Genomic DNA, 115343 nt, shown 5'->3' on the forward strand with positions numbered 1-115343 from the left:
TCATTTACATTTCGAATTAAAATAAACACTGCTGCCTTTCTTGGCCTGGTTAGCCCTGGCTTTGGTGTTGTCGGTTAGTTGCTTGCAGGTGCCAGTGGTTTTATTTGAAGTCTTCTTTGTGAAAAATAGGTTTTCTGATCGCGCTGAATCTTTTAGGTTCTGAGGCTTGATCATTAAAACCTATTTTTCTTGGGCGCAGACTGGAGGGTGTGCAGACCGTGGGGGGAGAATTTTTTTTTAGGTGTTCTTTAGTTTTGCGTATACCAAATTTAACATCTCTTATATGTATACGCTTCCCAGTTACCTTTTTATTTTTCGAATTAAAGTAAATATCCAAACCTTTTCTGCGGCTTGGTTAGCCTTGGTTTGGGTATTGTCGGTTAGTTGCTTTTGCAAAATTTTGATTTTTTTAACAAAATTTTATACTGTTTAGTTTGGTTATTTTCTTGTTTTTTGGAATTTTATATGTTTTTTGGTGAGGTATACTTTAAAAATTATTGATTTTAGATGGGGGGCTTTTTTACTGATTTCTTTAGGCTGAGATTTACAAAAAATAAACTCTCAACTATGTCTTTACCTAAGAATGAAAAACAGCCAAGCAGCATTGTTCCCATGAACGCGAAAGCTTTTAAATGGCTTATTGAAACACTACAGGCGGTTAAAAATCCTTTGCCTGATCATCTGGAGGATTATCTTGAAAGTGTAATGCAGGCGAGGTATTGTAGGTTAACGCATAATCTCCATGAGCAGGATACGATTATTGATAAGGCTTATTTTATTTCTAGCGGATATATTATTGTGTACTACTTTAATGCTGAAGGTAAGTTGAGTGTTTTGCGGATCTATGGTCCGGGGCAAATTGTTGCTGGAAATAGTTTTATGAACTGCATTAAAGCGGGGTACTGTATTAAGGTTTATGAGGATGCTTATTTGTTGGAAATCACTCATAGCCAAATGGAAACGGGGTATAAGACTATTCCCGGGATGGATGAGCTGGCACGGTTAACGCTTGCTTCTTTTGAAGACAAGGAGATGTTTCGTGATGAAATGATCCGCAAAGGGGGTGAGGATAGTGTGCTGCATTTTTATAGAATGTTTCCTGGGTTATTGCATATCAGGATCATTCGGGATGAATATATTGCCAGTTATCTGTTGATGTCTGCTGATTATTTACAGCGTTGCAGGATGAGGTTAATTGAGCAGGGGATTTTGCCTAAGGAATAAGTGGAACTGATTTTTACCTAATTAATATTTAAACTATGTTTGCTGAATCAACTGTCTCTATGACCTGGTTTTCTTCGAGGAAACCTTACAAGAATAATCCTTCATATGATTTGCCTTATTTGAAGATATGTCGGGATGTGTTCCTTATTCTTTCTGATCATTCTCTGTTTAATCAGAGCCCTTTAAATATGTTCCAATGTCGGGAACTGGCCTATGTGTTGACTTCATATTTTGAGGATGTGGTAAATGGAATAGGTTTTTGGGCTGCGGTAGTTAAGGAGCATGAAGTTTTGTACGGGCAGCGTGTTCCATTTTTTTCTAAGGAACAGCTGGGGGAATGGAAAGATTGCAAGGATATTCATCCGGCTGATATCCATTATCTAGCCTTTGTTTATTTGGTGTTTTTGCAGAAAACTGGCCAGACGGAGTCTTTTCCTTCTGAAGATTTTTTTATTGTATTGAGGGAAAGGGTATTTGATCATTTAGATCAGATTGAAGAAATACCGTTCACAGATTTTTATAAGCAATATTTAATGTCTGATGCAGAGCCGATAGATTTTAAGCGTATTTTGACTTGGTTTGCTTATGATGGCTATTTGTTTGGATATGAGTTTAAGCATAAACGCGAGGCCCAGGAGAAATTACTTAGAGAACACGGTGGCGCAACATTGCCTAAGGAGTATTTTGATATGAATCTTTTTTCTGAGCTGGAAAAGAAGATGTATGGCTTGAATAGTTGTTTGTCTGGTCTGTTTCCTGTTGATATTCTGGCGAGCAGTCTTGGATGTGGGGAGGAAAAAACAATTGGATTTAGAAATACTAAGTATTTGATATCTGGGATCTTTGAATTTTTTGATGCAGATGAGAAGCATTTCTTTTTTAGACATAGTTTGACGGATGAGGTATTTCCAATTATAAAAGAAGGTGTGGGTAATTTGGGTCATAGACTTGGAAAAGAGAAGTTTTGGGGAACAACCTTGTACCGGTGGCAAAATAGTTATATGATTGTTGGTGTTTGTGGTCATGAGCGGGATAAGGATGAGATTTTCTGGATGAATAAGCAAAATGAGTATGAGTATAAAAAACATTCTGTAACGTATCAGCAAGAATTGAAGAGCTATACTAAAATTGAAGCGGAAGGGAATTTGGCTTTCTTTGGGGAAGGGATTTTGGTTTACAAGACTATAGTGGAATTTAGAGAGGCGATGAATAAATTTCATCAATGGCAGTTTGATGTAGCGGTAAAGGAGGGCCGTGCAGATGCGAATAAGGATAGGCCTGTGCCTCTTAGGGCTGATCATTTACCGGTTATGTCTGATATTGGTGTGTTTGTTTTGCCTGACGAGCCATTAACGATAATTCCGTCTTATTATGATAATCTGGCTGCTATGTCTACACTGGAAAGTGTGTATGATTGTTGTGAAAGGCGGTTGTTTTTAAATCAGTTATTTCCTGAGCATGTATGGCGTTCTTTAAGGTCTGAAGCTGTTTTGTTAACTGGAGGAAATTCTTCGGAATGGACTATGCAACGGGATAAGGATTTGGAGGCTTTATTGAGGATATATGCGCCTTCGGAGTATAGACCTCTTAAGCAGCCAAGGGTTATGCCTTCTAAACTGGGTTTTAATTAGAGATCTGGTTTGTTGTGAAAAATAGGTTTTCTGATCTAGCTGAATCTTACAGATTCTGAGGCTTGATCATGAAAACCTATTTTTCTTGGGTGCAGACTGGAGGGGGGGCGTGATATTAACTTTTACTGTTCTTTCTGCAAAGCGATGAGGATGTGTAAAAGATATATTTTATCACAATTGTGATATTTGTAATTGGCTCTTGCTATATTTGAATATTTAAAGATGGTTATCTTATTCACAATTGAATAATCATGATGAGTAGAATAGATAACTTAATAGAATTCGTCCAAGTAAATTAAATGTTATGGGAGCTTCTTCAACTGTAGATCGTCTTTTAAAGAACATGGGAAATATGCATGAGTTAGGGCGCCAACGTACATTTGAATTAGGAAATCCATTCAATTTCTTTTCAATTCTATTCAAAACCATTCACTGTATGCTGGGTGGTAGGTTCTTGTTTTTTAGGTGTTTACATTTGGTTTGTGGGGTTTGTTTTACACTTTAAAATTTGAATTATGGGGACGTATAAAAAAGGAATCTTTGGCTTTTTTCCGGCCTACAGCAGATGGCTACCAGCTAGGTATTGGATAGGGGTTAGATTCGTATTGTATTCGATGAAATGGCTATTGATCCTTAAGGAAATGCCTATAAGGGCTTATTGCCGCAGTAACCTGGCTATAGAAACGCTATAAAGGCCGTTTTAAAACTAAATCTATTACTAACAAATAAAAATATCATGGCAAAAATATCTAAAGGAAAATTGCTGGACGAGGAATTTAGTTAGGGGTGAAAAATAGGTTTTCATGATCAAGCCTCAGAACCTGTAAGGTTCAGCTAGATCAGAAAACCTATTTTTCTTGGGTGCAGACTGGAAAGGGTGCAGACCTGGTATGGTGTGGGTACTTAGTTTAATTATAAGGATTCTAAAAATGCAATTAAAGAAGCCCGGTCACTTCTGGACAGTTGAACAACATTGTTTTTAGCGGCTAAGGCTTCACCACCATGCCACATAACTGCTTCCATTAAATTCCTTGCTCTTCCATCATGTAAAAAATTGGTATGTCCGTTTACTTTTTGGGTAAGCCCTATGCCCCACAATGGTGCTGTTCTCCACTGTTTACCCGAGGCCAGAAAATCAGGACGGTTATCGGCAAGTCCATCACCCATATCATGAAGTAGTAAATCGGTGAAAGGATGAATGAGCTGATTGCTCACCTGTGGAAAGGCCACATTCACCTTGGTTCTTAAATCCGCGGCATGGCACTTGATACAACCGGTTTGGGTAAAAAGGGCCTTACCTCTCACTACTGCCGGATTAGTAATGTCTCTTCGTACAGGTACAGCAAGTGATTTTACGTAAAATTCTACGCTATAGAGTAAACTGTCTGCCAGTTCGTAGGTTTTGGAGCCTGGCTGACTGCTGAATTGTGTTTGCCCTTCACTGCTTTCTTTTGGAAACAGGTAATTTGTAATGCCCATATCTCCGTTGTACGCGGCAGCGACCTGTTGTAAGATGGAGGGCTGATTCGCTTTCCATCCAAAACGACCCAGTACTTTTTTCTGGTTCAGTACATCCCATACATAGTTTGCCTGGCCCTTTATGCCGTCTTTATTGGCATCATTGGGATCGGCCATTTTAAGAATATCTTCTTCACTCACGGCTTCCAGTAAACCTAAGCCAAACACCGGTGCGGCAACTCTTGGTGAGAGCAGGGCATTGGATGGCATGGGCATATAAAGGTTAATAAAAGTGTAATGTGGTGTTCTTAAACTGTAGGTATCACCGTCTGCAAAGTTGTAACTCTGTTCTGTATAATTAATAGATACATCGCCTTCTGGTACCGCGGTAAGTACGCTTCGGCTTTGCAGCTGATCTCCAAAACCGGGAATCGGAACCGGGTTGCCATGTTCACCAATCCCGGGCAGACTGATCCTGAACAGCATGTTTGCTGCAGATTCACCCGTACCGGGAACTTTACCACGTCCATCGGATACATGACAGGAAACACAGGCTACGTTGTTGTAGATTGGTCCTAGTCCTGGATTTAAAGGGGCAGGGGCAGCTACAAACGTTGCGGAGAATTGTCCGTCTCCAACTTCGTGTACGCGGTTTTGAAGAGCGGACATTCCACTGAACATGTGTGAGAAAGAACTGCTGCCCTGGTCAAATGCGGTTTGACTTCCTCCGTTTAACCATTCGGATTCCAGGTTGTCAATAATCGTGTCTGCTTTTTTGCAGGCAATCTGCAGAAAAATGACGATACACAAAATGACCAGGACTGCCTGTGTTGCTCTTTTCATTATTTAACTTGCTGAAGTATAAATGGCTTTAGTTTTTCGTCCAATGTGCTTGCAAAATCATTGATTTTTGTCATGGCGTTCTGTACTTTAGTTGGCTCTGATACGATGGCCTGCCCAAATGGAACGGAAAAAGTACCCAGGGCGGCAATCGCAGCTGCATATTTGCTTTTTATTTCGGCATCTAAGGAAAGGTTGTTTGCACGAACCAGATCTTCAATTCCTTTTCCATCTACAGAAAAATTACCCTGGTACATGATCATGATTCCTTTGATGTTATTGGTGAAATCGATAATGGAGTTCTTTGCAAACGGACTTTCTTCTTTAGAAGCATCCTGGCTATCAAAAGGCTCTTTCATTTTACTGTTGGCTACTTCTTCGCAAATGTCGTGCATGGCATCTACCAGCTGAACGTAAGCTGCCTGTTGTGTGGTGAATTCTGTAGATCCGGCACCTGCGGTGGCCAGTTGTTTGTTGTAACCATTAGACCAGGTATTTCTAACACTGGTGGTCAGTTTTACCAGGTTTTGAGTCAGACTGGTCAGATAAGCTTTTTCTCTGGCGGTAAAAGATGCAGCGGTTTTGGTTCCGTTTTGTCCCCACAGGAGGTACTCAATTGGGTGGAATCCTTTTAATGCATCGTCAAGATTATCTACGTAAGCTTCTGTAAGTTCATCGTTGCTCTTCAGGATTTGGTCAAGCTGCGTAAAGTCTACCGGCCAGGTATCAATTCTCGGATCGATCTTATCGGCTTCTACCGGACCAAACAGCCAGGCTTCGGTTTCTTCCCAGGTTACCCGCATGTTTTTCCATGCCGTGCGTGCAGAGGTCAGGTTGGCGTCTGTAGGTGTAGTGGTTAAAGCAGTAACTGCACTTTGCAGTACATTGGCTTTATCCAGCATGTCCTGGTAAGAGGAGGTGCATACATTTGCAGAGACGTCGGCCAGAATCTGAGCTTTTAAGGTGCTGGTTTGCTGGGTGTCGTCTGAGTTGCTTTTTTTACAGGAAGAGGCTGCAAGGACCATTGGGATCGTTAAAAATAACGATGCTTTGAACGTGTTCTTCATATTTTTTGATTGAGATATATGTTGATGGAATTGTTTATGACTTCTGTTTTAAACTGTTTGAGGGGTTTGAGTGCGGGTTCTTTGGTTACGTTGCCTGCAAAATCGAACTGGCTGCCATGTGCATTGCAGTAAATTTTACTGTCGGTTGCTGTTAAGGCTACACCTTCATGTGTACACATCATGAGTAGTGCGCGGTAGCTTTCTCCATTTTTAACCAGCAGGATATCGTCATCTACGGCTGCGCTTCTAACCAGGACCATTTTGATCGGATCGGTAAATTTGCTGAGGGGTACAGTGAGCAGGTTGGAGCCAGATGGGTTTGTTAATTTAACAACTTGCAAAGGGGCAGAGCAAGCCTCCAGTAAACTGGCCATGCCGGTTAGGCCCATGCATGCAATGCAGCCTGTTTTAATAAAATCCCGTCTGCTTTTCATGGTAATGGCGTTTTTCATAGCTTAGAAGTTATAGGCGATACCCAGGTTGATGAAGCCGTCGTTTTTGTAATAGAAAACTTGTCTTGGGAAGGGGGTAACAATGAGTGCCTGATTGAAATCTCCGGTTATAACGCGGGTATAATCTCCTTTAATGGCTACACCACGTATAGGTTTATAGGTTAATCCGGCTACAATATATTGTTTGCGGTTCGCGTCATTTGAAATTCCGTTGTCCGGAACTTTTCCGTCGAGGTTTACATATTCATAACGGCCAAAAACGATCAGGGCTTTTTCGTTGTGATACCTGTTGTATAACAGATCATAACCTAATTCTCCGTAACCGCCATACATCAGTTCTGGTGTATTATTGGCGTAGGCACGATTTATTTCTTTGGCATTTTTGATGGAAACTACTGTTCCAATGGCTCTGACAGAGACACCGTTTTTTGAATAAGATACGTTGGCTTCTCCTAACATGACCGGATTTCCAAAGGCGCCTGAGCTTAATTGTAAACTATCTGCTACGCGTTTTTCTTCTGAGGTGGAGCCTCCAATATAACCTGACATTTGAATTCTAAAATCTTTAATGTAATACAAAAGGGAAGCATTGACGCCCAGGTTAAGCCCCTGAACAGCTTGTCCAAGCTGACGTCCTTCTACAATACCTCCCGCACTGCTGAATTTGGAAGAGTTCAACCCGTTGGTTAGGGATAGACTGTAGTTAAGGCCTTGTACATTTTTTACCTGTCCGTATAGTCCAACACCAACTTCGCGCCAGGTGGAAGGGATAATCTGTTCTTCGAGGTAAGGTCTGTCTACACCATTAAAGGTGGTAGGGAGGTGGTTTTCGTTGATATAGCCTACACGTGGAATAAAAAGTCCGGCAACGATATAGGTGTTTGGATTGAGGTTGAATTTTAAGAAGGCCTGTTCCATTGAAATGCTTCCTTTACCAGATATTCCTTCGTCAGAATTGGGCCCGGAAACCAAGGCGTTTTCCATTTCAAGTTCGCTGAAAAAGGAAATGTTTTTACTGAATTTGTGGCCCACAAAGAGTACGACACGTGTTAAGCTGGCCTGCGCACTTTGACGTTTGGTGTCGATGCTGTATTTGGCTTCACCATATCCTGAAAGAATGGTGGTTTGCTGTTTTCTAATTAGTCCTACAGCTAAAGAGTCTTCAGGCGTAAGAACCTGGCCAAAAGCTTGTGAGCTGAAAATAGATAATGATACAATAAAGATCGAGGAGTAGAATTTTATGCCCATATAATATTTAAAGCGCCAAATGTAATCTCTATTATTCATAATTGGTATAAATAAGAATAAAAAAATTAAAATTTAACTAAATAGGATTAAAATGCTTACTCCCCGATATTTATAGATGTGTTTAAGAAATTAATTTTGCTTATAGAGTGATGTTGTAGAAAGTATTTAGAATTTATATTCTAAAAATAATAGGGTATATAGACTGGTGCAGGGCCCGTTTATACCCGGTTTCACCTCTCCGGTACCGTATCCCCCGGGACTGCCACAGGTCTTTTAATTTACTTCTCTTTGTATCGTCATGACGAATTAACAGAATTTTTAATCATTTAAATTTTAAAATCATGGGACTATTAAGACAAGGGATCCTTGGTGGATTTCGCAAGAAAACTGGCAGTGTTGTAGGTGCGTATTGGAGAACGCTTGATGTGATCAGGGGCTTACCTAGAAGCAGTGGCAAAGCGCCTACTCAGGCTCAAAAAGATCAGCAGTTGAAATTTGGTTTAACGACCGGCTTTCTAAGTTGGATCAGTGATCTGGTGTTTACGGGCTACAAGTCGATGAGTAAAATCGCTACGCCGATGAACGTGGCGGTATCGTACAACATTAGCGCTGCGATTACGGGTGTTTCGCCCAATTTTACTTTGGACTATGCTAAGATCAGGTTCAGTAATGGGAAACTGGCTTTGCCAGATGGAATGGATGTGGAATCTCTTCCGGCGGCTAAGCTGAAGTTTTCCTGGTTGCATGCGGATCCGGATGATAAATTGCTGGATGCGACAGATATGGCTACCATATTGGTGTACAATCCTGTGAAAGCTAAGTTTGTTAAAGTAGTGAATGTGGTGCCGAGATCTGCTGGTACGTATACCTTACAGGTACCGGCTAGCTTCGCTGACGATGATGTGCATTGCTACATCAGTTTCAATTCTTTAAAAAAGAAAGAATTGGTATCTGTGAGTGCGCATGTTGGATTGGTGGGCGTGATCGCCTAATCTTTAGCCCCCACGGCACCAATTAAATGGGGCGTGGGGGCTATTTGGGATACCTGGACTAGGTTTATTAATAGATTCATACTTTATAAATGAATAAAAAAGATAACTTAGGTATTAAATTAAGGCGATAAAATGAAACCATCATGAGCAAACGCTCGCAAACAGCAATGAATATGCTCATGATAGCTTCATCTCCATTAAAAAACAAATTATATACTGATGAAAATAATAATCCTTGCATTTCTGGTGTTTCTATCTCAAAAAAGCTTTTCTCAACAGAATACATATACCTTCAATAATCGTAAATTTTTTAATGAAATTGATATACAGAAATCCTTTGAAGCGGTTAAAAGATCATTAGGGCCAACTTATTCAGTAACAACAGTAATCTATCATAAAGTGGTTAAACATGATACAATCGTTAATTATGTTAGCTTTCAGATAAACAAGAAAAGTTCGGAACAAGAAACATCTGATTTCAAATTAGTGTACAAACAAGATTCTACTTTTTTACTCTTAAATAAAAAGCTCCCTAATTTCAAATTAAAGGAATTGTCTGGAAGAGAAATTTCGCTAGACCAGCTTTTAGGAAAACCTACCCTTATCAATTTTTGGGCGACTTATTGCGGGCCCTGCATAGCAGAAATGCCCCAGTTAAGTAGGCTCAAAGAAAAATATAAGGATCAAATGAACTTCATTTCCATTACTGAAAACAATGCCGTAACGGACAATTTGAAGGACTTTTTAAAGGATAAAGATTTTAATTTCGTGGTTTTGGAAAATGCTGAAGCATATAGGAGAGAACTTAAAATAGATGCAATTCCCAAAAATCTTTTTCTTGATAAGAATGGAGTGCTAAAATATATTGAAGGAAATTATCCACTAGAGAGTGGTGGAACTCCTATAAATATTGATGATGAAAAGAATCTTTTTACTAAAATAATTAAGGAGCTTCTTGAGAAGTAGCAATCTTAAGCTTCATTATGTTCTCAGGTCATAAGAATAGGCGATTTCTACTTATTGTAGATGAGTTTAAAGCAGCTGAGGCTGTTTTACCTGGGCAGGCGGAAGGGGTTCAGTAAGCTGTTTCTTTCGGAAGAGGTCAAATATTCCCATATGGTCGATGTATAGATTAAAAATAAGTTGATGAGATCATCAGACAAATTTCAAATTAGGTATTTTAAACTTTAAATTATAGATTTAGATATTTAGAAATACCATTAGAAACTATCTTGATTATTAATGGGCACATACATTCTGGTCATATCATCTTTCTTATTCCCGTTTGCTATTTTTCTCCTGTTACCTTTCTGGGGTAATAAGAGAGGAAAAGCCGTATTGTTTTTGTTCATGTTTTCTGCTTTCTTTTGGGGAGTAGCCATTGGCTCTACAGTGATATTCTTCGTAGCTAAATACCTATTCGTGCCCCTGGACTTTTGGAAATGTTATTTGTTGTCAATATCACTAGGACTAATGCTTCTGCTTATTTGGGTCCTTTTTAAACGATATTGGAACTTAAAATAGCTTTTATTGAAATTGATTTGGTATTGGTGATAGATGTTATATCCACAATGCCATAATCGATAAGAACTGCCGGATTGGAGACGATGTGAAGATCGACGGCGGATTTCATTTGGAAGATGGCGATTTCGAATTATATACGGTAAAGGACGGCATTGTGGTGGTTAAAAAAAAAGGGTGAAAGAAAAATGGTTTTATTTTCTTTCACCCTTTTTTTAATGCCGCTCGCCTTAATGGTTAATGGTTTGCATCTCTTCACTAAAATTTATTTTATATTATTGTTTTTTATATCAAAATTTTTTATATCATTGTTTTACGGACGCTGGGCCTGGTGTAGACCTATAAAAATAATTTTTCCATAAAGATTCAAAACAAATGACGCCGTCATTTAGAAAAAACGAAATTCAGGTATTGTTTGAACAATACTATGTGTCACTTGTAGAGTTCTCGTGGAGAATTCTAAAGTGTGATGAGGCGGCGCGTGATATTGTACAGGATGCATTCGTCAAACTATTAGAAAGAAGTGGTCAGCTTCAGGATAATGGGAATGCTCAAAAAAGCTATCTGTATACAACAGTTAAAAATGCTTCCTTAAATTACCTTCGCAGAGAAAAAGTCGCAAACAGTTACATGGAGTTTAGTAATTATAAAGATTATGAAGATCAGTCCTTATTAGATGCACTGATCTATGCTGAACTTGTGGGCGATTTACATAAAGCTGTTGATTCCCTTCCAAAGGTTTGTCAGGATGTTTGCAGATTATCTTATATTGATGAGAAGTCGAATATGGAAATTGCAGAAAATTTTAATGTATCGGTCAATACAGTCAAAACACATAAGCAAAGGGCTCTTAAGCTGTTAAGGGAACGGTTGTCTCCTGTCTATAAAACAGCAAAAGTTATTTTTCCATTCTTTTTTTAAAATCTTTTCATCCTTTTTACAGCCTTGAGTGTCTTAGTAATAAGATGAGGAATATAAATTAATAGTACTACATGGATTCGACACATTTTAGAGCAGCAGAACTTATTTCCCTTTTTGTACAAATGCAGATATCTGAAGCTGAACTTCAGGAATTGAAGAATATGATAACCGATTTTCCAGAGCTGGAAAACTGGCTGAATGATCGTGGACTGAAAATGGACGAGGTTGAAGAGCGGTTAAATTACTATCATAATCTGGATAAGGAGGTAGAATGGAAGCTTGTTTTAAATAAACTGGAACGAAGGGAATCCAAAAGAAATAACTTAAAAAATTGGTGGGCAGTGGCGGCTTCTATTTTATTGGCTGTTATTTTCGGAGGTCTTATATTCAGATATGGAACGGAAAGAAAATCCATTGCACATACGGCTCTGGCTGCACAAAAAATCTCCCCGGGAAAGAATATGGCTGTGTTGACCCTGTCTGATGGAAGCAAGGTCTTATTGGATGAAAATTCTTCTCAGACCATCGCTGATGGAAAGACCTCTCTCCATATCCATAATAATGATATTGCTTATTCAACCGGCCCTGACCAGGAAGTACATATCCATAAGCTTGAAGTCCCCAGAGGAGGAACTTATCATATCCAGCTGGCCGATGGGACTAAAGTTTGGTTGAATGCGGAATCGGAACTGGAATTCCCATCTGCCTTTACTGGTAAGGAAAGAATTGTAAGTATGAAAGGGGAGGTGTACTTTGAAGTTGCAAAGGATCATATTCATCCCTTTAAAGTTAGGGTGAACGGTACGGAAGTAGAAGCAGTGGGAACGGCCTTTAATATCAATACACATCTGGCTGGAAAAAGGATAAAAACCATATTAACAGAAGGCCGTATTAAAGTGAGGGAAAGCGGACAGTCTAAAATAATCGATGCAGGATATGAAATCACCAGCGGACAGGGTGATCTCCAGGTCAAGTTAGCAGATCTGGAAGAAGCTTTATCGTGGAAGGACGGGTATTTTTATTTTGACCGTAAGAATTTGACAGATATCCTTGGTGAAGTATCGAGGTGGTATAAAGTTGATATAGATGTGCAGGTCAAGTCTGGTAATGACCGTTACCGGGGAGGAATTCGGAGAAGCGAATCTATTGAAGCTGTCTGTAAGGTACTGTCAGACCTGACTGGATATCGGTGCGTCATTGAAAAGAATAAGCTAATTGTGAAATAAAACCAACCAACCAACTATAAACCACAAACCAATCCAAAGATATGGATAGAATTCTTAGTGCCCAAAATTTAGGTTTCATGCGATATCGTTATCGCTTGCACAGAACCTTATTTACGATGAGATTGACGGTCTTTCTTACATTGCTGACCTTGGTGAGCATTTCCTCAAAAAGCTTTGGTCAGACAGTAACGCTGGAATTGAAAAATGCGACACTTGAAACGGCCTTTGCAGCTATACAGAAGGCCACTAGTTATCGATTTATTTATAAGGAAACAATACTGAAAAATACAACCCCGGTCAGTATTTCTTTTAAGGATGAATCTTTGTCTTCTGCCTTGGATAAATTGCTCGCAAAGCAGGGGCTTATTTATCAGATCTATGACGGTACTATTGTCATAAAGCCAGAACAAGCGCCTTCTAAGCCTGTAAAAGCAGCATCAAAAGCGGGACGGGTGGGACAGATTTCAGGTAAAGTAACCGATGAAAAAGGAGAACCACTTTCTAATATTTCAGTAAGGGTAAAAGCAAATGCTTTATTTGGTACGATAACCGATGCAGAAGGTTTATTTAGCATGAGTAATGTCCCTGAAAAATCTATCCTTGTTTTTTCTTCGGTAGGCTACCAGGAGGTAAGCATAGATATAGCGACCAAAACGGAGTATGATCTTACCCAGCTAAAGGTGGTGATGAAAAAGGGTGACAGCGATCTGGATGAGGTTGTTGTAGTTGCACTCGGTGTACAAAAGAAAGTTAGCGTAGTAGGGGCCATCAGCACGGTAGACCCGAAAGAGCTTATTGCACCGACACGTTCGCTGACCAATCAACTGGCTGGAAGGGTTGCCGGGGTTTCTTTTAGCCAAAGTTCAGGTCAGCCGGGTAAAGACGGTGCTAATTTTATTATACGCGGAATTAATTCTGTAAGGGGAAGTTCTGATCCGTTGGTTCTTATTGATGGGTTGAAACGAAATATTGACGATGTAGATCCAAATGATATCGAGAGTTTCTCCATTCTTAAGGATGCATCGGCTACGGCTGTCTATGGACTTGAGGGGGCTAATGGTATTATTGTAATTACAACCAAGACTGGGAAGATATCTCAAAAGCCCAGTGTGAATATGTCTTTATCCACCTCTGTCAACAATGCAACTTACAAACCCGATTGGATCGATGCTGTAAAATATGCCAAAATGAAGAATGAAGCATATGTGGTCCGTGGAAAGCAAAAGCCATATTCGGATGACATCATTGCTAAATTCGGAGACAATGATATGGATTTTTATCCCAATGTTGATTGGTACAATGCGCTGATCAAACCTAATAATCTTTCGCATAAAGGCAATTTTAATATCGGTGGAGGGGGTAATGTCGTGACCTATTATATGTCTGGAGGCTACTATTTAGAAGACGGGATGTTCCGGGGGAACCTCGAGAAGTACAACTCGAATGCCAAGTATAGTCAGTTCAATTTCAGATCCAATTTAAAGGCAGATATCAGTCCAACCACTACATTAGGGCTGGGTTTTGACGGGAGGTACAATACCACAACCGAGCCTGGTCAGGGAACATCTAATATTCTGAACATCATTAACGAAATCAATCCTACGCTTTTTCCAACACAGTATTCCAATGGTACTGCGCCGGAAGAATCGGATGGGGCAGTTAATCCCTTCTCTTTGTTGAATAAAACGGGGTTCATCCGCAACTATTCAAACGTCATGTCCACCAATCTGAACATTACCCAAAAGCTTGATTTTGCTCTCAAAGGTTTGTTTTTTAACGGAATAGCTGCCTTTTCAAAAATAAATGATTATACCCATCAGTACATCAAGGATTATCAAAGGCACCGGCCAGATTTTGTCAATAGCTATATGGGAACTGGAAGAGATGAGCAAGGCAATCTGGTCACCATTAATACTACACCAGACCTGGACGACAAAATGAGATTTGTAGCGACGCCGCCTTCGGGAAGCCGGACGGTCGAAGTTCAGGGAAGCCTTAATTACGCCCATAATTTTGGTAACGATTTCGCGGTAACAGGTCTTGCCCTATACAAACAGCGGGAATATATGGCAGATGTGCCGGGTGGAACAGGGGGGGAGCTTCTGATTAATGCACTTCCATTACGTGAACAGTCTATCGCAGGCCGGATGACACTGGGTTATAAAAACAGGTATTTTACCGATATCAATTTCGGAGCTTCCGGATCACAGATGTTTACACCTGATAAACGCTGGTCTACATTTCCCTCTGTGGGAGCCGGATGGTTAATTTCGGAAGAGAAATTCTGGAGTGGAATCAAAAATGTAGTCAATATGTTCAAGCTGAGAGGGTCGTATGGTATTGTTGGTTCTACAGGAGGCGCCTCCCGATTTGGATATCTAGCTTCTACAGGACCAACTGATGGATATACTTTTGGTTTTGGAGGTACAGCTTATAGTGGCCAGAATATTCCGGGAGTTGGAGAATCGAGACTTGAACAACTTGGACTGACCTGGGATAAAAACAAGAAATTGAATTTTGGAGTGGAGATTGGCTTGTTCAATCAATTCAAGGCAGTACTCGATATTTTTAGGAATACGCGGGAGGATCAGTTGATCGACCTGAACCGTCTTCCGGCTACACTTGGCCTGCCAGCTGTACCTCAGGCAAACCTAGGAAAAATGTATTCTGATGGTTTTGACCTGGATGTACTGTACACCAAAAATTATGGCGATTTTAGAATTAATTATATCCGGGGAATTCTTACGTATAATAAAAATACCATTGTGGAGAATGGACAGTTAGATCCAAAAATGCCTTATCAAAGTGGTATAGGCCTGGATTATGGACGGGATCTTGATTATATAGCTTTGGGATTATTTAAAGATAAGGCAGATATAGACAATAGCCCTGTGCAAACCTGGAATACGGTCCTTCCCGGAGATATCAAATATAAGGACATTAACGGTGATGGGGTTATTACGCCAGAAGACAGGGTGTGGCTGGGAAGTTCAATACCTAAATGGACTTATTCATTGGCTATAGATATCAGCTATAAAAACTGGACATTTGCAACACGCTTTATTGGTAAAGCTGATCTATTCCGAATGCTTCGCGACGGCCGCATTCCTTTTAACGCGAATGGTAGCAAAGGCGCAATATATGAAGTTACTTATAATGATCACTGGACGCCGGCTTCTTATTCTGGTACAACAGCAACTGAAAACCCTAATGCAACTTATCCTCGTTTGGCTGTGGGGTCAGACAATACAAATAACGCACAGCAATCTACTTTCTGGACCAGGGAAGCCACATATGTACGTCTTGCTGATATGGAAATAGGTTATACCTGGACTCCATCTGATTCAAAACTACCTTTTAAGAGTATCTATTTTTACGGAAGAGGCGATAACCTGGCTACTTTTTCCAAGTTTAAGGATTGGAATCCGGAACAGACATCTTCCTATGCCTATCCCCTCAAGCGTACCTATTCTGTGGGGCTTGATGTTAAGTTTAAACTGTAAATCAGAGGTCGATACATGAATATAAACATTAAACAAAGCGTAATGAAATACTTAGCGATAAAAATATTTGGTTTTATGACCGCACTGCTTCTGGTGGCTAATTTGCTTTCCTGTAAGAAGTACCTGGATGCAGAAGAATATCTACATGAAGTGAATAACTTGAACGATATCTGGAATTCAAGAAAGGATATACGTCAAGCCTGGGCGGCATGCTATGGTGATCTTCCAAATTTTACGGAACTCCATTCAAGCTGGCCATTCAGTGGTGCAGGAGATGAGGGACATGCAGGACTTGATACTTACGCTCCCTTGCTGTTATCGCAGAATAAGTATAATTCGGATAATTTACCCGGGGAATTGAATTACTGGACCAAATTCTATAAGGCCATTCGTACCTGTAACCTTTTTCTGGAAAACTCCCATCTGGCTAATGATAAGTTGCTAAAGACAGGAGAGGTATTGGGCTATCAGGCAGATGTCAGGTTTTTGAGGGCTTATTATTATTCACTCCTATTGGAGATATATGGGCCGTTTGTCATTGTAGATAAAACCGTCGACTATGCCTCAGGAAATTATCCGACCAAGAGGGCCTCTCTTCAGCAATGTGTAGATTTTCTAGTGGCTGAGTTGGATAAAGCTGGACAGGATTTACCCCGTCAGGCTGATATCCTGTCATCAGATTTGGGTCGTCCATCTAAGGCAGTTGCTATGGCTACAAAGGCAAGGATACTCCTTTGGGCTGCGAGCCCTTTGGTAAATGGTAATCCGGAATATAACTCATTTGTAGACTCTGAGGGAAAACCTTTCTTTGGAATTGGGTATGACCAGGGCAAATGGGCAAAAGCGGCAGCGGCTTATAAAGAAATCATTAATCTGAACCAATATCAGCTTTTCACGCTCCCTGCTAATAATGGCTACCAGACCGTGCCATTAGGAGACTTTCCGGGCAATAATGTGCCTTGGCCAAATGGCCCTGCCAATATAGATCCTTACCGTTCGTTTAAAGCATTGTTCAGTGGGGGAAATGACTATTGGAATTCTGAAGTGATCTGGCAGGTGTCCAGGCCAAACCAGAATTATAATTTGACGGCTTTGGGCTGGCCAAGAGGGCACAAAGCTTCTAACGCTTTGTATACGGGACGCATATCTGTCACTCAAAAGATTGTTGATGGGTTTTTTATGAACAATGGGAGGACGATCGAGGAGGAGAACCAAAAGTTGTACAAGGATGTTTCAACATCCAGGGAAGCAGATGGATTGTATATACTGGGAGACGGAAGTAATACCAGTTCGCCTGTCCATACTAATTTTCTAAATGGGAATGTCTATCCGGCTGTTCCTAACCGGGTTTTGAACAGGGAAGCGCGCTTTTACGCAACGATTGGTTTCCATGGCCGTGGATTTAAGCAGGATGATAAGACCGATCCTTATTATTATGTTGATTACCGGGCGGAGACTGCTGATGGATACATTCAAACGGACAGACCTTCGGTAAGAACGGGATATTCGATTGTTAAATACATCAACGATGGTGATATGCGGATTGAAGGGTCTTTTGAAAAACAGTATCCGGTCTATAGATTGGCCGAGGTGTATCTTTCTTATGCCGAAGCGTTGAATGAAACGGAGCCGGGGAACCCAGATATTTTGAAATACCTTAATCTGGTACGGTATCGGGCCGGTCTTCCAGGTTATTCGCAGGGATCGAAGGAGGACGTTCGTAAATGGATTAAGCGGGAGCGTTTGGTGGAGCTGGCATTTGAAGGTAAACGGTACTTTGATATGCGTCGATGGAAAGATGCGGAGGATACGCAAAGGGATGTCTGGGGTAATTCTGCCGGCGTTGGTGGATCTGTATATGGGATGAACTATAAGGTCACGGACATCAGCTTTTACGATCGTACAATTATTGACGGATATTCCTTTAAGAAGAAGAATTATTTCTTTCCCCTACCATATGTAGAAGTTTCCAACCACTGGGGGGAACTGATTCAAAATCCAGGCTGGTAGTGTTAAATCTTTGTTCAATATTAATGATGAAATAAATTATTTAGATGAAAATATTAACGAATAAATGTCTTATCCTTTTCTCCATATTGACGCTGCTATGTTGCTTGTCGTGTGGTAAATTAGACTTTGAAAACAAAGAGTTTTACAAAAAAGAACTCTATATCATTAGTGGCGAATCCACTTCAGCAACTGAGCGGATAATCACTAACCTGAAGGCTTATACGTTTAACGATACGTTGAAAATCCTTAATGATAATTATGATGTAAAACTGATTGAGGACTTAAAAGATGGTCAGGTGGATATAAAATTTAAGGTGGGTATTGGCGGCTCATTGTCTGCAGATAAGGATATCCTTGTAAAAGTAGTTTTCGACAATGAGGCGCTATCAGACTTTAATGTGGAAAATAATACGGCCTATTATATCCCGGACCCATCTCTTTATAGGGTCAATGTACCTTATGATCCGGTTTCAAAAAGTTTTATGGTGACGATCAAAAAGGGGACTTCATCGAGTGCATTGATCTTTTCTGTTCCCATACAACGCAGTAAGATAGATACTTACAATAATTTTGCTTTTCCATTAAATATTGTGAAATCTGGTGAGACTGATCTCAGCCGTTTGTATCATAATTTTATGGTAGCAAATATGATTGTAGATAAGAATAAGATTGTGAATTGGTCTGGGTTCCCGATTCCGCAACTTCCGGAGGGACGCTATCATTCTGCACGTCTGCAAGGCAATGCTGCAGAGAACAATGTCAATGGGGTGCTTTACAGTTATAAATATGTTACCCGTTTGAGTAATGATCCCAAGGATAAGGGTCAATTTATGATCTGGGGAACAGGTGTATGGAGCTTTGAGGTGTTTGGGCTACATAGTGCGGGCTGGATGTATAACAAGCTCTATTTGAACAATGAAGTTTACGGTACTTATACCATGGAACCTTTGCCTGCGAATGACCCTAAGTTTCCGGCGGCAACTTTCCGCTATTCTACCATTCAGAATAGCAGTTTCGATAATTCCTATGACCCTAAAACGAAAACCCTGACAGTGCATTATAAAAATGTAATCGGATCTGATTATACAGATGTTTTGACTTATATTGATGATAATCTGAATATCCGGGATGTTGGTAACTGGCCTGCACCTCATAACTGGCAGTTTGTAAGACAATCTGGTTATAATTATTGGTTGCCTATTGATGGAAAATAACGCTAAAATGAATAGAAGAAATTTTTTGAAGAATTCAAGTCTTTTAGGATTTGGTGTATTAGCTGCGCAGTTCCCTGCATGGTCACAAAGTATTTTTGCATGGGACCAGCCTTTACACAATATTCCTGTAGACAAAGGGATTGATCCAAAATGGTTGTCTTCTCTGTATGAAAGAGGGAAAAAAATCAGCTATTGCAAGAGCAGAAATGAGCTGAAGTACATTGGTATGCCTGTTGGTGGCCTGCATGCGGGCACTGTATATATAGGGGGAGACGGCAGATTATGGCTGTGGCAGATCTATAATGATGTCTACGACTGGATAAAGGAGGGGATTGAACCTAAAACTGTGCTTTGGAACAATGGAAAGGTGCAGGTGCAGATCAAACCTCGGGATGGCTCTGCTTATATAGAGCCTGCGATTGCAGATAATTTGAGGGTATTGGAGCAGGGTTTTGCCATTTCGGTAAATTATAAGGGCAAACAATGGGTGAAAGAACTTCGCGAAAGCCATTGGGATGAAGTTATTTTTGAACCTTCCTATCCGACCTGTAAGGTGACTTATAGCAGTGCAGATCTTCCGATTGGGGTTGTACTGACGGCTTATTCTCCATTTATTCCCTTGGATGCAGACAACTCATCTTTACCCTTGACCTCTCTGCATCTGGAAATCATTAACAAAAGTGATCAGCAGTTGGATGTACTGATCAGCGGATGGATGGAAAATGGGGTACATAAAAACAGAAAGGAGTTTGATGCGGTTAAAAAGAGGGCTTCAACAAAGGCGCTGGATGGTGCGAAGTCTATTTTCTTCGAATGCCGGCAGGTTCCTGAAAAGGACGTCGTGGCAGGTGATCATGGGTCTATGGCTATATCTTGTCAGGATAGCAAGGCCGTAGCTTGTTTACAGGTGAAATCCTGGCCTATTGATCCTGTTGCGCTGATGGCAGAGGATGCAGAAAGTGAGGTAGCCTTTGGGGAATTACAGGTAGGGAGTCTAACCGTTAGGAGAATGATCAGAGCAGGATCCAGTGTACAGGTTTCTTATGCGATAAGCTGGTTCTTTAATAATCCACATGTTAAATTAAAGGAGAAAATAAAGGATGCACAGAATGGTTACTGGTATGGGACTAGGTTTGCTGATGCATATGAAGTATTACGGTATTATAATGAACATGCAGATGATCTAAATAAGACGACACGGCGATGGTCAGAAACCTGGAATGATTCAACTTTGCCCCACTGGTTCCTTGATCGGACCTTTGTCAATATTGGGACGCTGGCTACCGCCAACACCTACCGTTTTGCAACGGGGCGCTTCTGGGCCTGGGAAGGTGTGGGCTCATGTGCCGGTACCTGTACCCATGTGTGGCAATACGGACAGGCGATGGGACGTATATTCCCGGAGCTGGAGCGTAACTTACGTGAAGTCACGGATCTGGGTATTGCTTTCCAACCAGACACGGGTGGAATAATATTTAGGGCAGAGTATGAGAACAGACCGGCAATTGATGGCCAGGCAGGAATTATACTCCGATTTTATAGGGATCATCAGATGTCCAAGGACAAGACATTTTTAATACTGAACTGGAACAAACTGAAAAAAGCCATACAGTTTATCATCGATCAGGATAAGAATGGAGATGGTATGACAGATACACCTATGGAAAATACCCTTGATGCAGTGTGGGAGGGGGAAATTGCCTGGATCGTTGGGCTTTGCCTGGCTGCTGTCCAGGCTGGGGGAGCAATGGCAAAGGAAGCAGGGGATAAGGCTTTTGAAAAATTATGTGCTGCATATGTAGAGAAAGGAAGGGTGAACATGGATAAGGAACTGTTTAATGGTGAATTTTATATTCATAAGCCTGATAAGAAATCAGGGAGGCAGAAGCTTGGATCTTATAATACCTGTCATATTGATCAGGTATATGGCCAGGCCTGGACTTTCCAGGTAGGGATGCCGCGGATCAATGACCGGGCGCAGACATTATCTGCGTTAAAGGCGTTATGGAAATATAATTTTACGATGGATGTAGGGCCTTATATCAAGACTCACCTGAACGGCAGACCATATGCGCTGGCTGGCGAAGGAGGGATGGTCATGAACACTAATCCGGGAAATGAAAAAAAACCTTATGGGGAGAATGCGAGCTGGCAACTGGGGTATTTCAATGAGTGCATGAGTGGATTTGAGCATCAGGTGGCTGCACATATGATGGCTGAGGGAATGGTTGCTGAAAGCCTGGTACTGACCAGGGTAATCAATGACCGCTATCATGGGGCGAAACGCAATCCATTTAATGAAATAGAATGCAGTGACCATTATGCCCGTGCAATGGCCAGCTACGGTACTTTTCTGAATGCATGTGGATATGAATACCACGGCCCTAAAAAATACCTGGCCTTTTCTCCGAAAGTTCTTTCGGAACGATTTAAAGCAGCGTATACGACTGCTGAAGGCTGGGGTAGCTATGAACAAGTTCAAGGTGTGGATGGACTGAAAAGTAAGCTTTCTATTGCTCATGGCAAGTTACAACTGCTTACTTTTGCAGTTGGCTGGAGCCAGAACGTTTCCATTCAAAAGGGGGCTGTTACGGCATCTTTAAATGGCAATCCCATGCGTGTGTCTGTGACACAAGAAGTATCTGGAAAAATCGCTATATCGTTCCGAAGGGAACTTAATATGAAACAGGGTGATATATTAACAATTGCATGGTCATGAGAAAAATAATACAGGGAATATTGGCAATCCTCCTGCTGATGGTAGCAGGAGCATGCCAACAAGCCGGTACAACTATAAACAAATCCGGGGAGTCTTCCCAATGGGAAGTGTTAATGAAGCAGCAGCTTCCCTTATTGGGGCACCGTAACTGGATACTGATTGTTGATAAAGCTTATCCTGCCCCTAATAATAAGGATATTACGGTGATCAATACCGGAGAGACTATGATCAATGTTGTCAAAACCGTAGACAGTATGTTGGGTCGGCAGCCACATATCAGGCCGATCATCTATCAGGATGAAGAGTTCAAGCATCTGGATGAAGAACTGGCTCGGGGAATTAGTGGATATAGAAAGGAAATTGAACAAGTATGGGGCAAACGCCAGGTGCTGCAGATACCGCATGGGGAAGTCTTTAAGAAAATAGATGAGGCTTCCCGTTTGTTTAAGGTAGTTGTTTTGAAAACGGAGTCATTATTACCTTATACCTCGGTGTTTATGGAATTGGATTGCCGGTACTGGAATGCAGAAAAAGAAGAGATCTTACGTTCCCGGATCTAAAATAATCAGAAAATGGAAAAGATAATCACAATCAAGGATATTGCTAAACGGCTAAATATCAATCCATCAACTGTGTCCAGGGCACTTAGGGGACATCCCAGTATAGGTCTGGTCACGACAATGAGGATCAATAAAGTAGCTAAAGAATTAAACTACCATCCCAATCAAAACGCAGTGCTCCTTAAGCACGGAAAGACCTTTACTATAGGTGTTGTTTTGCCCGATATTGCAGAAGCTTTTTATTGTTCAATCCTACGCGAAATAGAGCGCTATGCTTACAATATGAACTACAATGTAATTTTCGGGCAATCATTTGAGAAACCAGAGCAGGAAAAACAGATTCTGGAAAATATGAAGAATCTTAGGGTCGAGGGCATTCTGATTGCCGTTACCCAATCTACATTTGATCAAGAACCGTTTGAACAACTTAGAAAATACAATATTCCTGTTGTTATCTTAGATAAAAAAACCAGGTTACATGAACATTACTCTCAGGCTATTGAGCGCTTGTTTTTAATGTTGTGATTTTATTGAATTATTTAAAAATTTATAAATGAAATTAGTAAATCTAGTATACGTGCGGTCAATTTGTATAATATTATTTTCGATTCTTATAAATGCTACTCTAGTTAAGGCGAATGTATTTCAGGATAGCCTTAAAGGGGCGCCGGTTCCCACGGAAATTGAAAACCCCGAATGTATTGGTATTAATAAAGAGCCCGCACATGCCACTCTAATGCCTTATGCAAGCCTAAAAGAAGCATTGGTGGCTAACAGAAGAGCCTCTTCCTATGCGAAAAGCTTAAATGGAAACTGGAAATTCAATTGGGTTGACTGGCCGCAAAAAAGGCCAGTTGATTTCTATAAACCGGCCTATAATGTATCTTCCTGGAAAGACATTGCTGTTCCTTCAAACTGGCAGGTTCTGGGCTATGGAACACCGATATATAGTAATTCCACTTATACTTTCAAACCGGATTTTCCACATGTAATGGGTGAGCCGCCTAAAGAATATACTTCTTTTAAAGAGCGGAACCCGGTTGGTAGTTATCGCAGGGACTTTGATCTACCTTTAAAATGGAAAGGAAACCGCATCTTTATAACCTTTGATGGTGTAGATGCGGGTTTTTTTCTATTCGTTAATGGCAGTAAAGTTGGTTATAGTATAAACAGCCGGAATGCGGCTGAATTTGATATTACTAAATATGTAAAGCCCGGAAAAAATATGGTGGCTGCTGAAGTTTACCAATATACAAGCGGCAGCTATCTGGAGGACCAGGACATGTGGCGACTGAGCGGGATCTTTAGAAATGTTACCCTCTGGGCCGCCCCTAAACAGCATATCCGTGATTTTTTTATTAAAACAGATCTTGATGAAAATTACCGGGATGCAACACTGTATGTAAAGGCAAAGCTCAGAAATTATGAGTTTAAAACGGTCGCGGGACAAAAAATAAAAGCAACGCTATATGACGGTGGGAGCCTTATTACCAGTACTGAAACCATTTTGACTGGTATTAAAGGAAATGGGGAAATGAATGCGCAACTTCGTATGCAGGTAAAAAATCCTTTAAAATGGACTGCTGAAACACCAAAGCTATACACCCTGGTCATCCAGCTTTTATCAAAAAAAGGACAGGTGATAGAAACCATTTCTTCCCGTACAGGGTTTAGAGAAATTGAAATCAGGGGCAGGGAATTTCTGGTTAATGGAAAGGCCATTAAACTTAAAGGGGTTAACCGTCATGAACACTGGTCTGAGGTGGGCCATGCCATTACGGAAGCCCAGATGCGCCGGGACCTGGAGGTCATCAAGCAGGGGAATTGCAATCATATCCGTACCTGTCATTACTCCGATGACCCCAGATGGTATGAACTCTGTGATGAATATGGAATTTATCTTGTAGCTGAGGCCAATCTGGAATGTCACGGATATTGGAACAGGTTCAACGAAGAACCAAGGATCAAGGCAGCTATTATTGATCGTAACATTGCCAACGTAGAAAATTTTAAGAACCATCCATCTGTAACCATTTGGTCACTGGGCAATGAGTGTGGTTCTGGTGGCAGCAATTTCCGGTCTGCGCTAAATGCAGTAAAAGCAATAGACAATACCAGGCCAACTCATTATGAAGGTTTTGGAATTGGTGAAGATAATCCTGCCGATCTGGACAGCAGAATGTATTCCAGCCTGGAATCAGTAGCAGAAAGTGCAAAAGATGATAAACTTAAAAAGCCATACTATTTATGTGAATATGCACACGCCATGTTCAATTCTATGGGGTCTATAGGTGATTATAATGACCTTTTCGATCAATATCCTTCCCTGATGGGGGGAGCAATATGGGAGTACCAGGATCAAGGGTTATGGAACAGGCGCAATCCCGAACATCCAATACTTGCCTTTGGTGGTGGTTTTGGGGATTATCCTAACGATCATTATTTTATCCATAAAGGCGTGGTAGCCGCAGATCGTTCACCGAAACCACATTATCCTGAGATGAAACATGTTTATCAATGGATCAGTATAAAAGATAGTGAAACTGAAGCTGGCACATTCAAAATCAGGAACAGGTATCAGTTTATCAATTTGAATCAGTTCAAAGGCCTATGGTCTATTACCGAAAACGGGATAGAGATTCTGAAAGGAAATCTTGAAAAACTTGATGTCCTCCCCGGTGAAGAAACTAAGATTCATATTCCATACGAAATTGTGGCTAAGTCAGGTGCAGAGTATCACATCCGGATTTCTTTTGCTCTCCATAAAGACCAGCTATGGGCAAGCAGAGGCTATGAAATTGCAGCACAGCAGTTGCTGTTGCCTATACACCTTCCGGCGGCAGAGAGCCTTAGTGTTATCAATGCATTGAGTTTTGACCAGCAAGCCGATCTGGTGAAAATAAAGGGAAAAAACTTTGAAATCATCTATAATAAACAGGAAGGAACATTGACCAGTGTCAATAAAGATGGAAGAGAGCTCCTTTCCGGGAAGGCTGGACCAAAATTACATCTATGGAGGGCACCACACCAAATAGATGATATGTGGGCAAACGATGGTTGGGAAAAAGCGGGTATTAAAAACCTTAAATGGCATGCTGGACCATCAGATATTTCCAGGGTCTCGGCATCAGAAATTAACATTACAACGCTGTTGAAAGGAGAAGGGAAGAATGGATTTATAGCAAATCATAAGGTCAGCTATTGCATTAAAGGCGACGGAACGATAAAGGTAGATAACGCCGTTTCCTTTAGTGACCCGAAACTGGTATTGGCCAGGATAGGTGTAAGGCTGTTCCTTAAACCCGAATATAAGGACTTGCAGTACTTCGGAAGAGGTCCCATGGAAAACTATTCTGACAGAAAGAGAGGTTCTGATATCGGTTTGTATTCTTCCACAGTTGCCAAAGAACTTACACCTTACGAAAAGCCTATGGAAGGGGGTAATCACGAAGATGTGAGATGGTTGAGCCTGTCAAACGGGGCGGGACCTGCTATTACAATCTCGGGAAACGGTAATCTCTTTCAGTTTTCAAGTGTTCCCTATAGCGACGAAGATATGGACAAAACTGAATACCGTATTGATCTGCCGAAAAGTGACCATACGGTATTGTGTATAAGTTCAAAAACCTTGGGAGCAGGGTCAAATGGATGTGGCCCAAAACCACTTGAACCGTATATGCTTTATGCAAAACCGGAAAACTTTAGTTATGAAATTAAGCTTTTTTAAATGACTGCTATTGGTGGTAAAAGTGGATATACCAAGGGTGAAAGAAAAATAATTTTATTTTTCTTTCACCCTTTTTTTAATTCCGATCGCCTTAGTGGTTATTGATAGACCTTTAAACTATTTATGAAACCACATCACCACTCCAATTCCATACGGATGCTGGCGCTTGCTGTCCTTCTTTTTTCGGGTACGGAGCAAGCCGTTCAGGCGCAATCTATAGACACAAATATTACGGCCATTGAAAAAATGACAATAAAGGCTGTAGTTAGAAAGCTTGAAAATGACCATGTAAAGCCCAAAGCAATAGATGATAATTTTTCAAGATCTATATGGAAGAAATATCTGGAGGGTTTAGACCCAAATAAAGATGTATTGCTGCAGAGCGATTTTCAGGATTTAAAAAAATATGAGTTGAACATTGATGATGAACTTCATGAAGGAAGTGTTGATTTCTTTGCTGCAGCTTATCAAATTTTTCATAAAAGACTCCTGGAAGCTCAGGCAGGTTATAAAAAGATCCTGGAGCGACCAATGGACTTTAGTAAAAATGAAATGGTCCAGCTTAATGGAAGTTTGCTGGAATATCCTGTAAGTAAAGCAGCGCTGGAAAAAGTATGGCAAAAAAGAGCTAAATATTTTGTGCTGAAAAAAATGATAGATCTGGACAGCAGTAAGGTCAATCATCCTGCACTGGAAAAACAAGCACGTTTAAAGGTAGATAAATGGTTGGGAAATGTTTTTAAGAATCTGACCGGGGCGTCTGCTTTAAATGAACGGTTTAGCCAATATGTAAATACCATTACTTTGGAGGTAGATCCTCATACTTCCTACTTTGCTCCGGTTAAAGTGAGAAGTGTAAATAATGATATGGCCAAACGTTATTTTGGTATTGGGCTGGAGTTACAGGATAAGGAGGGCGATGTCTTCGTTAAATCGCTCAAACCAGGTGGTGTAGCCATCAAAAGTGGTCTGATAGATATTAACGATCGAATTTTACGGATCAGCGATCCCAAAGGAGTAATGGTTGATATTGCCGGGCTTCCCCTCACAGACGTTGCCGATTTGATTAAGGGAGACAAAGACACAGAGGTCTCTTTAGGTTTATTGAAAAGCAGTGGTCAGGAAAAAATGATCTCCTTAAAACGGGCCGAGATTAAAGATGAAGAAGGAAGGGCCAGAAGTGCTGTTATTGAAAAGAATGGTCTGAAAATAGGGTATATTTATTTGCAGGAATTTTATGTGGATGTGACCAATCCTGCAGGATTTCGCTGTGCCGACGATGTAGGTAGGGAGCTGCTGAAATTGAAAGCGCAAAATGTCAATGGGGTTATTGTAGACTTGAGAAATAACGGTGGAGGTTCTTTGGACGAGGTGGTGAAGATGAGTGGTTATTTTCTGGGAAGTGGACCAAAAGTTCAAACCAAGGCAGGAAACGGGATAAAAATTTACACAAGCAATGATGCTTCTATATATGATGGGCCTCTTGCAGTGATGATCAATGAACAAAGTGCTTCGGCTTCAGAAATATTTGCAGCGGTTATTCAGGATTATAAAAGAGGGATCATTATTGGTAGTCAATCCAGCTATGGAAAAGGAACAGCCCAGGGTACATTACCTATGGGTAAGTTGGGAGACCAGACAAAGGGAATACCAGACTTGAGTTTTGGCTCACTTCGTCTTACCCAATACCAGTTTTACCGGGTTAATGGAGCCTCTACTCAACTAAAGGGTGTAAAAGCTGATGTGGTATTGCCAGGAAGGCTTGCTTATTTAAAAATTAAAGAAATAGACAATCCTACAGCTCTGCACTGGGACAGTATTCCTGCTGCTAAATATTCTGAGTTTAATAAGCCATTAATTTGGAATAATATTATAAATTTAGCTAATGAAGCTATTGGTCACGACGAGCAATTTAAAACAATAGATGAAAATAGCAGACTCTTGGCACAACACCAGCTGGACCCGGTGAATTTAATTAGCAATAAATTTATACGGCAACAGGATCAACTTTTGGCTTATTCGAAAATGATTGATCAAACGGCTCAGTTGACCGGCAACAGAAAATTAAAAATAATTGGCACAATGGATAACAGTGGCGCTGCTGAAAATGAATGGTACGGGAAATGGTTAAATACGCTCTCAACAGATCTTTACCTTGACAAAGGTTTGGATGTAATACGTGTAATGAATCAAAAAATGTAAAAGATAAGGCTGATGGCAGAACTTTCAAAGATAGAACCCTTGTTTCGTGAACATTATTCTTTTTTATGTTCGGTTGCTTATGAAGTAGTGGAAGATGAAGAGACTGCCAAAGATATTGTCCAGAATTTCTTTCTGTATTGTCTGGATAGGATCGCCTCACTGGATATCCACGGGAGTTTCAAAAGTTATGCATTCAGGGCGGTAAGAAATGCTTCGCTGAGCTATAGAAAGAAGTCTAAAAAAATAGATTATAACGATGATCTGCTGATGCAGACCGGGGCGAATTTAGCTTGCATACTGGAAGATGATAGAGAAGAAAACGAAATTGCCCGCGATCTGGTACTGTGGCAGATTATAGGCCAGATGCCGGAGAAAAGAAGGCATATCTTCTTGCTGAGCAACAAAGATGGATTAAAGTATGCCGAAATTGCAGCACAACTGGATATTTCTGTAAATACGGTAAAAACACATATCAAATTATCGTATGAGTTTTTAAGACGCGAATGCAGGTCGCTGATCAGGATAGTGATTTTAATTTATATGTGGATAGGATTATATTAACAGAGCTATGGATCAGGAAGAAAAAATGAATTGGGAAAAGCTGTTAAAGCACCTTGATGGCCATCAGGATGATGGACAAGCAGATGAAGAATTGAATCAGGAGGAGCTCGACATGCTGCTGCTGGCAGAAGAAACAAATATGAGTTTAAAGAGAACAGACCCAGAAACGAAATTTCCGGTGGAAGCTGGCTGGGAAGAGTTAGAGGCAAGATATAAAGAGAAAAACAGGGAAGCCAACCTTACAATTGGCTGTAGTAAACGCAATTGGTTTATGGCAGCAGCGGCTGTTCTTGCTTGTGTGATCGGATCGGTTTGGTGGCTGTCTACTCGGCCCGTAGATCCAGTTAAAGATGTATCTATTGCAGTAACAGGCATTAAATTGACCCTTGAGAATGGAAAGACCGTTACACTAGAGGAGAAAGAAGCTCCGGTTTTAAAATCTGCTGGAGCTGCTTTGAATGGTGGTACGCTGGTTTATAAAAAAGAAACAGACTTGTCAAAAGAAGAAGGCCGGGTTAGCATGAATGTACTGGAGGTGCCTTATGGTAAACAAACCAAGGTGGAATTGGGCGATGGCACAGCGATATGGTTAAACTCGGGGTCAAAATTGATTTATCCAAGTCATTTTTCGGCATCCAAAAGGGAGGTGACCTTAGAAGGGGAGGCCTTTTTTGAAGTAAGCCATAATCCTCAAAGACCTTTTATTGTACATGTAAAGGATTTGAATGTACAGGTACTGGGTACTGCATTTAACATCAATTCTTTTGGCCCGGCGGTGCAGACTGCGTTGGTAAGGGGCAAGGTTGGTTTGGAAGCAGGAAACCAGTCTATTCTTTTGATGCCGGGTGAATTGGGTTCTTATACCAGGGCAGGAGAAACATTATCTAAAACTGATGCAGATTTGAAATTGTATACAGCATGGAAAGATGGTGAAATTTATTTTGACAATAGTAGCTTGGCCGAGATAGCTTTCCGTCTGGAAAGGGAATATAACCTTCGTTTTAGTTTTGCAGATCCAGCACTTAAGAATCTGCATTTTATGGTGGATATGCCTAAAACAGGAGATGATATTCAACAAGTGCTTAAGAACATCAGGTTAAGTACCAACGAGGTGGACTTTGTAATAAAAGGAAATGTAGTTGAAGTAAAACGACGACATTAAGTTTTTGTACTTTATTTAAAAAGGGTGAAAATAATTTTAAATTGTTTTCACCCTTTTTGATAGTTACGATGCCTATATATAAAACCAACCAACCACCTAAACCAATGAGCGGAATAAAACTACTCTTATCGCGTGTAGATGCCTTTTGTCTTCATTCAAAACTATAAGTATGACCAGGTTCCTTAGAAAGTTTATACTTCTCGTTTTTATGTTGTTGTGTATTGGGTATGCCCATGCACAACAGAAATCTGTATTCGATCCGCTGGAAAGCTTTAAACAGGTCAATTACCCGGCAGGAAATCTTGTCAGGACCGCATCAGGAAAACCAGGAACATCGTATTGGCAGAACCGCGCAGATTACCAGATTTCTGCTCGTTTTGATACTTTGTCCCGGCAACTGCAGGCTACAGAGGAATTAATCTATTTTAATGATAGCCCAGATGTTTTACCGGAGGTATGGTTGCTGTTAGGGCAGAACCGCTTTCGTAAAGATTCCAGGAGTACTTCCACAACGCCATTGGAAGATAGCCGCTTTGGAATTAAAGAGTTTACTGATGGTTTTGTACTGGAAAAAGTGATGGTCAAAAATAAAAAGACAGGGGTATGGTATAAAGCAGACGCTAAGATTATGAATGATCAGCTTAAGATCATGCTGCCTGAAGCTTTAAGGGCAAAGGATAAAATTACTTTAAGAATAGACTATCATTTTACACTACCCAAAAACGGCTCTGATTTTATGGGCGTTTTACCAACTGCAAATGGTACAATCTATCAGTTTTCTGCCTGGTTCCCCAGAGTGGCTGTTTATGACGATATAGAGGATTGGAATACGGCAAATTCCGGATATTATATAGAACCTGGAAAACTAGATTATAAAATTACGGTACCTTCAGAGTGTATTGTTCAGGGTACCGGACAACTCCTTAACCCGGAGCAGGTTTTAACCAAAGTACAGCTGCTCCGCTTGCGTGCTGCAGAAAAAAGTAATGAAACCGTTCAGATACGTACAGCGAAAGAAGTGATGATGGCTTCTTCAAGATCAGGTCCAGGCCTGCTGACCTGGCATTTTAGCGCGGATCATTCCGGAGATGGATTGTTTGCAGTTTCCAGGTCTTTTATCTGGGATGCGGTGAAAGTTGACTTGCCTGATAAAGAAACTGCATTGGCCATGTCTTTATATCCTGTTGAAAGTAATTATGCAGCCTGGCAGAAATCAGTACAGACCATGAAACAAGTACTGGAAAGTTATTCCAGATTATGGTGCCCGTATCCTTATAAAACTGCTGTGAATATTGCAGGTTCTGTTACAGGAATAGGGGGGCCAGGAACAAGTTTTATTCAATATCAGTCAAATGGTATGGCCAATGGAGTATGGTCTAAGCTTAACCATGAACTGGGGCATAACTGGTTTAATATGATGATTGCCGGTAATGGAAGACAGGTTTGGATGGTTGAGGGATTAAACTCTTTCATCAACCATATTAATGGAAAGGTACTTCAAGGTGAAACCGCTTTTACCATACCGGATGCAATTAACTGGCTTGGGAAAGCTAGTCCAAACCAGTGTGCTACAACACCTTATGAACTGATGCTTTATAAAAATTTCGCTCTGCTTGCTTATGTAAAGCCAACTGTTGCGCTCAATTTGCTGAGAACGGAAGTTTTGGGAACCAGACGTTTTGATGCGGCGCTCCGGACTTTCGTTCAGGCATGGAAATTTAAACATCCCAGTCCATCCGATTTCTTCAGGTGTATGGAGAAGGAAAGTGGCGAAAATCTCAGCTGGTTTTGGCAAAGCTGGTTTCTGAACGACTGGACCTTAGATCAATCCATTGAAAGCGTGCAGTATGTAAATGGACTGCCAGAGAAAGGGGTTAATATTAAGCTGGTTAATAAGGGTAAGATGGTGATGCCGGCGGTAGTGGAGGTTGCGGAGTCTAACGGCCGGGTGAACCGTGCAAATTTACCTGCTGAGATCTGGCAAAAGGACGGCGACTGGACTTTTCATTATCCGTCAACCAGTACGGTGATTTCAGTAAAAATTGATCCCGATCATAACCTTCCAGACCGTGATCTAACTAACAATACATGGCATGAAAAAGCCAATAACATAACTCAACCGACTACTAAATAAATCTAAAAAACCAACCGACAATGAAAAAATAATATTAACTAAACTGCACAACTAAATTACCCATCAACTAAACCAAACCAATGAATTATAGAACTATCCGTACTGTAATTTACAGTACCTTACTTCTGCTGGTTTTTTTGCTGCCAGCTTCGGCCCAGCAAAAAAATAGCAGGAAAGTGACACTAAATGTGCGTAATGGCACAATGGAGAGTATTATCCAGTCTATTATGAAACAGACTTCGGTTAAGATTGTGTATAACCAGGAACTGGTGCAAAAAGCAGCTCGCATGGATTTCACAGCAAATAACGAAGAACTGAAACCCGTGATCAGACGTCTGTTAAAAGGATCGAAACTTACTTTTGTGCAGCAGGACGATGTGATGGTCATTGGACCAAAAGATGAACCCGAAGAGGTAAAAAAAAAGACAGGCGTTATAAAAGGCCAGGTAACTGATAATACAGGTAAACCCCTGGTTCTTGTTACTGTTAGCATTCCAGGATCGCAGTTAAATACGATTACTAACGAGGTTGGTGAGTTTACCATTGATCTTTCAGAAGGATCCTCATTGGCCTTCTCTTCTGTGGGTTTTATTAAACAAACCATAAAAGTCCATGTAAACGACAAAGTAAATGTTCAGATGGAGCCTTCGGTGAGTAATATGGATGAGGTGGTGGTAACGGGTTATCAGACGGTGAATAAGCGTTTGTCTGCCAGTTCTACATTTACCTTAAAGGGTTCGGAACTTAATCAGCCTGGAGTAACCAACGTATTGTCTATGTTGCAGGGGAAGGTACCAGGCCTGTCGGTTGTAAATAATTCAGGCAGTGTAAATGCCGTTCCTTCTATGCGGATACGGGGTACTTCAACCCTGGTTGGAAATGCAAACCCCCTTATTGTGGTTGACGGGGTTGTTCGCGAAAATCCAAATGACCTAAACCCAGACAATTTGCTTGGCGCTGACCCCAATACAAGGGATGTATACCTCCTCAAGGATGTAATTGAATCCAGAGGAACCCTGACCGGGAATTCCATCAGTGGTTTAAACGCTAAGGATGTGGAGAGCATCACCTTTTTAAAAGATGCTTCTGCAACGGCTATTTATGGTACCCGGGCAGCCAATGGCGTTATCGTGATCACCACCAAATCTGGCAAGGCTGGTAAGATGGCGATTGATTATAGCTTATCACTTGGTACAGCCCTTAAGCCAAGATACGACATGCTGCAATTAATGAATTCACAGCAACGTATTCGTTTTTCCAGGGAGATGTATGAGGATGGGTATCTCTATCCAAGTACCCCCTTTCATTTAGGTTATGAGGGTGCATTACAGGATCTGCTCAGTAAAAAAATTACTGAAAGTCAATTTCAAAATGATGTGGCGGGTTTGGAAAAAATAAATACAGATTGGCTTGGTCTGCTTTTTCAAAGTCCATTGAATATGGGACATCATTTGAGTTTTAGCGGAGGTAGTGATAAAACCACCTATTATACCTCTGTTTCTTATCAGGACAACAGGAGTGCGGCTAAAGAAGACCGGTTAAGGAATTTTTCAGCTGACGCATCTCTTAAAACAGAAATTACCAGGAAACTGAAGCTGAATTTTAATTTAAGTGCCAGTCAGCGTATTTCCAATGGTTATTTTTCTACGATAAATCCACTTGACTATGCTTTGAAAACCAGTAGGGCAATTCCCTCAGATCTTGTTTATAAAGTATCTGCCATCGGTACATATGGTTCGGGTCCTCCCTTAGATTACAATTTTCTTAACGAAATTAAACAGACTGGCAACAATCTTAAAAACACAGACTTATCGGCTACATTAACTCTTAATTATTTAGCGTTTAGAGGCCTTACCTTGAGCTCCACTTCGAGTGGAACTGCCAATACCCAATATAGCGAGCAATATGCAACAGAACTTAGTAACTATATAGCCAATGCCCGTGGTTACGACTATGGAACGGTAGCGCCCGGCAGCGCTGCTGAACAGGCTTCAGTTTTACCTTTTGGGGGTATCTTAATAGCTGGAAATTCTTCTTCTTATTCTTATTCAATTCGTAATTCGGCAACTTTTGCCAGGAGCCTTTTCTCAGAAAAGGATCAGTTTAGTATAGTCGCAGGCGAGGAAATCAATTCGGTGCGAAGAGAAAGCCTGAACAATTATGTGCCCGGATACCTGCGTGACCGGGGAGAAAGTATTTCAATAAGTCCAAATTCATTAGCAATGCTCGATGTCAGGAAAAAAGACGCACTCAATAATTCCCTGTCCATGTATGGCATTTTTACTTATAGTTATGCAGACCGGTATGTGTTCAATGCCAATATCAGAACAGATGCTTCAAATCGCTTCGGCCAGTTTGTTAACCAACGTTTTCTGCCAGCATGGAGTATTGCCGGAATGTGGAACATCAGTTCTGAAAAATGGTTAGAAGGAAACAAGACGATAAACTATCTTGGTTTAAAAGCATCTTATGGTTTTCAAGGGAATGTAATCACGGAGGTGGGGCCGGAACTGATCTTAACTCTGCCGGATAATGGCCAGGGCGTTGATCCAAGGTCAAATGAATTCTCACTGGGCATTAGGTCTTTACCTTATCCCGGACTAAGGTGGGAGAAAACCAAAAATATGAATTTGTCCATCAATGGAGTTTTATTTAATTCATTTTTAAATTTCGAGTTGTCTTATTATCAGAAGCTGACAACGGATGCGATTATAAGAAAGTACATCCCTATAGAATATGGTGTGCAAACGATGTTGATTAACGGAGGTAATATTAAAAATTACGGATATGATATGGATGTAAACATGAATCTAATCCGTTCTAAAGATTTTAACTGGAGTATTTCTGTTAGGGGAGGCAAGAATTTTAATGTTTTGCAGAAAGGCACTGTTGAATTGACCAGTCAGGTTATACAAGACTATTTTTCTGGTTCTGTGCTTACGGAAGATCAGCCTGTTAATACATTTTATGTATTTTCTTTTAAAGGTCTGGATCCCAAAACTGGAGTTCCTTTATTTTATGGAGTAGACGAGGGTGATCCGGCATCCAGGAAATCATCATTTATAGACTATTTAAAACCAGCCGGGAGCACCCAGCCTAAAATTAGTGGGGGATTCTCTACCAATGTAGGGTACAAGGCATTTAACTTGGGTATGTCTTTTGCTTTTAACCTGGGGTCCAAAAGGCTAAGAAATTCTGTTTACCAGGCCCTTGGCTTGTCTAATCCTATGCCAGATTTAAATTTGCCGGTAAGTCTTGAAGACCGCTGGCGCAAGCCCGGTGATGAGGCTTTTACCAATATTCCAGCCTATCCTAAAGATAATGATCCTGTTGGTTCCGGGTTTATCTACCTGCCAAATTTTTCAAATATGAGCCGGTATGATATGTACAACCATTCTGATATTAATGTGGTTTCCGGAAGTTTTTTGAGATGTACCAATCTGAACTTTTCTTATCGTATTGGAGACCGTGTGTTGAAGCGTATAAAACTGAAAGGGGCAACGATTACAGGGGCAGTTTCTAATTTATTTGTTATTGCAGATAAAAATCTAAGAGGTGAGGACCCTGAAACTATGGGGGCCGGCACAACCGCCTTACCTATAACAAAAGCTCTTAACCTAGGTTTATCCATCACTTTTTAAGAAATATTAAAATGAAAAGAGTTACATTTTTTTTACTACTTCTTTTAGTCGTTTTACAAGTTTCTTCTTGTAAAAAATTTCTTGAAGAACAATCTCAAACTGATATTATACCTCGTTCTGCCTCGGCACTTAATGAGCTATTAATGGGCGCTGCCTATACCGGCAATAATGGTTCAGGCACAAATCCTGCTATCCGTTTTCTGGATGATGATGCAACCCATGACCATTTCTTTTTTAAAAAGGGGGATATCTATTATGCTTATACCTGGCAACCCGCAAGCACCTCACAGTCGCGTGATGCCGGTGCTGTGCAATGGTCAGTTTTATATCCTCGTATCCTGACTTGTAATGTTGTATTGGATTATGCTCCTAAGGTAACAGGCACAACTGCAGAGATAGAAAATGTTACCGGACAGGCTTATCTGCTACGGGCATTTTATTATTTTAGGCTTATCAATTTCTATGCAAAGCCTTATTCGGACAAATTATCCAACCCAAACCTGGACCTTGGCGTTCCACTTATTTTAAGCTCAGGTTTGTCTATGGAAGGACAACCACGTAATACAGTGGCAGAGGTCTATAAACAAATTATAGATGACCTGACCAAGGGAATTGAACAGTTGCAAAGGAATGGAAAAAACAACAATATATTTCGAATCAATCATGTCGCAGGGTCCTTATTGGCTTCCAGAGTGTATATGCAAATGGGCGAATGGCAAAAGGCAATCGACGCAGCTACTTTTGTATTAAGTAACAAATCGGACTTAATGGACCTGAATACCTGGGGGACGCCAGATGCAAATACCAAGGCCATCGTGGATAGTAAAAATCCGGAAACTTTATGGGCATTCGGATCGCCGAATGAGGTAATCTATCAGGGGGGCGATGATGCTTTTCTGTATAGACTTTCTGCTGAACTCCTAAACAGTTTTGAGGATGGGGATCTGAGGACAAGTATTTATATTAAAAACAGCAAATCAAATAAATCTCCTTCATTTCCAGGAACTTATACGATAGGGCAATCATTTAGGGTTTCGGAAGCATTATTGAACAGGGCAGAGGCTTATGCGCAGTTGAATAAATTGGGACAAACGGCAAATGCTCAGCTGGCCCTAAATGATCTGAATACTTTGAGAAAGAAAAGGTTTACTCCCGCGGCTTATCATGACCTTGCCAGTACGGGTGCAGATGATCTTTTGAAGAAGTGCTACGATGAAAAGCGAAGGGAACTTTTTGGAGAAGAATATCACCGCTGGTTTGACCTTCGCCGACATGGCATGCCTTCCATTACACATGTTTTTCATGAAAATGAATCACAGGTGCTCAGTTATGTGCTTAAGGATCATGATCCGGGATATATATTTCAAATCCCAAAGGCAGCGATGGATAAGAATTCAAAATTAATCGGTAATCCTGAACCGGAAATGCGTATAGGCCATTAAATAAGATCATCATGAAACTAAAAATATTATTACACCTATTATTGGTGAGCACGGTTGTGCTAAGCTGTAAGAAGGACGCAGTTATACAGCCGGACACTTTAGTCCCTGAATATACTTTGCCTCAGGGCAATCATGATTATGATGCCAGGATTGTAAATTTTCAGCACAAATATGGTTGTTATATCCTCTATAAGTTTACCGATAAGGACTTTCAATGGAACATCACTAATCTCATTCCATATGTGGCAGACCAAGGAGATGAAAATTACATTACTCCGGCGCTCAATGCCCTGGATACGTATTTATTTCATTATTACAGCGATGGCTTTTTAAAGCTTGCGTTGCCATATAAGATTATTTTATCTGCCAGGATCAGAAAAGTTGATCCCAGTTCGAATGATACATTGGAAACCCCATTGTCCAGTGCCAGTTCATTCAGCCACTTTGCGTTTGGGCATGCCAGCAGTCGTTTGGCAACCTTATCTGCCGATGAACTGAAACAGATGAAAGCAGATCTTCACACGGAATTCTGGAGACAGGCGGTCGGTACAGGCAAGGTGGGGATTTCTCCGATTTTTGCTAAATCGACTGATTACAGCGTGGTTAATCAGTATAATGTGAAATATTATGGCGTGCTTGGTGAACAAGAAGGAGATTATACCGTATATAGTGATCTGGCAGGTTATATCCAACTTATCACTTCTACTACGGCCGATCAATTGGAGCAAACTTTGTTCTTGCCTAAAAATGATCCGAACGGGAAATACAGGTTAAAGTATAACGCAATTGTAAATTATTATAAAACGATCTATGGCGTAGACTTACAAGCCATAGGTGCCAATTAATCACCCTCCTTATGAAAAGAATAATTTTAGGTATAATGCTGGCAGCCCCTATTGTAGGGGTGTGCCAGCAACAAGAGTTTGATAAAGAAGGAAAGACAGTAGAAATGACCAGTCCTGTTGATAATGGGATCTATATGAGTGTTGATATGCGGTCGGTGATGCAGTTCTTTTCAAAAGATAGTATTAATAAAGCAGATGCATTAAGGGATTGTAACGCTTTAAATTCAATCCTGAAAAAAGACATTGGGGAGCTTGCATTTAGCCAGGAGCTTGGTAAGCTGGATATGGTTAAAGACAGCTCGGCTTTTTACGGCTTAATTGAAACCAAAGGGGTAGCACTTACACGGGAAAAATTAAAACTGGAACAGCAGTTTGTACAGGAGCATCCTGATTCTTTTGTGAGCCTGTACTTGTTGATGGACAACAGTATCATGTATGATGCGGATGGTTATGCTGCTGCCTATGATCAGCTGAGTTTCAGTTTGAAGAATACCCAGGCTGCAGAGGTCATCAGAAAGAAGATTGAGCATCTGAAAATTACCACTGCCGGAACCAGGGCAATGGATTTTGAAAGAAAAAACCAGTATGGAAAGACAGTTAAACTGAGCGATTACAAGGGGAAATTGGTGCTGCTTGATTTTTGGGGAAGCTGGTGTGCTGTTTGCCGTCGGGGACATCCTCATTTGAAAGAATTGTATAAGAAGTATAAGGATAAGGGGCTGGAAATTGTTGCTGTCGCCCATGAAGAAAATAAAGATTTATCCAAGAATAAAGCGGCCTGGCTTGCGGCAATTAAGAAAGATGAGGTGAACTGGGTGCACGTTCTGGAGGATGAGGGCAGCGGAGCGCCAAGCATTACAAAGGCCTATGGAATTGACGGTTATCCTACAAAATTGCTTATTGATCAGGACGGCAAAATCCTGATGAGGGTGATTGGAAGTATGAATGAAGAAATGGACGAAAGAATCAAGTCAATCTTAGAGAAATAAGCCTGCTTGAAAATAAAAACAGTTTTTTAGTTGCGAATGCAAATTGCCCCGGTTTTTCCGGGGCTTTTGTATAACTACAGTATTTAAATAATGGTTTTCTTAATAAATTTAAGGATATGTAAAAAACACACAATATTTCGCCAATATTATGATTGCTTTTTGTAAAAATGCGGTTATATTTCCCGTAATAAACGACTTGATTTCTTTTTATGAGAAGTATATTCTTGGCGAACTCTAAATGATTTTATTATTCAATATTAACTAGGAACGATGAAAACTGAATTTTGTGATTTCGAATCGCTTTGGTCAAGATTAAGGAATGGAGAAGAGGAAGCATTGTTTTGCTTATTTAAAGATTTATATAATCCTCTTTTTAATTACGGTTTTTCCTTATATGGAGCAAAGGAAAATGTGGAAGATGCAATTAGTCAGGTTTTTCTGGAATTATGGGAAAAGAGATTTGTTCTTAAATCTGTAGCAAATGTTAAAAGTTATCTTTTTACCTATTTGCGTCGTAAAATTACTAGAGAATACGAAAAAGAGATTAAAAATATTTTACCTGATCGGGAATTGTATGAAGTATCTGTCATGGATTATATGGTACAATTACAAACAGAAGATGAAATCCGAGAACGGGTACGGAATGCAATTGAGAAATTGCCTCCTCGACAAAAGCAATTGATTATGTTTAAGTTCTATGAGAACTTAGGCTATGACGAAATTTCAGATATAACGGGACTCGCTACGCAGAGCATTTATAATAATATTCATCGATCTCTAAAGTGTCTTCATGATGAATTAAAACTACCTATTGCATTATTACTTCTGATCCTTAAGAGTTAATTTTTATTGTTGATAATCAATTTGTTATGATTTTTTTAAAAATCTAATGAGTAGAAATATTCTTTCTGTTGCACTATCCTATATACAACCAGATAGACCAATGAATAAATCTAATTTAACTGTTGAGGACTTATTAGCTGATCCTTCGTTTATTGATTATTGCCTGACAAATAATTCGGCCGAAATAAATCTATGGGATTTACATTTCCAAAGATATCCCGGCGACAGAATAACCTGTCTGGAAGCAAAGAAAATCCTTTTGCTTTTGACCGCTGAAATACCAGAGGAAATCATTGCAGATAAATTAGAGTCGTTTAAAAAACTATTTTATCAAACAAATTTTAGTTCTGACGCCAGCACGAAAAGGGGGCCAAAGAAACTCCGGCTTTTTATAGCCACTGGTATTGCAGCTTCTTTGATGTTTATCGCCATAAGTGTTTTATTCTTTTTTAAGACTGGTCAAACATCGGCAGCCTCTTTTAGCAAAATAAAAGGCCAGTGTATAGCGACCAGCCCTACCGATCGGAATACGATCACTCTAAGCGATGGTACAGTTGCAATTCTGTATCCGGACAGTAAGCTGATTATCTCGGATGATTATAATAAAGATGATCGAAAAGTCGCAATCACGGGCCAGGTATATCTAAAGATATTTAAAAACAAACAAAAGCCCTTCGTCGTATACAGCCGTCATTCTACAACTACTGCTATTGGAACTGTTTTTTATGTCCGTGATTTTCAAGGTAGCAAAGAATCCTCAGTATTGCTGATCAATGGAAAAGTAAAAGTGAATACACCAGCACGTCATACCGCAGAGTTTCTGGAGCCGGGAACCTCACTGGTTATTGATAATCATACCTTAAAATCTGAGAAAAAGACAATTGATAAGATGGAACTTGAGGAATTGGCAGATCAAAGATTGGTATTCCGGAATGCAGTGATGGAAAATATTGTTGATAAGCTTGAACTTTTCTATGGTGTAGAGATTGATTTAAGCACCTGTAAATGCCAGTTTAAAAATATTACAGGTGATTATTCTGAACAATCTCTCACCACAATTTTAAATACCATAAGTTTCATCAATAGGGTAACCTGGACAATTCGTAACCATAGGATTGTATTTGTACCCGCTGATCGTCCAAATAACCAAGTAACCAAATAACAACCAATCCCTATAAACACAAAATTATCATAACTATGAGAGGAAGAAACTTACTTTGTCCACATGGGGTCTTTTATTTTCTGGTCTTAGTTTTCGTGCTGATGTTTCAATCATTAATAATGAGTGCAGCAGCTCAGGCGATTACTAGGGGAATAGAAAAGACTTATTCCATTGGCTTTAAAAATGAGCCTATATTAAGGGTTTTTATTAAAATCGAGAATATTTCAGGGTTGAAATTTTCCTACAATCAAAATGATCTTAAAGCAGTACGTCCAATTAGAATTGCGGAGAAAGAAAGGAGCATCATTCAGTTATTAAAAGAACTGAGTGCCAAATCCGGACTGAATTTTAGCATTTCCAGGGGCATTGTTGCTGTAAGCCAGGAGACCGGTTTTTCATACCCCGAAGAGAAAGCCAATATTATACAAAAGAAAACTACTGATACTGTTATTCATGGATTAGTAATAGATACTTTAAAGAAACCTTTGATTGGTGTATCTGTTTACGTAAAGGGCAAACCAAGTATTGGAACAAGTACTGATGCAAACGGGCAATATTCAATAAAGGTTCCTGCCAACTCCGTTCTGGTTTTTAGAATGATAGGTTTTGTGGTATCGGAAGAACCAGCTAATAGATCTGTCATCAATATAATGCTTAGAGAGGAACAGGGTGCCCTTGATGAGGTTGTTGTTACCGCTTTTGGTAAAAAGCAGCGAAAGGAAGCTGTTGTTGGTTCCGTTACTTCTATAAGTGCTAAAGATTTAAAAATACCATCCAGTAACCTAACCACTGCGCTTGCAGGGCGTTTGGCTGGTGTTATTGCTTATCAACGCAGTGGCGAACCCGGAGCAGATAATGCCAATTTCTTTGTTAGGGGCGTAACTACTTTTGGCAATGGTAGCGGAAACCCGCTGGTATTAATCGATAACATTGAATTAACGACTACCGACCTGGCCAGATTATCGCCTGATGATATTGAAAGTTTCTCCGTTTTAAAAGATGCCAGTGCTACCGCTTTATACGGTGCCAGAGGTGCTAATGGGGTGATTTTTGTAACCACGAAGCAAGGAAAGACAGGAAAAGCCCAATTTAGCTTTCGTGCTGAAAATTCGGTTTCTGCACCCACAAGAAAATTAGAAATTGCCGATGCGATAACCCATATGGAGCTTTATACCGAAGCACAATTAACCAGAGATCCATTAGCCAAACTGATATATTCACAGAATAAAATCGATCATACAAAGGCAGGTGATAACCCGGCCATTTATCCCTCAACCAATTGGACTGATTTGTTATTTAAAGACCGTACAACCAATCAACGTGGTAATTTAAGTGTTAAAGGTGGCGGTGATGTAGCACAGTATTATGTGGCAGGCGGCTATAATTTAGATAACGGAACTTTAAAAGTAGATGAACGAAATAATTTCAATACCAATGTAAAGTTAAGTACCTTTCAGTTGCGCTCTAATGTAAACATTCAAATTAGCCCGAAAACAGAGTTGGTTGTAAGGCTCTCAGGTTATTTTGACGAATATACCGGACCGGCTGACGGAGGTTCTGGTGTATATAAAAAGGCATTAAGAACAAGCCCAACATTATTTGCGCCTTATTATGCGCCCGATGCCGCAAATGTTGCTTCTCAGCATATTTTATTTGGTAACTATCGTGAAGGAAATTCATTTTATATCAATCCTTATGCAGATTTACTTCGTGGCTATAAAGATTATTCGCAAAGCAGAATGCTGGCTCAGGTAGAGTTGAATCAAAAACTATCGGTCATAACCGAGGGGCTTAATTTAAAAGGAATATTTAGCACCAACAGGTATTCTTATTTTGATGCGGTGAGGGCCTACGGTCCCTATTTATATAATATAGGAACTTATGATAAGCAGAGCAATACCTATGTTTTAAACTGGCTAAATGAGGATAGGACAAATGAATGGGATACGAATTATCCTCATGAAGACATCAAAGCTTTTGGAAGTAATAAAGATGCAAATACCAATCTCTACGCACAGGCAACGCTTGACTATGACAGGCTATTTGGCCAGAAGCATAATGTTGGTGCCACATTAATTTTTACCATGCAGCAAAGCTTGTTTCCGGCTGCCGAGGTGCAGGCTTCACTACCACATAGAAATGTTGGCGTATCAGGAAGAGCGTCTTACGCTTACGATAACCGGTATTTTGCGGAGTTTAACTTTGGTTATAACGGCTCAGAGCGATTTAGCAAGGATCAGCAGTTCGGCTTTTTTCCAACTATTGGTTTTGGATGGGTTGTTTCCAATGAGAAATTCTGGAATAATTCATTGATCAATAAACTAAAAATAAGGGGTTCATATGGCCTTGTTGGAAACGATAGGATTGGGAGAGATGAAGACAGGTTCTTTTATTTGAGTAGTGTAAACCTAACCAATAATGGTCGTGGGGCTTCATTTGGTTTTGATAACAATCGATTTAGGCCAGGAGTTTCTATTGACAGATACCCCAACCCATCGATCACTTGGGAAAAGTCATACCAAAAAAATCTGGCCATGGAGTTGAGCCTTTTTAATAAAATTAATCTGGTGGCAGAGATCTATGAGAAAAAAACGACTAATATATTGCAGGCTAGAGCATCTATACCCACCACCATGGGCTTAAGTGTAACCACGCTTGCCAATGTGGGTGAGGCAAAATCAAGAGGGTTAGATTTAAATCTTGATTATACTGAGAATTTTAGTGGAGATGCCTGGTTTGCGATTAAAGGCAGTTTTACATTTGCCAGGGGGGAGTATTATAAATACGAAGAACCAGAATATAAGGAGAAGTATAAGCTTCATCCGGGGCAATCTATTTCTCAAACATGGGGCTATATAGCAGAGCGCTTATTTATAGATGAAAATGATGTGCGAAACTCTCCTAAACAAAACTTTGGCCTATATCAGGCGGGAGATATTAAATATAGAGACATCAATAATGATGGACAAATTACACCGCTGGACCAGGTGCCTATCGGAAATCCAACTACACCTGAAATAACTTATGGTGGTGGTATTTCTGCAGGATATAAAAATTTCGATTTTTCTGTTTTCGTCCAAGGATTAGGCAGAGAGTCATTTTTTCTAGACCCCTGGAGAACTGCACCCTTTGTAAATTACGACCCTGACGGATTAAACTTTGGCCGTATTGGAGAAAATGCCTTGTTAAAAGCTTACGCAGACGATCACTGGTCTGAAGAAAATAGAAATATCTATGCGCTTTGGCCAAGGCTTTCGGTAACTCCAATTGAGAATAATAACCAAACGAGTACCTGGTTTATGCGAAGTGGTAATTTTTTGCGTGTAAAATCGCTTGAAGTGGGCTATACTTTGCCAAAGAAGCTTACCGAAAGACTCAAGATGAGAACATTCCGGGTTTACTTTAGTGGTACAAACCTGCTTACTTTCAGTAAGTTCAAACTTTGGGATCCCGAATTGGGTGGAAATGGGTTTGGTTATCCGCTCCAAAAGGTATTTAATCTGGGCTTAAACATAAACTTTTAATATTTTTAAGATGAAAAGAAATATAAACATATTTGCTACAGCTCTTATTTTATTATGCGCAGTTACAGGCTGTAAAAAATACCTTGACGTAGTACCCGATAATATCGGTACTATTGATTATGCCTTTAGAATGCGAACTGAGGCCGAAAAATATTTGTACACCTGCTACAATAATTTACCGTATTTTGGAGATACAAGTACCGATCCTGGATTTATGACCGGCGATGAGCTTGCGGCACAATATCCAAGTTCAATTTACTTTGACATTGGATTGTACAGAATAGCACGGGGCGAACAAAATATTGTAAATCCTATTGGTAATTATTGGGATGGAGATAGGGGAGGGAAATCTTATTATCAGGCTATACGGGAGTGTAATCTATTTTTGGAGAATGTAAATAAAGTACCCGATTTGTCTGATTCGGAAAGACGAAGGTGGATTGCCGAAGTTAAACTACTAAAGGCCTATTACCATTTTTTCCTGTTCCGAATGTACGGCCCAATCCCGGTTATCCGCAAAAATTTGCCGGTTTCAGCTTCAATTGAAGAAGTAAGAATACCAAGAATGCCAGTAGATTCTGTAGTAAATTATGTGGTTAGTTTAATTGATGAAGCTGCTCCGGATCTTCCTGCCCAAATTATGAACCAAACATCCGAGTTGGGTAGACTAACAAAGCCAATTGCATTATCAATAAAAGCACAAGTATTGATCACAGCTGCCAGCCCTTTATTTAATGGAAATCCAGGCTATGCTAATTTTAGAGATAAAACCGGCGTTCAGTTATTTAATCCGGCTTATTCTGTGGAGAAATGGAGAAAAGCTGTCGATGCATGTAAGGATGCAATAACTGCGGCTGAAGCTGCCGGAGCAACATTATATTATTACGTACCTGAATCTGGCGAAAAAGTTACCGATTCTACTAAATTAACCATGAACATCCGGGCAGCTATTACTGATAAATGGAATTCGGAAACCATCTGGGGTGCATCAAATGCCTATGCCAGTTGGGTTCAGTCGCTATCTCAGGCAAGGATTACCTCCTCAGATCCGGATGCTATAAAAACGCCGCCGGCAGATAATGAATCTATTCGGTCTACACTATCTCCGCCAATACATATTGCAGAGATGTTTTATAGCAATAATGGTGTACCTATTGAGGAAGATGTTAATTATGATTATGCAAACAGGTTAACTAAACTAAGAACGGTTACAGATAAAGACAGGTTTTACCTGAAAAAAGACTACGAAACCATTCAGTTAAATTTTGATAGAGAGCCAAGATTTTATGCGGATTTAGGCTTTGATGGTGGAATTTGGTATGGGCAGGGATTGTATAACGATTCTAAAACCTGGTTTTTACAGGCAAAGGCCGGACAATTTGGAGCCAGACTAGGCGCCGCATTATTTTCTGTGACCGGTTATTGGCCAAAAAAACTGGTCAACTATAAAAACGATTTTGGAAGTGATTCAAAGGGTTATAACACAAAAGGCTATCCATGGCCGGTCATCAGGCTTTCAGAAATGTATTTGCTATATGCCGAAGCTTTAAATGAATTAAACGGGCCAAGCGCAGAAGCGTATAAATGGATTGATCTGGTTAGAAAAAGAGCCGGACTGAAAGGAGTAATAGAAAGCTGGGCAAGTTTCTCTAAAAATCCGGCAAAGCCAACTACAAAAGATGGATTTAGGGAGATTATTCAGAGAGAGCAGATGATTGAATTGGTGTTTGAGGGTAAAAGAGTCTGGAGCATCAGGCGCTGGAAAAAAGCCGATGAATATTTTAATAAACCCATTAGAGGCTGGGATTTAGAGCAGGAAGATGCGGTTAACTATTATCGGGTAAGGCAAATTGTGGCCCCTGTGTTCACTTTCAAAGATTATTTGTGGCCACTTTCAGAAAATTCGCTTGTGATCAACCCTAAGCTGGTGCAAAACCCTGGGTGGTAATTTTTATTTAAAAAGACAGTTATGAAAAAAATATTCTATTACTTGCTTGTTCTGTTGGCCGTAACGGGTGTGTATGCCTGTTCCAAAACAGATTTTAACATTCAGAAACCGATTGAAAATGATGGAATAAAACCGGGCGTTGTTACCAATGTTAAGGTGCAAAATAACCCTGGAGGCGCAATTATTACTTATTCGCTGCCAACTGATGCTGATTTGCAATATGTGCTGGCAGAGTATAACATCAATAGTACGACGGTAAGACAAGCCAAAACATCGCGCTTTAGCGATACCATTAAAGTAGATGGTTTTAATAAGGCGGGCACTTATGATGTCAGGTTATACGCTGTTGACAAAAGCGAAAACAGGTCTGAAGTAGTGGTGGCGAAGGTAAACCCGGAAACACCTCCTTACCGTTCCATTAGAAGTACCCTGACATTGAAAGAAGATTTTGGAGGCGTGAGCATCACTTTCGCCAATCCGGACGAGGCCAAAATTGCTGCGGTTATCATCACTAAAGATGAGAATGGAGAACTTGTTCCAATTGAAACCTTTTACACTGGGGTAAAAAATGGTGTTTTCTCTGCAAGAGGTTATGATCCGGTTCCGAGGGTATTTGGGGTTTATATAAAAGACAGGTGGAATAATAATTCGGATACGCTGTTTAAAACGGTTACCCCATTATTTGAGGCAAAGTTGGATAAAACCAAATTCAAGCCTTATAAATTGCCTGACGATCAGCCATCGGCATATGGTTGGGAAATGCCCAATTTGTGGGATGGAAAATTGGATGGGGATGGTTTTCACACCCTTCAGGGTGCTTTACCCCGCCCGCATAGATTTACATTTGATCTTGGCGTAGTGGCCAAATTAAGCCGTTTCAAAATATTACAGCGTTTTGGCGGTTACGAATATAATCACGGTAATCCACGGTCATGGCGCATGTGGGGTACGGCTACACTGCCTGATGCTTCCGGAAGTTGGGATGGATGGACAAAGCTAATGGACTGTGAATCATTTAAACCATCGGGATTACCTTTTGGGCAAACGACCAATGAAGATATTGCATATGCCAAGGGGACCGATGGTTTAGGCGAGGAGTTTAAGTTTCCTAGTTCAGCACCTGCTGTGAGATACATTAGAATGGAAATATTGAAAAACTGGGGCGGTACCGACTTTTTCCATGCAATAGAGATTACTTTTTGGGGAGATACACAATAAAAAATTACAATCATGTTTAAAAAGAACATAAGTTACATCGGTTTAATATTGGGCATTGCCATTTTTGTATCCTGCCAAAAAGCTGATGATTATAAAAAATATCTGGTTGGTGGAGAAAAGGTCTATCCAGATGGACCAACAAAACTTAATGTTTCGCCCGGTAACGGAAGGATATTGCTGACCTGGGCCAGAGGGGTTGATGCCAGAATTAAGAAGTATAGAATTATTTGGAATAATAAAACAGACTCTATTGAGTTTGATGCTACGGCATTTAAACCAGATGATACGGTTAAACATCTTTTGGTAAACATGCCCGAAGCTAATTATACTTTTTCCATTTTTTCAATTGATGATCAGGGGCATAAATCCATCCCTGTTTTGGTGCCATCTGCAAATGTATATGGGCTTAAATACCAGGCTACCTTATTAAACCGGACAATCAAGACTGCTGTATATTCAGAAAGTGATAATGGTTTAGCCATTGTTTGGAAAAAACCAGATACGGTTAATGTTTCAACAAGTATATGGTATACAAATATTATAGGCGCGCAAAAGAAAGTTATGCTTTCTCCTAATGTGGATACCGCAAAAATAGCCGATTGGAAGATTGGAACGAAGATCTATTATCAGTCTTCTTATAAACCTAGCACAATGGCTATTGATTCGTTTTTGGTTCTTACTAAAGATTCTTTACGCCTTCAGAATTTGCCTGTTGGCAAAGCCCTTTGGAAAAAGGTTAATCTGCCGAATGATGTGGATGGAAACGCCTATGGATCCAATTTTGCCTCTATTTGGGATGGCCAGGCCGGCGGATACCCTAATATTTATCATACACAGGGAGGCAGTTTGCCACATCATTTTACAATTGATCTTGGAGGGTTATATCAGTTAACACGTTTTGAAGAAATAGGTAGAACAGATTGCGCCTGTCACAACCCTGTTAAATTTGAAATATGGGGAATTGCTGACATCACAAATGCGGCAACTACACTTCCTGGAAATGATAGTGGCTGGAAGGCCGAATCCATTGCAAAAGGATGGACACTTCTTAAAGAAGTGGAAAGGTCAGATGATGGAACAGCTCCATTTAAAGTAAATCTTCTGGATGGAATTCCTCCTGTAAGATATATTAGAATCCGGGTTACAAAAACACTTGATAATAGTGTAGAAAGCCATATGAGCGAAATCTCCTTCTGGTATAACCCTTAATTTAACTGAATTATGCTTACTCACACAATTTAAAAATATGATACGAAGACTATTATTATTGTTACTGCTTGCATCCTTAACAACAGCGTCGGTTACTGCTCAAAAAAGGATTGGTAATGAAAGCCCGGAACAAAAAGAGAAAAGAATGGAATGGTGGACACAAGACCGTTTCGGTATGTTTATTCATTGGGGATTATATGCCCAGCCCGCAAGGCACGAATGGGTAAAGCATAATGAACGCATTACCTCAGTTAATTATCAAAAGTATTTTGACAATTTCAACCCTGATGAGTTTGATCCCAAAAAATGGGCGAAAGAAGCAAAGGCTGCAGGAATGAAATATGCTGTACTCACTACCAAACACCATGAAGGGTTTTGTTTGTTTGACTCTCAATATACCGATTATAAAGCGACTAAAACTGCAGCTAAGCGTGATCTTGTTAGAGAGTTTGTAAATGCATTTCGTGCAGAGGGGATCAAAGTTGGGTTTTACTATTCCCTGATCGACTGGCATCATCCTGATTTTACAATAGATGCCCTGCATCCACAACGTCTTGATGGTGAGAACGCGGATTATACTGCTGTAAATAAAGGAAAAGATTGGAATAAGTATAAGCAGTATATGCACAACCAAATAAAGGAACTGCTTACTAAATATGGCAAAATCGATATACTTTGGCTTGACTTTTCCTACCCCGGCAAAAACGGTAAAGGAAAGGATGATTGGGGCAGTGTCGAATTGTTAAAGATGATCCGTAAACTGCAACCCGGAATCATAGTAGACAACCGTCTTAATCTTGATGAATATACAGATGGAGAGGATTTTGTGACACCAGAACAAGTAAGCCCTAAAGAACTGGCGCAGTTCCGGGGTAAAACATGGGAAACCTGTCAAACTTTTTCAGGCTCATGGGGCTATTTTCGTGATGAAAATACCTGGAAAACACATCGTCAATTACTCGACTTGCTCATTACTTCTGTAGCCAATGGAGGAAATCTAATTCTCAATGTTGGTCCAACTGCCCGTGGTGAATTTGATTATAGGGCAACCAATGCGCTCGATAGTATGTCATACTGGATGCATGGAAATAGTAAGTCGGTATATAACTGTACTTATGCGCCTTTAGATTTTAAAGTTCCGGAAAATGCTAAACTAACCTATAACCCGAAAACAAAACGGTTATATGTGCATTTGTTTGATTATCCGGCAGATGGTAAACTGATCCTCCCGGCTTATCATGGTAAAATTAAATACGCCCAGTTTTTAAATGACAGTTCAGAATTGATGTATAAGGAGGCTGTAAATGGCGTTGATGTGGAATTAACATTGCCGAAAAATAAGCCAAAGTATGAGATACCTGTTGTTGAATTAATACTTCAGTAAATATTGTGCATGAAAAAAATTATAATCTTCCTGTGTATAGCCTCTATTTCATTAAGAGGCTATACACAGGAATTTAAAGGCTTGAAAGAATTGATTGGCAGAAGAGTTCCCTGGCTGTCATCTTCGGTTTTTTTTAGGGCCATTCCTGATGAGGCTGGAAGGGATGTTTTTGAACTTTCGAGCCAGGCAAACGGGATACATATTGCCGCATCTACACCAAGTGCTGCTGCTATGGGCGTTAATTGGTATTTAAAATATTACTGCCATCGAAGCATGTCCCATTTGGGAGATAATCTATCACCTGTAGCTCATTTACCCAAAATAAAAGGCTCAATAAGAATCGTTTCTCCGTATAAATACAGGTATGCTTTAAACTATTGCACGCTTAATTATACAATGAGTTTTTATAAATGGAAAGACTGGGAGCGCGAACTGGACTGGATGGCTTTAAATGGATTTAATTTAGTCCTGGCACCGGTTGGTACGGAACTGATATGGCAGAATACTTTAAAGCAAATGGAGTTTACTGAAAAGGAAATAGCTGATTTTATACCGGGGCCGGCATTCACTGGTTGGTGGCTCATGGGCAATTTAGAAGGGTGGGGAGGTGTGATGTCCCAAACCATGATCCATCAGCAGGCAGCCTTAGGAAAGAAAATTATTGAAAGAATGGCGTTAATGGGCATAGAACCGGTAACGCAAGGGTTCTATGGTATGGTACCGACTACATTGCAATATAAATTTCCCGATGCCAGAATAAAAAAGCAAGGAAAATGGGCCGGCAACTTCACAAGGCCAGATGTTTTATTGCCAGATGACGAAATTTTCACAAAAATGGCAAATATTTATTATCTGGAAACCAGGAAATTATACGGTAAAAATATTAAGTATTTCGGCGGAGATCTGTTTCATGAAGGTGGTTCAAGTGAAGGCGTCGATCTGACGAAGACAGCCGGACTGATTCAACAAAATATGCAACAGAATTTTCCGGGTAGTACCTGGGTATTTCAAGCCTGGGGGAGTAATCCATCTAAAGAATTGTTAAAAGGCCTGGATAAGAATCATACCTTAGTTATGGAGTTGGTTGGGGAACACCCTGCTCAATGGAAAAAAAGGGAGGGCTTTGAAGGAACGCCGTTTGTATTGAGTCCGGTTAGTAATTTTGGTGAAAAGGTGGGTTTGTTTGGCAGGCTGGAATACTTCAACTCAGTCATTAACAGCGCAAAAAACAGCCCATACAATAAGCTGTTTACGGGAATTGGAATTATGCCCGAAGGTATTAACAATAACCCTGTCGTATTTGATCTCTTATCAGATCTTGGCTGGCAAAAAGACAGTTTGGTGGTAAAAGACTGGATTGAAAATTATGTTTGGTATCGCTATGGTTATACCAATGATGAATTGAGGCTTGCCTGGCAATTACTATTACACACTGTCTATAGTAGCCCTACTGTCCATCCGGATGGCCCGCCCGAGTCTATATTTTGTGCCCGCCCGGGTTTAGACCTGAAGTCGGCATCTGCTTACGGTACTTCAAAGCTATACTATGATACTGCTTTATTTAATAAAGCGGTAGTAATGTTTAAGAAAGCCGTATTAAGCACCCCGGAGTTAAATAGGGTAGAGACTTACAGAGCTGATAAAGTCGATTTTATGAGACAGGTTAATGCAAATAAAGGACAGCGAATTTATCAGCAAATGATATCTGCGATAAAAATAAAAGATTTGCGAAAATTCAGAGCCGCATATGCCCGGTTTGAAAAGGCCTTGTTAAGTCAAGATGCTTTGTTAAACACCAATAAGCATTTCACTTTATCTCGCTGGCTGCAACAGGCTAATGATTTTGGAAGTAATGTTGAGGACAAAAAATTGGCTATTCACAATGCGAAAACACAAATTAGTTACTGGGGGCCGGATAACAATCCCGGTACCGATTTACATGAATATGCAAATAAAGAATGGGGAGGCATGTTATCTTCCTTGTATTTACAAAGATGGCGGAAATTTGCCAATGATGTGATTGGGAAAATGAAAGGGGAGGTTACCTATCCAATTGATTACTATGGTATGGAATTAGAATGGTCAAATAAATGATTAGAAAATGGAAAAGATACCCACACTCAAAGATATAGCTAAACGGCTAAATATCGATACATCTACTGTATCCCGGGCACTCCGGGGACATCCAAGTATAGGTCTTGTCACAACAATGAGGGTTAATAAAATAGCTAAGGAATTAAACTATCAGCCCAACCAGAATGCAGTATTCCTCAAGCAGGGAAAGACCTTTACTATAGGTGTTGTTTTACCGGATATTGCTGAAGCTATTTATTGCTCAACTCTGCGTGAGATAGAGCGTTATACGCACAGTAAGAATTATAATGTAATTTTCGGTCAGTCATTTGAGAAGCCAGACCGGGAAAGACAGATTGTGGAAAATATGAAAAACCTTAGGGTTGACGGTATTCTGATTGCTGTTACCAAATACACGGAAGATCAGGAGCAGTTTGAACAACTCAGAAAATATAATATTCCCGTTGTCACTCTAGGTAACCGGAATGGGAAACAAGATGAATCGGCTTTAGCTATTGAACGCTTGTTTTCGATGTTAGAATTTCAATAACTACCCCGTCTAACTTGGAAGACGCATTCATCTGTGGATTAGAAAGTTGAGAAAAAAATTAAAATCACATTCACCCTTTTTTAGGGTTCGGATGCCTTGATAATATAAATAACAACCACATAACTAATCCTAATTGACCAATAATGAAACCAAGTTTAAAGATTACATTCCTTTTGGCGGGAATGATTTGCTCCTGTTCCATATTATCAGCGCAGAACAAGTTAAAGGTATCGGCCAATCTCCCAATGCTTCCTGATGGGAAGAAGGTGTATTTAATCGATATTGTTACCAAAGCAACAGATTCAACCATTGTTAAAGACCACAAATTTGAGTTAACCACTAAAACAGATTCCAGTAGTTTTTATATCGTTCAGGTCGGCTCAGAGTTTAATAAAGACCTTGGTTTTTATATGCATATGGGGCCGGGCGAAGTGAACGTTTCGGGAAATGCAAAGGGCTTTAATGAAGCCAGCTTTAGCGGAAGTGAGTTTGTTAGCAGCTGGAAGGAAATGATCAGTTACATGGATAAATCATGTGGCATGAGCATGGACCAGGCACAGGATCTGGCCGAACAAATAGTGAAGGCCCAGAAGATTGGTGATACGGAAGCGTCTCAAAATCTCCAGAAGAAATATGTGGACTATATAGAGAAAGGTAAAGTAGCTGCCAAGGAATGGTTAAAAAAATATCCGAATGATCCGGTTTCTGTGTATGTAATCAATGGATTTCTATTCAACAAGATACCTCTTAATGAAATGCAGGATTTGATTAAGCAACTTGGGCCGCAAGCCCGGATGTCGAGGCTGGCCACTTTAATGCTAAATCTAAAGATGCCTGCTGTAGTAGAAAATGCTTTATTAAATAAACAAGCTCCTGATTTTACACTTACAGATGCTAACGGGAAATCTGTTAAACTATCTGATTATAAGGGTAAATATGTTTTGCTGGACTTTTGGGCCAGTTGGTGCGCACCCTGCCGTAAGGAAATGCCATTTCTGAAAAAAGCACATGAACAGTTTGGACAAAAGAATTTTACGCTGCTCAGCTTATCGGTTGACCAGGACCAGGGTAAATGGCGTAAAGCATTAGAGGATGAAAAACTGGCTTGGCCACAGTTGGTTGATGACTCGGCCAAACAGGCCCAGACACTCTATGGCATTACCTATATCCCGACAAATTTTCTGATTGATCCGCAAGGAAAGGTCATTGCGGTGGGGCTCTATGGAGATGGTGTGAACAGTAAGTTGAATGGTGTAATTAATTAGCTATGAGTATATTAAAATTAAGTAACCTATCTCATCGATATTCGCTGACATGGGCTATCCGGGATATTAACCTGGAGATTAACCAAACCGGTATCATTGGCCTTCTGGGTTCCAATGGCGCGGGTAAATCGACCACAATGAATATTATATGCGGTGCCTTGAAACAGAGCGAGGGACGTATTGAGATCAACGGGATAGACTTACAAAAGGAGCCCGAACGGGCTAAGAGAGAGATTGGATTTCTTCCGCAAATCTTACCCTTGTATACTGATCTTACTGTTGATGAATATTTGCACTATTGTGCTGAGCTCCGCCTTATGGAACGATCCGTTATCCGTGCGGCCGTAGAAGAAGTTAAAGAAAAATGTCAGATCAGCCATTTCAGTAACCGGCTGATCAAAAATCTTTCGGGAGGGTACAGGCAACGTGTTGGAATAGCGCAGTCTATTATTCATAAACCACAATTGGTGATTATGGACGAACCAACTAATGGTTTAGACCCCAACCAATTGATTGAAGTGCGAAAACTCATTCAGGAAATTGGTAAAGAGAGAACCGTATTGCTTTCTTCCCATGTCATGAGTGAAATTCATCTGCTGTGCCGGGAGATTATTATGATTGAAGCAGGTCGCGTAGTCTTTTCTGATACGATTGATGCCTTTAACAATTATCTACGGCCCAATAGCTTGTTGGTCTATCTGGAGAATCCACCTGCAGAGGCCGAGCTTCGCCAGATTAATGGCATAACCGGGGTGGAATATATGAGTGAGCGAAAGCTCCGGATCTTTTTTGATAACGGACAGAATGTTGAAGAACGTATTATAGAAACCAGTGTGCACAATGGATGGAGGTTAAAAGAGATTAGTCTGGAGAAAGGTGTATTGGAGGATGTATTTAAGCAACTCTCTTCTCAGACACTTAAGAACTAATCATCCAAAAATTAGATCACGTATAAACCTAAACCATTAAATAAACCAAATGAAACTTATATATAAGATTGCACTGAATGAAATTCGGAACCTCTTCTTTTCGCCGGTAGCCTGGTTCCTGGGGGTCGCCTTTTTGTTACAGTGTGCCTATTTTTACACCAATCAGCTGACTATAATGGCCGGCTATCAGGATGTTGCTATGAGTGATAATCCGCACTTTGAGGGATTTGGTGTATCACTTACCAATATTATCCTCTTGAAAGGCGGGCTATTTCAAAGTGTTGTAAGTAATTTATATCTTTTTGTTCCGTTGTTGACCATGAGCCTGATCAATCGGGAAATCAATAGTGGTAGCATTAAATTACTCTATTCTTCTCCAGTTAAGCCCCACCAGATCGTATTAGGGAAATATTTAGCCATCATACTTTATAATTTAATGTTATTGGGAATCATAGCGATATTTCTGATTAGCAGCGTGTTTTCAATTGTTCATATGGATGCCGGTCTGATATTTTCTTCCATGCTGGCACTTTTTCTTCTCATATGCTGTTATACCGCACTTGGTCTTTTTATGAGTAGCCTGAGTACCTATCCGATTGTGTCGGCAATATCTACCTTTCTAATCATTTTTTTATTAGCGGCAATTGGTACGATTGGGCAGCAATATGATTTTGTACGGGATTTGACTTATTTTCTTTCTGCCAACGGCCGTACCGATAAAATGATTGCAGGTCTCATTACATCGGGTGATGTCATTTACTACCTTTTAATTATCGGTATGTTCTTGTGTTTTACCTTATTCCGGGTGAAGGGGGCAATGGAGTCAAAGCCCTGGTCAACTAGAGCTTTGCAATATTTATTTGTTTTTGTTGGAGTATTGGCAATAGGATATATTACCTCCAGGCCCGCTTTTATGGGCTATTGGGATGTTACACATGATAAAGTCAATACCATACATCCAAATAGCCAGAAGGTGATCAAAGACTTTGAAAAGGGAGAACCTCTGGAGGTTACGCTTTACGTGAACTTATTGGGCGGTGGTATAGATTACGGCGGGTTACCAGAACACCGAAAAAGTTATGAGATTTTGTTTTGGGAAAGATACATTCGTTTTAAACCGGAGATCAAATTAAAGTATGTCAATTACTACGATGTAGCAGACAATGATAGCATGTTCTTTAAAACGTATCCGAAGAAAACTATAAAAGAAGTTGCAGAAACGCAGGCTAAATTAAAAAAGGTTGATCTTTCTAACTATAAAACTCCTAAGCAAATCCGCAAGGAAATTGATTTAAGACCGGAAGGTTTGAGGGTAGTCATGCAACTCAAATATAAGGGACGTTCGACCTTTCTCCGTACCTATGATGATCCTGATTTCTGGCCAAACGAAATGAACGTTTCAGCTGCTTTTAAACGGCTTCAGCAGCCCGTCAGGCCAAAGTTTATTTTTACCTCCGGTAACCTGGAAAGAAGTGTCTATAAAACAGGTGAACGGGAATATCACTACCAGTTGAACGATATTTCTAACCGTTTTTCAATGACGAACCTTGGGTTTGACAGCGACAGTATAAATTTAGATCAGCAGGAGATTCCCAAAGGAATTGCCGCCCTGGTGATCGCAGATCCTAAGACCGATCTGAGTGCTATAAAACAAGATAAAATAAAACGTTATATCGCAGAAGGTGGAAATACCTTGATTTTAGGTGAGCCCGGAAAACAGGCCATGCTGAACCCCGTGCTTACAGAATTGGGCCTGCAACTGAATCCAGGAACTTTAATCGAATTAACGGCTAATGAAACACCAGAGATGGTGAAACCGGAATTGACAAAAGAGGGATTAAGGCTGTCTGATCAATTTATATTGGAAAGAGGAAGACTGGCACGTGGTAAGAAAATGCCCGAGTTGAATATCCTTATGCCCGGCGTTTCTGAAGTTGCAGTGGTTAATTCTGGTACCGGATTTAAAGCTCAGCCTATCCTGAAAACGAATCCTTCTCGTAATGCCTTCAATAAAATAGGTAAGGTTGTAGTCGATTCTGTTCCTCCGGTATATAATCCTTCCGGGGGAGATACGAAAGAAAAAAGCTATTCGACACTACTGAGCCTGTCACGAGAGATCAAACAAAAAGAACAGCGGGTTGCGGTATCTGGTGATGCAGACTTTATGTCCAAATTGAGAAGAGGTGGAGGCTTATTTTCTGTTGCTCTTTTTAGCTGGCTAGATCACAATCGTTTGCCCATTTACATTGTTCCTAAAACACCTGTGGACGTACTATTAACTATTTCTCTAAGAACAGCAGAAATCATCAAAATTGTGTTTGTCTGGATTTTGCCATTCGTAATAGCTTGCATGGGTGCAATTCTACTACTTCGCCGTAAACGTAAATAGCCTTGATATGAAACTTGAAACTGACGCGCAGACGCTCGAAGATCTTCGGATTTTTGGCAAGAGGGAACAAACAGGGATATTTGACCTGTATAATGACACCCATACCCGGGGTGGCGAGAAATTGCTAAGGGAAATGTTCAGGAATCCATTATCGGATATTGAATCCATTGGCTACCGCCGTAATATTTTTGCTTATTTTTCAGAACATCAGCTGGAATTTCCTTTTGAGGGATCCTTATTGGATATGGCCGAAAAATATACGGCCAGCACCAAAGATGCCGGAGCTTCACGGCAACAAATATTAAATGATAAGGATATTGAAAACGGAGTGGTCTCTATCATCCAGCTCACGCAGAAACTTAAAATATTCGTCGATATCGATGTTGTGAAAGCATCAGTTCCTTTTGCCGGAGAAAGAGATGCCATTATCGCAATTCTGGAATCGGATGTTTTACAGCCTGTTTTGCGAGAGAAGAACAGTGGTAAAGTATCCTATTCTGCAATAACGGCTTTTGATGCACTTTTTAGAAGTAAAGGACAAATAAAAATTGAAGGGTTGCTCCATCTGATTTACCTATTGGATGTATACTTGAGTATTGCCAATGTAGCGCTGAAATATGGGTTTACTTATCCCAAAGCGCACGAAAAGGGAAGCCGTATTTTGCGTGTGGAGGGATTATTTCACCCGGAACTGAAAAAACCGGTAGCCAATGATATGGCGATGGAAGGTCATTCTAGCCTGGTTTTTCTAACCGGGGCAAATATGGCAGGAAAAAGTACGTTTCTAAGATCGATGGGTACGGCGACCTTCCTTGCTCACATGGGATTTCCTGTAGCGGCCCGGGCTATGGAATTCTCCATAATGGATGGACTGTATACCACCATTAATTTGCCAGACGATCTGGGTATGGGGGCTAGTCATTTCTATGCCGAGGTATTGCGTGTAAAGAAGATGGCTACCGAGCTTCATAAAGGAAAAAAGCTGTTTGTCATTTTCGATGAATTGTTTCGTGGAACAAATGTTAAAGATGCGCATGAAGCAACGGTTGCTATTGCCATGGGCTTTGCCCGCAATTCCGAAAGCCGTTTTATTATTTCATCTCATATTGTAGAAGCCGCAGAGCAATTGGGGGTAGAACCTGGAATAGACTTTTTATTCCTGCCAACACGGATGAACGGTACCACTCCAGAATATACTTATACATTGGAGCGTGGGGTTACAGATGATCGGCATGGTATGTTAATTATACGCAGCGAAGGAATTCTGGACATATTGAAGAATGGAAAAAAGGGAAGGATTTACTGTAATGAAACCCTATAAATATTGGAAAAAATGAGCAAATTTAAGATAGACAGGCAAACTTTAGATGAGTTGAATTTGCTTGGGAAATTCAGGGCGGGTTCGGTATATCACTTATTCAATCAGGTTAGAACGCGAGGAGGGGAACACTTGTTGGATGAGATGTTCAATAATCCTTTATCAAGTACTGCGTTGATCAATGAAAGAAGTGAAACTTTTAAATGTTTTCAAGAACATGATTTCAGGTTTGATTACGATGTTCAGGTGATTTCTGTTTTCAGGGAATATCTGGATACCAAAACTTACGACCATAAAATACGTGTTTATTTCAGTCTGCTTTCCAGGAGTGTACTGGCGCGGCTAACCCGCGACGAACGTTATAAAAAGAGTATTCAGGGCTTTCAGGCGATCGTTCAGGTCTTAAAGAAAACTGCAGCTCTTGTTCCTCTGTTGTCCTGGGCCCCTGAACCTTTCCAATCGCGGGTACGGGAAATACAGGCGTTGCTCAAAAGGCCTGAAATGGACCAGCTCCTTCAAATGGATATTTATTCGGAAATTGCTTTAGGTACGCTCGTGTTTTACGAACATTTGCTTAAAGGGAAGTTCCTTGCAGACATGGGGAATGTTCTCTCTTTCATCTATGAATTGGACGTTTATCAGGCTGTCGGCATGGTTGCAAAAGAAAAAGGCTTTCGGTACGCTACCGCACTTGAGCCCGAAGAGAACATTTTTCGTTGTCAGAACCTGCGCCATCCTTGCATTGAAAAGGCCATTGGAAATGATTTACTATTAGAGGAAGATAGTAATGTTTTGTTCCTCACCGGTGCTAATATGGCGGGAAAATCCACCTGGATGAAATCTCTTGGGATTGGAATTTATCTGGCTCATATGGGGTTCCCGGTGGCTGCGGATTCTTTTGAATTCTCCCTGAGGGAAGGACTTTATTCATCCATTAATGTGGCGGATAATATCAACCTGGGCTACAGTCATTTTTACGCAGAGGTGGTTAGGGTAAAACAAGCGGCCGAGGCGGCGGCGAGCGGAGCAAGGTTGATGTTAATGTTCGACGAGCTTTTTAAAGGAACTAATGTAAAGGATGCTTTTGATGGTACATTAGCGGTAACTGAGGGTTTTGCTGAGTACACAAATTGTTTGTTTGTTGTTTCTACGCACATTATTGAGGTGGGCGAAGAGCTTAGACGTTTCCCTAATATTCAGTTTCGGTATATGCCGACTATACTTGAAGCGGGAGTACCGCGGTATACTTATAGGCTTAAAGAGGGTATAACTGAGGATAGACAGGGAATGATGATTATTCAGAGTGAAAAAATACTGGAACTTCTTGAGCGATAAGAAATAAGGTGTGAAAATATGTTTTCTGATCTCTCTGGACCTTTCGCGAAGAGCTTCAGGCCCTGATGTTCGATCATGAAAACATATTTTCTTGGGTGCAGACCGGGAAGGGTGCAGACCCGGATTGGTGCATAGGGGATTAGATCGCCTTTAATATCCCTTTGATCCATATTTTTGCGAGTTCTTTTGATCCCTCCGCATTTGGATGTAGATAAAATGTACCCTTTTTACCTTGTTCTGGTTTATACAAAGTAATATGGTTCTTTTCGAAAAAATCAAAACCAGATTTATCTCCTGCAAATACTCGTTTGGGGGTTAACTGATTATACTTTTTAACCAGGTTATCTATTTTTGGGAGGTAGTTCTTTAATCGGTTTAAGCCTTCTTCTAAATAAGAAGCGTTATTCTGGGTATTAGTACTATACCAAAGGGGGTATTGAATTACAAATTTTGCTTTTGGAAACTGAGTTGATAAAACATCGATTATTTTGGAAAGATTTTGATCGTATTGCTCTGGAGAGATGGGTGATCCATTAGGCCCGGATATGGCGCTGTCATTAGTTCCCAGCATAATAGAAAACAACAGTGTAGCAGAGGTGTCTTTGTTTAGTGCATTTGCAGCTTCAAGAACCTTCGGGAAATCTTTATTAGTGGTGGGTAAAAAGTCAAAGCTGGTATGTCCACTAAAGCCCAAATTTGCAACATTAACAGATGTAAATTGCTTCTTTGAGGTCAGGGTTTGTTTAATTACAATTGAGGGTGCTTCCAGGGATGGCTGCGGTAATGCGCTCCCTTCAGTAATACTGTCGCCTATAAAAATAATATTCAGTTTCGTTCTTTTTCCTGAAGAAAAAGATGTTAGCAAAACTATAGAAACGAGCATCAGCAATCCTTGAATAACTTTGGCTAAAGGGGAATTTTTCATGAATCTTTTTTTGATGAAGGTAGGAGTTTGGTCTGATTTTGCATTTACAAATTTTAAAATAGTTGTTTAAACCCTTGTGGAGCAGGAGATGGGGTAAAATATGTTTTCTGAGCTCTCAGAACCTTCCGCGAAGAGCTTCAGGTTCTGAGGTTCGCTCATAAAAACATATTTTATTGGGTGCAGACCGGATTGGGTGCAGACTGGATTGGGTGCAGAGTGGTGAGGGTGTAGAGTGGATTCCTGAGTTAGGGGGCTATGATAGTGAAGAGGTATACGGCGAATATTACGAGCAAGACAACGCCCTGCAGGATATTGGTGCGACCGGTGGCAAACGAAAGCATAATGGTGAATTGTGCCAGCAGCAGCAATACAGTAGCTTTCATATCTATTCCGAGTGTAATGGTCATTCCGGTAATAATCGAAACAATGGCTACTGCGGGAATAGTTAAACCAATACTGGCCAATGCGGAACCCAGGGCAAGGTTTAAGCTTGTTTGCAGTCTGTTTTTTCTAACGGCGTGGTAGGCTGCGAGTCCTTCGGGTAGTAAAACTACAGCAGCAATGATTACGCCCACCAGCGATTTAGGTGCTCCAAAACTGATCACTGCATTTTCTATATCTGGTGCGATGGCTTTGGCTAGTAATACTACTATACCCAAACATAAAAGAAGTAAAAATGCACTTAGCAGGGCTACTTTGGTTGTTGGAGGATCTGCATGTACTTCTTCGTTCCCGTCTGCATCGGGCGGTAAAAAGAAATCTCTGTGCCTGATGGTTTGTACCAGTACAAAAGATCCATATAAAACAAGGCATATGATGGCTACAAAGAAGAGTTGTGTGAAGGAGTATTCCGGGCCTGCCTTACTGGTTGTATAGTTTGGAAGAATAAGGGTGAGTACCAGGATCGCGGTCAGCGTAATCAGTGCGGCGCTTACTCCGGACAAATTGAAGATTTGCTCTTTGAACTTTGCGCCTCCAACCAGCAGGCAGAGGCCAATAATGCCGGTTAAAATGATCATTACAGCAGCAAGTACAGTGTCGCGTGCAAGGGTGGCCGTATCCGGCCCGCCCGCAAGCATTAATGAAACGATTAGTGCTACTTCTATGATTGTAATGGCCAGGGCGAGTAATAGGGTGCCAAATGGCTCACCAACGCGGTGGGCGACAACTTCTGCGTGGTGCACTGCGGCCAGTACAGCAGCGATGAGTACGGCGGCCAGGACGAAAATGTACATTCCGCCCAGATTCAAAGAGGATGCGAAGTAAGCAAGCCAGGCAATGAGGGGAGAAATAATGGTCCATAAGGGAAGTGGGAGCTTTTTGATCATACTGAAACAATGCAATTATTGTGCTAGAAAATATGTTTTCTGAGCTCTCTGAACATTACATGTTCTGATGTTCGCTCATGAAAACATATTTTCTTGGGTGCAGACCGGATTGGGTGCAGACGGGATTGGGTTCAGGCTTGATTGGGTGCAGAAATGTAAAATGCTTGGTCTGGGTTCTCTTGTTTTGGTAACTATAATTTAACTGGAATTTGTTTTATTAGTAATAAACAAAGTTTAGTTTTGCTAAACAAATAAAAAGTTTTAATTTTAATCCCAAACCAAATAGGATTTCTTTAGAGCGTAGTATGTTTTTAGCCGATAATGCCATCTCACGAGATTGCTTGAATTAAAATAATTTTTAAATGTCTAGCTTTTAGTTTTAATGAAAAATTGTGATCAATTCTCTGACGCTGATTTAATTATCCAACTTAAGCTGGGAAATGAGAATGCATTTACTGAAATCTACAATCGGTACTGGGAAGTCTTATTAAATGCGGCTTATCAGCGTTTGCGTTCGAGAGAAGATGCTGAGGAGGTTGTTCAGGAAGTCCTTGTCAGTTTGTATTTTCGTCGTAAAGACATAGATCCAAAATCTACTCTGAAGGCTTATCTTAAAACAGCGCTTAAGTTTAAAGTGATTGATACCTATCGTTTGCAGCAGCTGCACTATAGGCATATAGATCATTTGATTGCGGAAACAAAGCTTTCTCCTGTAACTCCGGATGATCAGTTAGAAATTAAAGAATTTAAATCACTTATATTATCCAGATGCGAAAAGTTGCCTGAAAAATGCAGGGAAGTATTTATGATGTTCCGATTTGAAGAGCTATCCCATCAGGAAATTGCCGAACGCTCGGCAATTTCGATTAGTACAGTTAAAAAACATCTTCATAAAGCAATGGTACTGCTGAGAGAAGAATTTAAAGGCAGTACTATAAAGTTGCTGATTGCTTGTCTGCTCTTCTTACTTAAATAGATTTTTAAAATATTTCTTGCTTATAATCAGTTGGTTACCGTTGTTTTAAAGATTATTTTACTTTAGAGTAGAACCTTTTGGTTTTTGTTTCGAATACCTTATATGAGCAATAACCAAAAGGAATTTGAGAAGCATCTACTGGAGATCATGACCAAGTTTAAAAATGGAGAAGCCACAGATGCCGAAATTGAAGAAATTAATCTTTGGTATGAGCATCAGGCTTCTAATGAGGGGTATACTGATGGCATGTCATCTGCCAAGCGTGTAGAAACCAAACAGAAAATATTATTCAGGATTTATGATCGTGTACACCAGGCAGCGACTCCTGTTGCTAAGATTAGCTTATATAAAAAAATTAAAATATTTACAGCTGCAGCTTCAATATTCCTGGCTATTGGAGTAGCGCTTTATTTTCAGTTTGCTGAGCAAAAGAAATATCTCAAGGATTCTACTGCTGCTAATGATGTTGCGCCTGGAAACAATAAAGCCGTTTTAATACTTGCTAATGGTAAAAAAATTAGCTTAGAGGATTTAAGTGAAGGTCAGATTGCCAGCCAGCCTGGCATCCGGATTTCTAAAACAGCCAATGGTCAACTGGTTTATGAGACTACCGAAAGTACAGCTTCTGCTGCGCTCAAACCAGAATTTAATACCATTGAGGTGCCCGTGGGGGGGCAGTGGCAAGTCATTCTTCCTGATCATTCTAAGGTATGGTTAAATGCATTGTCAAGTATTACTTATCCGCTACATTTTACGGGGAATGAAAGAAATGTGAAAATTTCTGGAGAAGCTTATTTCGAGGTGGCGCACAATGCCAGGATGCCATTTAAGGTTCAAGCGGGTCATCAAACGGTTGAGGTGCTGGGTACACATTTCAATATTATGGCTTATACCGATGAAAAACTCATCAAGACCACACTGATAGAAGGTTCGGTAAAAGTTTCGCAAGGCAAAGCAACAAAGCTGCTGGTTCCCGGCGAGCAGGCACAGGTAGGCAAAGAGGGAATTACGGTTACAAATGGTGTAGATGTGGAAGATGTTGTGGCCTGGAAAAATGGTTATTTCAAATTTGATGAGAACCTGGAAGCCATTATGGCAAAAGTGGCCAAGTGGTATAATGTAGATGTGGTGTATCAGTTTAAACCCGATCCCAATAGCATGTACGAAGGCAAAATTTCACGTTCGAAAAATATATCCTCCCTATTGAAAATCATAGAATTTAACGGCGATGTACATTTTAAAATAGAAGGAAGGAGGGTTATCGTGACAAAATAGCTATAGCAATCATGGTAAGCCAAAAAATGGTCAAAGGTGTTAGAGCACCCTTGACCGGATGTTGAGTTTACCCATTCCGATAAGTCGGAATAAAAATTTAACGAAGAATCAAATCGAAACCCAACATTCAAATTTATGAATTTAAACTTACATAACAGGTATGGAGAGAACCGCCATGCTTTTTACAAATTTCTGCTGGTGATGAAGATTACTACATTTTTTCTGATAATGGCCATAATGCAGGTAAGTGCGGGTACGTTCGCACAAAAGATAACCCTCAATAAAGTAAATGCACCGTTGTCGTTAATTATTAATGAAATCAGAGCGCAGAGCAATTACGATTTTTTTTATAATAAGAAGGTCTTAAAAGAAGCTAAATCGCTTAGTATACATGTAAAGGATGCAACTCTTGAAGAGGTGTTGAAAATCTGTCTCAAAGATCAATCTCTTGAATATCAGATCACGGATAAAACCGTGCTGATCAAAGAAAAAGAAAAGAAATTTGACTTACTCAATCCCTTTGGTCTGCTTTCTGAAAGAATAACAGGTAAAGTAGTGGATGAAAAGGGTTTGCCTGTGCCAGGGGCAAGTGTGGTTGAAAAAGGCACGAAGAATGTAACCCACACCGATGGTGATGGTGGGTTTGTTATTCATGTAAAAGATCGTGCTTCTATTTTAGTGATTTCTTTTGTAGGTTTTCAAAACAGGGAAATATCAGCAGGAGACGTTAAAAATGGCTCTATAATGCTTACTGTTTCTCAGGAAAGCTTAAACGAAGTAGTGGTTACAGCTTATGGTAAAGTTAAAAAAAGCAGTCTTACCGATGCTGTGCAGACCATCAGTGGAGAGAATCTTGAAAACAGACCAATCCGAACCGTTACAGATGGATTGATCGGACTGGCGCCTGGATTAAATATCAGGATGTCAAGTGGTGCGCCAGAAACTACCCCGTCGATCAATATCCGTGGTTTTACTTCTATCAATAGCAGTGCCGCGCCGCTTATATTGGTTGATGGAGTAGAAAGACCTATTCAGGATGTTAATCCTAATGATGTGGAGAGTATTTCGTTGTTAAAGGATGGTGCATCAACGGCCATTTACGGTTCGCGCGCGCCGTATGGGGTAATCCTCATTATAACTAAAAGTGGCAAATCAGGCAAAGCATCGGTCAACTATTCTGAGAACACAAAAATTGGCGTTATGGTACTTGCGCCAACCCAGCCAAATTCTCCGGATTGGGCACGCTATATCAATATCGCTCAACGGAACGGACAACCCAATGGAACGGGAACAGACGGTGTAGATCCAATTACAATAGCCAGGATGCAGGCTTGGTTAAACAAAGACTGGAGCAATCCTGCTTTTGACGATCTAAGAACTCAATTCGGAGATAAAGCACAATCATATATTGAAAACGGACAGTTTCCAACCACCAATGCCGGCTTTAAGAACTGGACAAGAGAGCAGTCTTTTGCGACTACAAAGCTTTATGATACCTATTTTAACAATTACGATGTCAGTCAGCAGCATAACCTGAATATTAGTGGCGGCAGCGACAAGATCCGTTATTTTTCGAGCTTTGGTTATAATAATACTAAAGGTCTTTTAAAGGGTGATTTAAATTATGCCAGACGATATAATTTTCAAACCAAGTTAGACTACACAGCTACAGATTGGTTGAGTTTCAGAACGGATGTTAATTATGTAAGACAGGTTAATCAAGGCCCGAATTATCTATCTGGAGGCGGTTCGATTGCGAATTATGATACCATCTTTGGCAGTATGATGCAGTACTTTGCTACGCCGCTTAAAGTACCTTCAGGCAATCAATATTCCTGGATATTGGGTGCTGCAGGTATTCTGGGCGATGGGGGATTGATCACCAACTCCAGAAATGAAATTGTATTGAACGGTGGAGCTACCTTAAAGCCTTTTAAAGACTTTGAGATCAATGCAGACTATTCAAGAAGACAAAGCTATACGGAGTATACAAAAACAGATAAAATTGTTTATACGGAACTACCTGACGGTACCAAAATCCAAAACAATCGTTCGGCCAATGTAAGCAGCATCACAAAAACAGATGGCATACAGGAGTACCAGATGGCAAAAATTAGTGCGCAATATAAGCGGACATTTGGGGAGAAGCATAATTTATTTGCTCAATTTGGGGCACAGTCTGAGGAAAATAACTATAGGTCTCTAACAGGCAGCAAAACAGACCTGTTTGCACAGGATTTGATTCCTGCGCTTAGTGCTGCAGCGAACAACCCGCAGGCAAGTGATCAATTATACTCCTGGAGTACTTTGGGTTACTATGGAGTTATTACCTATGATTATATGGAGAAATATATGGTCAAGTTTGCCGGTCGAGGAGATGCGAGTTCACGCTTTGCACCAGAATCCCGCTGGAGTTTCTTCCCTTCGGTATCCGGTGCCTGGAATGCGGCCAAAGAAAATTTCTGGCCATTGAAAAATCTGATCTCAGAATTTAAACCCCGGGTTTCCTGGTCAACCTCTGGTGATTTAGCTTCGAATGGTGCTAGCAACTATTACACTTACATCTCTACACTTGCAATGTCGGTGAATAAAAATCTGCTGTTAGGAGGAGGTTATTCTAATGTGGCCACAGCACCCGGTTTGGTTAGTTCAGACCTCACCTGGGCGAAACCCACCGTTTTAAATATAGGTATAGATGTTTCTGCATTTAAAAGAAGGCTAAATCTGTCTTATGAATGGTACCAACGTACCGTAAAGGATCAGGTAGGTCCTGTTGATCCGCTTCCGCTGGTATTGGGAACTACAGCGCCGCCAAGAAACAATTCTGTTTCTGAAACACGGGGATGGGAGCTTTCAGTTGGTTGGAATGACAAGGTTCAGGTCGCAAGGAAACCACTGAATTATTCCTTAAAAATTAACATGAGCGATTACATTGGATACGTTACAGAGTATTATGCGAACAAATTAGGTTCGGTATCTGGAACCTGGACACCAGGTGAGCAATTTGGTCAAAATTATGTGTATGATGTAGCAAGAATTGCTCAAAATACGGCTGACCTTAAAAAAGGAACATTACCATCAGGCTATAACTATCCAGGGTATATCATGTATAAGGACCTCAATGGTGATGGTTATATCAATTCAGGAACTGGTGATTTTTGGTATAGCCGTGGTGATCTGGATAAAGCCGGGTTTAGTTATCCCCGCAAATCTTATTCAATCATGCCATCGGTTTCCTGGAACAATTTTTCCTTCTCGGCAGTGCTGGAAGGTGTGCTGCAATGGCGTGTCTATAACAGTACAGAGTGGGTGTGGGGAACCAAAGCAGGTAGCGACCTTGCGTATTTTTACACACCAGCATTTGAAGAAAGTACTAAATTGGGTTATTGGAGTCCAGACAATACAAATGCTTTTTTTCCAGCTTTTAATACAGGACGTGGATCGGCAACGGATAGGTATATGTTAAATCTGGCTAATCTGAGGATCAGAAATGTTACGGTGGGTTATGACTTACCTCAATCGTGGTTAAAGAAAGCTAGAATTAAAAGAGCCAATGTGTATTTAAGCGGAGAAAACTTAGGGTTTATCTATTCGAAATCTTTTATTAAATACGATCCGGAACTATTAAGCAGCGGTGTTAACGGTTATCCTCCATTGCGTTACTACTCCCTTGGATTGAATATCAACTTATAAACTCATTGATCACTTTATACAATAATATAAACGAGATGAAAGCTTACATCAGTAAATCGAGCAAGGTTATATTGGCACTTTTTGTGTTGATGAACCTGGCTGCTTGTAAAAAGGATTTTTTGGATAAAAACCCCCTAGATGCGGTAAACCCGGAAAATTTCTTTAAAAAGGCATCCGATCTTCAAATATTTGTCAATGGATTCTATGGCCGTTTGGCTCCTCAATACAATACACAAAATGGAACGGGTACAACATCTGGCGGAAACAGTAATGTGGCTTTAGATGCCAATACGGATATGATGATTATACAGACAACTGTAACGAGTAGTTTGTACAGATGGGATGCTGTTTCAGTTGCGGGCTCATCAAATGACAGTTGGACTGGAGGCTATTCCAACATCAGATCAGATAACTATTTTCTGCACTATGCTAACCTGAACGCCGAAAAAACAGATGCAGCCACCCATTACATTGGAGAAGGATATTTCTTCAGGGCATGGGACTACTTCAGCATGCTGAAAACTTTCGGGGGAGTACCCATTATAACTGAGGCACTTGATGATAGTGATCTGTCAAAACTTTTAATGCCCAGAGCATCAAGGTATGAGGTTGCTAAACAAATTATAGCAGATCTGGACCTGGCCATAGCAAAGTTAAACTGGAAAGGTGAAGGTCAGGGTGCTATTGCTGGTAGAGTGAATAAAGAAGCTGCCCTTACTCTGAAAGCGAGAGTAGCACTGTACGAAGGCTCCTGGGAATATTACCACGGTAAAAAAGGGACTCCTTATGCGATGCCAGGTAAAGATGGTATGGAATTTCTGGCAATGATAGAACCAACAGTATCACAGCTGATCAGCAGGTATGGTGCAAAAATATATACCGCTGGTGGCGACAAAACGATGGCCTATAATCAATTATTTGCCCAAAAGAATGCATCAAATGTTGATGGTGTATTTCTTTATAAAGTGTACGATGCCTCTTTGCTGACACTCAGCAATAACTTCTTTTTCAAAATCCTTGATTCCGGCCCATCTATTACCGATCACTTGATAGATGTCTATCTAAATAACGACGGTACGCCACAAGTATCTTCCGGATCTTATATTAGTACGCTGAATCAACTCAGCACGACTTTAGATCCCCGGTTCAGGCAAACGGTGTGGACTCCAGACAGAGGTCCGCTGAATCAATTGCCTGGACGTGGTGGCGATGGCGATCCATTTAGATATCCAATTATCGCCTCTCAGGCTCCTTATACGAGTATTGGTTTTACTTCTACTGGATACAGGAACTTTAAAGGGGCTGTTTTTGCACAAGAAGCAACAAAAGGGGAGACTGATGACGTTTTGATGCGGTATGAAGAAAGCCTGCTGGCACTTGCAGAGGCTAAGGCCATATTGGGAACAATCAACCAGGCCGATATTGACAAGACGGTAAATGTAATCAGAAGCCGTGTAGGGATGACGCCTTTGAATATGAACGCTATCCCGGCTGGAACGTATCGGGAAGATCTTGGATTTGATCCAGGTTCAACCCCTGTTCTGAATGAAGTAAGAAGGGAGAGAACCGTAGAGTTTGCCCTGGAAGGCTTTCGTTTGGATGATTTGAAAAGATGGGCTGTATATGAAAAAGTAATCAATGGCTATCAGCCAAAAGGTGCACTATTACAAGAATCCCTTGATTATTTCAATCGCTCAGCTAGTCAGGTTGCTCTGGACAAGGGCTCTGACCCAACCTTATATAGTCAAATCAGAAAAGATGGCTATGTGAAGAACGAATTTAATCTGGTTACAGGCAATAACGTAGACAGATTTGTAAATGGAAGAATAAACCCCTGGTTTAAAATAGCTGATTTCAAAGCAGGGGGCAGAGGTCTCTATATCAATCCGGGAAGAGACTATTTAAGTTTCGTTCCATTACAGCAAATCAAGCTTTATCAAGCCAACAATGCGACACTAAGCCAAAATCCCGGATGGAATTAATCCTATCAAATTTTATTCATTAAATTATAAATTATGAAACATAAAAAGATATTATATGCGCTGACCTTATTTGTCCTGGTGGCATTCTCTTCTTGTATGAAACCCAGGGTAGAGTTGAATGATGGTGCATGGGGTGATAACGCTTATATTACTGGTGTAAATTTGTTTACTTTAGTAGAAGTCAAAAATCAGCTGGGCTACAATGAACCTGTAACAGGCTATCAAGACGTTGGCGTAACGCTAACTTCAAATGTTCTTGACAAAAGCAAGGCCTCTGTAACGATTGTTGCCGTAAAGGGAACAGATCTGACAAAAATGGGTATCCGATTTACCCACTCGGCAAAGAAAATAGAACCCCTGAACGGCGCACCTACTGCTGGTATTGTTTCCGATTTCTCGAAAGGTCCGTTTGTGTATAGGGCATACTCTGCAGATGGTACTACAAGAGATTGGACTATTTATATTTCGGTAGCACCTTAAACAGGTATACCTAACCTAACAAAGAGGTGTTTACAAAATGTGATCACCTCTTTGTTGTCGTTTTATCTGTTTCCCCTCAATGGTCAATTTTATTTTTATAAACAATGAAGACATTCAATAGAAGAGAATTTATAAGCGGCATGCTTGCCACAGGTATTGTTTTACAAATTCCAGGTACGGTTATGGCCATGTTTCCCGAAAAGGCCAAGGCGATAAAAGCTGGCCTGATTACCGATTTACACCAGGATGTGATTCATAATGGTGCTGAAAGATTACAGATTTTTTTAAGTCATATGAAAAAAGTCAATCCTGATTTTATCATGCAAATGGGTGATTTTGCTTACCCTAATGATAAAAATAAAGCACTCATTGATGAATTCAATAACGCGCATCCTGTTGCGCTTCATGTAATTGGTAATCACGATACGGATTCTGGACATACCAAGGAGCAGTGTCTGCGTTACTGGAAAATGCCGGCAAGATATTATACCAAAGAAATAAACGGTGTGTGTTTCATCATTTTAGATGGGAACGATAAAGGTTCGCCTACTCACAAAGGTGGGTACCCGTCTTATATTAATGATGAGCAAAAAATATGGTTGCAACAGCAACTGAAGCAAATAAATAAGCCTATTGTTATTGTTTGTCATCAGCCGCTTGCTGGTGCTCTTGCAGTAGATAATGCTGCGGAAATACAGGATATTCTAAGTGCTGCTTCTGATAAAATATTACTGGCTATAAATGGTCATACGCATATTGATTGCCAGTTGCTGATTAAGGGGATCAATTATGTTCACATTAACTCGGCTTCTTATTTTTGGGTTGGAAGTAAGTATAAGCATGATAGCTATTCGGAGGAAATTCATACTTCCCACCCATGGATATCTAGCACTTGCCCATATCAGGATGCTTTGTTTACTACTTTAACTATTGATCCTTCGTTCGGCACTATCCATATTGAAGGCCGAAAAAGTAATTGGGTAGGGCAATCGCCTGAACAGTTGAATTATGTTGATGCAACGGGAATATCTGCTGGTAAAGAAATTGTACCGTTTATAAGTAAGCGGAAGATTGTTGTTAAATCGTAAAAATAGGTTTGTGAAAATATGTTTTACCGGGCTCTCTGATCCTTACAGGTTCTGAGGTTCGCCCGGTAAAACATATTTCTTGGGTGCAGACTGGATTTGGTGGAGACTGGGTTTTTTATTGCTATAATATAGTGTCATCATTAGACAATATAGTTGTAATTACTTGGTGCTTTATCCTATAAATTGGCCTTACAAATATAACCCGAAAATTACAACCATGCTTGACGAAAAAGCCGTTGCACTAGCGGATAGCACGTAAAGTGCCGATTGGCAATGATAGGTCTTTGAACAGCGTTCGCTGCAAAGCAGAAGCTAAAATCTAATCGTCAATTATCAGGAAATATAGCATGTTATTATATCAGAAACTTTCAGATAAAGAATTGATTACCGCCCTGAAAAATGGTGAGCAAATGGCTTTGAAACAAATTATAGAACGTTATTGGCAGCGCTTGATCGCGGTAGCAATGAATCGTCTTAATGTGTTGGAAGAAGCCGAAGAATGTGTACAGGATGTATTTTATAACTTATGGAAAAAAAGAGAGACAATTGAACTGAAATATACGCTTGGTACCTATCTTTCCGTAGCTATAAAATACCAGGTACTTAACCTCCTTGATAAGAAATACCGCAGGATCAAAACAACGGACGTAAGTGAAGATACCATCGAGAATGCGGTTGGCTATATGGATGATCATCTGCTGGAAAAGGAATTGTTCAGACAGCTGGAAAGTACTATTAAGCAACTGCCTGAAAAATGTCAGATTGTTTATAGACTGAGCCGTGAAGGAGGTAAAACAAATAAACAGATTGCAACTGAACTTCATATTTCGGAAAAAACAGTAGAAGCGCATCTAACAAAGGCACTGAAAGACATTAGAGGTCAGTTGACCTTGAATAACTTGCTCTTTCTTATTCTATTGCTGAACCATCTCCAGCGTAAATTATAAAATATCTAAAAAAATATTAGTCACGACTAAGGGTAACTGAATTATTTTCTGGCTATGCAGAAAATAAGAGGTAAAAATGGAAAATAAAAACCCGGTAGACTATATCAAAACACTTGCGCATAAATGGCGCAGTGGTCAGATCAGTCAACAGGAAATGCAGGAACTGAATACCTGGTATGAGCAGCACCGGGATGAGTTCGTTGAATTGTCAGGAGAATATAAAGATCAGCCTGATCTGATAAAAGCGAGGATCGAAAAACAAGTATTTGACAGAATTAATAGGGAAAAACCAGAATCTGGAAAAAAAAATAATCTGTGGTCAAAAATAGCAGTTGCTGCATCGATAATTTTGATAGCCGGTGCAGGGCTATTTTACAATAAGTATAACAGAAGGCAGGAGGTTGCTAAAGTTAATTCCAGTAACACTATTGTTCCCGGCAAGCATGGGGCAACGTTAATGCTGGCAAATGGAAAGAAAATCCGTTTATCTGATGCGGTTAACGGAGAACTCGCTAAAGAATCCGGAGTAACCATTTCGAAAACGGCAAACGGCCAGATTACTTATGAAATCAAACAGCCTCTGGATGCAGCCGACAGAGAAGGGCAAGTAAATACTTTGTCGACCGCAAAGGGAGAAACCTACGGAATAAAACTTCCGGATGGTTCTGTAGTGATCTTAAACGCAGCCTCAAGCATCACTTACGCAACCAATATTACTGCACTTAAAGAACGTAGAGTCAAACTCCGGGGGGAGGCATATTTTGAAGTAGCAAAAGATAAAATACATCCATTTATTGTCGAAACAGAACAACAACAAGTGGCGGTTTTAGGTACACATTTTAATGTTATGGCCTATGAAGATGAGGAAGCCATCAAAACAACCTTGCTTGAAGGCGCAGTAAAAATATCTGCCCATGGAGAATATCAAATCATGAAGCCTGGTCAACAAGCACAAGTTAACCCGTCTGGAATAAAACTATTGGATAATGTAGACCTGGAAGAGATCATAGCATGGAAAAATGGTGATTTCAAATTCAATGACAATTTGGAAAATATTATGGCCAAAATTGCCCGTTGGTACAATGTAGAAATTATCTATCAAAATAAATTTGCGCCCGACCTGACCTTTTCCGGAAAAATTTCAAGGTCGAGGCACATTTCATGCATTTTGAAAATGCTGGAGTATAATGGAGATGTACACTTTAAAATAGAAGGGAGGAAGATTATTGTAACAAAATAGACCTGCACAACCTACAAACGGTAATCTGAAAAATGGTTAAAGATGCGCTAACATCTTTAACCTGATATTGAGTTTACCCTTCCGGAAATCCGGAATAAAAAATGACTTGAACCATTTAGACCTAAACCCAACAATTCAAATTTATGGATTTAAACTTACAATTAAGGTATGCCCGTTATCGTCATACCTGGAATAAAATTTTGCTGGCTATGAAATTAACTGTTTTATTGCTAACTGCAGTAATTATGCAGGTAAGTGCAAATAGTTTTGCGCAAAAAATTACCATTAACAAAACCGAAGTTTCCTTGCATCAAATCATAGAAGAGATAAGAATGCAAAGCGGATATGATTTTTTATACAATAACAAACTTCTAAAACACGCTAAACCAGTAACTATTAATGTTAGAGATGCCAGTATAGAAGAGGTTCTGGAAATCTCCTTTGCAAACCAGCCCATCACTTATAAACTAGAAGCTAAAGCCGTTTGGCTGAAGGAAAAATTGCAAAAGTTGCAGCCGGCCACTTTAGTTAATGCTGTTAAATGTGAAGTATTAGATAAAGACGGTAATCCATTGCCAGGCGTTAATATAAAGGTGGAAAGTACAAATAATGGAGGCTTGACGGATAATAAAGGTAACTTTTTATTGAAAAATGTTAAAGCTGGTGATGTCATCATCATCTCTATGATGGGCTATGTGCCGCAAAGAATTACGTTAAATTCTCAGACAGAACTGAGCATCACTTTACTGGAAGATACACAGGGATTAAACGAGGTTGTTGTTGTGGGGTTAGGTACTCAGAAGAAAGCGAGTGTAATTGGAGCAATTTCTTCCATTTCTACTAAAGAATTAAAACAAAGTCCTGTTGCCAATATCTCAAATGCACTGGCCGGAAGGTTACCAGGTCTGGTTGCCATACAAAGAAGTGGAGCACCGGGCGTAAATGGTAACGATGCTGCCCAACTTTACATCAGGGGTATTGCCTCTCTAAACAATTCGAGCCCTTTAATTGTGGTCGATGGCGTTGAGGGTCGAACGATAAATGATATAGATGCAAACGATGTGGAAAGTGTTAGTATTCTAAAGGATGCTACAGCTACGGCCATCTACGGGATGCGTGGTGCTAATGGTGTTGTATTAATTACCAGCAGAAGGGGATCATCAGCAAAAGCACCTAGTATTAACTTTACATCGCAATTCGGTTTTCAAACCCCTACGCGGATACCGGAGACGGTCAACTCTTATGAATATGCCTTGTTGTACAATCAGGCAAATAAAAATAATGGAACGCCCTTAACCTATACCCAACAACAACTTGACGGTTATAAGAACCACACGGATCCCTATTTATACCCGGATAATAATTTTGCAGACCTTTTATTAAAAAAGAGGTCATTGATGAACAGGCAAAATCTGACTATTACCGGAGGATCAAATTTTGCACGCTTTTTTGTTTCGGCAGGATACCTTTCACAACAGGGTATTTATAAAAAATTCGATACGCCTTATCCATCCGATCAAGTGTTTAGGCGTTATAATTTCAGGGCTAATGTAGATATTGATGTTACAAAAACAACCCTGGTGCGTTTGGATTTATCCGGCAGTTTTGGCTCTCTTAACAGACCTGCCTATCCAAATGAACCATTTTTTTCGATAGTTAGATTTGCACCAAATGCATTTCCTATAAAAAACCCTAACGGAACCTGGGGTGGTTACCCAACAGTAAAGAATAATCCGGTTGCTGAGCTGGCAGATGTGGGTTATGTGATTAATTATGCGGGCAGACAACAAGGGACATTTATGCTTACACAGAAACTGGATGCACTAACTAAAGGCTTATCGGCTACCATGTCCCTTTCGTACGATGCCAATTATGCACAGGATCAAACCCGGTCCAAAAGTTATGATGCATTCCAATACAATGCAAATGGCTCCTATACACGTATCAATACTGCAACTAAATTAGGTGCGGTGAGCGGTGCTTACGGCCTGAGCCGATTTTCAACTTACCGGGCAAATTTAGGCTATGACAGGTCATTTGGAGACCACAATGTAACCAGCACGATTTTTTACAGCCAGCAAAAATCATTTAGTAACGTAGCAATAGCCTCTGGTTTACAAGGATTGCAAGGTCGTACCACCTATAATTACAAGAATAAGTATTTTGCCGAAGCTACTTACGCTTACAATGGTTCTGAAAATTTTGCTCCCGGCAAGCGCTTTGGATTCTTTCCTGCAGGTGCAATTGGCTGGATCGTGAGCAGCGAGGATTTTTTTACAGACAGAGTTAAATTCATCTCCTTCTTAAAACTTAGGGGTTCGTTTGGTATTGTCGGTAATGACAGCTACAGCAGCAGATTTTTATATAACGGTTATTACTCTGACGGTACCGGAACCACTTTCGGAAACCCTCCGGCGGGCGTAGGCGGATTGCAGGAAACATTTATTGGCAATAGTGACATTACCTGGGAGAAAGGATACAAAAGGAATATTGGTATTGAATCAAAATGGTTTAATAACATGTTTAGTTTTAATCTCGATTTGTTTCAGGAAAACAGAAAAAATATCTTAGTAGCACCTTTGGCACCTGGCTTAGCCGGTTTCCCTACAACTGCTCCAATCAACAAAGGCGAAGTTGTAAATAAAGGTATTGAAGCAGAACTTGGTATACGTGAGAATTTTGGGGGAGTACAAGTTAATGTATTGGCCAATATTGGTTTTAACAGAAATAAAGTACTGGACAACAACCAGGCTGTACCCAAATATGCCTATCAATCGGGTATAGGACAAAGGGTAGGGCAAACCTTTGGTTTGATTGCCGAAGGCTTTTTCCAGAATCAGCAGGAAATTAACACTAGCCCCGTTCAAACATTTACCAACCGTGTAATTCCGGGAGATTTAAAATATAAAGATATAAATGGCGATGGACGGATCGATGATTTTGACAGGGTTCCTATTGGCTATAGTTCTGTGCCGGAAATACAATATGGAACTACGCTAAACTTATCTTATAAAAATTTCGATATAAGCGTACTGTTTCAAGGTTCTGCCAACTCATCTGCTTATTTTGATTCATTTGGTTATACGCCATTTTTTAGCCAGGGTACCGTTTTAAAAGCATTTTTAGGAAGCTGGACTCCGGAAACGGCTTCTACAGCCACTTATCCAAGAATTGATATTGGTTCTAATCCTAATAACAGCCGGATCTCCACTTTCACTTTGCAAAATGGAAACTACCTGAGGTTAAAGAATGTTGAAATAGGCTATTCTTTTTCTCAGGCTTTTCTTAAAAGAATTGGCTTACAAAGTGTGCGGGTGTTTGCGAATGGTCAAAATCTTCATACATGGTCTAAAATTACTCTTACAGATCCTGAATATGGAAGCGGAAGCATTGGCAGTACTTATCCACAACAAAAGGTGTACAATTTTGGGTTATCTCTTAATTTTTAATATAAAAGAATTTAGTTCAAATGAAGAATTATATAATTATAGCTTTATTGCTATCGACAATAAGTTTCAGCTCCTGTAAAAAATACCTGGATCTTGCTCCAAATGAAAATATTACCGAAGATCAGGTGTTTAGTACCGTGATACAATCTGAAAGCTTTGTAAACAATATTTATAGTGTATTGCCCACCGTTCAAACCAGGGGTGGGGATGGTTTTACCTCAATTGACTGTCTAAGTGATGAGGCCGCCCCTACATTCTGGAATAACGGGATGGCTTTTAACAGAGGTGGCTATTCGCAGTCTTCCAATCCAATAGGTAATATCTGGGCCAATAGTTATTGGGGTATTAGAAAGGCAAACATTTTACTGGAAAGACTTCCGGGCGTACCGACAACAAGTAATGATGAAATACAAACTAAAACAAGACTAAGAGGTGAAGCATTATTTTGCAGGGCATTTCTTTATTTTGATATACTGAAATTTTACGGTGCATTTCCAATTGTGGATAAGCGTGTACCAATAAATGACCCATTTCAGCAAAAACGAAATGCCTATGACGAGTGTGTGGCATTTATGGTCAAAGATTTGGACGAGGCCGCAGGTATTTTACCTTTATCCTATTCTGCAGGTCTGCTTGGACGAGCGACAAAAGGCATGTGCCTGGCGTTAAAATCCAGACTATTATTATATGCTGCCAGCCCGCTGAATACCGCCGATAATTCAGCCAAGTGGCAACAGGCAGCCAATGCTGCAAAAGCAGTGATTGATCTCAATCAATATACGTTATATAACGTTAAATCAAATAAGAGCGATAATTATAAAGATGTATTTACTGTATATGCCAATTCTGAGATTATTTGGTTTAGAGATCTTGGAAATAATAAAAACTTTGAACAAGCCTTTTATCCTCCCGGCATGTCGGGATGGGCAAATGCTGTTCCAACACAAAATTTAGTAGACGAATACCAGATGGCCAACGGGAAAGATATATCAGACCCAAGCTCTGGTTACGATCCTGCGCATCCTTACCTTAACAGAGAGCCTAGATTTTATGCAACAATTTGGTATAATGGAAGTGTGATCAGAGATTACACCGTAGCGGCAAAAACAGGAGGACTTGATGGGATTAATGGCGCCAATGTGAATACGACTACAGGGTATTACACTGCAAAGTTTTGTGACGGGTCAGTTAGTCTTACTTCTGGGGCCGGAAGACAAATCATGAGCATCTGGTTTAGGATAGGGGAGATGTATTTAAACTATGCTGAAGCTGCAAATGAAGCGAATAGCTCTCCTGCAGCAGATCCAAGAATTTATACGTATATGAATTTAATAAGAAACCGGGCCGGGCTCCCGAACTTAACTGAGGGGCTTACAAAAGACCAGATGCGTGTTGCGATCAGAAGAGAGCGGAGGGTTGAGTTATGCTTTGAAGAACATCGCTTTTTTGACGACAGAAGATGGAAATTAAGATCAAGTTCGCCTATTTTTGCTTTTAGATGGGATGCTGCCGGGGCAACTTATACGAGGGAACAGGTAGAGAACAGGCCTTTTGATCAAAAAATGTGGTATATGCCGATCCCTCAGACAGAACTTGATATTTTGCGTAGTGTGACGCAAAGTCCGGGTTGGTAATTCATTAAGTCTGTTTGTGAAAATATGTTTTACCGGGCTCTCTGAACCTTGCAGGTTCTGAGGTTCGCCGGGTAAAACATATTTTCTTGGGCGCAGACCGGGTTCAGAGTCGCTATAATATACTGTCATCATTAGACAATATGATTGCAGTTAATTGATGCTTTATCGTATAAATTGGTTGCGAATATAACATGAACGTACACACACATTAATGAAAATCATATATAACGCATTAGCGATACTCACGCTTGCATCTGGCACCGTGAAAGCCCAGGTCCAAAAGATAAACTTTACTACGGCTGATCATCAAACTTTGAAGATCAACCGCATTTCACCATCCGCCTCCAAACAGCCCAATAAAATTTCTTTGGATGGAACATGGCAATTTTCACCAGATATCAACTCCTTACCAGCCAATAAAAATATACAGGTACCCGGAGAATGGGCAATGCAGGGTTTCGAAGTTAAGAAGGAGACTTTTGCAGGATACCAAAGAACTTTTAATATTCCGGAAAACTGGAAAAATACCAGGGTTAAGCTTCGTTTCGATGCTGTTTATAGCGAGGCAGAAATTTGGGTAAATGGTAAAAAGGCCGCCGAACATTTGGGTGGATTTACACCCTTTGAAGTAGACATCAACAATTTTATTAAATGGGATGGGGCCAATGAATTGCTGGTCAAAGTAAAATCTGAGAGTAAGGCTGACTCTTTGGCCAGTGCCTCAGTTTATGCAGCCCACAATCTTGGCGGTATTCCACGTAAAGTATATTTAATGGGTATAGCTCCTGTAAATTTTGCTTATGCTGATGTCAAAACCTTTTTTGACAAGAGCTATGAAAATGCCAGCTTAAGCGCTGATGTTATTGTTGCCAATGAGCAGGACAGAAAAGCAGGTAGCCTTAATGTAATGGCTCAGCTCTTTAAGGCCGATGGTACGACTAAAGTAGGCGAAAAGACAGTCCATATCGATAAAGACCTTGGCAAAGGGGAGTTGTTTCAGCAAAATATTAGTTTTGATGTGGTTAAGCCAGCAAAGTGGGACCCTGAGCACCCTAATTTGTACGTGGTTAAGCTGAGTATAAAGCAAGGCGACAAGTTAGAAGATGTGGTCACTAAAAGCATAGGTTTCCGTCAGGTAGAAGTAAGGGGGAATCAGGTTTTTGTTAACAATATGCCCATTAAGTTACGTGGAGTTTGCCGTCATGAGGTGATGCCTTTGCGTGGACGTTCGGTAAACGATAACATGTGGGAAAAAGATGTGAAACTGTTTATCGAAGGCAATGTAAATTACATTCGTACCTCACATTATCCACCGGGTGAAGAACTGATTGATGCTTGTAACCGTTTGGGAATGTTTTTAGAAGTTGAAGCCCCTTTCTGCTGGGCACATAATACACCGGTAAACCTCGGTACCGAAATTGCACAAACCGTACTGGTTGACCAAACGATAGATATGATCACCTATTTCAGATCTAATCCATCGGTCATTATCTGGTCGGTAGGTAACGAAAGCCTAAAATATAAGGAGTATTTTAAGGAGACGGCCAAGTTGGTCAAAATTTACGATCCAACCCGCCCTCGTAATTTTAGTCAATGGGGTCCTGATGCTGATGAGGGCGATCTTGAAATTACGAACCACCACTATCCAGGCCCAACCGGACCAGCAAAGTATGCCAATTATAAACGTCCCATCGTTTTTGATGAGTATGTACATTTAAATGCCTATAACCGGCAGGAACTGGTCACCGATCCTGGTGTCCGCGATGCCTGGGGAATTGGTTTTGCTGCGATGTGGGAAGACATGTATAAAACTGATGCTGTTCTGGGCGGTGCTATATGGGCAGGCATCGATGATACTTTTTTCTTGCCGAATGGGAAAACTGTAGGATATGGAACCTGGGGGCCAATTGATGGCTGGCGAAGAGAAAAACCAGAGTATTGGCATATGAAAAAAGCCTATTCGCCAGTTAAAATCAAGTTGATCAGCAACTGGAATAATGGAAAGGTAGCTCTTGAAATGGAAAATAGGTTACTCTTCAGTAACCTAAACGAATGCCGGATAGAGTGGAGTATTGCGGGTGAAAGTGGCCGTATCCTTACTGATCTGAAACGAAATGGGAAAAGCACAACTACGATCGCCATAGGTAAACAACCCCTGGCATCAGATCAACTGATGGTTAAAGTTTACGATCCTCGTGGCGTGTTAATTGATATTTACCAGTTTACCGTTGTGCCAACTATCGATCAAATACAACCTGAGCCTAAAACAATAGAGCAGTTGTGGAGCTACACAAAGAATGGCAATAGGTTAATTGCTAAAAACGGTAATATTAGCGTTCATTTTAATTTAACCAGTGGTGATATAGAAGAGGTATCCAAAAACGAGACCTCCATTTGGACTGAAGGTCCAAGGTTAATGGTATTGCCTTTAAACGGCGAAGGGAATGGTGTACAAATGGTTGGTGATGGTAAAAAGATTGAGCCCTTTACTGATGTATGTAAAAACAGGATAGTGAAAGGAATTAAACTTGATCAGGGCAAAAATGAGTTCTGTGTAAGTATAAATGACAGCTACAGTGAGGCTGCAGGGACAACGAGTTACAGATTTCTGGCAAATGGTACCGTTCGCATTGAATATAAATACACCTTAAAAGAAAATATTAATCCACGACAATGGGGATTGGTTTTCGGTCTGCCTCTCCGTTTTCAAGAGATGAGCTGGACAAGAAATGCGCTTTGGAATTATTATCCGGCAGATCATATTGGTCGAATTACGGGTAAGGCAAAGCTGGTGTCTGATACTGAAATTTCGGGTCCTGCAGGGCCATCTGTTTTGCCTGTTACCTCCTGGAGTTTAGACAGGAACGAGCTGGGAACAAATGATTTCCGGTCTACAAAAATGTATGTCAACAATGCGCAGTTAAGCAATGGTACTTCCGCTTTCGACTTTTTAGCTAATGGAACTCAGCACATCAGGGCCTGGCAGAATGGACAGGGAATTAAAGTTTTGTTAGCGGCTTACAGTAATATGGGGTCTGAAAAGTTTTTTAGAGATCACGCGGAAAAAATGGACCGTCCTTTAAAGGTTGGAGATGTGATCGCGGATAGTATCAGTATTAAGTTGAAATAGTGCTAGAAAAAATATGTTTTACCGGGCTCTCTGAGCCTTACAGGCTCTGAGGTTCGCCCGGTAAAACATATTTTCTTGGGTGCAGACCGGGGAGAGTGGAGACTGGACTGAGTTCATAAATAAGATGCAGCTGATCCTTTTTTGTTTTGAATGCTTATATTCAGGGATTGAAACGTTATTGCGTTTGGTATGAATATAAAATTATGATATGAAGAAATCCTTTGCTGTTAAGACCTCCATCTATTTGTTTGCTTTGATATTTATTTGCCCTATCAGTAAGGCACAGATTAAACCAGCGATTATTCCAGAACCGGTTTCGTTGGTTCAAGGTAAAGGTAGGTTTGTAATTGATGATCAGACTTCTTTAATCATTCCGTCTGGTAATTCTGAACTTACTGTGCTGGGTAACCGTGCTAATGAATGGTTTAATGTGTTAACGGGCCTTACTTTGCCTGTAAAGAACAAAACAACTGGGGCTGGGCGCTCTATCAGGTTGTTGTTGAATCCGGCATTGAACAATCCTGGTAATGATGAGGGCTATGAATTATCTATTACGGAACATGAAGTGAAACTGCAGGCACGTAAAATGGCTGGTTTATTTTATGGTTTACAAACGATGCGGCAATTGCTTCAGCTTTCGGCTGAAAGTAAGGAGCAGCAGCGTAGCTTACCTGTAGTTGAAATTGTTGATTATCCCCGTTTGAAATGGCGTGGACTGATGCTGGATGTAAGCCGTCATTTCTTTTCGAAAGACTTTGTGAAAAAATATATTGATGATATGGCGCGCTATAAATTCAATGTTTTTCACTGGCATTTAACAGATGACCAGGGATGGCGCATAGAAATAAAATCTCTGCCCCGCTTAACAGAAGTGGGTGCCTGGAGAGTTCCAAGGACAGGGCAGTGGTGGTCTTATACTCCCCCTCAAAAAGATGAAAAGGCCTCTTATGGAGGATACTATACGCAACAGGATATTAAGGAAGTTATTGCCTACGCAGCTGAAAGACATATCACCATTGTGCCGGAAATTGATGTTCCTGGCCATTCGCTGGCAGCTATAGCAGCCTATCCGTATTTGTCTGCAACGGGATACAATTATGCAGTAAATCCAGGGAGTAAATTCTATAATATTGATGACAATACTTTAAATCCTGCAGACGAGCGGGTATATGTCTTTCTGGATAAAGTTTTTACGGAGGTGGCGGCTTTGTTTCCTGGAGAATATATCCACATTGGTGGTGATGAGTGTACCAAAAACTTCTGGCAACAGTCGGCGGTGGTACAAGATTTTATGAAACAACAGGGGGTAAAGACGGAACACGAACTGCAGAGTTATTTTATCAAAAGGGTAGAAAAAATCCTGAAGAAAAAGAAGAAAAAAATAATCGGATGGAATGAAATTCTGGAGGGTGGCCTGGCTCCCGAAGCCACAGTGATGAGCTGGCAGGGGATGCAAGGCGGGATAGAAGCTGCGAAACAAGGACATCAGGTTATTTTTACGCCCAGCAGCAATACGTATTTGGATCTTTACCAGGGCGATCCATTGCTGGAACCCGATACCTACGATATGCTGCGTTTAAAATCAGCTTATCAATGGAACCCTGTTCCTGCTGGGATAGATAGTACTTATGTTTTGGGAGGACAAGGAAATTTATGGTCGGAATCTGTGCCTACCGGGCGTCACGCCGAATATATGACATGGCCACGATCTCTGGCACTATCTGAGGTTTTTTGGTCACCAACTGGAAAACAAAACTGGGCCGATTTTCAAACAAAGTTAACGCCCCAGTTTAAGATTCTGGATGCTGCGCAAATCAATTATTCCAGAGCCGCATTTGATGTGCTTGCCACTGCAAAATTCGATCAGGAAAAACAATTATTGGTTTCTCTCAGCACGGATGTGGACAGTCTGGATATTTACTATACCCTGGACAATACCAACCCCGATCCATCGAGTGCGCAATATAATGGAACGCCGATCGTCATTCCCAAAGGTATTTACCAGATAAGAGCACAATCATTTAAAGGAAATACTGCTGCGGGAAAATTATTGATTGCTCCATGTGGAGAATTAGAAAAAAGGACCAGGTAATGGGATGTTAGGCATTCGGTTTTCTATGTAGTTTGTCAATTTTCTTTTGTAGCATAGCTTTTTCTGTGCTGGTTTTACACAAGTGGTGTGCCTTTTTGAAACATTCCTTGGCCATGTCCATGTCGTCAGTTTGGGTATACAGCTCTGCCATAAGAACAAGATAAAAATGGTTTGTATTCAAATCTAGCTTTTTGGCTTCTTCTATAGCGGGTAAATTTCCATGAACTTTTGAGAACGCCCAGATCCTGTTTAAGGCCACTATTGGTGAATTGCTAGCTAAACATAAAACATCATATAATTTCAAAATGCTCATCCATTTGTCGGGATGGTTATGATCAACGGTGTGCCAATAGGCAATACTCGCTTCCAGGTAAAATGTAGATGTTATTTCCCATTTAGATGCCTGCTGTAAATAATAAAACCCTTTTTCTATAAATTCCTTGTCCCAAAGGGTTCTGTCCTGGTCGTCATATAATACCATGTTTCCGCTTTCTGATTGTCGTGCTTCCAAACGTGAAGCCTGAAAGCACATTAAGGACATTAAAGCATTTGAGGTGTGATTGTTGGTTTTGCGGTTATCCAAGAGTAAATAAGCCAGATTTAGAGCCTCCACACAAAGCTCCTTCCGAACAATGGAATTGTTGCTTTCAGAATAATAACCTTCACTGAACAAAAGATATAGGGTTTGGATAACGGTGTTTAATCGCTCATTGATTTCATCATCATTGGGCATTTCCATTTGAATCTTTTGGGAACAGAGTTTCTCTTTTGCTCTCTGCAATCTCTTGTGAATCGTTTCTTTGTTCGATAAAAATGCGTCTGCAATTTCATTTAATCCAAATCCGCAGAGAATGCGCAATGCCAAACAAATTTGTGCCTCTGCTGAAATAGACGGATGGCATAAGGCAAAAAGCATTTGAAGTTGACTGTCAGAAATGTTTTTATCTGAAAAATCAACTTGGATTTCATTTAACTGGCTGTTATCCGCTAATTGTTCAGAGGCTATTTTGTTGAATGTATGGTTTCGGGCAAGATGATTTTTTAACTTGTTTTTTGCTACGGTATAAAGCCAGGCCGTTGGATTTGCGGGTTTCCTCTTGTAGGCCCAAGTATCAATTGCCGCCAAAAAAGTTTCGCTTACGATATCTTCTGCTGTTTCAATATATTCCAGACCAAATGACCTGGTCAGAACAGATACCATTTTACTGTATTCTGTCTTAAATAAATGTGGAATTATATCGCTTTCATTCATTTTTTTCTAAAGTTCCCGATTTTTCGGGAACTTTATTTTTTTAATGTTTTACGATTTGACGTACTTCTACGGTATTGCCTTCGCCTTGTAAAATGGGAGCGCCTTTTGCAAATTCTGCGGCTTCGTCTGCAGATTCTGCTTTTACAATAATATAGCCGCCAAGCGTTTCTTTAATGTCGCCAAAGGGTCCGTTTGTAATAATTTTTTTGTGATTAACTACTTTGGCATCGTCAAATAACAGACCGGTGCCACTTACAAATTTGTTTTGTTCTACAATGCTGTTTACCCAATCCATTTGTTGTTTCATCCATTGCTGAATTTGCTCCGGCGAAACCTTTCCGTTTACGTTTTCGTGTCTGAAAAGAAGAATGTACTCTTTCATTTTTGTTGATTTTAATTGTTATTGAATATTAAACTATACCCCAATAACAATCTGATTTCATTGAAAGGGACAATCAAAGATCAAATATTATAAGTAAACAACCGTAAATATCTTACTGCCCGTAGTCCTTTGCTCTAATTGTCCGATCAGGCATGTGATAGACCAAATAATAGAATACCCCAAAGCGCAAAAAATATTAAACCAGTATATAATTCCCAACGTCTGCTTTTTAAATCTTTTGTAATAAACGCTCTATAGAATATATAGACGAGGAAAGCAATAACAAAACCAGGTATCATAAAAACTTGCATAGCTTTATTTTTTAGTTATTTAAATTTAAGCAATTGGATTAGAATAATCACTGTATAGCGACAAAAAGCGATTTTTTAATTCATTTTATTAATTAGCTCATGCAATAAAAAGGCATTTCCAACGCTATACTTGAAATATGAATCTACCACTGCGCATCAATTTTGATGAAAAGGACTATACCTACATGATCATCACCAAAGGAATAACAAAAGAAACCAATGCCATTCAGATTAATATGAATGGCATGGATTATCAACTTGTTTGCAACGCCAAAGGGGAGTGGGATGCCGTTGATGCGACTGTAAGCGATCATCCCGGGTTACTTAAAGCGATAGGAAGAAACATCAAACTTCGATACCGATTGTAAAAAGGTGTAAAGCTGTTGGCTATAAGAGGTCTATCCCTCCGCTATCCTCTTTCGGGTATTTTAAACCTTAAACTTAGCCAATACTGGATGTTCATAAGGGCAAGCAAGCCAAGGTAAATTCTTGAAGACGTAGTTAACATCAGCGCCCAGGGTACTCCATTCCAATGAAGTATATATTTGGAGTTGATCTGGCTGGTGAGCAAACCAGAAAGCACGATGGTAATGTTAAAAAAACAGCTTATTGCCGGCCGCATGGAGAAATTAAATAAGGCTTAATATCAAAGTATTCCATAGGCAATGCTTTTGCTGTAGCGAACAAAATACCCGTTGGAGCATATGAAAAGCAGTAGCTTTCCAAATTCCAACGGGTATTATTGTTTAAATCTCAGGCCAAAGCCTTACTTTTTCAAACAGATGATCTGTTCTTTGTAACTGTTGTTATCTGTTGATTGGCTATTGTAAATGGTCTTTTCAATGGCAGTTAATGAAATCTTTCCGCATGGTGATGCTGTTCCAACCGTGCTGAAACTAAAAATGTTGGAGGTATTGGAACTTCCATTAATCGCTCCGCCGAAACTACTGGCCAATGAATAGCTTAGCAAATGAGCATCGTTAACTGAGAAGGTACCTTTGATGTCGTCACCAACTTTGTAGTGGGTACAATCGCCCAGGTCATCGATATGAAGTGTGATGTCGGGCGCAATATTGTCCATCTGAATATATTTGGTGAATACACCGGGTACACCTGCTATATCAAGTTCTATTTTGAGCAGGTCGTTGGTGCCAGGGCTCCATCTGGCCAGTATGTTGTCTGTGTTTTTATCGAAAGCCTGGTAGTTATAGTAGAAAGTAAACGGATCGGCTTGTACATTGGTGTATTGCACATAAGGTGGGGCCATTAACCAACCTACAATAATGAAGTCGTTGCTGATGTAATAGCTGGCCAGGGTATTCATATTCGTCACTTTAATTCTATACTGATGGCCTGGGAAGGATGGTCCTTGTATCACCACCACACCGCCAAATGGGCTATGATCATGTACTGCGATTTTGTTTAGGGCAAATTTTGCACCTGGAATGGTTAGACCGTCTGTATTGCTGATCTTATCTACCGGAATGCCCCCAAGAATATTGAAGATAGGTTTCAAAGTCCCTGTTCCAACACCCGGTTTGATTTGGATATAGGTATCCATCCGGTTGCCCCAATATTCCAGTTTATCTGCATCATGTACCGATGGAGCCACTGCCCAGGAGAGCACAGCGCGTATTTTAACCACTTCCGGATTGCTGCAATTTTTTCTGATCTTATTGAAATCGTATGGAAGGACAGCAGCATAGGACAAGCCTTCTTTTGGAATGTCGTTGATATCGTGAACATTTACAGTGGTGGTACCTACATATTCCCATTTGCAATTGTTGCCCCAGTCTGCCCAGAAGGCAACATATTCCAGGCTTCCTTTGCTGCAAAGATCGCCGGAATAGCCTGCAGGTTTTTTAATGCGGAAGGTGGCTACAAATTGTTCAAGATTGTAATCCAGTCCAATACCTTCCATTTGCTCGTAACTTACATTTGCGTTTGTTTTCTCTAGTTCGGCCAGGATGGCACTGAAGTCAATTTTTAGTTTGTCCCATTGGGAAAGGTCTTGATTGATGGTGACCTGGCTATAGCTATTTAGGGTAGAGAGAACGTGGGGTAAGCCATATCTTGCTGCTGTTATGGTTCTGTTGTCTTTGTACAGATCAGCCAGTGCGTGGAGATCTAAAGCTGCTGGATGGAGTTCTGCTTTGGATTGCTCCAGGGCAAGTTCTCCTCCGGGAATCAGTTTGGCTACATCGGCGAGTTTAAGCATAGGATGCTGCAGGGCCAGTTCGATCAGCTTGGATAGGTTTGGGGTTTGGAGTACGATTTCTTTGATCGGTTTGATTTGGATATGGTCGTCGAAGGTGTTGCCCCAGGTGGAACTGTAGTTTGGCGTATGGGCTGGAGGAATAATGTTCCACTCCAGGATGGCTCTTACTTTTGGCAATACGTGTGTTTTGCAGCCATGGGATTTTGGGGTTATTTTTAAGGATACGGAATAGTTTAGGGGTTTTTCGGGATGTTTCTGGCAGTCTGTTCCGGTTGGGATGTCGTGTTCATTTACAGCTGAATAGCCTTGATCTTCCCAGCCTTGCCCGTAATCGAGGTAGAAACGTACAAAGGCGTAGGAGCCATCGGTACAGAGGTTTCCGTTGTAGCCGTAGGGTCTTTTTACCGCGAGGATGGCTTCCAGGATCTGGAAATCCGGGTTGTAGCCTACTTTGAGGATTTCTTCGTAGTAGGTGTTTCCGGAATAGCTTGCAATGCTTTTCTGGATTTGGTTGAAGGATTTTAGTGCAATAGGATGACTGGAGGCGTGCAGGGCACGGAAGTCACTTCTGAGGTTTTGCAATTTTTGTTCGTTGTCTTTCATGGTTGTAGCTTTTATGTTTATTGATGTCAAAGCTAGTAAGGATAATTGCTTAATAATGTAGTACTTACACTGGAATGCAATAGGTATAAATACGTGAATTTTTTTTGAAGTACTGAAGAAAATTCTGTACAGCTGCACCAAGGCTAACGATATCAGGTGCGCGAAGAGCGCACAGATCTCTGAGGCCTTTCTGCAGTGTACGAGAATTTTCTGTAGCAAATTGCAGAGGGGAGGGAGCCGGGGCTAGATAGGTGGAGTTTATAGAAAGGCGGAATGGAGGGGTGAAAAGCGTGGGCAGAAGTAAGGTGAACAACGTGGTATTGAAATTGCTGCGACTTAAGTCTTGACTACTTCAGTTGAGCACTGTAATATCACTTATTATTTAATGTTTTCTCTCTTTACTATTTCTTCAATCTTAGGAAGCTCTTTTTTGTATTTTTCTAAATCCCATCCTTTGCTGTATTCCTGCATTGGTGGCATCCCCATTGTTTCACGTCTTTTATCTAGGTTGTCGACGTCAATTACAGGATAAATGTATTTGTTTCCTGTTTCTTTATCTGTGAATCCCTGACTGCCATAAATCTGTTTTTTACCGGTGCGCATACAGATCCTGTCCTCAAAAATAGCAAGGTTACTGGAAAGCGTTTCCCCATTTTTTTCGGCAGCTCTGATCATTGGCAGGTAATACTCCTGAGTTTTTAGGTCAGCGTGCTGTATCACCAAGAACAAAGCCTGACTAGCTTGTACTCCCACTTTCTGGGGGCCCAACCAGCCATGTTTTTTTATAATTGCATTTACCTTCTGTAGGTTTTGTACATCTATACTGCGCATATTGCTGTTCAGACTATCCAAGAGTGCAGTGCTTTCGTTGCGCTGTTTAGCTTTTATATAGGCTATCCTGGTTGACTGGTCTTTGTTGTAAATGGAATCTAAAGTAGCCATCAGGGAAGTGTCGAATTTCGAACTATCAATGTTGAATGATGTTACCTGCGCCTGGGCGAGATGGCTGCCAGAAAGTGCAACGAAAGTTAAAAACAGGAAATGTCTCATATTCTAAAGATACATTTTTAAACGAAACTATCATACTCTGATTTCTAATCACTTAGGTGTTTTATAGATCAAAATAGAACTCAACCAGTTTAATTTCAGATCAATTGACTTACTGGCTTCTAAACTTGGACTAAGCCGAAGAACTACAGTACGTGAATTGGAGAAGCTCAAAAGACAAAATAAAATTTCAAGAATCGGATCTGATAAAAAAGGGCGCTTGCAAATAAATAACGATAACACCAAATCAAAGCGAATTGGCTTTATCCTTTGCTTGCTTGCCGGTATTGTTCGGGTGATAAATGCATGATCTTTTTGAAAAGCTTTGAAAAGTGGTAAGGATCGTGATATCCAACTTTTAATGCCACTTCGTAGATTTTCATATTGGTAAGGTCAAGTAACTTACAGCCATGTTGTATTTTGAGGTGAATGAAATAATCGACGGGGGAATAACCGGTTTCTTTTTTAAAGAGATTTGAAAATTGTGAAGGGGAGTAATTGAATGTTGAAGCGAGGTCTTTTAAAGCAAATTGTTCAGCGATATGGGTTCTCATGAAATGTATAACTTTATTGGTAAGGCTAATGACTTCTTTTTTGTTTTCTTGCAGCCGATAGAGCAGTAAGGCCAATATATGTTGAAGTGTCATATTAGCATAGGTGATGTGTTGAAGACTGTAGCCATTTTCGAGTGTTGAATAGATGTCGTCAAAGAGGCGGCCTATTTCCTGGGTACTATTGGTATACATTGGCTTATAGCATTTTCTTACTGCCGGTTGCAGATTAAGCTTGTTTACATTATTTCCGCCTATGCGAATCCAGATGATGCTCCAGGAGTCGGTCTGGTCAGCTTCATATTTATGCCATTGATTTGGCGGTAAAATAAAGAACTGGCCTGGGAGAACATCGAAACTTCCGGCTTTGGTTTGGTATTTACCTTTGCCATCTACGCATAATATAATAATCATTTCCGGGCAGCCATTTTCTCTATGGGTGTAGTGTGTTTCTGCAGCCGGATAAAACCCAAGATCAGTAATATACATCGCGTTTAATATGGTGTTGTTTAGAACCCTGGAGCGGAGTACTTCCCGGGGTATCACGATCAGTTTCCTGCCTTTACCTTGCCAGTAATTTGTTCCTTCTTTAGTCATTTTTTTTGTTCACCTGCAACTCGTTTGATCAACCGTGGTAAGATATGAAAATAGTAAGATACTACATGAAAGTAGTAATCATTTACATTGTGGCAGGTACTCTGGAATTCTATATTTGTTAATACAATGACTCATATTTTGAAGAACTCAAGAAAAAATTTTATCCTATTTTTAACCGCACGGACAGCTCCGTTCATGATGTTTTTTGTAACATTGATGGGCTTATTTTTTTCTTCTCCGGTTGATGCACAGAAATATAACGCCAACTGGAATAGTTTGGACAAACGGCCTGTTCCTGAATGGTTCAAGGATGCGAAATTTGGCATCTTTATTACCTGGGGAGTATATTCTGTTCCTGCTTATGTACCAAAAGGACAATATGCAGAATGGTATCAGTATTGGTTGCAAACGAATGCTTTTAATGGGGATGTAGCTAAATATCATAAACGGGTATTTGGAGATAAAACCTATTATGATTTGGCAAAGGATTTTAAAGCGGAATTATATAACCCGGATGAATGGGCGCAGCTTATTGAAAAATCAGGAGCCAAATATGTGGTTCCTGTTGCTAAACATCATGATGGTTTTTGCTGGTGGCCAAATAAATATGCCAATGAGGCCTGGGGATTTCCTTGGACTGCAATGGATGTGGGGCCTAGACGAGATTTGCTGGGAGAGTTGTTTGTTGCTATAAAAAAGACATCGGTAAAGGCTGGTGTATATTTTTCATGGTATGAGTGGTTTAATCCTTTATATAAATCAAACCCGGAAAAATATGCTTTAGAGCAGGCTATACCTCAGGCTAAGGATTTAATAGAAAGGTATAAACCTGCTGTTTTCTGGACCGATGGCGACTGGAATGATAGCGATACGACCTGGCATTCGACCGAATTTTTAAGTTGGTTGTATAATGAAAGCGCTGTAAAAAAAGAGATAGTTACCTATGACCGTTATGGTAAGGGTATACGGTTTAAACATGGTGGTGTGTATACGCCTGAATACCAGCCCGACATGGAGTTTGGCGATCATTATTTTGAGGAGAGTAGGGGAATTGGTTTTTCGTATAGCTATAATAAAATGGAGGATGCCTGGGATTATAATTCACCTCAGATACTTGTGTTGCTCTTAAATGATCTGGTGAGCAGAGGAGGAAACTTGCTGCTTGATATTGGCCCGGATGCTTCTGGTAAAATTCCGCCAATTATGCAGGAGCGGTTACTGCAAATGGGCGATTGGCTTAAAATAAATGGGAAGGCAATTTACAATACGCGAAAATGGATCAGAGCATGTCAATGGAGTGAGGGCAAGCGAGATTATAAGCCTAAAAGAACGGAAGGGGATTTTAAAGCAAATGGCGATTTTATGCTTAAACTGACTGTAGACCCTGATCCGGGGTACGCAGTGAAGGAGTGTTTCTTTACCACCAATCCGATTACAAAAGAGGTATTTGCCATATTGCCCAAATGGCCGGTTAATAACCGGTTCATCATAAAGGATATGCAGTTGAAGGCAGGTGCTGTGATTAAACTCATAGAAACCGGTGAGGTGATCAAATGGAAGCAACAAGGTAAAAATGTGGTGCTGAGATTTCCTGCATTTGATCCGGCTAAACACAAAAGCATATACGCTTACGCGGTAAGCATAATGAATTGACCTTATAATTTTAAATTAATATCATGAGAGTTTATAACATCCGCTCACTGGTTTTCTTCTCCATTCTAATATCGCTTGTTTCTTTTAGGGCAGAAGCACAATGGTCGGTATTGGAGAATGACCCAAGACCACATAATTATTTGTATCAGCGTTTTACCCCGGCGGAATGGAAGGCCAGTAATTTTGCAAAGCCTGAGGATATGAAATGGTTTGCGGATGCCCGTTATGGGATGTTTATCACTTTTGGGCTATCTGCCTATGTAAATAAGGATTTGAGCTGGCCAGTTGTATACACCCGCAAAGCACCTGACAGTGGTCATGGTGCTTATCCCGATAGCGTGTGGACCAAATGGCCGTCTTTATTCAAACTGGAGAAGTTTAATGCAGATGAATGGGTGAAAATAGCGCAGGATGCGGGCATGAAATACATTGTCGTTATAGCTAAACACCATGATGGGTTCCATATGTGGGATACCCAATATTCGGATTTTAAAATTACCAATACGCCGTTTGGAAGGGATTATATTAAAGAACTGGCAGATGCTTGTCACAAAGCGGGGATGCGTTTTGGGATCTATTATTCACAACGTGACTGGCATCATCCTGATTATGCGCCTATAGATCCGGCAACGATAAAAACAATGGATGATGCTCCGTATTTTGAAGCTGCACCTGGCAAAAAGGTGGCGCAGGGTGCATCGCATAAAAAATATATAGCTTATCAGTTTAATGTGGTGAAGGAGCTTTGTACTAAATATGGCAAAGTTGATATTTTTTGGTTTGATGCGTTGTATTGGGGTGGTATGTTTAAGGCTGATATGTGGGATGCGGAGAACCTGACGCGGATGATCCGAAAGTTACAGCCTGGTATTGTTATCAATAACAGGGCAAGCCTTCCGGGTGATTTTGATACGCCAGAACAACGTGTTGGTATGTATCAATCCCGGCCATGGGAAAGTTGTATGACCATGAACGGCAGTTGGGCTTATTCTCCGGCTCCGGTTAAAACGGTGAAGGTGCTACTGCGTGAAATGCTTTCGACGGCGGCTGGTAATGGAAACACTTTGTTGAGCTGGGGGGCGCATTGGGATGGAGAATTTGACCTCAAACAAAAGGATACCTTGCTGAGAATAGGTGCCTGGCTTAAAAAATATGGCTATACGTATTATGGTACTCATGGAGGGCCATGGATGCCGGATAATGAGTGGGGAGGTTCTACTTATAAAGGGAATAAGATCTACCTGTATGTTTACAACTGGAAAGCCAAGGGCTTGACTTTACCTGTTTTGCCTGGGAATAGTGTTTTGAAGGCCGAATTTATAAATTTAAAGGAAAAGCTTTCCTGGAGAAAGGCAGGCCACAATTTAAATTTTGTTCGGCCAGTAGCTCCTGATAGTATAGTCACAGTGATCAGGTTAACCATGAGAAAACCTGTTACCGGGGTATTAGATGCTATAGATAAATCTGTTTTTGCTGATCCGGCTTATGGGACAAAAATAAAGGATGGTTATGTTAAAGTGAATAACCAGATAGACCTTGGAAAGACAGTGAATGTTACGGGTATTGGTGTTAAGCAGAACAAGGGGAGGATTAGTATTAATATTTCTGCAGATGGAAAGGAATGGGAACCACTGGAAACGCTTGCTGCAAAAGATAAAGAGATCAGTCTGACCACTTTTATAGCAGGGGCAAGGGTATTGGGGCGCCAGGTAAGGTATCTCAAATTGAATTCGGTGCAGGCATTGCCTGATCTAAAAATTGAAATTTATGCAAAGTAGCTTAGAAGCAATGGGTGATAGTAAGAAACTACATGAAAGGCTTGAACAATGCTATACCGGCGCGGTATACGATGTTATGAGAAATATGGGGTATCCGGATCAGTTGTTACCCAACAATATCCGCCCCATGAACCTGCAGGATAAAATTGCAGGTCCTGTATTTACAATAGCTGGTCATATTGATCGTACCTTAGATAAAACTACATCTTTATTAAAATGGTGCGAAATGTTATCTAAAGCGCCGTCAGGACATGTGCTGATCTGCCAGCCAAATGATGATACGGTAGCTCATATGGGTGAATTATCAGCCGAAACACTTGTTTATAAAGGCGTAAGAGGGTATATTGTTGATGGCGGCTGCAGAGATAGTGCTTTTATTGAAAATATAGGGTTTCCTGTCTATTGCAGTTACTTTACTCCGAGAGATGTGGTGGCTACCTGGTGCACTACTGAAATGGGGGCTAGTATTGTTATTGGTAAGGTTACTATTTATACAGGCGACTATGTACTTGCAGACCGGGATGGAATCATTATAATACCTAAAGCGATTGTACATGAAGTGGTAGAACAAACAGAAGAGGTACTTAAAACGGAGAATTTACTACGTAAGGCCATATTGTCTGGTGTTGACCCTGTTGATGCTTATCTTGAGTTTAGAAAATTTTAAAAAATGCAAAAGTTCATTAAACTTCATCCGCTTGATAATGTGCAAATTGTTGTTAGCGATATTAAGGCAGGCGACGTGTTGTTGTTCAAGGGAAATAAGGTCTATTTTGAGAAGTCCATTGGTATAGGGCATAAAATTGCAGAGCAGTTTATTGTTAATGGACAAAAGATTATTAAATGTGGGGTGCCTATCGGTTCTGCAACTGCGGATATTGTAGCAGGTGAACATGTACATCTACACAATATGAAAAGTGATTATATTCCTACTTATACCATACAGCAGGGGTTTAAAGAAGATTAAAATATAACAACCAAATAATAAAACGAGTTCAAATGAAATGGAAAGGGTATTTACGGAAAGACGGACGTAAGGGTATACGAAATCAAATTGTGGTGGTGTACCTGGTGGAGTGTGCTCATCATGTGGCAAGAGAGATCTCGGGGCGATTTAAGGAAAATGCGGCTCAGCTGATTGGCTTTGCGGGTTGTTATCCCAATGCTTACGCAGATCGTATCATGAATGCCTTGTGTACTCATCCAAATGTTGGTGCTGTGCTTCTGGTGTCTTTAGGCTGTGAGAGTTTTAATCGTAAACGTTTAGCAGAAAATGTTGCCGCCTCCGGTCGGCCGGTGCATACGATAGTGATACAGGATGCGGGTGGAACAAGAAAGGCAATTGAAGAAGGAGAGCGTTGGCTAAGATTGGCTGTGGATATTGTAAAACTGGTTCCCCGTGTTTCTATGTCTGTCGATGAACTGGTGGTTGGAACAGTTTGCGGAGGGAGTGATGCAACAAGTGGTATAACGGCAAACCCGGCCGTTGGGTCTGCATTCAATAGACTGGTGGCCAATAAGGGGATTGCTATTTTTGAGGAAACCGGAGAAATGATTGGTTTGGAAAAGATCATGAGCAGCAGGGCTGTTTCCCCCGAGTTGGCCGTGGAACTAAGAGCGTCTGTTGAAAAGGCAGCCAGGTATTATACTTTAATGGGACATGGTAGCTTTGCACCAGGAAATGCAGACGGGGGCTTAACGACTATTGAGGAAAAGTCTATGGGGGCATATTGTAAAAGTGGCGATTTGCCAATTAGTGGCTTGATTAAACCAGGAGACCGGCCGCTGAAACCAGGCTTGTACCTCATGGATGTTGTATCTGATGGAGATCCTAAGTTTGGCTTTCCTAATATTAATGATAATGCGGAGATTGTAGAAATGATTGCGAGTGGTTGTCATCTGATTTTGTTTACCACGGGAAGAGGGTCTGTGGTTGGTTCGGCTATTTCTCCGGTCATTAAAATATGTGCGAACCCACAAACCTATCAGCGAATGGCAGAAGACATGGATATAGATGCTGGGTGTATTTTGAATGGTGTTGCAACAATTGATGAGGTTGGGGATGAGATTTATGAAGATATTCTTGCGGTAGCTGCTGGAAAGCAGACCTGCTCAGAACAACTGGGACACCAGGAGTTTGTATTAACTTATAAGACATTTAACCCAATAGGACCGAGCTGCTTACCTATATAAAACCCATTTATCTATATGGAATTAACCGTTACTAATGTGCCTGCTGCACGCTCTAAACCGCAACATAAATCCATTTATGGCTTTGTTTTAGTGGTGAGCTTATTCTTTCTATGGGCGCTTACAGCAAATTTACTGCCCATTCTGATTCCTCATTTGAAAAAGGCTTGCCGTTTAAATATCTTACAGTCCTCTTTAATAGATTCTGCTTACTGGATTGCTTATTTTATCATCGCTCTGCCTGCCGGAATGGTAATGAAAAGGTTTGGTTATAAAAAGGCGATCATCACTGGTTTACTGCTGGCTGCTGCAGGGGCTTTTTTATTTTATCCCGCTGCAGAATCGAGGTCTTTTTCTTTTTTCCTGATTGCCCTTTTTATTCTGGCTGCTGGAATGACTTTTCTTGAAACTTCTGCGAATCCTTTTATAACTGTTCTTGGTGATCCTGATACGGCGGCACAGCGACTTAATTTTGCACAAGCTTTTAATGGTTTAGGTGCTTTTATGGCTTCTATGTTTCTCAGTAAGCTGATGATTGGTAAAGAAGTAAAAACGGCAAGTGAATTATCGCTTCTTTCTCCGCAAGCGCTTGATCATTACTATTCCTTACTTTTTCATAGGGTAAAACTTCCTTATTTGATGATTGGAATTGTTCTGGTGCTGGTTGCTTTATTGTTTTTGATAACGAAGTTTTCTGACGATCATAAGGAATCGAAAGAAACAAGTTTGCCTGCGCATAAACTAGTGATCAGGCAAGAGCCTAATTTGTTTATGGGGATAATTACACAATTTTTTTATGTTGGCGCCCAGGTTTGTGTTTCTAGTTTTTTTATTCTTTATGCCACAACTGTATCTGGTTTGAAAGAATATGATGCGACCAATTATCTGGGATTATTATTGCTTGGCTTTATGCTTGGCCGTTATGTTGGGACTTTTCTTCTGAGGTATGTGGGCGCTGGTAAATTGCTTTGCTTATATGCCATGATAAATGTGATGCTCATGTTGTTCATTGTATTTGCAGGTGGAAAACAAGCCATCTGGGCATTTGTGGGTGTTGAGTTTTTTATGTCGATCATGTACCCAACTATTTTCTCTTTATCTATAAAAAATTTAGGCCGGAATACGCCTATTGCATCTTCTTATATGGTTATGGCAATTATTGGAGGTGCCGTATTTCCACCCTTACTGGGTTATTTATCTGATGTTTCCGGGAGCATCCAGACGGCTTATATCATACCGCTGCTGTGTTTTATACCCATTACTTATTTTGGATGGAGACAAATGCGAATCACAAACTGAACCCAAAATGAATAATTTGAACTTTAGTTGCTTATTAAAAAGAGTTATAGGCTCTATACTGGCCTTACAGTTTTTTGTTCTGACAGCTTACGGCCAGACTGTTGCGCCTGCTCCTTACGGGCCCTTGCCTACGAAAGCCCAGTTAAACTGGCAGGAAATGGGGATGTATGCTATGGTCTGTTTTGGATTGAATACTTTCACAGATAAAGAATGGGGATATGGCGATGTTGATCCGGCTTTATTTAATCCTTCTGCCTTTAATGCAGAGCAAATAACAGCTACGCTTAAAGATGCTGGTTTTAAGGGGGTATTACTGGTGGCCAAACATCATGATGGTTTTTGCTTGTGGCCAACAAAAAGCACAAAGTATTCTATTGCTGCCAGCCCCTGGATGGGAGGAAAGGGGGATCTCGTCAAGTCGTTTGAAATGGCGGCGCGGAGTTCTGGTTTGCAGTTTGGTATATATGTATCTCCATGGGACAGGAACAATCCGGCCTATGGCAAACCCGCATATATCGACATTTACAGACAGCAGTTAAGGGAGGCGTATGGGCACTATGGTCCGCTATTTATCTCCTGGTATGATGGAGCGAATGGCGGTGATGGGTTTTACGGCGGGGCTAAAGACACCCGGACAATTGACAGGGCGACTTACTATCATTGGGAGGAGACCTGGAAAATGGGCAGAAAATTGCAGCCTGGTGCTGTTATTTTTAGTGATATCGGCCCGGATATACGATGGGTTGGTAATGAAAAAGGTTTTGCAGATGATACCAGCTGGGCTACTTTTACCCCAAAAGGAGGGAAAGACCCTGCCAGACCGGCACCTGGTGATAGCAGGGATGAAGAAGCTCCGGGCGGACACCGGGATGGTAAATACTGGATTCCAGCAGAATGTGATGTGCCTTTGCGCCCAGGCTGGTTCTATCATTCTTCTCAGGACAATCAGGTAAAATCGCCTTATGAATTGTTTGATATTTATTTTAAAAGTGTTGGCCGGGGAGCGGATCTTGATTTGGGGGTTGCTCCGGACAGGAGGGGAAGGCTTCATGAAAATGATGTTGCTGCTTTAAAAGGGTTTGGCAAATTGTTGAAAGCGACCTTTTCTGTACATCTTATGGAAAAGGCAACTATAAAGGCTTCAAATATACGGGGCGGGTTGGGGAAATACAGCCCGGAAAATCTTTTGGATAACAATAAAAATTCTTATTGGGCTACGGATGACAAAGTGACCTCACCTGAATTTACTGTTAGATTAAATGGCTTGAAGAGGTTTAACATTATTGGGATAAAAGAGTTTATCGCGTTAGGGCAACGTGTTGAATCTTTTGCGATAGATGTCTGGAGGAACAACAAGTGGGAAAACCTTTCTATGGGGAGTTCTATTGGGGGGCAGAAATTGATCAGATTGCCGTTTTTTGTAACCACGGATAGAATAAGAGTTCGGATTTTACACAGTCCGGTGTGTCCGGTTTTAAGTGAGTTTGCGGTTTTTGCTGAACCAGATACGTTATTGGCACCTGTTGTTACTATAGGGAAAGATGGTAAAATCGACATCCGTTCGCTTACGCCAGCTTCTAAGATCTGCTTTGCTGTTAATGCTCCGGTAACTGCACAATCAGATGTATTTAGGGATGCTTTTGTAGCGCCTGGCCAAGGAGTTATACGTGCATGTTGTTCTAACGAGTATGGGGGTGCAGGGCCCGTAACAACGTTTGTCCTGCCTGCTGAGAAAAAAGAATGGCGTGTTTTATCGGCTCCTGGGGCAATTGATAAATCGGTAATGCTGATTGATGGTAAAGAATATACCGTTTGGGAGGCTCCTTTTAAAAGGGAGAATCCAATGTTAAATGCGATTGTTATTGACATGGGGAATTCAAAGATGGTATCTGGATTTGTTTTTATTCCACCATCGGAACCAAATGGTAGGGGAATAACAGACAAGTACCAAATTTTTACCAGTAGGGATGGCAATAACTGGGAGGGGGAAATTGCAGGTGAATTTTCAAATATCAAGGCAAATCCATTAAAACAGATTATTGAGATTGCGCAGAAAAGAGTAGCGCGGTATATAAAATTTGTTCCGCTGCGTATTGCTGATGATGGTGGGACTGTTCGGATAGCTGAATTAGGTATTTATTAATCTTTTTATTGTAATATATACTAAACTTTTGTTTAGTATTACTGCGTAATTAAAATACCGAATAACCACAATAAACACACACATGAAACGATTATTAATTTTATTTTGTTGTCTTGCCTTTTGGGGAATTGGTAAGGCACAGTACAAGGGCAAGGTTTTCCTTGACAAAAACAAGAACAAGCTCCTTGATGCAGGCGAAAAGGGCCTTGCGGGTGTTGCTGTATCGGATGGGCAACATGTACTCCGAACAGATAATGCAGGGGAATTCAATTTGCCGGGGCATTCAAAGAACCGTTTTATATTTATTACAGTTCCGGCAGGGTATATGCTTTCTGATAAGCATTATATTAAAATAAATGGAACCGATGTGGCCTACAATTTTGGTTTGCTGGAGGATCCGACAAGTATCGGTTCGTCGGTTAAAATGCTGCAGATAACCGATACGGAAACGGATAAGTATAACGACTGGATTGTTAATGTAAAGAATTATGCCAGGAAGCAGGGTATTAGCTTTATTGTGCATACTGGTGATATATGTTATGAAAAAGGACTGAATTTTCATGCAAGTCAGGTTACCTCTGAAGCACTTGGAAAGCAGATCTTTTATTGCATAGGTAACCATGATTTGGTGAAGGGGGCCTATGGCGAAGAGTTGTTTGAGAGTCTGTTTGGACCTGTATATTATTCTTTTGATGCTGGTCCGGCGCATTTTATTGTGACGCCAATGCGGTCTGGTGATTTTCAGCCCTCATATACTGTTGATGAATTAATAAGCTGGATGCGTAATGATCTTGCTGTTGTTGACAAGCGTAAACCTGTCATTATTTTTAACCACGATTTGCTTACTTATGGGGATCAATTCATGTTAAAAGGTAAAAATGACTCGATCAATTTGAATGAGAATAATTTAAAGGCCTGGGTATATGGTCACTGGCATAATAATTTTGTGAGACAGAGTGAAAAAACAGGAATTAAGTATATTTCTACAGCGCCGCCTGATAAAGGTGGAATAGACAATTCTGCAGGGCAATTTCTTTCTATTGAAATTGATAAAAATGGAGTGAAAGAAGTTCAGCCACATTATACCTATTTGCATAAACACCTTGTGGTGAACACGCCATCGGGATCTGATATGGTGAAAATTGAAAATGGTGCTTTGATGGTGAATGCTAGTGTTTACGATAGTGAGACTACGGTGAAAAGTGTTAAAAGTATAATTTATGATGTGAGAGGCAATAAGGTAGCTGAAGCCAACCTGGCTGCAAATACAGACTGGGATTGGGAAGGTAAGATACCGGCAGCGCAATTGGTAAAAGGGAAACCCTTGACTATCCAGACGGAGGTTTCTTTTGCAGACGGTGAGGTGCATATCCAAAAACAAACTTTTACGATTGGTGATCAAGCAACAGGTTCGTCTTTAAAATGGGTACGCAATATAAAAGGAGGGGTATGGAAAGCGGCGCCTTTATCTGCCGAAGGAAAATTATTTGTGGCTACCATTGACGATGGTAATAATGTGAATTGTGGCGTTACGGCTATAAATCCGTTAACTGGTGCTGTTTTATGGCACTATAAAACACAGAATTCTGTAAAGCATGAGCTTTCTTATGATAGCGGCTTGATTTTATGTACGGATATGGAAGGTTTTACTTATGCGCTTCAGGCTTCGTCTGGACAGGTGGTTTGGAAGAGGAACCTGGGTATGAAAAATCTTCCTGGCTATATATCTGGTGGTGTTGCGGAGAAGGGTATTTATTATACCGGATTTGGTAGTTACCTTCAGGCTTTAGAGGTGAAGACGGGTAGGACGCTTTGGATTAACAAAGACTGGAGCGGAGGAGAAGGGACTCCTGCAAAGATGACGCTTGCGGGTGATGTTATTGTGACGGGAAGTAACTGGCAAAGTTTGTTTGGGCATGATAAAAAAACAGGAAAGCTGTTGTGGAGAAGGAGTGATGATGGCTTGCGTTTTAGAAGCAGTACGGCAAGGTATATCAATGGCAATATATATGTGACGGGGATCAACGCCATATTTGTACTTGATCCGCTAAGTGGTAAAACGCTGCAAAAGATAGAGGCACCTTATGAATTTAAAGTTATGGCAAGCCCGCTCGTGACAGACGAACATATCATTATGGCTACGGCTAAAAATGGTGTAGTTGCTTATGATTTGAAAACGCTGAAAGAGGTTTGGAACAGGCCGACTGGCAATGCGCTTGTTTATTCTGCACCTTATACCGGGCCAGAATCTGCAACGGTGGAGGGTTCGGTGCTAAGGTACAAAGGCAAATTACTTTTTGGTGCTTCTGATGGGTTCTTTTATGTTCTGGATGAGAAAACGGGGGGTGTTTTGCAAAAGATGAATCTTGGTTCGCCTGTTTTTGCTGATGTTTCGGTATCAAATGATACTGCGTTCATAGCAGATTTTGCTGGAAATGTATTTGCTGTTGCTTTGAAATAGCGATTGCTGTTTATATAAGTTTGTTGTTTATAAGAGGGGCCATTATTATAACGGCCCCTTTTTTATGATTTATTTTTTCTGTCTAATATGCCGGTTATCGGACCCTTGACGCCTATTTTTCTGTTAAAAAATAGTGCAGAGACAACGAGTAATACCATAGATATAACCGTTAGGAGGTAGCTGAATTGCATCAGCATTTTTGCCCAGCTTAAGTCTCTTCTAAAAAACTCTTTGTAAAGTAATAGGCCGACACTTCCCAGGTAACCTGCAGAATCGCACATGTATACAAAAAAGCCTGCATTTGCCTTGATTTTAAATAAGGCGATCATCCGTTCAAATAGAACAACTTGTACGGGTGTGTAGGCTAGAAAAAGTCCCAACCCAACCAATAGCATCCACCAAAACGGGCTTAAAAGGTGGAGATGGAAAAGTAAGGTGCTACCACCGCTTAACAATAAGCCTAAGGCTATCAGGTACTGGGTTCCCCAAAATCCTTTGATGTTATTTCTGACCAGGGAGAGACAACCTATGGCAATAAGTACGATAATGCCGGAAATGGCTTCAGTTAAGGAGAAGACGGTCTTGTTCCAGTGGGGCGCAATTTCATTCCAGATTTCTACAGAAAAATTGTCCCTAAAATCCCGCATGGTTGTTAATAATGTATACACCAGGCCGATGCAAAAGATGGGGATTCCATATTCTTTTAGAGCAATATGTTTGTCTTCTTTGGTCATGGGTAGTCTTTCTACTCTTAGCAGTTTGTCTGCTTCTGTTGGTTCGGGGATTACTGATAGCATCCACACAAAAAACAGGAATAATGGTAAGAAAAGCAGCCCAATTACTCCAGGTAACCAGAATTCTGAAATAAAGGGAAGCCATTCATGAACCATAAAGTAAGTGGTCTTTATAATTCCGGAGCTAACAATTAAACTGATGCTCATGCCCATGGCCAGCATTTCTGTAAACCTTCGGCCTTCCAGATAACTGAAAATGATTCCCCAGACCATACCCAATGGTAGCCCATTAAGGAATAAAAAGAAAAAATTATAGGGATAGGGCACCAGGCCAAACAGGAGCAGGGCTATTTCAGAAAAGAGGATGAGGCCAATGATGAGTTTTTTTCTGCCTGCGGCCTTGAGTTCGGAAATGATTTTGATGCCCATAAATTTGGAGACCATATAACCAAATACCTGTGCAATGATCAGAACAGCTTTATAATCCAGGTCCCATAAAGACATTCCGGCATAGATGCCACTGGTAAAGGGTTTTCTGAAGGCATACATACAGAAGTAGGTGCCAAATGCTGCCAGCATGCACCAAAAGATAAAGAACAGATTAGAATTTGTAAGCAGGTGTTTTAATCGCTTCATAGGGCTTGAATAATTTATCCGCTTACTTTAGTTGACCGCGCACGGGCGCATCTCTCCAGCCATTCAGGGCTAAAGGGATCAATATCGCCAAATCTTTTAATATCAAATTCAGAAAAGTCATATGGATTGGAATGACCTGCTGCAAGTTCTGCAAATGCCAATCCTACTCCACCACTCACAGATATGCCTGCACCTACGCAGCCAGTGGCCAATAACAAGTTGTTTATTCCTGGTGCCACACCCATAGATAAATTGTTGTCGGGTGTATAGCCTGAAAATCCTGCCACATAATATTTCATTCCAATATCGTAAACTTTTGGAAAAAAACGGGCAAGCCTGTCGATGACCTCCGAAAGGTCTTGCATACCTTTGTCTTCGCTGAAAGAGAATTGATTAATGTCTGAAGGAATAATGTCTGCGGCAACACTCATGGAATTCTTTTCTCTGATCCCGAAAAGTAAACTTCCGCCTTCCGGACGGGCATAGGCTTGTGCATCTGGCAGCAATACAATAGGAGAGTTGGCCGGAAAGATGGGATTTTTTTCGGTAATCCAGTATTGACTTCTGGTTGGTGCCATTGGGAGGCCAATACCTGCCTGACGCGCAAAAAGTGGCGCCCAGGCACCTGAGGCAATAATAGTCTTATTTGCAATAATGTCTCCAATGGTTGTTTTTACCCCAAGAATGTCGTTATTTTCGATGATTAATTCTGTGGCCTCCACACCCTGAAGAAATTCTGCACCTTGCATTTTAGCACATCTTGAAAAGAATGTGCCCAGCAAGTAAGGATCGCAATAGGCTTCTTCGGGCATATAACCGATCAATGAGGCTTCATCTGTTTTTAACCAGGGAGATAGTTTGTGGGCTTCGTCAGCCGAGATGTAGTTAGCGGGTTGGTTAAACTCTTTGGCAATTTCCATAAGCTCCTTAAGATCAGCTTCTCTGGCTTCGCTTGCGGCCAAATGCAATACGCCGCTAAATTTCATGTCCATGGATTCTCCAAGGATTTTTTCCATTTCAGAAACCACTTTGTAGGTTTCCAGGGAAAGAGGAATGAAATGGCGTTTTGCTCTTATTTTGGTTACTAGTGCTGCGGCATGGCTGGTTGCTGAGTTGCAAAGTTCATTGCGGTCTAAAATAATAATCTTTTTACCCGGATTATTCCTGGTGTAGTAATAAGCAATGGCGCAGCCAAAGACGCCTCCTCCGATAATTACTACGTCGGCTTTTTTATACAGTTTTTTCATTGTCAATTTTGGTTAGAAATAGGTTAGTCAGGCTGGGGTTACCAGGGCATTGAAAAGGTTTTTACATACGAAAAGCATTTTATGGCTTCAATAACGCCTTCTTTGATGCCCAGACCAGAATCTTTGATCCCTCCAAATGGAGAGTTCTCTATGCGGTATCCCGGAACTTCGTTAATGTTTACTGTTCCTACTTTCAATTCCTTTATAAAGCGGATGGCATACTCCATATTATTGGTTATTACTCCCGAAGATAATCCATAAGCAGTTGAATTTGATAAGGCAATGGCATCATCAATGTCGGTAAAGGTGAGGATGGGGGCAAGTGGTCCAAAGGATTCTTTTACGATCATTTGGGCGTTGCGGGGAACATTTACAATCACCGTGGGTTCTAATAAAGCTCCGCTGCGTTTTCCACCAAGTAAGACACGGGCACCTTGTTTAACGGCTTGGTTAATCACTTCCTCAAGATATATAGCAGAGGCTTCGTCAATCACCGTACCGACTTTTGTTGCTGGGTTAGATGGGTCTCCGCTGGTGTATTCTGTTGCTTTTTTGAGAAAGCGTTTGGTGAACTCTTCTGCAATGCTTTGCTGAACTAAAATTCTTTTTACGGCTGTGCAACGTTGCCCTGAGTTTCTGAAAGCACCCTCGGCAGCCAGTTCGACTGCAAGATTGAGGTTGGCATCTTCCAGAACAATTATCGGGTCATTCCCCCCGAGTTCCAGAATCACTTTTTTATAACCTGCTGTTTGGGCAATTTTTTTACCTACAGGTACACTTCCAGTGAAAGAGACCAGGTCTACTTCAGGAGCTTGTACAAGTACTTCTGCAATATCTTTTGTTTCGCCTAAAAGAACGCTGAGCATATAGGGCGGCAAACCAGCCTCGTACAACAACTCTACAAAACGGATGGCAGTTAGAGGTGTTTTCTCTGAGGGTTTTAAAATTACGGGGGTTCCTGCAGCTAATGCGGGTGCGATTTTATGGGCTACCTGATTTAGAGGGTGATTAAATGGGGTGATGGCGACAGCCAGATTTAGAGGTTCCCTTGTGGTAAAGATTTTTCTTTGTTTGCCTTTTGGTGAAATGTCACAGGAATAAATCTGTCCATCATCCTTTAAACATTCTATTGAAGCAAAGAGCAATACGTCGTGTGCGCGCCCAATCTCATATTCTGCCTCGTAAATGCACAGTCCTGATTCCGAACTGATCAATTGGGCAAACTCCTGTTTTCTGTTGATCAGGAGTTTTTTTGCGGTATCCAGTACTTGGTACCTTTCATAGCGGCTCAATATTTTTCCGCCCTTAAGTGCTGTTGAAATCGCTCTTTGGGTATCTTCGGCGCTTGCCGTTTCTACGGTTCCTACTACATCTCCATTATATGGATTGGTCACGATTAACAGCTTTCCTGAAGCTACAGGCACTGATGCAACTAATGAAGCAAGTGTTAGCTTGTTCTGCATAGAGGTTAGTTCTTTCATAAGCTAAATTTTACATTTAATTAGTGCCGTTAACGGTAAAGTCAAATACATCGAAATTTCGGGGATCTCCTTGCGCTTTCATTTTGTAAGTTGCATTTAGCTGATGAGAAACTACTAATGGAACCATTTCTTCATATCTGCCACCATGCGAGCGTAAACTGCCGTCTAGAGCCTTCAAGTCATGGTCGGCCGGAGTTTTTCCAACAACAACATCGCGTGCGGATAAAACGAACAGATCTCCCGTGCGGTCTTCTGGTTGTTCCAGTATTCTACAGCCAGTTGCTTTGTCATAAACTTCTGTAATTCCAGGTTGGATGGAAAGCCAGTTTTTGATCTCGATTAAAGGGGTGTTATTGGATACATAAACCAGAACATAAGATCCTAATGCTCCGTGGTGTTTAACGTATGGATCTGTAATTGGGCAGATTACCCTGAAGCCTTCACCAAATTGTTCATTGAGCATGGTTTCTATATAGCGGACATTGGGCGAGCCATCTGTTTTTACTTTTGCATTCATGCCGTGGTCAGCGGTGGCTCCAATGATTGCACCCAGTTCCAGCATTTTGCCCAGTTCAGCATCTTGTGCCTGGTAAAATGCAAGGGATTCCTCAGTGTCGGGAGCGAAGGTATGCTGCATATAATCTGTTAAAGAAAGATACAGGAAATCGGCCATGCCGTTTTTAATTAAGGCTACCCCAGCACGCAATACAAACAGACTGGCTTCGGCACTGTAAATGGCTGGTGTGGAATGTCCAATAATTTCTTCAACATTTTCAATGCCATGGGTTTCCAGTTTTGCCTGGCTCGCTTTTTCTGCAGAAAAGGCTATTCCTTCCAATTGATAGGAAAGAATGTCCCGCAATTTTTCTTTTGCAGTTACAACGGCAACTTTGCGGCCTGCTTTAGCTGCTGCTGCCAGTAAGGTTTCTGCTCTCAGGTATTCGGAAGAGTTCATCATGACCTCCTGATCTTTTTCCGTATCATAGAAAAAATTGCCGCAGATGCCATGTATTGCCGGGCTGACTCCTGTTACAATAGAAGAGTTGTTTACGTTGGTAAATGAAGGTAGTGCGCCCCTTACCATACCTCTATAACCCTGAAGGATCATTTTTTTTAAATTTGGCATCCTGTCGTGGATCAGTGTAGTATCCAGATATTCATCTGCGGAGCCATCCATGCAAATGACAACGATTGGTTTTGCCGCTGGCTGATAAGTTATTCCATTGGCTGAAAATGATTTTGTTGAGATAGTAGTCATTGTATATTGTTTAGTTGGGCTAATAAAATGTTTAGTGTTTATACAAATATAAAATAATATTGTAATTAGGTAAGTAATATTAAACTTTTTTCTAATTCACCGTATTTGAGGGTTTAATCCTGTTTTTTGGCATTTTATGCCTGCGTGATGTTGTAATGATGGCCTATTTTTAATTTAAATTGGCCTATTTGTTTAGTATTTATTAACTTGTGCCGCGAAGAGTGATTTTGATTAAAAATACATTGACTACACACAATAAAATAAACCTAAAATAGATTAAGATGATGAAAAAAATCCTTCCTTTTCTCCTGGTGCTCGTAATGGTACAGGTGGCTTTTGCTCAGAAGGGCAAAAAGCAGATGAATGTTATTATTGTATCGATTGATGGGCTTCGCTGGAAAGAAATATTTCAGGGGGCGGAGAAACAATTGATGACCAATAAGAAATATATTTCTCAGGACTCCTCTGATGTTTTTAAAAAGTACTGGTCAGAAGATCAATTGGAGAGAAGATCCAAATTGATGCCTTTTGTTTGGGGTAATTTAGCTAAAGGTGGGCAGCTGTATGGAAACAGGGAGTTGGGCAATAATGTTAATGTTAAAAATACTTATTGGTTTTCGTATCCTGGCCGTAGTGAAAATTTAACTGGTTATCCTGATCCAAAGGTGAATTCAAATGATTATCCGGATAACCCAAATAAGAATATACTGGAGTTTATTGACCAGCAAGAAGGTTATAAAGGAAAAGTGGTTGCTTTTGCATCCTGGGATGCTGTAGCTAGGATCATCAACAGGAACAGAAATGGCTTAATGGTCAATAATCCATTTGAAGATGTTAAAGGGGAAGGCCTTACTGAAAGCCAAAAGATGGCCAATGAGATTCAACATTACGAGCCTAAAATCTGGGGTGATGGTGAGCGTTTGGATGCCAATACCTATGCCATTGCTAAATCGTATATTATGGCTAAACACCCAAAAGCTGTTTATCTGGACCTGGCTGATACCGATGATCATGCCCATGAGGGTAAATATGATTTTTACCTTGATGATATTCATGGTATTGATGCGATGATCGGTAGTCTTTGGGCTTATTTGCAGAGTGATCCTTTTTATAAAAATAATACGGTGTTGATGGTCATGCCGGATCATGGGAGAGGTGAAGGTAAGCAATGGACCAGTCATGGTTCTGGAACTCCGCATTCTAATGATACCTGGTTGATGGCTATGGGCCCCAATATCAAAGCTCTTGGGGAGGTTAAGACGAGCTCGCAGATTTATCAGAATCAGTATGCCAAAACTATTGGAAAGTTACTTGGTTTTAATTTTACCTCAGTTAATCCGATTGGCGAAGCTATTGGCGGCATTGGTAATTAAGTTATTTATCTAAAATTTGCGTATCTTCGGGATTAAAAAAAAACTATGGAGGACGATATTATTTTAAAGATCAGTTATCGGATCAAGGAAATAAGAAAAGAAAAGCAGATCACTATACAGGAATTAGCGAATAGTGCTGGGGTTAGTAAAGGTTTGATTTCACAGATTGAAAACAACCGGACAATTCCTTCTTTGCCGGTGCTGATGAATATTGTCCATTCTTTAAATCTTGATTTAACCGTTTTTTTTAAAGATATCTATGCTAATAATCATCGTGAAAAGGTGTTGATTATGCGCTCTTCTGATTATAAGTCTCTAAAAAAGGAAACCTCAAAAGGATTCGACTATCAAAGGATTCTAACGCGGAATATTCATGCGGGGCCTGTTGATTTTGTTTTGTTGACCTTGAAAAAAGGTTCTAAACGAAATAAAATGGTGGTAACAGATGCTTTTGAATATAAGTATGTTGTAAAAGGTAGGGTCAATTATCTGATTGAGGATAATAATTATATTCTGGAAGAAGGGGATTCGATCTTTTTTGATGGTCGCCTGGGGCATAATCTTTCTAATATTGGCGATTCTGAGGCCGTAATGCTGGTTGTTTATTACTTTATTTCGAACGAATAGTTTTATTCGCTTCTTTCTTTGAGATCTGTTCTTCCTGGTTTTAGTTTTTAATATTTGATTTTATCTGCAAAATCTATCCAACGGTTTGTTATGGATAGATTTTTTTATGGAAAAAAGTTTAGTATTAGTATACATTAAATCTTTTTTGTTTTATATTTGCCTTGTGTGTGTGATTTTTGTTTACACATACTGCACAAATGTATTTGTGTAATGGAGAAGCGAAGTGTTGATTTTCCAGCAGTTTCGGATCTTAAAAATTGAAATAAATCCTGGGTGGTAGATACGTATACTTAATCACTTGGTTAGTGATTAGTTTTGTTAGGAGCCGTAGCAATACGGCTCTTTTTTGAATAAGGCGAATAGGTGTAATAGGAGAGTCGGTACGCTGATGTACTGAGCATTTTGTAGAAAATATATTAATAAAAATGAATAGTAAAATAATCAGGAGCGCGGAAAGCGCATTAAATCATTTTTCCCTATTTATGTTGCGCTTAATGGTACTTGTGCCCTTTTTTTTCTTATATGCTTCTTTTAGGACCGAACGCGTAAAGAGGATTTCAGTCATTGAATATAATGTTTGGAATGGTTTTGAAAGTGAGGCTAAACGAACATATACTTTTGTGAAATGGGCCCGGAAGCAAAATGCGGATGTGATTGCATTTGAAGAGTTGAATAATTTTACGCAAGCGTCCTTTTCGAAGCTTGCTAAAAGTTGGGGGCATCCGTATGCTGTTATTGTTAAGGAAAATGGATATCCTGTTGGGATTACATCACGTTATCCAATCAGCAATGTTTACAGGTTGATCGATGGAATGCATCATGGCTGTTTGTATGCCGAAATAAATGGCATTAACTTTTTTGTTGTGCATTTCTCGCCGTTTAGCAGCAAGAAGAGATTGCAGGAGGCCGCATCTGTTATGGATGTGCTTCGGCAAAAGGATAAACTGGAGGAAAAGACTATTGTATTGGGTGACTTTAATGCTTTTTCGCCGAAAGATAGTTTGTTTTATGCTAACTCCGGCATTAGGGATAGTATGTATGTGACGCAACAAAAGAATAAAGTGCTACAGAATCTAAATGGCAGGAATCAATTGGATTATCAGGTAATTCGGGCATTTTTACAGTCCGGATTCTATGATAGTTTCTCCTTATTTCATAAATACTTTGAAGAGAGCTATCCATCAAAGGTGTATCCTGGGCCGCTGAGTGACAAAATAAGGATTGATTATATGATGATTTCTGAGAAGCTTAAAGCGTCTTGTAGTAGCGTGGAAATTATAAAAGATGGTGTTACGGATACTTTGTCAGATCATTATCCGGTCAGGGCAGAGTTTGAGTTCAAAAAGTAGAAAGATCAAAACTTAAAAGTTGATGAATTGAAAAAAAGGAATATACTGAAGAAGAAGTATATTCCTTTTCTATTTTTCCTATTGACTAATTACTCAGCCACACCTTTCCATCGAGGTGCCAGTCTGGATTAATTGGAATCCGTAACCATGAATACACTTGTGCGGCTATGTCGACAGTTTTAGGTACGTCTGATTGTATAACATCATTGCATAGGTTCTTTCCTGTTTCCTCCCATTTAGGGGTGCCAAAGATGGTTAAATTGCTATTTCTGAGACTATAATCTTTTAGTATTGATCCTTTTGCGTCATTCCCTTTCCACCAGCCAATCAAACTTTCATAGTAGGGATGATCTGGCGTGATGGTGGTATCGCATTTTGCGTAGGTTTTTATAGTGGTAGAATCGACTTCTGCACTCCATAATCTTACGTCGGCAAAATTTACCTTGATCCGGTAGCCATCGGCATTTCTGGTATTTAGGGTTCCGTCTTCAAGAATGGCAAGGGTGGCAGGTAGGTTATTGTCCCAGGTGGTTAAGCCAGCTACATTTAGTTGTTGTAGAAAAATGCCATCTTGATATGTTCTGGCGAATCCTGACTTATTTACGCTAACCGCAATATGGTGCCATTTTCCATCTGATATTGGGGGAGTCGCATTTAAAGGATTTATGTCTTTCCGGCCGGCAGTGGTTCCATCTCCAGCATTAAACTTCCACTTTTGTCCAGAGGCAAATATGCCCCATCCAGGATTACGTCCGCTGTCCCAATCTTTGTTAGAGGCAAAAGATGGGTCGCTTGCAAGGCTTCCGTCAATTTTTACCCTCATCTCAAATGTGAACCTTGGATATTTGTCCATTTTGTAGAGGCTTGAATTGGAAAATGCATATTGTAAACCTTCTGTCTGATTTATTTTTAAAAATGTAGTGTTGGTTTCTGATTTGGCAATATTGGTCGAGCTAAAGTTCTTGTTATAAAATATGGTAAATATGTTTCGGGATTCATATTCATTGCCGCCATGACCTGTTAGTGTGCCTCCGTGATCAGTCGAAATGATGATAAGCCAGTCCTCATCTTCAATGGTTGGTCTGTTATTTACGGCGGCAACCAATTCACCAATATAGCTGTCTGCTGTTGTGATGGCTTGCATGTATTGTGGGATAGAGGCGTCAAATCCGTACTGGTCTCCGGCCAGGTCTACTCCCTTGAAGTCAACTAGTACAATGTCTGAAGCGGCGTTTGACAGTGATGTTATGCTTTTGTTTTTGACAGCTACATCATCGTTTTCAAAACTTTCTTTGGTGTCTGCATTGGTGACTAATCCGGTATTTAAGGTTGTTGCAGCTGAAATAGAAGCGGTTTTAAGATTTGGATTAAATTCTTTGATGTGTTTAAAAAGCATTGGGTATTTGCCGAATTGATTTACAGCGTAAGAATTGCTTATTACACCATGTTTGGCACTCCAAACGCCTGTTAGCATGGAAGACCATCCTGGTTCTTCTAATGTGGGTGCTTCTGTTAAAGCGTCAAAGCTGTATATGGCGTGAGGTAGTAGTTTGCTGATGTTTGGTGCATTGGCATGTAACAATGCGTCGCTTCTTACTCCGCTTATACCTATGATCAGGACTTTTCTTTGTTTGGCTGGAAGGTTTTCTTTTTGTATTCCCCCTATAGCGTCGTATCTGGGTTTGTTGCAGGATGTTACGGTTAGCATCAGAACTATAGCAAATATGCTGCAGCCTGTTTCACTTAGTTTTTTGTACAATTTTCTCATGTTGTTGGTTTTAGGTTGGGCACTCAAGAAAAGATTATTTATTTAGTATATGTAAACTTGTGTATTTAGTATATATAAACTTATTGATTTGATAATGTTATCTTAATATTATGGATGTTTATGCTATTTTTGATGTATATAGCATGTTTATAGGTTGTTATGTTCTGGTTATTGTGGTTGTTTTTTATTTGTTTGTTTACAAATATTAAAAAAATATTTTATTTATCGAATTTTTTATTTTACAATTGTACTACACTAATGACTTTGAGTAGGGAGTGTATATAAGCGCCCTTTGAATGCATTAAAAAAAACAACCAAGTAGTAGCAAACAACCAAACAAACTTTCGAGACGATTACTGACCAATGATGTCTCATTAACCTTTTACTATTCTAAATTAAGATGTATGCAAAATCGTTACCCATTATTTTCATGGAAACTAATTATGGCTTCATTGTCTATCGGTTTCTCGATGTTCTATGTGAATGGTTTCTCTCAAAATGTCAAGAATGTCAATCAGGCCGATACTGCCGGACTGCCGATTGATAGTTTAGGGAAGTTCTCAGACAGGAAAAAGGTGTCAGATTTAAACATGCAGCAGGCTTTGCAGTTGCCCTTTTCAAACATGGGACAATTTCTACAAAGTAATGTTGCAGGTTTGGACTATCGCCGGACAACGGGCGAACCCGGAGTTCCTTCATCTATCCTGATTAGAGGAACTTCAACCTGGTTCTTAAATGGAAAGAGCAGTTACTATGCGCAACCTATTTATGTGATTGACGGGGTTCCCATGATTGTAGAGCATCCTTTTGCTTTTGATATCAAACAATACGATTATGAAAGAATGGGCCCAAATACAGACATTTCTTCTATTTTGGATCTTAACGACATAGCTAGTGTTCGCGTATTAAAGAACTCTGGCGACCTGGCTAAATATGGTACGCTGGCAACCAACGGGGTTATAGAAATTACCACTAAACGTCCATATACAAATAATGGAAGGGTATCCATCAATTCGTACTTTGGCTTTAGCCAGGGGATGTCGGCCAATACTGTCAATGCTGCATTTGAAAATGATTTCAGAATGCAGTTCTATAATAAGTATGCGACAACAACGCTGAAGTCGAACTATCCGGTTTATTTATCAGATTCTTCACAACCTGCATATTATGGTCCTGCAAATTGGGATGATCTTTATTATAATAATAGTTATGTAACGGGAAATTCTTTCTCTATCTCGGGGGGTAAGCAAAGAGCTAATTTTTCATTTGGTGTTGGACAGCAAAAGGATGCTGGAATTGCGGAAAAAACGGGATTGGATCGTTACAATGTATATTTAAAGATCAATATATTGCCCATTAAAGATCTAGAGGTATTTACCAGTTTATCTGGATCGCTGTTGAACAGAAAACGCAACCAGTCGCTGTTAAGCAGATATGTGGAAGAGGATTATTTGCCGGATCTGAGTAATCCGCTTCCTCCGAATAAAGATTATCTGGGTATATCTGAGGGGAATTCTGAGAAGCTGTCGGATGTCAATAAAAGTACCTATTTACAAGGACAGCTGGTTGTAAAATATAATTTGTCTGATAAATTGCAGATCAAGTCTCTTTCCTCTATGGTGATCAATGATAATACCCGTGAATATTTTGTTCCGGGTTCCATTAACGAGGGTAATAGTTTTATTTCTTATTATACGGGTTTTGATAGGC

General features: G+C 40.4%; 77 protein-coding genes and 1 pseudogene (1 of these 78 running past the window's edge). 62 read left to right on the plus strand and 16 right to left on the minus strand.

Annotated elements, in window-relative coordinates; all coding sequences use genetic code 11:
• The first annotated feature begins 567 nt into the window (after window positions 1-567).
• The 3 genes from R2S08_RS15255 to R2S08_RS15265 all read left to right on the plus strand — a co-directional run bounded on the left by R2S08_RS15255 (window position 568) and on the right by R2S08_RS15265 (window position 3547).
• Window positions 568-1224 (plus strand): hypothetical protein, encoded by a 657-nt coding sequence (locus tag R2S08_RS15255; RefSeq protein ID WP_316835952.1) that lies wholly within the window; start codon window positions 568-570, stop codon window positions 1222-1224.
• Between the two features lie 35 nt (window positions 1225-1259).
• The gene (locus R2S08_RS15260; RefSeq protein WP_316835953.1) at window positions 1260-2855 is read left to right on the plus strand and encodes a DUF3843 family protein; all 1596 of its coding nucleotides are present in this window, start codon (window positions 1260-1262) and stop codon (window positions 2853-2855) included.
• A 515-nt stretch (window positions 2856-3370) separates the two neighbouring features.
• A complete protein-coding gene (locus tag R2S08_RS15265; protein WP_316835954.1) occupies window positions 3371-3547 on the plus strand; it encodes a hypothetical protein in 177 nt (58 codons plus the stop codon).
• Between the two features lie 220 nt (window positions 3548-3767).
• On the opposite strand, the gene R2S08_RS15270 is transcribed toward R2S08_RS15265, so the two are convergent.
• The 4 genes from R2S08_RS15270 to R2S08_RS15285 are packed head-to-tail and all read right to left on the minus strand — an operon-like array spanning window position 3768 to window position 7959.
• Complete coding sequence (locus tag R2S08_RS15270) at window positions 3768-5156, minus strand: di-heme oxidoredictase family protein (protein WP_316835955.1); 1389 nt, start codon at window positions 5154-5156, stop codon at window positions 3768-3770.
• Window positions 5156-6220 (minus strand): imelysin family protein, encoded by a 1065-nt coding sequence (locus R2S08_RS15275; protein ID WP_316835956.1) that lies wholly within the window; start codon window positions 6218-6220, stop codon window positions 5156-5158. The genes R2S08_RS15270 and R2S08_RS15275 overlap by 1 nt, the downstream gene beginning before the upstream one ends.
• On the minus strand, window positions 6217-6672 hold the full coding sequence (locus R2S08_RS15280) for a Rieske (2Fe-2S) protein (protein ID WP_316835957.1): 456 nt from the start codon (window positions 6670-6672) through the stop codon (window positions 6217-6219). The genes R2S08_RS15275 and R2S08_RS15280 overlap by 4 nt, the downstream gene beginning before the upstream one ends.
• Before the next feature lie 3 nt (window positions 6673-6675).
• Complete coding sequence (locus R2S08_RS15285) at window positions 6676-7959, minus strand: hypothetical protein (RefSeq protein ID WP_316835958.1); 1284 nt, start codon at window positions 7957-7959, stop codon at window positions 6676-6678.
• A gap of 302 nt (window positions 7960-8261) precedes the next feature.
• On the opposite strand from R2S08_RS15285, the gene R2S08_RS15290 reads away from it, so the two are divergent.
• From R2S08_RS15290 to R2S08_RS15455, 34 genes and pseudogenes are all read left to right on the plus strand, one after another.
• Entirely contained in the window at window positions 8262-8912 is a 651-nt protein-coding gene (locus tag R2S08_RS15290; RefSeq protein WP_316835959.1) for a DUF6266 family protein, read from the plus strand.
• 219 nt (window positions 8913-9131) lie between these two features.
• The gene (locus tag R2S08_RS15295) at window positions 9132-9878 is read left to right on the plus strand and encodes a TlpA disulfide reductase family protein (RefSeq protein WP_316835960.1); all 747 of its coding nucleotides are present in this window, start codon (window positions 9132-9134) and stop codon (window positions 9876-9878) included.
• A gap of 577 nt (window positions 9879-10455) precedes the next feature.
• A pseudogene (gene glgC / locus R2S08_RS15300) lies at window positions 10456-10614 on the plus strand (glucose-1-phosphate adenylyltransferase); the annotation flags it as partial.
• Between the two features lie 194 nt (window positions 10615-10808).
• Complete coding sequence (locus tag R2S08_RS15305; protein WP_316835961.1) at window positions 10809-11354, plus strand: RNA polymerase sigma-70 factor; 546 nt, start codon at window positions 10809-10811, stop codon at window positions 11352-11354.
• 71 nt (window positions 11355-11425) lie between these two features.
• The gene (locus tag R2S08_RS15310; protein WP_316835962.1) at window positions 11426-12580 is read left to right on the plus strand and encodes a FecR family protein; all 1155 of its coding nucleotides are present in this window, start codon (window positions 11426-11428) and stop codon (window positions 12578-12580) included.
• 41 nt (window positions 12581-12621) lie between these two features.
• Complete coding sequence (locus R2S08_RS15315; RefSeq protein WP_316835963.1) at window positions 12622-16083, plus strand: TonB-dependent receptor; 3462 nt, start codon at window positions 12622-12624, stop codon at window positions 16081-16083.
• Between the two features lie 42 nt (window positions 16084-16125).
• Complete coding sequence (locus tag R2S08_RS15320) at window positions 16126-18093, plus strand: RagB/SusD family nutrient uptake outer membrane protein (protein ID WP_316835964.1); 1968 nt, start codon at window positions 16126-16128, stop codon at window positions 18091-18093.
• Between the two features lie 44 nt (window positions 18094-18137).
• On the plus strand, window positions 18138-19307 hold the full coding sequence (locus R2S08_RS15325) for a DUF1735 domain-containing protein (RefSeq protein WP_316835965.1): 1170 nt from the start codon (window positions 18138-18140) through the stop codon (window positions 19305-19307).
• A 7-nt stretch (window positions 19308-19314) separates the two neighbouring features.
• The gene (locus R2S08_RS15330; protein WP_316835966.1) at window positions 19315-22026 is read left to right on the plus strand and encodes a GH116 family glycosyl hydrolase; all 2712 of its coding nucleotides are present in this window, start codon (window positions 19315-19317) and stop codon (window positions 22024-22026) included.
• Window positions 22023-22586 (plus strand): hypothetical protein, encoded by a 564-nt coding sequence (locus tag R2S08_RS15335; protein ID WP_316835967.1) that lies wholly within the window; start codon window positions 22023-22025, stop codon window positions 22584-22586. Before R2S08_RS15330 ends, R2S08_RS15335 begins: the two co-directional genes overlap by 4 nt.
• Before the next feature lie 12 nt (window positions 22587-22598).
• On the plus strand, window positions 22599-23111 hold the full coding sequence (locus tag R2S08_RS15340; RefSeq protein ID WP_316835968.1) for a LacI family DNA-binding transcriptional regulator: 513 nt from the start codon (window positions 22599-22601) through the stop codon (window positions 23109-23111).
• A 28-nt stretch (window positions 23112-23139) separates the two neighbouring features.
• On the plus strand, window positions 23140-26313 hold the full coding sequence (locus tag R2S08_RS15345) for a glycoside hydrolase family 2 TIM barrel-domain containing protein (RefSeq protein WP_316835969.1): 3174 nt from the start codon (window positions 23140-23142) through the stop codon (window positions 26311-26313).
• A gap of 123 nt (window positions 26314-26436) precedes the next feature.
• Window positions 26437-28515, plus strand: coding sequence for a carboxy terminal-processing peptidase (locus tag R2S08_RS15350; protein ID WP_316835970.1), 2079 nt, complete (start codon window positions 26437-26439; stop codon window positions 28513-28515).
• A gap of 12 nt (window positions 28516-28527) precedes the next feature.
• Window positions 28528-29076, plus strand: a complete 549-nt coding sequence (locus R2S08_RS15355) for a sigma-70 family RNA polymerase sigma factor (protein WP_316835971.1) — start codon at window positions 28528-28530, stop codon at window positions 29074-29076.
• Between the two features lie 7 nt (window positions 29077-29083).
• The gene (locus tag R2S08_RS15360) at window positions 29084-30238 is read left to right on the plus strand and encodes a FecR family protein (RefSeq protein ID WP_316835972.1); all 1155 of its coding nucleotides are present in this window, start codon (window positions 29084-29086) and stop codon (window positions 30236-30238) included.
• A 169-nt stretch (window positions 30239-30407) separates the two neighbouring features.
• On the plus strand, window positions 30408-32372 hold the full coding sequence (locus R2S08_RS15365) for a M1 family metallopeptidase (protein ID WP_316835973.1): 1965 nt from the start codon (window positions 30408-30410) through the stop codon (window positions 32370-32372).
• Window positions 32373-32452: 80 nt separating this feature from the next.
• The gene (locus R2S08_RS15370; protein ID WP_316835974.1) at window positions 32453-36013 is read left to right on the plus strand and encodes a SusC/RagA family TonB-linked outer membrane protein; all 3561 of its coding nucleotides are present in this window, start codon (window positions 32453-32455) and stop codon (window positions 36011-36013) included.
• An 11-nt stretch (window positions 36014-36024) separates the two neighbouring features.
• Window positions 36025-37455 (plus strand): RagB/SusD family nutrient uptake outer membrane protein, encoded by a 1431-nt coding sequence (locus R2S08_RS15375; protein ID WP_316835975.1) that lies wholly within the window; start codon window positions 36025-36027, stop codon window positions 37453-37455.
• 11 nt (window positions 37456-37466) lie between these two features.
• Entirely contained in the window at window positions 37467-38300 is an 834-nt protein-coding gene (locus R2S08_RS15380; RefSeq protein ID WP_316835976.1) for a hypothetical protein, read from the plus strand.
• 11 nt (window positions 38301-38311) lie between these two features.
• Complete coding sequence (locus R2S08_RS15385) at window positions 38312-39289, plus strand: TlpA disulfide reductase family protein (protein WP_316835977.1); 978 nt, start codon at window positions 38312-38314, stop codon at window positions 39287-39289.
• 270 nt (window positions 39290-39559) lie between these two features.
• Complete coding sequence (locus tag R2S08_RS15390) at window positions 39560-40132, plus strand: sigma-70 family RNA polymerase sigma factor (RefSeq protein ID WP_316835978.1); 573 nt, start codon at window positions 39560-39562, stop codon at window positions 40130-40132.
• Between the two features lie 46 nt (window positions 40133-40178).
• Window positions 40179-41294: a FecR family protein gene (locus tag R2S08_RS15395; protein ID WP_316835979.1), complete on the plus strand. Its 1116-nt coding sequence runs from the start codon at window positions 40179-40181 to the stop codon at window positions 41292-41294.
• Window positions 41295-41413: 119 nt separating this feature from the next.
• Entirely contained in the window at window positions 41414-44818 is a 3405-nt protein-coding gene (locus tag R2S08_RS15400) for a TonB-dependent receptor (RefSeq protein ID WP_316835980.1), read from the plus strand.
• 10 nt (window positions 44819-44828) lie between these two features.
• A complete protein-coding gene (locus R2S08_RS15405; protein WP_316835981.1) occupies window positions 44829-46766 on the plus strand; it encodes a RagB/SusD family nutrient uptake outer membrane protein in 1938 nt (645 codons plus the stop codon).
• 21 nt (window positions 46767-46787) lie between these two features.
• Window positions 46788-47984 (plus strand): DUF5000 domain-containing lipoprotein, encoded by a 1197-nt coding sequence (locus R2S08_RS15410; RefSeq protein WP_316835982.1) that lies wholly within the window; start codon window positions 46788-46790, stop codon window positions 47982-47984.
• Window positions 47985-47996: 12 nt separating this feature from the next.
• Complete coding sequence (locus tag R2S08_RS15415) at window positions 47997-49193, plus strand: DUF4998 domain-containing protein (protein ID WP_316835983.1); 1197 nt, start codon at window positions 47997-47999, stop codon at window positions 49191-49193.
• 37 nt (window positions 49194-49230) lie between these two features.
• Window positions 49231-50577 (plus strand): alpha-L-fucosidase, encoded by a 1347-nt coding sequence (locus R2S08_RS15420; RefSeq protein ID WP_316835984.1) that lies wholly within the window; start codon window positions 49231-49233, stop codon window positions 50575-50577.
• A 9-nt stretch (window positions 50578-50586) separates the two neighbouring features.
• Complete coding sequence (locus tag R2S08_RS15425) at window positions 50587-52671, plus strand: alpha-N-acetylglucosaminidase (RefSeq protein WP_316835985.1); 2085 nt, start codon at window positions 50587-50589, stop codon at window positions 52669-52671.
• A 7-nt stretch (window positions 52672-52678) separates the two neighbouring features.
• The gene (locus tag R2S08_RS15430) at window positions 52679-53200 is read left to right on the plus strand and encodes a LacI family DNA-binding transcriptional regulator (RefSeq protein WP_316835986.1); all 522 of its coding nucleotides are present in this window, start codon (window positions 52679-52681) and stop codon (window positions 53198-53200) included.
• Between the two features lie 143 nt (window positions 53201-53343).
• The gene (locus R2S08_RS15435; RefSeq protein WP_316835987.1) at window positions 53344-54465 is read left to right on the plus strand and encodes a TlpA disulfide reductase family protein; all 1122 of its coding nucleotides are present in this window, start codon (window positions 53344-53346) and stop codon (window positions 54463-54465) included.
• 2 nt (window positions 54466-54467) lie between these two features.
• A complete protein-coding gene (locus R2S08_RS15440) occupies window positions 54468-55394 on the plus strand; it encodes an ABC transporter ATP-binding protein (RefSeq protein ID WP_316835988.1) in 927 nt (308 codons plus the stop codon).
• Between the two features lie 49 nt (window positions 55395-55443).
• On the plus strand, window positions 55444-57783 hold the full coding sequence (locus tag R2S08_RS15445; protein ID WP_316835989.1) for a Gldg family protein: 2340 nt from the start codon (window positions 55444-55446) through the stop codon (window positions 57781-57783).
• A gap of 7 nt (window positions 57784-57790) precedes the next feature.
• Window positions 57791-59104, plus strand: a complete 1314-nt coding sequence (locus R2S08_RS15450; protein ID WP_316835990.1) for a MutS-related protein — start codon at window positions 57791-57793, stop codon at window positions 59102-59104.
• Window positions 59105-59116: 12 nt separating this feature from the next.
• On the plus strand, window positions 59117-60436 hold the full coding sequence (locus tag R2S08_RS15455) for a MutS-related protein (RefSeq protein ID WP_316835991.1): 1320 nt from the start codon (window positions 59117-59119) through the stop codon (window positions 60434-60436).
• A gap of 139 nt (window positions 60437-60575) precedes the next feature.
• Here the strand turns inward: R2S08_RS15455 and R2S08_RS15460 are convergent, their stop codons facing one another.
• The gene (locus R2S08_RS15460) at window positions 60576-61361 is read right to left on the minus strand and encodes a GDSL-type esterase/lipase family protein (RefSeq protein WP_316835992.1); all 786 of its coding nucleotides are present in this window, start codon (window positions 61359-61361) and stop codon (window positions 60576-60578) included.
• 245 nt (window positions 61362-61606) lie between these two features.
• The gene (locus R2S08_RS15465; RefSeq protein WP_316835993.1) at window positions 61607-62689 is read right to left on the minus strand and encodes an ionic transporter y4hA; all 1083 of its coding nucleotides are present in this window, start codon (window positions 62687-62689) and stop codon (window positions 61607-61609) included.
• A gap of 382 nt (window positions 62690-63071) precedes the next feature.
• Here R2S08_RS15465 and R2S08_RS15470 point away from each other — a divergent pair, with 382 nt between their 5' ends.
• From R2S08_RS15470 to R2S08_RS15525, 12 genes are all read left to right on the plus strand, one after another.
• Window positions 63072-63665, plus strand: a complete 594-nt coding sequence (locus tag R2S08_RS15470) for an RNA polymerase sigma-70 factor (protein ID WP_316835994.1) — start codon at window positions 63072-63074, stop codon at window positions 63663-63665.
• A 102-nt stretch (window positions 63666-63767) separates the two neighbouring features.
• Window positions 63768-64940: a FecR family protein gene (locus R2S08_RS15475; protein WP_316835995.1), complete on the plus strand. Its 1173-nt coding sequence runs from the start codon at window positions 63768-63770 to the stop codon at window positions 64938-64940.
• Window positions 64941-65075: 135 nt separating this feature from the next.
• The gene (locus R2S08_RS15480; protein WP_316835996.1) at window positions 65076-68633 is read left to right on the plus strand and encodes a SusC/RagA family TonB-linked outer membrane protein; all 3558 of its coding nucleotides are present in this window, start codon (window positions 65076-65078) and stop codon (window positions 68631-68633) included.
• A gap of 35 nt (window positions 68634-68668) precedes the next feature.
• On the plus strand, window positions 68669-70615 hold the full coding sequence (locus R2S08_RS15485; protein ID WP_316835997.1) for a RagB/SusD family nutrient uptake outer membrane protein: 1947 nt from the start codon (window positions 68669-68671) through the stop codon (window positions 70613-70615).
• A 33-nt stretch (window positions 70616-70648) separates the two neighbouring features.
• Entirely contained in the window at window positions 70649-71095 is a 447-nt protein-coding gene (locus R2S08_RS15490; RefSeq protein WP_133779666.1) for a DUF5018-related domain-containing protein, read from the plus strand.
• Between the two features lie 104 nt (window positions 71096-71199).
• Entirely contained in the window at window positions 71200-72183 is a 984-nt protein-coding gene (locus R2S08_RS15495) for a metallophosphoesterase family protein (RefSeq protein ID WP_316835998.1), read from the plus strand.
• Between the two features lie 347 nt (window positions 72184-72530).
• Window positions 72531-73130: an RNA polymerase sigma-70 factor gene (locus R2S08_RS15500; RefSeq protein ID WP_316835999.1), complete on the plus strand. Its 600-nt coding sequence runs from the start codon at window positions 72531-72533 to the stop codon at window positions 73128-73130.
• Between the two features lie 76 nt (window positions 73131-73206).
• Window positions 73207-74370 (plus strand): FecR family protein, encoded by a 1164-nt coding sequence (locus R2S08_RS15505; protein WP_316836000.1) that lies wholly within the window; start codon window positions 73207-73209, stop codon window positions 74368-74370.
• 143 nt (window positions 74371-74513) lie between these two features.
• Entirely contained in the window at window positions 74514-77819 is a 3306-nt protein-coding gene (locus R2S08_RS15510) for a TonB-dependent receptor (RefSeq protein WP_316836001.1), read from the plus strand.
• 20 nt (window positions 77820-77839) lie between these two features.
• Window positions 77840-79453 carry a RagB/SusD family nutrient uptake outer membrane protein gene (locus tag R2S08_RS15515; RefSeq protein WP_316836002.1) on the plus strand — a complete coding sequence of 538 codons (1614 nt, stop codon included), beginning with the start codon at window positions 77840-77842 and terminating at the stop codon, window positions 79451-79453.
• Window positions 79454-79664: 211 nt separating this feature from the next.
• A complete protein-coding gene (locus R2S08_RS15520; protein WP_316836003.1) occupies window positions 79665-82583 on the plus strand; it encodes a glycoside hydrolase family 2 protein in 2919 nt (972 codons plus the stop codon).
• A gap of 208 nt (window positions 82584-82791) precedes the next feature.
• On the plus strand, window positions 82792-84675 hold the full coding sequence (locus R2S08_RS15525) for a beta-N-acetylhexosaminidase (protein WP_316836004.1): 1884 nt from the start codon (window positions 82792-82794) through the stop codon (window positions 84673-84675).
• A 7-nt stretch (window positions 84676-84682) separates the two neighbouring features.
• Here R2S08_RS15525 and R2S08_RS15530 read toward each other — a convergent pair whose 3' ends face one another.
• Entirely contained in the window at window positions 84683-85927 is a 1245-nt protein-coding gene (locus R2S08_RS15530; protein WP_316836005.1) for an RNA polymerase sigma factor, read from the minus strand.
• A gap of 40 nt (window positions 85928-85967) precedes the next feature.
• The gene (locus R2S08_RS15535) at window positions 85968-86309 is read right to left on the minus strand and encodes a YciI family protein (protein ID WP_316836006.1); all 342 of its coding nucleotides are present in this window, start codon (window positions 86307-86309) and stop codon (window positions 85968-85970) included.
• 448 nt (window positions 86310-86757) lie between these two features.
• Between R2S08_RS15535 and R2S08_RS15540 the strand changes: the two genes are divergently transcribed.
• Entirely contained in the window at window positions 86758-86988 is a 231-nt protein-coding gene (locus R2S08_RS15540) for a hypothetical protein (protein WP_316836007.1), read from the plus strand.
• Between the two features lie 398 nt (window positions 86989-87386).
• On the opposite strand, the gene R2S08_RS15545 is transcribed toward R2S08_RS15540, so the two are convergent.
• From R2S08_RS15545 to R2S08_RS15555, 3 genes are all read right to left on the minus strand, one after another.
• Window positions 87387-89441 (minus strand): hypothetical protein, encoded by a 2055-nt coding sequence (locus R2S08_RS15545; protein ID WP_316836008.1) that lies wholly within the window; start codon window positions 89439-89441, stop codon window positions 87387-87389.
• A gap of 378 nt (window positions 89442-89819) precedes the next feature.
• Window positions 89820-90491: a DUF6624 domain-containing protein gene (locus tag R2S08_RS15550; RefSeq protein WP_316836009.1), complete on the minus strand. Its 672-nt coding sequence runs from the start codon at window positions 90489-90491 to the stop codon at window positions 89820-89822.
• Between the two features lie 260 nt (window positions 90492-90751).
• A complete protein-coding gene (locus tag R2S08_RS15555) occupies window positions 90752-91636 on the minus strand; it encodes an AraC family transcriptional regulator (RefSeq protein ID WP_316836010.1) in 885 nt (294 codons plus the stop codon).
• A gap of 195 nt (window positions 91637-91831) precedes the next feature.
• Here R2S08_RS15555 and R2S08_RS15560 point away from each other — a divergent pair, with 195 nt between their 5' ends.
• The 8 genes from R2S08_RS15560 (at window position 91832) to R2S08_RS15595 (ending at window position 103160) form a co-directional block, all read left to right on the plus strand.
• On the plus strand, window positions 91832-93289 hold the full coding sequence (locus tag R2S08_RS15560) for an alpha-L-fucosidase (RefSeq protein ID WP_316836011.1): 1458 nt from the start codon (window positions 91832-91834) through the stop codon (window positions 93287-93289).
• Window positions 93290-93312: 23 nt separating this feature from the next.
• Complete coding sequence (locus tag R2S08_RS15565) at window positions 93313-95067, plus strand: alpha-L-fucosidase (RefSeq protein ID WP_316836012.1); 1755 nt, start codon at window positions 93313-93315, stop codon at window positions 95065-95067.
• Complete coding sequence (locus R2S08_RS15570) at window positions 95057-95734, plus strand: RraA family protein (protein ID WP_316836013.1); 678 nt, start codon at window positions 95057-95059, stop codon at window positions 95732-95734. The genes R2S08_RS15565 and R2S08_RS15570 overlap by 11 nt, the downstream gene beginning before the upstream one ends.
• A gap of 3 nt (window positions 95735-95737) precedes the next feature.
• Window positions 95738-96034, plus strand: coding sequence for a UxaA family hydrolase (locus tag R2S08_RS15575; RefSeq protein WP_316836014.1), 297 nt, complete (start codon window positions 95738-95740; stop codon window positions 96032-96034).
• A 32-nt stretch (window positions 96035-96066) separates the two neighbouring features.
• Window positions 96067-97260 (plus strand): UxaA family hydrolase, encoded by a 1194-nt coding sequence (locus R2S08_RS15580; RefSeq protein ID WP_316836015.1) that lies wholly within the window; start codon window positions 96067-96069, stop codon window positions 97258-97260.
• Between the two features lie 15 nt (window positions 97261-97275).
• Complete coding sequence (gene fucP, locus R2S08_RS15585; RefSeq protein WP_316836016.1) at window positions 97276-98556, plus strand: L-fucose:H+ symporter permease; 1281 nt, start codon at window positions 97276-97278, stop codon at window positions 98554-98556.
• A gap of 7 nt (window positions 98557-98563) precedes the next feature.
• Window positions 98564-100699 carry an alpha-L-fucosidase gene (locus R2S08_RS15590; RefSeq protein WP_316836017.1) on the plus strand — a complete coding sequence of 712 codons (2136 nt, stop codon included), beginning with the start codon at window positions 98564-98566 and terminating at the stop codon, window positions 100697-100699.
• A gap of 82 nt (window positions 100700-100781) precedes the next feature.
• Window positions 100782-103160, plus strand: coding sequence for a PQQ-binding-like beta-propeller repeat protein (locus R2S08_RS15595; RefSeq protein ID WP_316836018.1), 2379 nt, complete (start codon window positions 100782-100784; stop codon window positions 103158-103160).
• Window positions 103161-103222: 62 nt separating this feature from the next.
• On the opposite strand, the gene R2S08_RS15600 is transcribed toward R2S08_RS15595, so the two are convergent.
• From R2S08_RS15600 to phnA, 4 genes are read right to left on the minus strand one after another with little or no spacing between them, the layout of a single operon-like run.
• Window positions 103223-104530 carry a DUF5690 family protein gene (locus R2S08_RS15600; RefSeq protein ID WP_316836019.1) on the minus strand — a complete coding sequence of 436 codons (1308 nt, stop codon included), beginning with the start codon at window positions 104528-104530 and terminating at the stop codon, window positions 103223-103225.
• Between the two features lie 14 nt (window positions 104531-104544).
• Window positions 104545-105777 (minus strand): FAD-binding oxidoreductase, encoded by a 1233-nt coding sequence (locus R2S08_RS15605; RefSeq protein WP_316836020.1) that lies wholly within the window; start codon window positions 105775-105777, stop codon window positions 104545-104547.
• Window positions 105778-105815: 38 nt separating this feature from the next.
• Window positions 105816-107258 (minus strand): phosphonoacetaldehyde dehydrogenase, encoded by a 1443-nt coding sequence (phnY, locus tag R2S08_RS15610; protein WP_316836021.1) that lies wholly within the window; start codon window positions 107256-107258, stop codon window positions 105816-105818.
• A gap of 16 nt (window positions 107259-107274) precedes the next feature.
• On the minus strand, window positions 107275-108516 hold the full coding sequence (gene phnA, locus R2S08_RS15615; protein ID WP_316836022.1) for a phosphonoacetate hydrolase: 1242 nt from the start codon (window positions 108514-108516) through the stop codon (window positions 107275-107277).
• 281 nt (window positions 108517-108797) lie between these two features.
• Between phnA and R2S08_RS15620 the strand changes: the two genes are divergently transcribed.
• The 3 genes from R2S08_RS15620 to R2S08_RS15630 all read left to right on the plus strand — a co-directional run bounded on the left by R2S08_RS15620 (window position 108798) and on the right by R2S08_RS15630 (window position 111865).
• Window positions 108798-109889 (plus strand): phosphoglyceromutase, encoded by a 1092-nt coding sequence (locus R2S08_RS15620; protein ID WP_316836023.1) that lies wholly within the window; start codon window positions 108798-108800, stop codon window positions 109887-109889.
• Between the two features lie 45 nt (window positions 109890-109934).
• The gene (locus R2S08_RS15625; RefSeq protein WP_133779644.1) at window positions 109935-110516 is read left to right on the plus strand and encodes a helix-turn-helix domain-containing protein; all 582 of its coding nucleotides are present in this window, start codon (window positions 109935-109937) and stop codon (window positions 110514-110516) included.
• 425 nt (window positions 110517-110941) lie between these two features.
• Window positions 110942-111865, plus strand: a complete 924-nt coding sequence (locus tag R2S08_RS15630; RefSeq protein WP_316836024.1) for an endonuclease/exonuclease/phosphatase family protein — start codon at window positions 110942-110944, stop codon at window positions 111863-111865.
• 85 nt (window positions 111866-111950) lie between these two features.
• Here the strand turns inward: R2S08_RS15630 and R2S08_RS15635 are convergent, their stop codons facing one another.
• The gene (locus R2S08_RS15635) at window positions 111951-113633 is read right to left on the minus strand and encodes an alkaline phosphatase family protein (RefSeq protein ID WP_316836025.1); all 1683 of its coding nucleotides are present in this window, start codon (window positions 113631-113633) and stop codon (window positions 111951-111953) included.
• Between the two features lie 404 nt (window positions 113634-114037).
• Between R2S08_RS15635 and R2S08_RS15640 the strand changes: the two genes are divergently transcribed.
• Window positions 114038-115343, plus strand: partial view of a SusC/RagA family TonB-linked outer membrane protein gene (locus R2S08_RS15640; protein ID WP_316836026.1) — the 5' end (the start) only. 1628 nt of this gene lie beyond the right edge of the window; the window shows 1306 of its 2934 coding nt (coding positions 1-1306); its start codon is at window positions 114038-114040; its stop codon lies off the right edge, out of view.

The sequence above is a fragment of the Pedobacter nutrimenti genome (assembly GCF_032678445.1).
GTDB lineage: Bacteria > Bacteroidota > Bacteroidia > Sphingobacteriales > Sphingobacteriaceae > Pedobacter > Pedobacter nutrimenti_A.

What these genes read in the sequence shown, in the direction of transcription:
- R2S08_RS15255 (WP_316835952.1), top strand. Translation starts at nt 568, where the DNA reads ATGTCTTTACCTAAGAATGAAAAACAGCCAAGCAGCATTGTTCCCATG.
- R2S08_RS15260 (WP_316835953.1), top strand. Translation starts at nt 1,260, where the DNA reads ATGTTTGCTGAATCAACTGTCTCTATGACCTGGTTTTCTTCGAGGAAA.
- R2S08_RS15265 (WP_316835954.1), top strand. Translation starts at nt 3,371, where the DNA reads ATGGGGACGTATAAAAAAGGAATCTTTGGCTTTTTTCCGGCCTACAGC.
- R2S08_RS15270 (WP_316835955.1), bottom strand. Translation starts at nt 5,156, where the DNA reads ATGAAAAGAGCAACACAGGCAGTCCTGGTCATTTTGTGTATCGTCATT.
- R2S08_RS15275 (WP_316835956.1), bottom strand. Translation starts at nt 6,220, where the DNA reads ATGAAGAACACGTTCAAAGCATCGTTATTTTTAACGATCCCAATGGTC.
- R2S08_RS15280 (WP_316835957.1), bottom strand. Translation starts at nt 6,672, where the DNA reads ATGAAAAACGCCATTACCATGAAAAGCAGACGGGATTTTATTAAAACA.
- R2S08_RS15285 (WP_316835958.1), bottom strand. Translation starts at nt 7,959, where the DNA reads ATGAATAATAGAGATTACATTTGGCGCTTTAAATATTATATGGGCATA.
- R2S08_RS15290 (WP_316835959.1), top strand. Translation starts at nt 8,262, where the DNA reads ATGGGACTATTAAGACAAGGGATCCTTGGTGGATTTCGCAAGAAAACT.
- R2S08_RS15295 (WP_316835960.1), top strand. Translation starts at nt 9,132, where the DNA reads ATGAAAATAATAATCCTTGCATTTCTGGTGTTTCTATCTCAAAAAAGC.
- R2S08_RS15305 (WP_316835961.1), top strand. Translation starts at nt 10,809, where the DNA reads ATGACGCCGTCATTTAGAAAAAACGAAATTCAGGTATTGTTTGAACAA.
- R2S08_RS15310 (WP_316835962.1), top strand. Translation starts at nt 11,426, where the DNA reads ATGGATTCGACACATTTTAGAGCAGCAGAACTTATTTCCCTTTTTGTA.
- R2S08_RS15315 (WP_316835963.1), top strand. Translation starts at nt 12,622, where the DNA reads ATGGATAGAATTCTTAGTGCCCAAAATTTAGGTTTCATGCGATATCGT.
- R2S08_RS15320 (WP_316835964.1), top strand. Translation starts at nt 16,126, where the DNA reads ATGAAATACTTAGCGATAAAAATATTTGGTTTTATGACCGCACTGCTT.
- R2S08_RS15325 (WP_316835965.1), top strand. Translation starts at nt 18,138, where the DNA reads ATGAAAATATTAACGAATAAATGTCTTATCCTTTTCTCCATATTGACG.
- R2S08_RS15330 (WP_316835966.1), top strand. Translation starts at nt 19,315, where the DNA reads ATGAATAGAAGAAATTTTTTGAAGAATTCAAGTCTTTTAGGATTTGGT.
- R2S08_RS15335 (WP_316835967.1), top strand. Translation starts at nt 22,023, where the DNA reads ATGAGAAAAATAATACAGGGAATATTGGCAATCCTCCTGCTGATGGTA.
- R2S08_RS15340 (WP_316835968.1), top strand. Translation starts at nt 22,599, where the DNA reads ATGGAAAAGATAATCACAATCAAGGATATTGCTAAACGGCTAAATATC.
- R2S08_RS15345 (WP_316835969.1), top strand. Translation starts at nt 23,140, where the DNA reads ATGAAATTAGTAAATCTAGTATACGTGCGGTCAATTTGTATAATATTA.
- R2S08_RS15350 (WP_316835970.1), top strand. Translation starts at nt 26,437, where the DNA reads ATGAAACCACATCACCACTCCAATTCCATACGGATGCTGGCGCTTGCT.
- R2S08_RS15355 (WP_316835971.1), top strand. Translation starts at nt 28,528, where the DNA reads ATGGCAGAACTTTCAAAGATAGAACCCTTGTTTCGTGAACATTATTCT.
- R2S08_RS15360 (WP_316835972.1), top strand. Translation starts at nt 29,084, where the DNA reads ATGGATCAGGAAGAAAAAATGAATTGGGAAAAGCTGTTAAAGCACCTT.
- R2S08_RS15365 (WP_316835973.1), top strand. Translation starts at nt 30,408, where the DNA reads ATGACCAGGTTCCTTAGAAAGTTTATACTTCTCGTTTTTATGTTGTTG.
- R2S08_RS15370 (WP_316835974.1), top strand. Translation starts at nt 32,453, where the DNA reads ATGAATTATAGAACTATCCGTACTGTAATTTACAGTACCTTACTTCTG.
- R2S08_RS15375 (WP_316835975.1), top strand. Translation starts at nt 36,025, where the DNA reads ATGAAAAGAGTTACATTTTTTTTACTACTTCTTTTAGTCGTTTTACAA.
- R2S08_RS15380 (WP_316835976.1), top strand. Translation starts at nt 37,467, where the DNA reads ATGAAACTAAAAATATTATTACACCTATTATTGGTGAGCACGGTTGTG.
- R2S08_RS15385 (WP_316835977.1), top strand. Translation starts at nt 38,312, where the DNA reads ATGAAAAGAATAATTTTAGGTATAATGCTGGCAGCCCCTATTGTAGGG.
- R2S08_RS15390 (WP_316835978.1), top strand. Translation starts at nt 39,560, where the DNA reads ATGAAAACTGAATTTTGTGATTTCGAATCGCTTTGGTCAAGATTAAGG.
- R2S08_RS15395 (WP_316835979.1), top strand. Translation starts at nt 40,179, where the DNA reads ATGAGTAGAAATATTCTTTCTGTTGCACTATCCTATATACAACCAGAT.
- R2S08_RS15400 (WP_316835980.1), top strand. Translation starts at nt 41,414, where the DNA reads ATGAGTGCAGCAGCTCAGGCGATTACTAGGGGAATAGAAAAGACTTAT.
- R2S08_RS15405 (WP_316835981.1), top strand. Translation starts at nt 44,829, where the DNA reads ATGAAAAGAAATATAAACATATTTGCTACAGCTCTTATTTTATTATGC.
- R2S08_RS15410 (WP_316835982.1), top strand. Translation starts at nt 46,788, where the DNA reads ATGAAAAAAATATTCTATTACTTGCTTGTTCTGTTGGCCGTAACGGGT.
- R2S08_RS15415 (WP_316835983.1), top strand. Translation starts at nt 47,997, where the DNA reads ATGTTTAAAAAGAACATAAGTTACATCGGTTTAATATTGGGCATTGCC.
- R2S08_RS15420 (WP_316835984.1), top strand. Translation starts at nt 49,231, where the DNA reads ATGATACGAAGACTATTATTATTGTTACTGCTTGCATCCTTAACAACA.
- R2S08_RS15425 (WP_316835985.1), top strand. Translation starts at nt 50,587, where the DNA reads ATGAAAAAAATTATAATCTTCCTGTGTATAGCCTCTATTTCATTAAGA.
- R2S08_RS15430 (WP_316835986.1), top strand. Translation starts at nt 52,679, where the DNA reads ATGGAAAAGATACCCACACTCAAAGATATAGCTAAACGGCTAAATATC.
- R2S08_RS15435 (WP_316835987.1), top strand. Translation starts at nt 53,344, where the DNA reads ATGAAACCAAGTTTAAAGATTACATTCCTTTTGGCGGGAATGATTTGC.
- R2S08_RS15440 (WP_316835988.1), top strand. Translation starts at nt 54,468, where the DNA reads ATGAGTATATTAAAATTAAGTAACCTATCTCATCGATATTCGCTGACA.
- R2S08_RS15445 (WP_316835989.1), top strand. Translation starts at nt 55,444, where the DNA reads ATGAAACTTATATATAAGATTGCACTGAATGAAATTCGGAACCTCTTC.
- R2S08_RS15450 (WP_316835990.1), top strand. Translation starts at nt 57,791, where the DNA reads ATGAAACTTGAAACTGACGCGCAGACGCTCGAAGATCTTCGGATTTTT.
- R2S08_RS15455 (WP_316835991.1), top strand. Translation starts at nt 59,117, where the DNA reads ATGAGCAAATTTAAGATAGACAGGCAAACTTTAGATGAGTTGAATTTG.
- R2S08_RS15460 (WP_316835992.1), bottom strand. Translation starts at nt 61,361, where the DNA reads ATGAAAAATTCCCCTTTAGCCAAAGTTATTCAAGGATTGCTGATGCTC.
- R2S08_RS15465 (WP_316835993.1), bottom strand. Translation starts at nt 62,689, where the DNA reads ATGATCAAAAAGCTCCCACTTCCCTTATGGACCATTATTTCTCCCCTC.
- R2S08_RS15470 (WP_316835994.1), top strand. Translation starts at nt 63,072, where the DNA reads ATGAAAAATTGTGATCAATTCTCTGACGCTGATTTAATTATCCAACTT.
- R2S08_RS15475 (WP_316835995.1), top strand. Translation starts at nt 63,768, where the DNA reads ATGAGCAATAACCAAAAGGAATTTGAGAAGCATCTACTGGAGATCATG.
- R2S08_RS15480 (WP_316835996.1), top strand. Translation starts at nt 65,076, where the DNA reads ATGAATTTAAACTTACATAACAGGTATGGAGAGAACCGCCATGCTTTT.
- R2S08_RS15485 (WP_316835997.1), top strand. Translation starts at nt 68,669, where the DNA reads ATGAAAGCTTACATCAGTAAATCGAGCAAGGTTATATTGGCACTTTTT.
- R2S08_RS15490 (WP_133779666.1), top strand. Translation starts at nt 70,649, where the DNA reads ATGAAACATAAAAAGATATTATATGCGCTGACCTTATTTGTCCTGGTG.
- R2S08_RS15495 (WP_316835998.1), top strand. Translation starts at nt 71,200, where the DNA reads ATGAAGACATTCAATAGAAGAGAATTTATAAGCGGCATGCTTGCCACA.
- R2S08_RS15500 (WP_316835999.1), top strand. Translation starts at nt 72,531, where the DNA reads ATGTTATTATATCAGAAACTTTCAGATAAAGAATTGATTACCGCCCTG.
- R2S08_RS15505 (WP_316836000.1), top strand. Translation starts at nt 73,207, where the DNA reads ATGGAAAATAAAAACCCGGTAGACTATATCAAAACACTTGCGCATAAA.
- R2S08_RS15510 (WP_316836001.1), top strand. Translation starts at nt 74,514, where the DNA reads ATGGATTTAAACTTACAATTAAGGTATGCCCGTTATCGTCATACCTGG.
- R2S08_RS15515 (WP_316836002.1), top strand. Translation starts at nt 77,840, where the DNA reads ATGAAGAATTATATAATTATAGCTTTATTGCTATCGACAATAAGTTTC.
- R2S08_RS15520 (WP_316836003.1), top strand. Translation starts at nt 79,665, where the DNA reads ATGAAAATCATATATAACGCATTAGCGATACTCACGCTTGCATCTGGC.
- R2S08_RS15525 (WP_316836004.1), top strand. Translation starts at nt 82,792, where the DNA reads ATGAAGAAATCCTTTGCTGTTAAGACCTCCATCTATTTGTTTGCTTTG.
- R2S08_RS15530 (WP_316836005.1), bottom strand. Translation starts at nt 85,927, where the DNA reads ATGAATGAAAGCGATATAATTCCACATTTATTTAAGACAGAATACAGT.
- R2S08_RS15535 (WP_316836006.1), bottom strand. Translation starts at nt 86,309, where the DNA reads ATGAAAGAGTACATTCTTCTTTTCAGACACGAAAACGTAAACGGAAAG.
- R2S08_RS15540 (WP_316836007.1), top strand. Translation starts at nt 86,758, where the DNA reads ATGAATCTACCACTGCGCATCAATTTTGATGAAAAGGACTATACCTAC.
- R2S08_RS15545 (WP_316836008.1), bottom strand. Translation starts at nt 89,441, where the DNA reads ATGAAAGACAACGAACAAAAATTGCAAAACCTCAGAAGTGACTTCCGT.
- R2S08_RS15550 (WP_316836009.1), bottom strand. Translation starts at nt 90,491, where the DNA reads ATGAGACATTTCCTGTTTTTAACTTTCGTTGCACTTTCTGGCAGCCAT.
- R2S08_RS15555 (WP_316836010.1), bottom strand. Translation starts at nt 91,636, where the DNA reads ATGACTAAAGAAGGAACAAATTACTGGCAAGGTAAAGGCAGGAAACTG.
- R2S08_RS15560 (WP_316836011.1), top strand. Translation starts at nt 91,832, where the DNA reads ATGATGTTTTTTGTAACATTGATGGGCTTATTTTTTTCTTCTCCGGTT.
- R2S08_RS15565 (WP_316836012.1), top strand. Translation starts at nt 93,313, where the DNA reads ATGAGAGTTTATAACATCCGCTCACTGGTTTTCTTCTCCATTCTAATA.
- R2S08_RS15570 (WP_316836013.1), top strand. Translation starts at nt 95,057, where the DNA reads ATGCAAAGTAGCTTAGAAGCAATGGGTGATAGTAAGAAACTACATGAA.
- R2S08_RS15575 (WP_316836014.1), top strand. Translation starts at nt 95,738, where the DNA reads ATGCAAAAGTTCATTAAACTTCATCCGCTTGATAATGTGCAAATTGTT.
- R2S08_RS15580 (WP_316836015.1), top strand. Translation starts at nt 96,067, where the DNA reads ATGAAATGGAAAGGGTATTTACGGAAAGACGGACGTAAGGGTATACGA.
- fucP (WP_316836016.1), top strand. Translation starts at nt 97,276, where the DNA reads ATGGAATTAACCGTTACTAATGTGCCTGCTGCACGCTCTAAACCGCAA.
- R2S08_RS15590 (WP_316836017.1), top strand. Translation starts at nt 98,564, where the DNA reads ATGAATAATTTGAACTTTAGTTGCTTATTAAAAAGAGTTATAGGCTCT.
- R2S08_RS15595 (WP_316836018.1), top strand. Translation starts at nt 100,782, where the DNA reads ATGAAACGATTATTAATTTTATTTTGTTGTCTTGCCTTTTGGGGAATT.
- R2S08_RS15600 (WP_316836019.1), bottom strand. Translation starts at nt 104,530, where the DNA reads ATGAAGCGATTAAAACACCTGCTTACAAATTCTAATCTGTTCTTTATC.
- R2S08_RS15605 (WP_316836020.1), bottom strand. Translation starts at nt 105,777, where the DNA reads ATGAAAAAACTGTATAAAAAAGCCGACGTAGTAATTATCGGAGGAGGC.
- phnY (WP_316836021.1), bottom strand. Translation starts at nt 107,258, where the DNA reads ATGAAAGAACTAACCTCTATGCAGAACAAGCTAACACTTGCTTCATTA.
- phnA (WP_316836022.1), bottom strand. Translation starts at nt 108,516, where the DNA reads ATGACTACTATCTCAACAAAATCATTTTCAGCCAATGGAATAACTTAT.
- R2S08_RS15620 (WP_316836023.1), top strand. Translation starts at nt 108,798, where the DNA reads ATGATGAAAAAAATCCTTCCTTTTCTCCTGGTGCTCGTAATGGTACAG.
- R2S08_RS15625 (WP_133779644.1), top strand. Translation starts at nt 109,935, where the DNA reads ATGGAGGACGATATTATTTTAAAGATCAGTTATCGGATCAAGGAAATA.
- R2S08_RS15630 (WP_316836024.1), top strand. Translation starts at nt 110,942, where the DNA reads ATGAATAGTAAAATAATCAGGAGCGCGGAAAGCGCATTAAATCATTTT.
- R2S08_RS15635 (WP_316836025.1), bottom strand. Translation starts at nt 113,633, where the DNA reads ATGAGAAAATTGTACAAAAAACTAAGTGAAACAGGCTGCAGCATATTT.